Annotated in this window: 71 protein-coding genes and 2 tRNA genes; 28 read left to right on the top strand and 45 right to left on the bottom strand. The window is 50.5% G+C overall.

What is annotated here, in order from left to right; genetic code table 11:
- Window positions 1–778: 778 nt before the first annotated feature.
- The 11 genes from JWJ90_RS11275 to trbL form a co-directional block, all read right to left on the bottom strand.
- Entirely contained in the window at window positions 779–2,041 is a 1,263-nt protein-coding gene (locus JWJ90_RS11275; RefSeq protein ID WP_205227328.1) for an STAS-like domain-containing protein, read from the bottom strand.
- A 539-nt stretch (window positions 2,042–2,580) separates the two neighbouring features.
- Window positions 2,581–3,192: a lytic transglycosylase domain-containing protein gene (locus tag JWJ90_RS11280; protein WP_205227329.1), complete on the bottom strand. Its 612-nt coding sequence runs from the start codon at window positions 3,190–3,192 to the stop codon at window positions 2,581–2,583.
- Window positions 3,193–3,275: 83 nt separating this feature from the next.
- The gene (locus tag JWJ90_RS11285) at window positions 3,276–5,645 is read right to left on the bottom strand and encodes a zincin-like metallopeptidase domain-containing protein (RefSeq protein WP_205227330.1); all 2,370 of its coding nucleotides are present in this window, start codon (window positions 5,643–5,645) and stop codon (window positions 3,276–3,278) included.
- Complete coding sequence (locus JWJ90_RS11290; RefSeq protein WP_205227331.1) at window positions 5,632–5,796, bottom strand: hypothetical protein; 165 nt, start codon at window positions 5,794–5,796, stop codon at window positions 5,632–5,634. The genes JWJ90_RS11285 and JWJ90_RS11290 overlap by 14 nt, the downstream gene beginning before the upstream one ends.
- 11 nt (window positions 5,797–5,807) lie before the next feature.
- Window positions 5,808–6,317 (bottom strand): conjugative transfer signal peptidase TraF, encoded by a 510-nt coding sequence (gene traF / locus JWJ90_RS11295; RefSeq protein WP_205227332.1) that lies wholly within the window; start codon window positions 6,315–6,317, stop codon window positions 5,808–5,810.
- Window positions 6,295–8,235: a type IV secretory system conjugative DNA transfer family protein gene (locus tag JWJ90_RS11300; protein WP_205227333.1), complete on the bottom strand. Its 1,941-nt coding sequence runs from the start codon at window positions 8,233–8,235 to the stop codon at window positions 6,295–6,297. Before JWJ90_RS11300 ends, traF begins: the two co-directional genes overlap by 23 nt.
- Window positions 8,228–9,457 carry a TrbI/VirB10 family protein gene (locus tag JWJ90_RS11305; protein WP_205227334.1) on the bottom strand — a complete coding sequence of 410 codons (1,230 nt, stop codon included), beginning with the start codon at window positions 9,455–9,457 and terminating at the stop codon, window positions 8,228–8,230. Before JWJ90_RS11305 ends, JWJ90_RS11300 begins: the two co-directional genes overlap by 8 nt.
- A complete protein-coding gene (locus JWJ90_RS11310) occupies window positions 9,450–9,902 on the bottom strand; it encodes a hypothetical protein (protein WP_205227335.1) in 453 nt (150 codons plus the stop codon). Before JWJ90_RS11310 ends, JWJ90_RS11305 begins: the two co-directional genes overlap by 8 nt.
- Complete coding sequence (gene trbG, locus JWJ90_RS11315; protein ID WP_205227336.1) at window positions 9,899–10,759, bottom strand: P-type conjugative transfer protein TrbG; 861 nt, start codon at window positions 10,757–10,759, stop codon at window positions 9,899–9,901. The genes JWJ90_RS11310 and trbG overlap by 4 nt, the downstream gene beginning before the upstream one ends.
- Window positions 10,760–10,762: 3 nt before the next feature.
- Window positions 10,763–11,467 (bottom strand): VirB8/TrbF family protein, encoded by a 705-nt coding sequence (locus JWJ90_RS11320; RefSeq protein ID WP_205227337.1) that lies wholly within the window; start codon window positions 11,465–11,467, stop codon window positions 10,763–10,765.
- Window positions 11,468–11,530: 63 nt separating this feature from the next.
- The gene (gene trbL / locus JWJ90_RS11325; protein ID WP_205227338.1) at window positions 11,531–12,757 is read right to left on the bottom strand and encodes a P-type conjugative transfer protein TrbL; all 1,227 of its coding nucleotides are present in this window, start codon (window positions 12,755–12,757) and stop codon (window positions 11,531–11,533) included.
- Here trbL and JWJ90_RS11330 point away from each other — a divergent pair.
- Entirely contained in the window at window positions 12,732–12,965 is a 234-nt protein-coding gene (locus JWJ90_RS11330) for a hypothetical protein (RefSeq protein ID WP_205227339.1), read from the top strand. The genes trbL and JWJ90_RS11330 overlap by 26 nt on opposite strands.
- Before the next feature lies 1 nt (window position 12,966).
- Here JWJ90_RS11330 and trbJ read toward each other — a convergent pair whose 3' ends face one another.
- Genes trbJ through JWJ90_RS11365 form a run of 7 tightly spaced genes read right to left on the bottom strand, consistent with a single transcriptional unit; the run spans window position 12,967 to window position 18,861 of the window.
- Window positions 12,967–13,743, bottom strand: coding sequence for a P-type conjugative transfer protein TrbJ (gene trbJ, locus JWJ90_RS11335; protein WP_205227340.1), 777 nt, complete (start codon window positions 13,741–13,743; stop codon window positions 12,967–12,969).
- Entirely contained in the window at window positions 13,740–16,133 is a 2,394-nt protein-coding gene (locus JWJ90_RS11340; RefSeq protein ID WP_205227341.1) for a VirB4 family type IV secretion/conjugal transfer ATPase, read from the bottom strand. Before JWJ90_RS11340 ends, trbJ begins: the two co-directional genes overlap by 4 nt.
- A complete protein-coding gene (gene trbD, locus JWJ90_RS11345) occupies window positions 16,127–16,420 on the bottom strand; it encodes a conjugal transfer protein TrbD (RefSeq protein WP_205227342.1) in 294 nt (97 codons plus the stop codon). The genes JWJ90_RS11340 and trbD overlap by 7 nt, the downstream gene beginning before the upstream one ends.
- A complete protein-coding gene (locus tag JWJ90_RS11350; RefSeq protein ID WP_205227343.1) occupies window positions 16,420–16,731 on the bottom strand; it encodes a TrbC/VirB2 family type IV secretion system protein in 312 nt (103 codons plus the stop codon). Before JWJ90_RS11350 ends, trbD begins: the two co-directional genes overlap by 1 nt.
- The gene (trbB, locus tag JWJ90_RS11355; protein ID WP_205227344.1) at window positions 16,724–17,671 is read right to left on the bottom strand and encodes a P-type conjugative transfer ATPase TrbB; all 948 of its coding nucleotides are present in this window, start codon (window positions 17,669–17,671) and stop codon (window positions 16,724–16,726) included. The genes JWJ90_RS11350 and trbB overlap by 8 nt, the downstream gene beginning before the upstream one ends.
- Before the next feature lie 11 nt (window positions 17,672–17,682).
- Window positions 17,683–18,114: a hypothetical protein gene (locus JWJ90_RS11360; protein ID WP_205227345.1), complete on the bottom strand. Its 432-nt coding sequence runs from the start codon at window positions 18,112–18,114 to the stop codon at window positions 17,683–17,685.
- A gap of 12 nt (window positions 18,115–18,126) precedes the next feature.
- Window positions 18,127–18,861, bottom strand: coding sequence for a nucleotide-binding protein (locus tag JWJ90_RS11365; protein WP_205227346.1), 735 nt, complete (start codon window positions 18,859–18,861; stop codon window positions 18,127–18,129).
- A gap of 174 nt (window positions 18,862–19,035) precedes the next feature.
- On the opposite strand from JWJ90_RS11365, the gene JWJ90_RS11370 reads away from it, so the two are divergent.
- Entirely contained in the window at window positions 19,036–19,203 is a 168-nt protein-coding gene (locus tag JWJ90_RS11370) for a hypothetical protein (RefSeq protein WP_205227347.1), read from the top strand.
- Window positions 19,204–19,222: 19 nt separating this feature from the next.
- Here JWJ90_RS11370 and JWJ90_RS11375 read toward each other — a convergent pair whose 3' ends face one another.
- Window positions 19,223–20,059, bottom strand: coding sequence for a hypothetical protein (locus JWJ90_RS11375; RefSeq protein WP_205227348.1), 837 nt, complete (start codon window positions 20,057–20,059; stop codon window positions 19,223–19,225).
- Window positions 20,060–20,638: 579 nt separating this feature from the next.
- On the opposite strand from JWJ90_RS11375, the gene JWJ90_RS11380 reads away from it, so the two are divergent.
- The 7 genes from JWJ90_RS11380 (at window position 20,639) to umuC (ending at window position 25,651) form a co-directional block, all read left to right on the top strand.
- Complete coding sequence (locus tag JWJ90_RS11380) at window positions 20,639–21,106, top strand: hypothetical protein (protein WP_205227349.1); 468 nt, start codon at window positions 20,639–20,641, stop codon at window positions 21,104–21,106.
- A 515-nt stretch (window positions 21,107–21,621) separates the two neighbouring features.
- A complete protein-coding gene (locus JWJ90_RS11385; RefSeq protein ID WP_205227350.1) occupies window positions 21,622–21,843 on the top strand; it encodes a hypothetical protein in 222 nt (73 codons plus the stop codon).
- Window positions 21,844–22,067: 224 nt separating this feature from the next.
- Window positions 22,068–22,205, top strand: a complete 138-nt coding sequence (locus tag JWJ90_RS23950; RefSeq protein WP_420828907.1) for a hypothetical protein — start codon at window positions 22,068–22,070, stop codon at window positions 22,203–22,205.
- A 45-nt stretch (window positions 22,206–22,250) separates the two neighbouring features.
- The gene (locus JWJ90_RS11390; RefSeq protein ID WP_205227351.1) at window positions 22,251–22,973 is read left to right on the top strand and encodes a hypothetical protein; all 723 of its coding nucleotides are present in this window, start codon (window positions 22,251–22,253) and stop codon (window positions 22,971–22,973) included.
- Window positions 22,974–23,036: 63 nt separating this feature from the next.
- Window positions 23,037–23,630 carry a transglutaminase-like domain-containing protein gene (locus JWJ90_RS11395; RefSeq protein WP_205227352.1) on the top strand — a complete coding sequence of 198 codons (594 nt, stop codon included), beginning with the start codon at window positions 23,037–23,039 and terminating at the stop codon, window positions 23,628–23,630.
- A 339-nt stretch (window positions 23,631–23,969) separates the two neighbouring features.
- Complete coding sequence (locus JWJ90_RS11400) at window positions 23,970–24,398, top strand: LexA family protein (protein ID WP_205227353.1); 429 nt, start codon at window positions 23,970–23,972, stop codon at window positions 24,396–24,398.
- Between the two features lie 2 nt (window positions 24,399–24,400).
- A complete protein-coding gene (gene umuC / locus JWJ90_RS11405; protein ID WP_205227354.1) occupies window positions 24,401–25,651 on the top strand; it encodes a translesion error-prone DNA polymerase V subunit UmuC in 1,251 nt (416 codons plus the stop codon).
- A 66-nt stretch (window positions 25,652–25,717) separates the two neighbouring features.
- Here the strand turns inward: umuC and fic are convergent, their stop codons facing one another.
- The 17 genes from fic to JWJ90_RS11490 form a co-directional block, all read right to left on the bottom strand.
- Window positions 25,718–26,329: a protein adenylyltransferase Fic gene (gene fic, locus JWJ90_RS11410; protein ID WP_205227355.1), complete on the bottom strand. Its 612-nt coding sequence runs from the start codon at window positions 26,327–26,329 to the stop codon at window positions 25,718–25,720.
- 193 nt (window positions 26,330–26,522) lie between these two features.
- A complete protein-coding gene (locus tag JWJ90_RS11415; RefSeq protein WP_205227356.1) occupies window positions 26,523–27,380 on the bottom strand; it encodes an HNH endonuclease family protein in 858 nt (285 codons plus the stop codon).
- Window positions 27,377–29,128: an AAA family ATPase gene (locus tag JWJ90_RS11420; RefSeq protein ID WP_205227357.1), complete on the bottom strand. Its 1,752-nt coding sequence runs from the start codon at window positions 29,126–29,128 to the stop codon at window positions 27,377–27,379. The genes JWJ90_RS11415 and JWJ90_RS11420 overlap by 4 nt, the downstream gene beginning before the upstream one ends.
- A 1-nt stretch (window position 29,129) precedes the next feature.
- Window positions 29,130–31,085: a restriction endonuclease subunit S gene (locus tag JWJ90_RS11425; protein WP_205227358.1), complete on the bottom strand. Its 1,956-nt coding sequence runs from the start codon at window positions 31,083–31,085 to the stop codon at window positions 29,130–29,132.
- Window positions 31,085–32,875 (bottom strand): class I SAM-dependent DNA methyltransferase, encoded by a 1,791-nt coding sequence (locus tag JWJ90_RS11430; protein WP_205227359.1) that lies wholly within the window; start codon window positions 32,873–32,875, stop codon window positions 31,085–31,087. Before JWJ90_RS11430 ends, JWJ90_RS11425 begins: the two co-directional genes overlap by 1 nt.
- A 38-nt stretch (window positions 32,876–32,913) precedes the next feature.
- Complete coding sequence (gene hsdR, locus JWJ90_RS11435; RefSeq protein ID WP_205227360.1) at window positions 32,914–35,379, bottom strand: EcoAI/FtnUII family type I restriction enzme subunit R; 2,466 nt, start codon at window positions 35,377–35,379, stop codon at window positions 32,914–32,916.
- Between the two features lie 346 nt (window positions 35,380–35,725).
- Window positions 35,726–36,673: a tyrosine-type recombinase/integrase gene (locus JWJ90_RS11440; protein WP_205227361.1), complete on the bottom strand. Its 948-nt coding sequence runs from the start codon at window positions 36,671–36,673 to the stop codon at window positions 35,726–35,728.
- Between the two features lie 321 nt (window positions 36,674–36,994).
- Window positions 36,995–37,071 (bottom strand) — tRNA-Pro (locus JWJ90_RS11445).
- 51 nt (window positions 37,072–37,122) lie between these two features.
- On the bottom strand, window positions 37,123–37,518 hold the full coding sequence (locus tag JWJ90_RS11450; protein ID WP_205227362.1) for a MerR family transcriptional regulator: 396 nt from the start codon (window positions 37,516–37,518) through the stop codon (window positions 37,123–37,125).
- A 70-nt stretch (window positions 37,519–37,588) separates the two neighbouring features.
- Window positions 37,589–37,885, bottom strand: a complete 297-nt coding sequence (locus JWJ90_RS11455; RefSeq protein ID WP_205227363.1) for an integration host factor subunit alpha — start codon at window positions 37,883–37,885, stop codon at window positions 37,589–37,591.
- Window positions 37,882–40,329, bottom strand: a complete 2,448-nt coding sequence (gene pheT, locus JWJ90_RS11460; protein ID WP_205227364.1) for a phenylalanine--tRNA ligase subunit beta — start codon at window positions 40,327–40,329, stop codon at window positions 37,882–37,884. The genes JWJ90_RS11455 and pheT overlap by 4 nt, the downstream gene beginning before the upstream one ends.
- Before the next feature lie 185 nt (window positions 40,330–40,514).
- Window positions 40,515–41,528, bottom strand: a complete 1,014-nt coding sequence (pheS, locus tag JWJ90_RS11465) for a phenylalanine--tRNA ligase subunit alpha (protein ID WP_205227365.1) — start codon at window positions 41,526–41,528, stop codon at window positions 40,515–40,517.
- Window positions 41,529–41,547: 19 nt separating this feature from the next.
- Window positions 41,548–41,901 carry a 50S ribosomal protein L20 gene (rplT, locus tag JWJ90_RS11470; RefSeq protein ID WP_205227366.1) on the bottom strand — a complete coding sequence of 118 codons (354 nt, stop codon included), beginning with the start codon at window positions 41,899–41,901 and terminating at the stop codon, window positions 41,548–41,550.
- Window positions 41,902–42,003: 102 nt separating this feature from the next.
- A complete protein-coding gene (gene rpmI / locus JWJ90_RS11475; RefSeq protein WP_205227367.1) occupies window positions 42,004–42,201 on the bottom strand; it encodes a 50S ribosomal protein L35 in 198 nt (65 codons plus the stop codon).
- 72 nt (window positions 42,202–42,273) lie between these two features.
- Window positions 42,274–42,855, bottom strand: coding sequence for a translation initiation factor IF-3 (gene infC, locus JWJ90_RS11480; RefSeq protein WP_338032323.1), 582 nt, complete (start codon window positions 42,853–42,855; stop codon window positions 42,274–42,276).
- Window positions 42,852–44,777 (bottom strand): threonine--tRNA ligase, encoded by a 1,926-nt coding sequence (gene thrS / locus JWJ90_RS11485; protein WP_205227368.1) that lies wholly within the window; start codon window positions 44,775–44,777, stop codon window positions 42,852–42,854. The genes infC and thrS overlap by 4 nt, the downstream gene beginning before the upstream one ends.
- A 63-nt stretch (window positions 44,778–44,840) precedes the next feature.
- A tRNA-Val gene (locus tag JWJ90_RS11490) sits at window positions 44,841–44,915 on the bottom strand.
- 387 nt (window positions 44,916–45,302) lie between these two features.
- On the opposite strand from JWJ90_RS11490, the gene JWJ90_RS11495 reads away from it, so the two are divergent.
- From JWJ90_RS11495 to JWJ90_RS11510, 4 genes are all read left to right on the top strand, one after another.
- Window positions 45,303–46,865: a sensor domain-containing diguanylate cyclase gene (locus JWJ90_RS11495; RefSeq protein ID WP_205227369.1), complete on the top strand. Its 1,563-nt coding sequence runs from the start codon at window positions 45,303–45,305 to the stop codon at window positions 46,863–46,865.
- A 330-nt stretch (window positions 46,866–47,195) separates the two neighbouring features.
- A complete protein-coding gene (locus JWJ90_RS11500; RefSeq protein WP_205227370.1) occupies window positions 47,196–48,242 on the top strand; it encodes a cytochrome-c peroxidase in 1,047 nt (348 codons plus the stop codon).
- Window positions 48,243–48,393: 151 nt separating this feature from the next.
- On the top strand, window positions 48,394–51,036 hold the full coding sequence (locus JWJ90_RS11505) for a DUF2339 domain-containing protein (RefSeq protein ID WP_205227371.1): 2,643 nt from the start codon (window positions 48,394–48,396) through the stop codon (window positions 51,034–51,036).
- Window positions 51,026–52,411 (top strand): DUF3999 domain-containing protein, encoded by a 1,386-nt coding sequence (locus JWJ90_RS11510; protein WP_205227372.1) that lies wholly within the window; start codon window positions 51,026–51,028, stop codon window positions 52,409–52,411. Before JWJ90_RS11505 ends, JWJ90_RS11510 begins: the two co-directional genes overlap by 11 nt.
- Before the next feature lie 63 nt (window positions 52,412–52,474).
- Here JWJ90_RS11510 and JWJ90_RS11515 read toward each other — a convergent pair whose 3' ends face one another.
- From JWJ90_RS11515 to JWJ90_RS11540, 6 genes are all read right to left on the bottom strand, one after another.
- Entirely contained in the window at window positions 52,475–55,279 is a 2,805-nt protein-coding gene (locus tag JWJ90_RS11515) for a PAS domain S-box protein (protein ID WP_205227373.1), read from the bottom strand.
- 98 nt (window positions 55,280–55,377) lie between these two features.
- A complete protein-coding gene (locus JWJ90_RS11520) occupies window positions 55,378–57,378 on the bottom strand; it encodes a methyl-accepting chemotaxis protein (RefSeq protein ID WP_205227374.1) in 2,001 nt (666 codons plus the stop codon).
- 168 nt (window positions 57,379–57,546) lie between these two features.
- The gene (locus JWJ90_RS11525) at window positions 57,547–60,423 is read right to left on the bottom strand and encodes a bifunctional diguanylate cyclase/phosphodiesterase (RefSeq protein WP_205227375.1); all 2,877 of its coding nucleotides are present in this window, start codon (window positions 60,421–60,423) and stop codon (window positions 57,547–57,549) included.
- Window positions 60,424–60,451: 28 nt separating this feature from the next.
- The gene (locus tag JWJ90_RS11530; RefSeq protein ID WP_205227376.1) at window positions 60,452–60,673 is read right to left on the bottom strand and encodes an Os1348 family NHLP clan protein; all 222 of its coding nucleotides are present in this window, start codon (window positions 60,671–60,673) and stop codon (window positions 60,452–60,454) included.
- A gap of 287 nt (window positions 60,674–60,960) precedes the next feature.
- Window positions 60,961–62,313, bottom strand: a complete 1,353-nt coding sequence (locus tag JWJ90_RS11535; RefSeq protein WP_205227377.1) for a sigma-54-dependent transcriptional regulator — start codon at window positions 62,311–62,313, stop codon at window positions 60,961–60,963.
- Between the two features lie 308 nt (window positions 62,314–62,621).
- A complete protein-coding gene (locus JWJ90_RS11540; protein ID WP_205227378.1) occupies window positions 62,622–65,573 on the bottom strand; it encodes a PAS domain-containing hybrid sensor histidine kinase/response regulator in 2,952 nt (983 codons plus the stop codon).
- A gap of 294 nt (window positions 65,574–65,867) precedes the next feature.
- On the opposite strand from JWJ90_RS11540, the gene JWJ90_RS11545 reads away from it, so the two are divergent.
- The 15 genes from JWJ90_RS11545 (at window position 65,868) to JWJ90_RS11615 (ending at window position 83,253) form a co-directional block, all read left to right on the top strand.
- Window positions 65,868–68,072 carry a putative bifunctional diguanylate cyclase/phosphodiesterase gene (locus tag JWJ90_RS11545; protein WP_205227379.1) on the top strand — a complete coding sequence of 735 codons (2,205 nt, stop codon included), beginning with the start codon at window positions 65,868–65,870 and terminating at the stop codon, window positions 68,070–68,072.
- Window positions 68,073–68,202: 130 nt separating this feature from the next.
- A complete protein-coding gene (locus JWJ90_RS11550) occupies window positions 68,203–69,621 on the top strand; it encodes a methyl-accepting chemotaxis protein (protein ID WP_205227380.1) in 1,419 nt (472 codons plus the stop codon).
- A 208-nt stretch (window positions 69,622–69,829) separates the two neighbouring features.
- A complete protein-coding gene (locus JWJ90_RS11555) occupies window positions 69,830–70,237 on the top strand; it encodes a desulfoferrodoxin family protein (protein ID WP_205227381.1) in 408 nt (135 codons plus the stop codon).
- A 625-nt stretch (window positions 70,238–70,862) separates the two neighbouring features.
- On the top strand, window positions 70,863–72,683 hold the full coding sequence (locus tag JWJ90_RS11560; protein WP_205227382.1) for a methyl-accepting chemotaxis protein: 1,821 nt from the start codon (window positions 70,863–70,865) through the stop codon (window positions 72,681–72,683).
- Window positions 72,684–72,814: 131 nt separating this feature from the next.
- Window positions 72,815–73,180, top strand: coding sequence for a response regulator (locus JWJ90_RS11565; protein WP_205227383.1), 366 nt, complete (start codon window positions 72,815–72,817; stop codon window positions 73,178–73,180).
- Window positions 73,181–73,244: 64 nt separating this feature from the next.
- Entirely contained in the window at window positions 73,245–73,589 is a 345-nt protein-coding gene (locus tag JWJ90_RS11570; protein WP_205227384.1) for an STAS domain-containing protein, read from the top strand.
- Between the two features lie 48 nt (window positions 73,590–73,637).
- Window positions 73,638–75,746, top strand: a complete 2,109-nt coding sequence (locus tag JWJ90_RS11575; RefSeq protein WP_205227385.1) for a chemotaxis protein CheA — start codon at window positions 73,638–73,640, stop codon at window positions 75,744–75,746.
- A gap of 52 nt (window positions 75,747–75,798) precedes the next feature.
- Window positions 75,799–76,302, top strand: a complete 504-nt coding sequence (locus JWJ90_RS11580; RefSeq protein WP_205227386.1) for a chemotaxis protein CheW — start codon at window positions 75,799–75,801, stop codon at window positions 76,300–76,302.
- A gap of 57 nt (window positions 76,303–76,359) precedes the next feature.
- Complete coding sequence (locus JWJ90_RS11585; RefSeq protein WP_205227387.1) at window positions 76,360–78,408, top strand: methyl-accepting chemotaxis protein; 2,049 nt, start codon at window positions 76,360–76,362, stop codon at window positions 78,406–78,408.
- A 74-nt stretch (window positions 78,409–78,482) separates the two neighbouring features.
- Window positions 78,483–79,319, top strand: coding sequence for a CheR family methyltransferase (locus tag JWJ90_RS11590; RefSeq protein WP_205227388.1), 837 nt, complete (start codon window positions 78,483–78,485; stop codon window positions 79,317–79,319).
- A 69-nt stretch (window positions 79,320–79,388) separates the two neighbouring features.
- Window positions 79,389–80,192, top strand: coding sequence for a response regulator (locus JWJ90_RS23735; RefSeq protein ID WP_205227389.1), 804 nt, complete (start codon window positions 79,389–79,391; stop codon window positions 80,190–80,192).
- Between the two features lie 130 nt (window positions 80,193–80,322).
- Window positions 80,323–80,718: a response regulator gene (locus JWJ90_RS11600; RefSeq protein ID WP_205227390.1), complete on the top strand. Its 396-nt coding sequence runs from the start codon at window positions 80,323–80,325 to the stop codon at window positions 80,716–80,718.
- A 36-nt stretch (window positions 80,719–80,754) separates the two neighbouring features.
- Window positions 80,755–81,306 carry a chemotaxis protein CheD gene (locus tag JWJ90_RS11605; RefSeq protein WP_205227391.1) on the top strand — a complete coding sequence of 184 codons (552 nt, stop codon included), beginning with the start codon at window positions 80,755–80,757 and terminating at the stop codon, window positions 81,304–81,306.
- Window positions 81,307–81,333: 27 nt separating this feature from the next.
- Complete coding sequence (locus JWJ90_RS11610) at window positions 81,334–82,407, top strand: protein-glutamate methylesterase/protein-glutamine glutaminase (RefSeq protein WP_205227392.1); 1,074 nt, start codon at window positions 81,334–81,336, stop codon at window positions 82,405–82,407.
- Window positions 82,408–82,461: 54 nt separating this feature from the next.
- Window positions 82,462–83,253 (top strand): DnaJ domain-containing protein, encoded by a 792-nt coding sequence (locus tag JWJ90_RS11615; RefSeq protein ID WP_205227393.1) that lies wholly within the window; start codon window positions 82,462–82,464, stop codon window positions 83,251–83,253.
- 27 nt (window positions 83,254–83,280) lie between these two features.
- On the opposite strand, the gene JWJ90_RS11620 is transcribed toward JWJ90_RS11615, so the two are convergent.
- The 3 genes from JWJ90_RS11620 to JWJ90_RS11630 all read right to left on the bottom strand — a co-directional run bounded on the left by JWJ90_RS11620 (window position 83,281) and on the right by JWJ90_RS11630 (window position 86,228).
- Entirely contained in the window at window positions 83,281–83,640 is a 360-nt protein-coding gene (locus JWJ90_RS11620; protein ID WP_205227394.1) for an ACT domain-containing protein, read from the bottom strand.
- Window positions 83,641–83,643: 3 nt separating this feature from the next.
- Window positions 83,644–84,747 (bottom strand): lactate/malate family dehydrogenase, encoded by a 1,104-nt coding sequence (locus JWJ90_RS11625; RefSeq protein WP_205227395.1) that lies wholly within the window; start codon window positions 84,745–84,747, stop codon window positions 83,644–83,646.
- A 191-nt stretch (window positions 84,748–84,938) separates the two neighbouring features.
- The gene (locus tag JWJ90_RS11630) at window positions 84,939–86,228 is read right to left on the bottom strand and encodes a methyl-accepting chemotaxis protein (RefSeq protein WP_205227396.1); all 1,290 of its coding nucleotides are present in this window, start codon (window positions 86,226–86,228) and stop codon (window positions 84,939–84,941) included.
- Window positions 86,229–86,363 lie beyond the last annotated feature (135 nt).

Raw genomic sequence — 86,363 nt, forward strand, 5'->3', positions numbered from 1 at the left:
TATGGTAATCTTTTCCATCCGTGCGATATCTCTCTTGCGTGTTTTTACGATGGTTGTAATTTGATTCGCCATGACGCCTCCTTGTAAGTTACTGTTTTTCTTACAAAAAGGCGAAAATCGCTAACTCATTAATATGTCACGATAAATTTAGATTTACCCGATAATTTTTATAAAAGTTTACGAAAGCTGAATACATTTTGTCTGCTATTACTGGGTTTGCGGCTGCACCGGGAATTGCTGTTGTGATAATAAATAAAAACATACAAGGTAATTTCATACAACCTCCATTGAATTAATATCATTAAAGTGCATACAACGAATGTTTGAAAATAAAAATCACCCAGGACAACACTCAGCATTAAACATGCATAATTATGTATGACATCTTGCAATTATTAGAATAAGTGCATGGAAATATTTTATATGTTATTTTTTTAAATAAACTATAAACTGGTAAAAATGTAAATTTATTTGAATACGGATTAATGGTTAAAAAAAAGGTAGGGAGTGGATAGATTATATATTATCAACTGCCAATTTATTGGCATAGCCAATACTACGAGTAACTCGTTGAAGAAAAAACAATAGTCAATATTCTTCAAATAGTTAGCTCCTGACAGGAGACATGTGAACTCAGGCTAAAATGTGATGCGCCTCCTATTGTTCTATGATAAAGTGCCCTGGTATTAAATGCTCGGAGAAAACAACTTATTTAATCATTTTTGACTTGTATAATGTTAATTTTATGTCATATGTACCTTGTCGGTCTATGCGATGGTTAAGCACTGGTATTATCGTCTAATATATAGTCAATTGTTTCACGGATCTCAGGCTCAGAATTTACAACCTTAATCCTCTTGTAGGATTGCATTCCCAAACGTTTTATAGGGGTGGCCAGTAATGCGCTTAAAAAGCTATGCGGGGCAGAAGCAACCCCCTGAAAGTCTATCAGGATGGACTTTCCTTCTTCTATAGACGGCAACAACCTACTATCTCTAAATGAAATTGCTTCCTGTTTATTTTCAGCATATGGTCCAAAAAAATTCAGCACACTAATAATGAATGTCTCTTTCTCGTCAGCCTGATCAGCTTCTTTGAGTTCCTTCGAGGCCGAAGATCTAATTTCAGACATTAAGCTGTGAAGGTTTAATCCTTCTCCTAGATCAAGATTTAAACTCACAAGCACTAGAGTTCCTGGCCAAATTTCTTGTAGAGGGGTGATGGTTGTATCTGTAGGTGAAATATGAACAAGGCCATCGCCTGAAACAACATGCATATCTGCATTCAAACGACGTATAATGTTGCTGGATATGTATAAACCAACACCAGCATTGTCTTTGCTTTTATATGGGTCAACTCTGCCAAAAGTCCCAGAAACTTGATATTTTAAGGATTCTAGAATGGCCTCGCCGTGACTTTCAAAAGGTGGATAAGCTTGTTCAAGGTGAGATTTGATGCCCATGCCAAGATCAGCAACGATAAACTGCAATTGCCTTTTATTTTTATACCAAGTAAATTGTATGATTGATGGTATTTTTGTATGCCTCCTATCCTGGCAGACGATTCTTGGCCCATGCTCAAGAGTATTATAGAGGAGTTCACTGATTACATATCTAAGAGTCTTTTCATATTCAACATTAAAATCTTGAGTGTACGACTCTGTTTTTGAAAGTGCTATTGCAAAATCTTTCTGGTGTCTGACAGCAATGAGAGGTTTATATTCGTTTCCATTGAAGTTGGTATTGTTATTTTTTAATACATGATGCCATCCTTTCGCCCCCATAAGCTGCCACATCTTGGTTGCCCCTTCCATATTGTAACTATACTGAAACTCGATAAAACAATTATTGAGCCTCAAATGCCAAATGTATAGAGTTAGGAGAGAAAGTGCCTGATAATTTGCTCTAAAACATGAACTAAAATCAATAAGTACAGTTTGTTTTTCTAATGTCCAATTAAAAATATTTAATACTCTGTCAAAATTGTACGTCCCGTGATCATTAAATGAAAATTTATTTGGTATTTTTATTATTGTATTCATTTCTTTACATTTATTAGCTTGTTACACATACAGAAGAGTGTTTAAAATAGCTATTGATATAATTTTTTTCTCAATGTCAACCAGATTACGAAACGAAATAGCCTTCTAAAATCAATAAAATATAGTTTTTTGTTTAAAGTTAGCTAGATCTTTTCAAGTTTTGAGTATCCCTAACCAAATGAGAATGTAAACTTGGGTCAAACCACGATAGTTTAGATCAATCTCACCGTCCTCAGATAACCGCGCTCATCGGTCAACATTCTTCCAATAATCCATGACTTCCAGAACACCCTTACTGAATGTCCAGCACAACGCAATCTATTATGATCTTATGCAACTTTTTCTCTCTAACACCCAAAAGCTATCTGTACAACATCTTGAAAGCACAGTTTTTTTAAAAAATTCTGACAAACCCACAACGTAGTACCTTTCCCCCTTCCAAACCCATTTAAAAAAAGCGGGGAAGAATTTACTTTTTCCCCTGCCATTTACGACTTTAACCTAGCCAGTAATATAGTAGTTGCAACTTTTTCTATCTCCTAAAAAATTTTCTTAGGGATCCGCTTTACGAACGGATCAGCTCGGCCTCCTTGCCATGAACTACTTTGTAATTTTGAATTACTCCTGGACACAATCAATGGTGCTTGGCCCCTTTCCTTTTCATCAACGACCGATTTGCTTATCCCTTTCGGTTTCCGATCAGTGAATGAGGACAGGGTACCAGGTTCTGTTGCTTTTGGCGCCCGTCCCTTGGCCAGAGCGCCCTTGACCATTTCAGCATACCTTCGCCCCTTGTTCTCATTGGGAGAGTGATAGGCTCCTATCGCCTCCCAGGTCTGGCCGTGGTGGCCAATCTCCTGTTTTAGGATCCATGATCCCAAATATATATTTGCCAACGGGTCAAAGGCTGCTTCCAAAGGAATCCCGTACTTCTTGAGCCAGAAATTATTCACCTGCATTATTCCTGAATCAAAGGAACGGCCTTGAGCTTTAGCCTGCCTGGCCATAGCTAGAGCCATCTCTTTGGAGATAAACTTATGCCCCTTTCCTTCAATGTTGAGTGACCAGGGATGGGTACCGCTTTCGACGTCGGCAATGGCCTGCGTCCAGGCAACCGGAACACCCCAGAACTGCGCCGCCTCTTCAAACATGGTATCCATCGACAATACCTGCTCAGCATGAGCAGGTATTGATATCACTCCCCCCAAGAGCAACATTACCAGCACCTTAAATCTCATCGTTCAACCTCAACGACTTGAGCTTTTACCTGCTTCGCCACCGCTTTGATTCCCCGTGATTTGTGCAGGTCGTTAAAGTCTGTATATCTTCTCAGGATTTCCTCCTGGTTAAATTTTGGTACCGCCACAGTGGCACCTATTGCCTCTGCTGCTTCATTCGCCCTTTTCAGCCCCACGTTGCCAATGGGGGTGCCACCGATTTGCTTCACCAGGTGATGATCGTTATCCGCGCATACAGTGATTTCTGCATCTGGATGTTGTTCTCGCAAGATCTCAGCAACTGGCTGGAGATTATGGGCCGTAAAGGTCGCAACAACTGTCTGTCCTGTGGCCATATGAATGCTCGCTGCCGTCGCGTATCCTTCGGCAAGAAAGATCTCCCTATTATCTAAATGATCCGAAGATGGAATCACCAAGGCAGCACCTTGTTGAGGGCAGCCTGATTCAAACCTCTTCGCCCCGTTTGGCTCGATCCACTGGAGTGTTTGAATGCGACCAGTGCGAAGATCAAATCCGGGAATGAGCAAATTGCCCCGGTTATCCTGCCTGAGCCCGTACCCCTCGACTCCTTTGTCTTGGAGGTATATATGCTCGTTCGCTGGTATTGCATTCATCCATTTAGCGTATGCTTTTTTCTGGGCCTTCACGCGTTGCTCTTGGAGCTGCTTTTCTCTCTCAGCTTTTCGAACCTGGACTTCTGCTTGTAGCGCCTCCTTCTCTGTTTCAGTGAGCGTATGCCCCGTTGCCACCCATTTGACATGTTCACCGGTTTTGTAATTTTGGGCCCAACCATTGGGACGTCCATCTTCATACCCACAATAGGCGCCATCCTTCGCTCCAGGTTTTCCCGATTCCACTGGGACACGATGAATCCTACCATCAAGAATTGGCTCCTCCACTTTCAAACCTGCTTGTTTAAGTCGTTCGGAAAATTCCTGGACCGGTGGCATGCTCGGCATGGCACTGACTACCTCTCTCTCAGGCAACCAGGCAGACAACGGAACTAGATCCGTGCCCTCAGGTGCAAACCAACGTTTCACCTCGCTATCCCACCTTGCCCCTGCCTTTTTCGCTTTGTTCTTTTCTTTATAGGGAACATTCAAATAGGTCTTTGAAGCGGCCACCAGGCAGGTTTCTTGAGCGGCATCGTCTTGGGCAAGGAGTTTATCCGAGCGATCATAGCCAGCCATGAAGCTCTCTTTCATCTCTTTTGGGGGCGGATATTCCAGACCATCGAATTTGAGCGTAAATTTTGTATGATCCACGAAGTCATGATCCTGGCTGGCCAACACATAAATATTCTTATCGTCTTGATACTCGCAGTGTAATGGTCCCTGCCGATGGGTGGCGCACATAACCCGATAGGCAGATCCGGCCTCCTGCGCGGTCTCGTATTCCTGATATACTTTTGGAGTTGCCCCGCTGATGATAAAAACGCCTGCATCCTTTTCCGTTTTCTCAACTGTCTTTTCATGTTCCAGATTCATCACGTACTCCTTGATTTTCTCCGCGTCACGACAAGCTCGCATGATCTCCTGGGGATCCTTTTTGAGAACACTCACCCAACTCTCGACATAGGAAACATGTTGATTGGGCTGGTGAGGCAGGCCTAGCTCCTGACTGAGCATCCAGGAAGCAATCTCGGCCCGCAATTCCTCCTTTGCGTATCGCTCGGATCCATACGGCCCGAACTCTCGATCCATTCGCTCGGGATGCCCGGTCCAATGCCCCAGCTCATGCAACGCCGTGCTGTAGTAGTCACCTGCCTCGGGAAAATTCTCTTTTGATGGTAAATGAATGTCGTCGGTGGACATCCGGTAAAAGGCGCGGTCTGCCTGATCATGGATAATCGTGGCTCCTGACTCGTCTAATATTTCCTCTCCCTTCTGGAGTGGATCCCAGGTAAGCTCCGGCTCTTCATATGGTGGGATATCGTGCCCATCAAGCGTCTGCAGTTGGCTTGCATGAAACACCGAAAATACGTGCAGGCGTGGACGTTCCAGCTGAACGGTTTCCTTTTTCTCTTCACCGTTTTCATCCATTACGGGGCGACCAGATTCATCGAGCACAGCTTGCCGATCCGTCCATTGCCAGAACACCACCTTCTGTGACTTTGAGCCCTTCTTGACCCGCCATTCCTGTTCATTGGCCTGTTTAAAGGTCAGCCAACGGGGATCGGCAAAACCATGGCGAGCCAACATGATAGTATTCACCCCTCTATAGACCGTTCCGGAGATAGGATTGACAGGACGATGAAACTCTCCTGCTTTCCAGGGCTTCTGCCAGGGAGCTGTCCCCTTTTCCAGTTCCTCGATAATGCTTTCGGTGAAGGTTTCCGCGATACTTTTGCGCTCAGATTTCTTCATCAGCCCCTCCTTCAATCACATCAGCCAAATCCTCCTCGCTGAAAAACGCCCCCATGTAGTCAGCGACATCCGGATCAACCGGAATCCCCAGACCTGGGTTTTCCAAGGCCTGCTGTTCCACTTTCAGTGCTGCTGCTTTCAGATATTCCATGAGCTTTTTCCTCAAAAGGTGATGACCGGTTCAACCGGCCTCAAAGAAACGATCGGCACCAGACCGAAGTATCGGCTGTCAAAGCTGCCGTCGTGGTGTTGCGAAAGAAGGAGCGCTTTTCCAGGGGGAATAACTCCAGAGGCGAGATGAGATGGCGGCATGACACGTCCTTGCCTGTCTCTGCCGAGAATTTTTGTATGTGCGAGAACCTGCCCATTGACCATGACCGCGTTGCCGCAAAAGCTAACGCTGTCCCCAGGCATACCGTTGACCACTTTCAGAAGTGGTCTGAGCCCGGAAGGACAGGATCCTGAAGCCAAATATCTTCGATCATGCGCTAGTTGAACGAATTCGGGATCCTCGAGACAAAAAGCTACGGCCTGCCCCCGATACAGTGACTCGTGCGTGAGTCGGTACACACCAACGGGAAGCGAGGGCGTCAGGTTGAGTCGAAAACCAAGCTGCCAAGAGACAAATCCAAAAATCAAAGCGCAGAAGCTAATCGCACAGAAACTTTTCATAGTCGGCTTCCGTAATGCCAGGCCTGGTCGATTGCTGTGGTTGCTCCAGTGCATTCCCCTGATAGAGACTGTCGGACCTTGCTGGGGGAAGGATTCGAGAACGGCTAGAAAATACCGGATCAAGAAAGTACAGAATCTGCTGGCCGTAGATGGGCGATTGCCCTGCGGTGAAGATCAACATATCTCCTGGCGCGGTAACCTTGCCTGAAGCATCTTTTTCTGCTCCTGGCAGGCGAAGGCATTCATCCGGAGTGAGCAGCGGCCTGGAGGTTTCGTTGATACTGATTGAGCGTGACCGACCGCCTTTGCCCCGGCTAATTGAGACCTTCTTGCTGACCACCGTGGTCGTTCCGGTCAACTTGGAGAGGTATTCAGCCGTTTCAGGCAGGTTGGGCGCGTAGGCGATGCGCACATGACAGTTGGCCATCAGGGCGTTGTCGGCACCGTAGGTGTTATTGAGCTGCTTGGTATCCTGGACAATGAAGTACCCCTTGATGCCGTAGCCAGCCATGAAGGCAATGGCACGCTCAAAGATCGGCAGCTTGCCCAGTGCTGTGAATTCGTCGAGCATCAACAACAAGCGGTGGTGGTAGGCAAGTTGGCTGGCACCATCGGCAAAGGTCATCTTCTCGGTCAATCGCCCGAGTAACTGGGTCATGAAAATACGCATCAAGGGACGGAGCCGGTCGATATCCGCCGGAGCCACCACCAGGTACAAATTGACTGCGGCCTGATGATTCATCAGATCAGGAATACGAAAATCACAGCGGGAGATATTGCGAGCAACGACAGGATCCCGATAGAGCGCCAGATTGGCGGTGGCGGTCGAGACGACACCGGCCATTTCCTTATCCGCCTTGGCGAGCATGCCGCTGGCAGCAGAGGCACAAAAGGTATGTGCCGCCCTCCCCTGCTCTGCATCCAACTCGGGGAACATTTCCGCCAGCATCGCGCCATGGTCCGTGGCGATAATTTCTTCGAACAACTCTTTGGGGCCACCTTCCCGATCCGGATCCTCAAGCATCAGGGAAACATCGTACAGACTGGCCTGCCGGTTCCCCTGCAACCTGGTGGTGATAAGGCAGTGCAACAAGACGCCACCGAAAAAGCCGCAGGCAGCCTTGTCCCAGTAATCGGGTACCCCCTTGCCATCAGGATCAAGCACCATATTGGCCACCTGCTGCACATCCGCGATTGCCCGATCTCCCTCAAGCCGGATCTCCTCAAGGGGATTGAAGCAGGCCGTTGCTCCCGTCGAGTCTGCTGGTTCGAAACGGAGCACCTTGTTCCCCCGAGTCTTGAGGTAACCAGCGGTCAGAGCATAATTCTCGCCCTTGATGTCAAACACTACGCTGGACTGCTCCCAGGCGAGCAGCGTCGGCAGGATCAGGCCTACGCCCTTACCCGAACGCGTAGGGGCAAAACAGAGCAGATGCTCCGGTCCATTATGACGAAGGTAGAGCTGTGTTTTGGTCGCACTATTAAACCATCCACCGATATAGACGCCCTTGCTGGAGAGATAACCCATGGCGCGAATCTCCTTGCCGGTGGCCCAGCGCGCTGTACCGTGCAGATCCTTTTTCCCCTTCGGTGCCTGATTGATTGCCAGGTACAACATGGCGCTCAGTAAAGGCGGCCCCATAAAAAGCAACATGGACCGGTCAGCTAAAGTTTGCACCTCTGTGGCGTTAAAAATCGTTTTCGGCCAGGTGAGCGCTGTCCAGGGGAAGTACCAAAGGCGGCTGAAGGCAACAAAGGGTGTTCCGAGTATGGGATGATGCCCGAACAAATTGCCGATTTGTTGCAAGCTCCACATCAGCACCATCAGCCCCCAGAGGAGAAGGAGCAACAGAACCAGCCATCTCCAGAGACGGCTTTGTGTCTTGCGGCTGAGATGCCCGTACTGTTGCTCAGCCATTATTCAATGGTCTATATGGTTCCTGAAAGACAACATCCTTGGTGACAATGACGTTGAACTGATATCCGGGTCTGATCTCCAATGTCGGTTTGATGTTCAGGTTTTTCTGCAGCAGGCTCATAGTCGCCTGTCCCATTTGCGCGGCTAAGGCGGCTGCCATGGCATCTTGTACCGAGGTTCCATCACTGTTATCACTAGAGTTAGAGACGTTATCCATGGCGTAGCTCGTTCCGCCGGTAACTAAACTCATAAGAAAAGCCGAACCGAATATGCGCAGGTAATGGTTATTGACCAGGTCTTCATACCCTGCGTAACCGGAGGCATCGGCGCCTGGCATCGCCCCCAAGGTGACAGCAGAGCCATCGGGAAAAATCACCCGATTCCAGGCAACAAGCACCCGACTCTGACCGTACACAACCCGCGAGTCATAAACGCCGTAGAGCTTGGCTCCCTGCGGGACAAGAAGGTGATGACCGGTGGCAGTGTCATAAACATTCTGGGAGACCTGGGCGATCAGGCTGCCAGGCAGGTCTGAGTTGATCCCACTGATCATGATGCCGGGAATAACGGTTCCGGTCTTGACCTCAAAGGGTTTTCCAGGCTCCCTGGTGTAGGGAGAGCGCCAATCATCTTGACCGATCCGACTGAAAAACTGTTCTTTGTCGCGATCTGCCGCGTTAAAGTCCTGAGCCTGGTTCTCATCCGACAATAAACCCGCCTGTTGAATCATTGCCGATTGACTGCTTCCGCTTACTGGTGCGCTTGTAACCTTTTGCGCCTCCCCTGCCCTATCCATGCGTTTGGCGATCAAGGGTGATTTCAAGGCTTCACGAAAGGCTTGCTCCCTGGCTCGCATTCTCTCTTGCTCCAATTTGAATAACTCATCGTTTTCTTGAGAGGACTCCGTTCGAACTACAACCAGCGGTTCTTTTGATTGAGCTGCTTCAGGCTCGGCTGGCGTAATTACCGCTGGCATATCGGTAGCTGGTGGCAGCGATAATCCATGCCCATCCAGGTTGACGAGCGGTCTTTCCGAAGCCACGGCCACCAGTTTGATCTCCGATTGTTTTCGCGCTCCCGAACCGTAGTTGACGCTGTAGAAGAGCACACCAAAGAGCCCAAGCACGACGAATGCAACGGCATAGAGCGGGAGCGGCCATTTTTTCATCCTTGTGGTGGTCACCTTTGGCGGTTTCAGACTGTTCGGCGAACCATCACTCATTGCTCTCCCCTCCAGTTTTCAGACAGGAAAAGCCCGCAATGGGTTTGCCAGCGGCGCTATAGGTGCGAGCCAAAGTGGTCGAACGAGCGCTCTCTGTGATTTTGAGCTGCAGGTACCAGGCTGGTGGGGTGACATCCTGCAGGGCATCGAGCACATAACTGACAACGACATCGCCACGCGGAGAGAGTGTGAATCCCTGCTTACGTAAAGAATTTTCAAAGGACTGGCTAAACGCATCAACTTGCTCGGGGACGAGCAGATGGAGCGAGGTGCGTCCTGGGGGATAGAGCTCCACCAGCTGCCTGGTGGCATCCTGCACAATCAAGGCAGTACCTTCCGAAGGGAGTTGGCCAACAAAAGAGATGCCCAAACCAGCACGTCCGGCACAGCCAGAGAATAGCAACGAGCCAAGCAGAACCATCAACAAGACAATTTTGATTTTCATTTCCCCCTCCTGATCTCTACGCATTCCTGGTCTCCCCCCACTCCGGCAACCAGAACGATGGTGTTGAAGAGGCCATCAACGATCATGGTCTCATCTTGAACACGATAGTTCACCAGCACATCGGTTCCTCCCTTGCGAACCAGGAGTGCCGGCATTTCGCCAGATCTGGTTGACTTGGGTAATTTGATATAAGTTTTCAGGCCGTCGTCGTACACCCGTTCTGGTTTCCATAGGGCCCTGCCTACCAGCTCATAGTTAAAGTTCAGTTGAGCGAGATCGATTTCCTTGCCATCATTGCCAACTGTTGAGCTCCATTCCTTTTGCCGGGAAGCCGCGCTCTGCTTCTGTTGCTGATCTCGACGTAGAGCATCGAAGTAGGTAAAGCCAACGTAAGGCGTGTAGCCTTTCAACCTGGAGATCAGGCGTAAATGGTACACTCGCCGGTCTGTGGTAATCACGGCACTGGTCTGCAGACCGGCATCTGCAGGTTTGATAAAAAGATGCGTGGTGTTGCCAGCGGTTCCGGCCTCGGCAAGCCAACGGGCCGAATCACCCAACACGATCTCGTTCACCGATTCGCCTCGCTCCAGCTCGACATCACAGACCTGAAAAGGCGAGGCGATGATCGTTGGTACCGAGGCACCATGCACGTACATGAGCTTGCCGCCAGTCGTCATATAGGGCTGAATATCGTTTTTGTTCGACCAACTGGACGAAATACGTAGCGCCTTTCGTTCCTTGGCGCTCAACGGCACCATGACCTGATTGAGGTAATCGTATTGCCCAGCCAGCGCCTTGCCCCCTACCGCTGCACCCATCAAAGCAAGGATGCACACACCAGGTATAAGTTTCTTCATGGATCACCTTCCCTCGTTGCTAATGATTCGTGAGGCCGCAAGCGCGGTGATATAGACACCACCGGGATTCGCCAACACCTCTGTTTCCGTTTGCGGTGGCCGTAGTTGAATGGTCGCTGTAGCCTCGTAGCTATGCTGCTCAAGCAGTGCCCCGGTATGATTACGTATGGTTTCGAGCCACTCGACCCGATACGAGCTGTCACTCACCGGCAGCGGCAGCCCCTTGATCTCGACATGCACCAACTTTCCGGTTTTAGCGATCTCATAGGGACTGTTTTCCTCAAACCACTGTTTCAAGACTCCGGTGGCGCTGCCTGAGATGAGTCGCGATAAACGTTTGATCATCTGTTTCTGCAACTCGGTATCAGCGGTCACAGTACGCCAGTTGACGATCGCATCCGCAATCTCCGACTGGATCATGTTTCTCGGTGTAGAAAAGGCCTGTTGCAGCCGGGCCACGTTGCTCACCTTGCCCAGCTTGTCCATCTCCACCACATAGGGGATGACCTTGACCTGCCTGGCCTGCATCACATTGCCGCCAAGAGAGACGGCCAACAGACTCAGGCTGATGAATGCCACCCAGCGCCACTGTGCTGCCCGGCTGATGTAAGAGCCATAGCGTTCCAGCCATTCCTCGCGGGCGTTAATATACGGATTTGTCTGGACAGACCGGTCCTGTGATGGATCTGTTTTTTGCCAAAACGCCATCGGTTTCTCCCTTATGTTTGGGGCAACCCGCCGATTATTCGGCAGGTTCTATCTCTGTAGGTATTAGTTTCCGGAAGGTTCTTCGGTCGGTTCCGCGTCTGGCGGAGGTGGTGGTTTTGCTGTGCTTGCGATACTTGAGGACAACTCTTCCTGCATCTTGCTTGCGTCTCGCCCATCCTTGAGATGTGAATTCATCCGCTGTCCAATTGAGCCCCAGGCGTTACGTTCACGCCTTGCTGCGCTGTTGGCATTCAAAACATTCTTGGCAGCGGCACCAGCTTTGCTCCAGCCGGTCTTTCCTTCATACCCCGCCATATCAAGCGCTGCCTTGGTTGAACTTGCCCCTCTACCCGATGCCACAAGGCTGCTCCCAACCGCTGCTCCGACTGCTGCGCTGGCCCCCGCCACCATGGCACCGGTGGAGTGAAGCGCTCCGCCATTACCGGTATGGGTTCCATTGATGATTCCGGCGCAGACATCCGGGATGGTTTTGACCAGGGCAAGCAGGACAACAGAGGCACCGATGAGAATAAGCAAATCATAGAGTTGCGCATCTGTTGTCTCGAATTCAGTGATGAAGGAAAGACCTATCCCCAAAACGAGTTGCAACACGAACAGCTTAAAGGCGACGGAAAGGGCATAGCGCATGGTGTTGATGGCATATTCCTTCAAGAAACTCGACCCACCAAAACCGAGCAAGAGAATGGAAGCGTTCATAGCTACATAAGCCTCGCATTTGATAAGAACGATTTGTGCCGCCATCAGCGCAAAACAGGCCATTATGATGCAGCCCAAAATAAGGTATCCCAACGAGTCGATCGGAGACCAGGCCGATGTCTTATCAACAATCTGCTTGATAATATTCACCCCAATCTTGAATGCATCCAAGGTAATATCCGGCCCTCCCAAACTATTTGCCGGAGTACGCAATCCATTGATCAGGTTCATTGACCATACGCTGTAATTCTTAATTACGGAAAAAACGAAACCAGCAAACAGGAGCATAAAGACAAACTGCTTCAATGTTGAAGCAATTTCGTCTCTTTTCAACGACACTCTTATACCAAAAAAGACAACATCTAAAACAAGACACCAATAAAACAATCTTTCAGCACAAACCTGCAAAGCACTTCCATAGGACGAGGCTTTTGTAGAAAATTTATTCAAAATATTGTAGACAACATTATCAGTATCTGCATAACAGTATTGACTACTCGAAATCATCACCAACAACACTGTCCCAATAAAAAACAGAGGTATCGATATGCGTAAAAAATCTTTTTTTATCATTTTGCTTATTTCTTTCGGAATCTTGTTCTCAGGGTGCGATAAAAATAATGAAAACTCACAAAAAACAACTAACAACAGTTCGATACAACAAACGCAAATCACCCAACAACCAGAGCCCCAAACCGATGACAAAAGGATGAAAGCCTGGAAAGAAGCTACCGATACCTCTGGCCACGATTTCAGCAATTACAGCAAACCCTTGCCCTGAGTCAGGGGATTGCTTCGCTGTATTTAGAAAAATCATGCCCCTCGGTGTTGGTCGCATTTCGCCAGCGCGCAGCTTGCATCTGCGATTCTTTTTCCGACTTCATCTGACCAGCCAGGGTTGATTGCGTGTTTGTCGCAATCAACTCCCGCAATTTCCTGACCTCTTGTACCTGAATCGTGGCCAACTGATTCCCTGCCTGCAGGGCCTTCATTTGCCCATCCGGGGTGTTCAGCAAATTACTGATGTAGCTGTCCAACTCTCCCGCTTCCTGGAGTTCCTGAAGTTGCTTCCCGGAGAGTTGGAATGTTGCCTGGGATGCCTTGTCCACCTCTGTGGACCAAGCCTTGTAATGGTCTCGATAGGCCTTATTGGCCGTAGCTATATCCGCAATAGAGGCCCCAGCTAAATCGGCAAATACAGATTGATCCGGAAACAGAGTATTGAACACCTCGGCCAGGGCTGTGAGTTCGCCTCGCTGCGTTTTCAGCGTACTGGTCAACGAGGCCAGCTCAGTGAGTTGACCAACCACTTCGTTTTTCAGTGTTCCTGGTAAAGAAGCGGTATTCTGAATCATGTTCTGCACCATCTGAATCTGCTTCGCAGTCTGCTGAATGGCCTCAGTGTACTGATTGGCCAACGTACTGAGCTGTGAGAGGTTAGTGACCCGATCTAAGGCCTGGGTGAACAAATTAGAACAATTAGTGCAAAACACCACTTCAGCAGCAACCGGCTGTGCTACAGTCACACACAAGGCAATCGCCAATAACTGTTTTTTCATATCCCTCTCTCCTCCAGCCATGCATCCGGCCAACTTTCCAGACCATACTCATTCACCAGTTGCCTGATCCTGGCGACACTCTCTTTATCGGAGGCACCAATGAAGGCGAGCGTTCGAGGACCAAGTGCCAGCTGCACCAACCTTCTTCCCTCAGGAGCGATGATGTAGTAGTCCCGTTTGGGAACAGCGTTGGCAACGATCTCTATCTGACGGCTATTCAAGCCGATATCCACATACAGGTTGTATTGATTTTCCTGACGCGCCGAATGGTTAGGCAGTAAAATTTTGGTTGGGCAGGATTCAACCAAGACATCCATGATCCCTGAATTTTGAGCATCAGAAAGACTCTGCGTGGCGAGCACCACTGCGCAATTGGCTTTACGGAGCACCTTGAGCCATTCCCGAATTTTTGCCCGAAACACCGGATGACCAAGCATCACCCAGGCCTCATCCAAAACCAGCAACGAGGGTTGCCCTATCAGGGATTTTTCGAAGCGACGAAAGAGGTACAGAAGCACGGGGATCATGTTGGCTTCGCCCATTTCCATCAGATCCTCGATTTCAAACACCATAAAACGAGAAAGGGCCAGGCCGTCTTCCTTGGCATCAAGCAGATGACCCATAGCTCCTTGACCTGTGTAATGGGTCAAAGCCACTTTCAGCTCTTCATCCTGACAGACATGCCAAAAATCAGTCAGCGAACGCATATGCGCCGGATTATGTCGCAGAGTTTTCAGAGCGGTGTGAATGGCATTACGATGGCCCGGCAGAATGGTCAGCTTCTGCAGCTCAGCCAAAGAGGCGATCCAGTTGGCTGCCCAGGCAAATTCTGTTTCTGATTCGTCAATGTGCTGCAAGGGCGCAAAGGAGAGTTCCTCATGGCCAATGTTGCAGTGATCACCGCCAGCCCCTATACAAAGCGGGTACAAACTCATCCCTTTATCAAAGGCCGCGATCTGCGCGTTGCGGTACCCACGAAACTGCCCCGCAATCAGCCCCAACAAAGTACTCTTGCCGGAGCCAGTTGGGCCAACAACCAGGCTATGCCCTAAATCACCGGCATGAAGGTTAAACCAAAACGGGGTAGAGCCATCCGTGGTCAACACAGAAAGCGGTCGTGATCTTGGCGGATAAAAGGGGCAAGGAGAAAACCGGCTTCCTGTCCAGGTTGTGGCCAGCGGCAAAAGGTCCGCAAGATTCAAGGTGTTCACCAAAGGCCGCCGAATGTTTGCATAGCCATTGCCTGGATGCGTACCCAGCCAGGCCTCCAGCACATTCACCGATTCGATTCGGCAACCAAAACCCAGCGTCTGCACTATCTTTCGCAACTCACGGGCCATATCATGCAGCGCATCAAGCCGCTCATTGCGCAATTCGATGCAGGAGCTAAGATAACCGACACCAACCATGCCTGATTGCACCTCCAGCAAGGCTTCCTCTGCATCATCCCGCATCATCTGCGCGTCACGGTTCACCCGTGCATTGGGGTTATTGAGAAAGAGATCCAGGAATCTAAACATCTGCTGCTGCCAGCCCTTGCGATACATGTTGATCTCTTTTGTACCGTCCAGCTGGTCCAGGCAAATAAACCGGGTTGAATATCGATAAGGCAAAGATAGTCCGTCGAGCGCGGAAAGCATCGAAGGCCAGGAGTCATGGGGCAAACCGTCGATAGACAGCATCGCCAGATATTGATCACCGATACGTGGTTGCAGCCCTCCAATCAAATCAACGCCACCAAGCACGGCATCCAGATACATGGGCACGCTTGGCACTCGAACCGGAAAGTGTTCACCGACCAGACAGCGCTGGAGATGCGACAGCAGGGAAGAAAAAGTAGCTCCATTTTCCTCGTATTCTGTCAACCGCTCCATCTGTAACACCGAGGATAACGAATCTTCCAGCTCGGTGAGCGTGGCAACGAAATCATTGACGCTGCGGTCCATACCACTTCCGGTCTCCCCGGTTTGGATCGATTGCTGCATCCTGGTTACTTTTAAATCCGGCTTGTAGGTAACACTGAGGATGGTTTCCGTTTTGAAGCAGATGCCACTGCCAAAAAATGCACGACGCTCTTCATCGATCAACCGCGTCACCGGGTCCGGAAAAAATCCACTCTCAATCGGCGGGTAGGCCTGGTGCGGGCAACGGATCGCATCCACATGCAGCATCCATCCCGTCCCCAGTCGCTTAATGGCATTGTTTACCTGACGCGAAACCCAGGCCAGCTCCTCCGGGGTGGAACTGGCTGTATCCTGCCCAGCAAATGACCAGGCTGCGAGAAAAGAGCCGTCCTTATTCAGCACCACACCGGGGGCAACCAAGGCTGCGTAGGGGAGCAGGTCAGGCAGCCCCTTGGCGGTTAAACGGTAATCCGCAAGCTTCAGCACCTGAAACCTCCCACAAGTTTCCAACGTGAAGTCCTGGCTGCATAGAACTCCTGCTGCCCAATGTGTCGTGCCCATATCTTCGACATCAGAGGATCATATTTAGCCATGAGCCGTAGAACTGCTATCGAACACAACCAGAATCCCAGTGCAGCAAGTCCGGCGATAATGGTCATACCGCCAACACCGACCAAAAACGCGATTAAGGCACTGAACATCACCAGTTCACGCTCCGCACCAAACACGAGATTATGACGGTGCAGGCTCTGTCTGATGGGCACTGTACGCATCAGATCACTGCTCCAGAAAAGGAAAAGACGCTGTTGACGATCGAGGTAGCAAAGGCGATAAAGCTGATACCAAAGACCACCTGCAACAGGAGCTTGAACCCGCCGGAGAGATCATCCTTATTGAGGATAAAAATCACACCGCACAAGGCCATGGCCACGATGGAGATCCACTTACCAGCCGGACCGGTGACGGTATTGACCACCTTCTCCAAGGGACTGGAAAATTCGGTGATGCCACCGGAGGCGGATGCCAATTCCGGAACAACAAGGATGGACAGCAGCAACAGAGACAGGGCAAGTTTGTTACGCATGATAAACGACCTCAGTTTGATAGGTTTGGGTTCCGGCATCGTAGCCATGAACACGAAGGACTTCTGAAACTCTACGGCCAGCGGGAACGCGTTCGATAAAAATGACCAGGCCAACACTTTTGCCAATAAGCTTTTGCTTTGGCGCAGATGTGGCCTCTGCGATTAACTCTTCAAGACGATCCAGCCCCTCGGCTGCACTGTTGGAATGCACAGTCGCGATGCCACCGGGGTGACCTGTATTCCAAGCTTTAAGCAGATCTAGGGCAGCACCATCTCGCACCTCACCGATAATGATCCTGGTTGGTCGATAGCGCATGGTCACCTTGACCAACCGTCGCATATCCACATGATCCGAGGTTCTGAAAAACACTGTATTTTCGCTTTTGGACTGCAGTTCCATGGTGTCTTCCAGGATCAACAATCGATCCGATGGACAGATATTGGCGAGCGCAAGAATAAGAGCATTCACGAAGGTGGTTTTGCCCGAGCCGGTACCACCGACAACAAGGATGTTCATTCTGTCCTTCAACGCATGATCGAGAACCGGCACCAGATCAGGATCAAGGATTCCAGCTTCGACATACTCCCTGAGAGCGAAGACGCGGCTGGCCTTTTTGCGGATGGTGAAACTTGGCGAGGAGACAACCGGTGGCATCAACCCCTCGAAGCGGGATCCATCCAAAGGAAGTTCGCCTTCAATAATCGGTTGATCAACAGTAACGCTGCTGCCAAGCCCCGAGGCAACCAAAGAGAGCACCAGGCGCGCCTGCTCCGGCTCCATATCCGATTCAGGCTCCATTTCGTGCCCTAACTTCTCCACCCAGATCTTGCCATCAGGATTGAGCATCACCTCCACCACGTCCGGATCCCGCAGAGCGGACATGATCACCGGTCCAAGATTATGCTCGAGCGAAACAAGCAATCGATTGTCTGCAATCATCTCTTTGCTCCTTAGCGTAAAACGAAAACTGCCACGTTAACCAAGGCCGAGACAGTGACAATGGCTGCCAACCAGACCTGGCTTTGCTTAAATTTTTCTATTTTCCTGGTATTCTCGGAAAACAAGCGCGTCATTTCAGCTGCCGATGCGCTCGAAAGGCTTTCACCCAAATGGGTCGCGGTCTGCTCCACCGCCTTGACGTATCCGTCGGTTCGTTCGGTAAGGATAGCGGTCAGTGCCTTGCGGTGCCGATCCAGCAGTTTTTCTTCTTCCGAGAGAAAGGCGTTAAGAACGGTGACCATCATCAAGATCGGATCATCGGGAGACACCGACGCTGAATTTTTCATAGCGAGCAGCATACGGACATCTTCCAAACTGAGGCCGATTCCATCAGGGAGTTCAGGTATCGCCTGCTCGTCTTGCACCCTATCTTGCGTTTCCATCTCCCTCCCCTCTCACAGAGCCTCGATCAGCTGTGCTTTGTCGACTTCCCGCAAGACCTCCGTCCAGAAAGTTTTTAAGCGCTGTCGCACCATGACCGGCTGATTGGAATGAATAGCAGCATCAAAGGTTTCTCTGCGGGAAAGCAGGGCTTCCAAATCCTTGCCAAAGGTCGACTGCTTACGAGCAGGAACTTCAATGATGGACCGAAATTGACTGTAATGTTCCTGATAGACTTTGAATTCCTCAAAGATCTTGCCGTTCATGGCGATGTCGCCAAAAAATCGGTTCAACCAGATGACAATGAATGCCTTTGGAAATGAGGTGGCCAGGGTTTTGAGACCGGATGCGGTATCGACAACGGCCTGACCACCGGTCATGACCGTATGCAACAACACCGCATGGCCTTCCTGATCCAGGAGCTCAAGCGCGGCATTATCTTTGAGATAGGAACAAAGAGGCAGAAAGGTGGACGCACCGTTATCGATGACGATGTGGCTCTCTTCCGCTTGCTGCAGAATGGTTTCCATCAGGGAATCGAAGCGGCGTGGATCAATGTCGTCTCCGTCCATGATATCCAGCGTCTGCACAGACAACGCTTTATAGCCCGAGAAGGTCGCGTTGACGGGATCGGTATCAACCCCGGTGACAGCAATCCCCTGTTGATGCAAATACTGGTAGAGCATTGAGGCAATCAGCGATTTCCCCACTCCCCCTTTTCCCTGCAAAACAAAATGAACGGTGCTCATAGTGTTCCAACTCCTTTGGTGTTTTTCTTCCTGGAGTGCCTTTCTTTTTTTTAAGAATATTTTAAATACTTTTACCGCGAGGAATCACCAGCGACATCAAGCTGATATTTCGCCGTTTTCAAACATTCTCAACCCACTTTCCCCTACCTGCTATGCCACGCTTTGCTACCCGCTATGCCACGGTTTACCTACCTGCTATGCCACGGTTTACCTACCTGCTACGCCACACCACCTACCCACTATGCCACGGGCACCTACCCGCTGCGCCACGCCTTCCTACCCGCTATGCCACGGGTAGCTACCCTCTACGCCACGCCTTCCTACCTGCTATGCCATGGGTAATAATGCGCCGTTCTACCTGCTACGCCACGCTGTTTTGGGTGCGCGGAAAGACATGCACCTTGTCTTCGGCATCAATATTCCAAGAACCGATAGCCTCTATTTCGACTAATTCATTGAGGGCTTTCTTGAGCTGTTGGCGAAATTTGTAAAGCTCCTTGCAAGTTGTCCGACTCATCTGACAGATCGTTGCGGTCTTCAGGGGGTATAATTCGGTGCTGCCATAGAGACCGTGTAGCCATTTTGCGAGATTGTTCCTGAGCCCAAGCCGCTTACGCCACTCAAGAGAAGTCCATCCAAGATCCAGCAATGAGCCCAGATCAGCATTCACCCGCAGGAAAAATTTCTTTTTCACCGAGTCATGGTAAAAATCGTAAATGAGCGGCCCACCATAAATGCTCATTTGTCTCAGCACTGGCTGGCGTACCTTATCTCCGTACTGCACCTCAACTAGACAGGCGCAGAGACGTCGAATGGAGTTGAACAGCCAATCCTGGCCTGATTTCCCAGGTTTCTTGTTGAGCGCCTTTAAAAAGCCCCGAACCGAGAACTCCACCAAACCATTTGTTTTGCCCGAAGCGGCCTGTTGCGCGGCAAGATGCATGGCGTGAAGTATCACATCCAAATCCCCTTGATCGAGCGAACCACCGGTGAAATAAATGGAGACGTTTCTGAAAGAAACAATCTTATGTCTTTCCAGATATTTTCGGTGTCCACGCCGAACCATTCCAAACATGGCAGATTGAAGAAAGGTATTGGGAGCAACGTGATTTTTCTGTGCCACATCCGGCAACTGTGGAGTTGCATATGGCTCAAGCATGCCTGGTAATTCAGGAATTGGTTTGCTCAAGATTTCCATTTACATTCCCATATCCTCGTGTCTCGGCGGCATGCCTATACTTGATAGGTTTTCCATCAAGTAAATTTCTTCAAGCCAATCGCTTTTTCCGTTTTCCCGGATACGTTTTTTTTAATTCACCCAAGACTTCCGGCTACTAATTGGTATTACTCACCGTTTTTTTACTCTCTGCTTTGCTCGCTTTACATGTCTGGATAAACGAAGGCCAAATTTTAAAGGTAACAATTTGATTATTTGGCCGACTATTTAATTTGCGTAAAATAGCAAACTACTGCTATTATACGGCTATTAAAATTCGTACAATTGGACGAGCTACCCATTAATAAGGCCGATTCCCCGAGATATTAACTGCGGCAATGCTCCTTTTTCCCTAAGCAGCGCCTTATCAATCTTGTAGTACGCTAATTACGACACCTATATTTTTAAAAATATGATGCTTGTTTTTCTCCCGATTATAACCAGCTCTGCTTTCCCCCTATTTGCAGGCTGTTTTGTTTTATTTCTCATAAATCTGTTTTATTCTGCTTTATTTTTTAAATCATTTTTTAAAGCAGATCAAGCAAAAACCTGGTGAGCCGAATGGAATCTCTCAGCTTTGAAGATTTGTTCAAAAAAATTAAGAAGATATCGAAAGGAAAAAATCAGAAAGGAGTGGCGCAAGCTCTTGGGATTTCTCCGCAAGCAATCACGGACGCCAAAAGAAAAAATAAAATCCCAGAAACCTGGTTTGGCATTATTGAGGAAAAATTCGGTCTCTCAAAAGACGAGTTAATCTGCTACGAGGAGAATACGGGTAAAGGGGAATACGCCTGCGGTGGGCCAGGGCAGCCCGCTGAAAAGGATAGTTACGATCAAATAATGGACGAGTTCTTTGAACTCGTAAAGGAATGGCAGGTTGAAGAAAACGGACGAAGCACCAGAACCGCCATAGACTTCATCCAGGAATTTCCGAAACGCTTCGAAGAAATGGCGCTGTGGCAAAAAAGAAGAAAAGAAGAAAATACGACGTCGCCGTTGCAAGAAATGAAATCGGCTGGAGCGAACTAACTGTTTTTTTGGGGACAGATTACGGGAAAAATCTTCCTCATTCAGCTGCCGGAAAGAGTCATACATAAGAAGGCATTCAACAAACACTTCGTTTCCCTGAGCAATGAACGCGCCCGAGACCGTCTGGCTTCGCTAGCCCTCTGCAAGGCGGGGAAGCAACTCTTCCTATACAGCTGGCCATAGAGTCTGATCCCTGCCACAGACGCAACTCTTTCAATGGTCATGACCAAATAATCAATACCAACTCGAGCCACGTAGCCAAATGACGAGGAGCCGCTTATATTAAAGCGGTCATGAATAAACGTGCATTCTTGCCGCCGCAGTACCCCCCAACTGCCCGGCATCCATGCTGTTAATCGCAGACTGTTCTCCGAACATGGTTTCAGTCTTCGAGGATTAAATATTGGAGGCCAGTCATTCGTATCGCTCAAGTTATCCTAACGGAAATCATCAGGTTCATAGAAGACAACCCAAATCTTGCCACTGGTGTGACGATCGGCGCCGCCATAGGAGCATTGATAGGTCTGGTCCCATTTTTAGGTGTGATACTGGCACCACTTTTATCTGCCATCGCTGCATTGCTTGGGGGATTGGCAGGTGCGAGGCTTGACCGTGCCCAGGTACCAGGACAAGGATGGATAGGAGCTGTTCAAGAGGTGATCATTGTTTCCCGAAAATTATTTGAGTTACTTGCTTCTATTTTTATAGCCTTGAAAGACAAGAAAAAAGATCAATAATTGTTTAGACATCGCCCCTGCAGAGTAATCAATGCCCAAATCCTCAACCGCTAGTATCGGCTCACCTGCCCCGCCGCCTTCCAAATCGGTCGATCCGTTGATCGTCGAACGCTCAATATTCAGCGCCGACCGAACTCACCGTTTTACGCTCTTTCGATATAGGGAAAACCCAATGACTATGCCTGTGGCATCAGGAAGAGGTTGGTGATCCGACTATGGACGAAATGGTCCGTCGATCCCGGGAGCATTGGGGTGTCGGCGCTTACTATCAACTGAACGTCATGTCCATTCGTGGAACTTGCTCCTCAGATTTGGTAAAAACAAGAATGGGTCTCCAGTCCCCCCCCTTTATCAAAAGCTAAACGCCCCGCTGGGGCCATATTTTTAATAGTCGCCATATGCACGAAATGTTGACCAATATTTTGGGTAGGTGCAGCACAGCAAATACCAATATCTGCCCGACGATTCTGTACAACGAAGGCTGGATGACGCGGCTCCTTGTCGAGATATCGGTCGAGTCGAAACTCAAACTCCCCGATGTCAACTTCGCCAACATTCGCCACTGGTATTCAGAAGGCTTGTTATCTTCTCCTTTTCTGGCTAGGACACGTAAGGATGTATTGGCAGAAGGGTTCACGCATGCAGATATGGCTCTTGGCGATTTCTACGTTGATTCTGCCAATCGTGGTGATATTTCTGTCAATGGCACCGATGGTATTTTTGGCGTCATTGAAGCCAAAATGGGAAGTCGACTGAGTCCGGGGACGAAAAATGTGCCGAATTACAACCAGGCGAGTCGCAACTTGGGATGCATAGCGTTCAATACGCTGAACACGAACCACAATATTTTCTTTGGTGTTGTGGCACCGGAAAAAAAAATAGAAGAACACGGTATCCGAGCAGTGGTCGAGTCCGAAGCAATGTTGATACAGATAACTCAACGCTTCGATATGTACGACAAAGACAGTGATATTTTCGCTCTCAAAGAGAGAGTCCTGGAACGAGCTCGCAACTGCAGGTGTTTTGTTCTTTCGTATGAATCATGGATCGAGGCGCTCGCCGATCATCCATTGTATTCGGCTTTGGTCGAATTCAAAAAACAGTGTTACCGATTCAACAGAATTGACTGACAACCTCGATGACCCTGGAATGCATTTCTAAAATTTGAGTTCAAATTTCTCATTGGCGAATCCATGAACAGCTACCTCGAAAACAGCGAGTACGTCGACTGGAAACACCCTAAAGTACTGGCCAAGGCAAAAGATCTCGCCGATATGTCGTGTTCTGATAAGGCCGTAGCCCAACGCTGTTTTGAGTTTGTCCGTGACACCATTCTCCACAGCTGGGACTTTCAAAAAAATCCCGTCACCTGCAAGGCCTCTGAAGTGCTCCACCACGGCACCGGCTATTGTTATGCCAAGAGCCATCTTCTGGCCGCACTCCTCAGGGCAAACTCCATTCCGACTGGACTCTGTTACCAGAGACTCTCTTTAGATGGTGAAGGCCCACCATATTGCCTCCACGGCTTGAACGCTGTTTTCCTCAAGGACCACGGCTGGTATCGAATCGACGCTCGGGGTAACAAACCTGGTGTAGCGGCTGCTTTCACTCCTCCGGTCGAAAGGCTTGCTTTTAAGCTCTCATATCCAACTGAGAGAGATTTGCCCGAAATTTGGAACGAGCCACTCCCTTTAATTGTCAAAGCGCTGACCACTATGCACTCGATTGAGGAGGTATATGCCAACCTACCTGATATCGAAGTGATGCAAACTAATAGCTTTGCATAAGCCACTTCCTTCGATCCCTTTGGTTGATGCCGCCAATTACACAGCGGCATGACGGAAGGTGCATGCGAGCCTCCTCTGAATTATGGCACTCGCATCTACAACCAACTTATCACCTACTATATCGCAATCACTTAACAACTTGATCAAAGGGGATAAATCGACGGTTGAATGATTTACCCCTCCATGCAAAGCACTGCCCTGACCTTCTCGACTGAAGGCCTTGGTAGCCAATAACGTAGCGTGTTTTCCTGAACGCAAAGGTTCGACTTTACTTTTCCCAAACATTAGCTGTACATTAATAGGGCACCTTATGAATTAACGCTTTAAGGATTGTCCATTATGAAAACCGAAATTTTGGCAAGGCCCGCTGACTGCAGCCAAATCGAGATACCACTTGCACTTTATTCGATAGCTGCCGGGTTTCCGTCACCGGCTGAAGACTATGTTGATCAGGCGCTGGATCTCAACGAACTCCTTGTCACTAATCCCCCAGCCACCTTCTTTGTTCGCGTCAACGGTGACTCCATGATCGATGCAGGTATCCACCATGGTGACATCCTATCCGTTGATCGATCCGAGGAAGCGCACGATGGCTCCATTGTTATTGCACTCATCAACGGTGAATTGACCGTAAAAGAACTCTCGCTGTATCCGAGAGTGCGACTGATTCCTCATAACCCTGCATATTCGGTCATCGAGCTTGCTGAGAATGACGATTTCGAGATCTTTGGTCGCGTCAAAGGTTTGGTACGCGTTTTCGGAAAGTAACGATGTTTGCTCTGGTAGATTGCAACAACTTCTACTCAACCTGCGAATCGGTATTCCGTCCAGATCTTCGAGGCAAACCGATTGTTGTACTCTCGAATAATGATGGGTGTGTCGTGGCCCGGTCTGCTGAGGTCAAAGCGCTCGGTACGATCAAAATGGGCGTGCCGGTGTTTCAGGTCAAAAACGAAATTGCCAAACACCAGATTGCCGTTTTTTCATCGAACTACACTTTGTATGCGGATATGTCGCACCGGGTTATGCGCATCCTCCGGTCTTTGAGCCCTGGCCTCGAGATCTATTCAATTGATGAAGCGTTTGTAGATGTCCGAGGTATTCAGGATTTGATTGAATTTGGCACCATGGTGCGGAGTACCATCAAACAATGGACAGGCATTACCGTCGCGGTCGGCATGGCTCCAACAAAAACGCTTGCAAAGCTGGCCAACTACGGAGCCAAAAAATTCCCTGGCACTGGTGGCGTTGTTGATCTACGTGATTTGGATCGGCAGCAAAAGCTGATGTCGATAACACCGGTTGGCGAGATATGGGGAGTGGGTCGGCGAACGACAAAAGCCTTGAATGCGCTTGGCATCGAGACAGCATTACAGCTCAGAGATGCAGACATGCAAGATATCCGGCGACGGTTCAGTGTCGTTTTGGCTCGCACGGTATCAGAACTCAGAGGGATGCCCTGCATTGTACTTGAGGACCAGCCATCCCCCAAGCAGCAGATAGTCACATCAAGATCCTTTGGGCAGCGGATCACGTCGCGAGATGCGATGCGTCAGGCGATCTGTGAATTTACGGAGAGAGCTTGCGCTAAGCTGCGAAGCGGCGGGCAATATGCACGAGCTCTAACGGTTTTTATCCAAACGAACCGCTTCTTAGAGGATGTATCCCGCCGGTACTCAAACCAGGCCACCGGTAACCTGGCACATCACTGCAGTGACAATTACCAGTTCATCAAGCTGGCTCAACAGTTGTTAGAAAGGATTTGGCGTGAGGGGTGCGAATACAACAAAGGCGGCGTCATTCTCGGTGATTTTTTGAAAACCAAGCAGATGCAGTTTGGATTGTTTGAAAAACCGAAGCGGGATAATTCCAGTGTGATGGAGGCCATTGACACCATCAACTCTCGGATAGGATCGGTCCGCTTCGCTTCCTCAAGTGGATATCAACACTGGGCGATGCGTCGAGATAGCCTGTCACCTGCCTATACAACCCGTTGGAGTGATTTACCACTCGTGAAGTGAATGCATCGAGAACCTGTGGTGATCACATCTACCTTATCCGGAACAGAGTTTACAGCACTCAGTGTCTTACTCCCCAAGATCTTCTACTTTGTACACGGCGTACCCTTCATAATAGTAGCTCGCATCAATTCCCTTCATATAGACGTCGCTGTCATTGATTTTGTCGGTCAGAGCCCGCTGCAATAGGAACTTGATTTCAATATCCTTGACAGGGCTGCGCTCCATGGCGAGAAGATAATCATTCTTGTCGACGTGGCTCCAGTCGACTACCTTTTGCAGTTCCTTTTTCAGAATCAAATCGAGCCAGATCCGTGTACTCCGCCCGTTGCCCTCTCTAAAGGGGTGGGCGATATTCATCTCCACATATTTTTCGATGATTTCATCGAATGTCGACTGAGGCATGGTTTCAATATTCTTCAAAGCAGCCTCCAGGTACATAACGGGAGCAAACCTGAAACTGCCCTTGGCAATATTGACGGTGCGGATTTTCCCGGCAAAGTCGTAGATCTCGTCAAACAGGAATTTGTGTATCTCCGCCAGGGCCTGAAAGGTTCCTGCCTCCAGGGTGTCCAACCTGCCGCTGGCAAAGAGGTGGTGCGCCTTTGCCTTGCTGATACGCTCTTCTACACGGGCAAGTTCAACCGCATCTGTGATACCGAGTTTGTTTTCCAGGGTCATGGGAGGCTCCTTTGCCACACAAACATCTTTTTAAGTCAGGCTTTTAGGGGGCTTTGTATGGGTGCGGAAAAGCTATAGGGAGTGGCCGGTGAAATAATCCTAATTTATATGCAGTCACCCCTGATTTCGACATTTATTCGGTTTTCCAGGCTGAGCATCAAAAGAAAATAAACTTTTTTTATTCATAGAGTTCTCAATAGATTAATCTCGAAAGGCTGGAGTCATTTCGAAAAAGAATGCACCATTTGGCGACAGCAGAGAGTTCAGCTCTACTTTGAGTTTTTTCTCGAATTTGCTCGCACACGCTCCGTAATTTTTGTTGTGCAGCAGGATTGTTTCCTGTTCCGCATCGAGCCTTCGTTCTTAAATAATCTTCTACAAGTCCATCGACTTGTTGCCAAATCTTGCGGCGAGCCTCTGCCAAGGGAACATGCTCATTGAACTTGAGACGTTTCACCGTTTCAAGCACCCGCTGTTTTTCCCATTCCGTAGCTCCCGGCACCGGGACCGCTTTCCCCTCCTCGTCAAAGGCAAGCAGGCTCACATCATAATCATCAATAGGGTCCAACAGATACTTGCTTTCTGACTCCTCACACTGACACGCATAGGTTGAGCAATGCGACCCCACCTGCAATGGAAACCAGCCGCCTTTCTTACGATTACCCACATTGCCACAGATGCGAAAATTCATGTAATCGAAGGCGAGCCACCAGTAGCCGTCGCGCTCGGTCGCATCCAGAGCCTTTGCCACTTTCTTGGGACGAAAATGTTCGACGTCGTAATGGGAATACAGTTCGCGCACTTCGGAAAACCAGCATTTGCCACTGGATAATGCCAACAGCCATTCTTTGAGTTGCCCCCAATGCCTGCTATTGGCATTGATCAGTGCGTTACGTTCCTCTTTTTGTCTTGGCACATCAAATGCTGCAAGCTGGTCCACCAACTGTTGCGATTTGTCCATCCACGCCTGCCACTTTTCCCGCGTCCATGGAGTCCACTCAGGAATATCACTATCTGTCGGCAGTTTGTGCTCAAGATCAATCCAGATCACGGCTCGCCCTCTTCCCGTAAGATTTCATCGATAATTTGGTCGGCAATCCGGTCCTGCTCATCCCGCTCTTCCGGAGAAAGCGTGGGTTTACGGAAGCGCCGATGCTGAGCCATCTTGCGAACAAAAAGCGCATAGTCCGGGTCGCGAAAATCTGCGGTAGAAAAGTCAAGATCAGCCAATTCCGCACTCAGCCGACTCAGCTCGTTATTTTCTTCCGGCGTCCGCGCCTCCTTGACAAACAGCTCGTTGCGGCGGAAGAGGCGGCGTTCGGTTTCGATATCGAGAGTGGACGAGAGGCCGAATAAATCACTCTTGAGCAATCCGGTCACCCCCATGCCCTGGGGATGTTCATCCGGCATGTCGACGCGGATGCGATTGCCGTCGCGGCGAAGAATACGCACCTGTTCGCGTTTGAGGCTGCCGACCATCATCGGGTCGTGGGTGGTTATGAGGATTTGCGACTCACCTTGCGGGGATGCATCTTCTCGCGGTGCCAGCACTTGTTCGATATCGTCGAAATAGCGCAGCTTCCAGATTGGATTGAGATGGGTATCCGGCTCATCGAGCAGGAACAGACAGTGGTCTTCGCTGGTAATGCGCATCAGGCCGAGTACAGTGAGCATCTGCAACTCCCCCTCGGAGAGTTGGATAAAACTGACCTTGCCGCCGTACTCATCACGCTTTTTGACCGTGATCCGAACCTCTTCGATCAGATCACCGATAAAGGCACCTTCGGCGTAACGGAAAAAGCTGGATGCACCGCCGACCAACTCGCCCAGCTCCCTAAGCTTCTCCTGGCTAGGCACGAAAAGATAGAGCTGTCTCTGTTTCTCAGTGCGTCCGCGAAAATCAATCTGTTTCGGGATTTCCTGCTCGATTGGCGCCCAGGCTACCTGCCAGAGTTTATCGAGGAACTCGCTTACCACATTGCCACGCGCATACCAGAAACGCGGGTCGCCCTCATTGAGCTCGTTCTCGTCAAACTTCTGGTTTTTCCGTTTCTCCCGTAGCCGGTGCGGCTCCTTCAACACAAAGAGCGCCGACTCCAGGGCCTCGATGTGCAGATTCTTTAACACCTTCTGAAAAACCGGATCATCGGACAACAAACAGGCCAGCAGTACCAATTGGCTGTGTTCGCCCCGGCAGTAGAACAGGCGGCGCAACCGGTCGTCACCAAACTGGCGCAGGGTCTTGTTTTCCTCGCGCTTGCGCACTTCTTCCATTGCGCGGATATCCGCATCGCTGGCGGAAAAATTTTGCAGCAGGTGCGCAGGCAATACCTCTTCGGCGGTGATTTCCTGGCGGCGGTTAAAGCGGCGCTGATGTTCTTGAAACAACGCCTCCATACGCTCATTGCGCCCGGAATAGTAGGCGAAGATGTGCGAGGGCAGTAGTTCACGGTTGCGCAGCAGATAGCCTTGGGATTCGGCCTTACCATCCACCCAGACAAAGGGGCGCTTTTGTCGGCTCACCTCCGCTTTGAGGCACACTGCGTGGCCGCGGATGGAGTAGTCCAATTCGTAGTCAAAGGGAGCTTCGCGGTCGAGATCGACATCGCGAAAGATGTTGATCAACGCCTCGATCAGGTTCGATTTACCAGTGCCGTTCTGGCCGATGAGGGCATGGCTATGGATTGGCTTCGGTGGACTATCAGAGTCTCCATCAGCAGCGGGCAGATAGCTATCAAAAACAATTTCGATCTCGCGCAGATTGCGGAAAGCGCTAATTCGAATACGCTGGAGCTGCATTTCAGGCGCTTGCCTTGTCGGTGAGTTTTTCTCGCATCTCGGCCACTTCCGGCACCAGAATCCAACCGTGGCTGACCTCGGTCTTCAGTTGCGCGTAAAAAGCATCGATCTCGCCGCCGAAACGCTGGTACAGATCCTTGGCGCTGATGGCGCCGTTGTAACGGGCAAGGATGGTGGCCAGTGGCGCTTGGGCCTTGATGCTGGGGGAATGGCCGAGCCGCAGCGGGGCAATCAGTTCGGTTAGGGGTACTTTCACGGGTTCATCCTCGTTTTGTTCGGAGGCAATTCCAGTAATGCTGGCAACAGCTGCAGTTGCCAACTGGGTCGCAATTTTCTTGCGGGTAAAGGTTTGTAACTCTAATTCGTCACATAAGTGCGTTAACCGAGCCACTGTGTCCAGTATCCGCTGCTGTACTTGTAATGGGGGAAGTGGGATTGGCAGTTCATGTATGACCCGACGTGAAACATTCCGCATGGAATCACTTGTCCCTGTAGCTTTTGCCTTGTAGTACTCACGAGCTAGCTCGGAATTATTGACTAAATTGCCCCAAGGTTTGAGTGCATTATCCAAAAATATGAGCCGAACAATTTTATCGCTCATCAACAGTTGTTCTGGACAGACATCGGGCACAATCACGCTACGCGCAACAAGTTCAGCTGTATTAGCGCGAGAAAGCATAAAGTCTCCAGGTTTCACTTCACATTCAAGACGGGGATCAAGTGAGAGAGGGAGACGTTTATTCTCTTCCGGATTGAATGTGCCCCATGTCACTGCGCTTACCTTCAGCACACCCCACTCACCCGGCCGCCTTGCCTCAGAATCACATTTAGGACTCCATCCTGATTCGGAGCCAGCCAACAACTCCTCCAGCAGCACCCAACGCCATCCGTCAGGCAGTGGTATCTCCTCTTCAACTTTGACAGCTTTGGCAAATCGTTTTCCTGATTTTTTTCGGGCAAGCTCAGACAAATAGACATCTAAGGTCCCGATATCCGAGAGTTCGCTCGCAGCATCAAGCGCGCCACGAATCGCAAGCTCAGAGATGAGTTTCCTGAGATCTGCCACATCCTCCGGTGCATGAAAGAGCTGGCTGAAGTTGTCAGTGAGGCGAGTCCAGGAGGTGTGTAGTTCGTGCGGTTTGGTGGCGGCGGCAACGGCTTGCAGGGTGGATTGACGCAGGTTGTTTTGCAAGCGGCGGCACTGCTGTTGCTGTGCTTCCAGTTTGTCGCATAAGGCCATCAACTCATCGACTTTGGCAACGATACGGGATTGCTCTTCAAGTGGTGGGAGGGGGAAAATTGCATAGATCAAATCTTCTCTTGAAAATCCAGGAATCATACTTTTTGATTTTTCAATAAGCTGACTCACGAATCCATCAAGCCATATTTTCAAAAAACCAGAATTAAGTTTATTTGAAAAATTTCTTATTGCCATAATTTGACGTGCAATATGAACTTCTCCTATCGTGTTAAAAACAGTTTTTCCAATTGTTCCCTTGCAAGTAATCAACAAATCATTTAAAATTGAAATCACTATCGGCTTATCAGTCCAACGATTAATATTGATAACATTTTTTTCAATATTACTCGCACCTGTTATATAGGGAATTCCTTTTTTTGACTCGTTATATTGGCTCTTCGCCAGATCTCGTCCGGACAACAATTGCCAAACATCCCCGAACCTCGCCCATTCCCAATGAGACGGCCTTTCATTCGGGTACTCTGAATCTTTAATTATTGGAAAAGGCTTTTCTCTTGGAATTATTTTTTGGGCAACCAGTTGAGATTTAATTTTTTTAATTGCATCAAACAAACTATCTGATTTTTCTGATGCCACGCTTGAAGGTACAAGTTTCCCCTGAATGGAGAGCTGCAAAATGAGAGCTCGTAATTTTTGCACCCCTCCAGGTGAATTTGCAATATGCCCAAACTCGCCCAAAAATTGCTGCGCATCCATTAGTCGCCCTCACCCGCAAAGTGATGTGCAAGCGCGGCTGCCAGTTCGCTCTTGAGCTGGTTTTCCGTTTCCTCAATTTCACCCAGCAGCTTTTTATACTTCTCCAACAGCACGTCGGGATCAAAGATTTCTTCTTCCGGTGCGTTGGGGTTTTTGATATCCAGGTTAAAAATCGGCCAGTAAATGCGGTCACCCGCTGCTTGGGCGTCACGTGCCTGCAAGCGCAGGGCGTCTACCTGCGGACGCAATTCCTCAATTTCATCTTCCACCGGTTTGCGCACTTCCTGATCATTGACTCCTTTGATGGAATCGCGCAGGTCGCGCACCCGGTTTTCCAGCTCCATGGCCGTGTTGTTCAAGGACTCCGCCTCGCCCCAGTGCGGCTGGGCCAGACTTTCCGCCTGCTCACGTTTTGCCTTGAAATCAATCTTCCAGGCACACTCGTTTTCCACCCGGTCGGCGAAATCGTTGTCCTCGGAACCCCACCACTCCTTCTCGGGAGCAAATTCTTCCAGTCGGATCGGCTTCGTCTTGGAGTAACTCTTGTAGCCTGCCGGGTAGAGGTGTTCGTAGAACCAGATGGTTTCGGTGTGAAAATGCTCGCTGCCGTCGTCCGTCACTGCACCTTTGGTGAAAAAAAGCAGGTTGGTCTTGATGGTGGTGTAGGGAGCGAACACTCCCTTGGGCAGGCGAACGATGGTGTGCAGCTTACATTCGCGCAGCAGCAACTTTTTCAAGGTGCCTTTGATGCCGTCTCCAAAGAGAAAGCCGTCAGGCAGGACCACGGCGGCGCGGCCGTTTTCCTTAAGCAGCTTCTTAATAATCAGCGCCATGAACATGTCGGCGGTTTCTCGGGTTCTGAGATCGGGAGGGAAGGTTCCGCCTACAGTATCTTCTTCATAACCGCCAAAAGGAGGATTGGTGATCAGACAGTCCACCCTATTCCCTCGTGTCCATTCGTTCCAACCGGTTGCCAAGGTATTACGGTGCTCGATCTGGCTGGGCACATCGATGCCGTGCAGCAGCATGTTGGTGGTACAGAGAAGGTGCGGCAACTGTTTCTTTTCAATGCCGTGAATCAACTCCTCGATTGCGCGTTGGTCCTCGGGGCCGGACTTGGTGGTGCGCTGCTTGCGAAAATGATCGATGGCGGCGGTAAGGAAGCCGCCGGTGCCGCAGGCCGGGTCGAGCACGGACTCACGTTTTTTCAGGTTGGGATTGACTCTATCGACCATAAAGGCGGTGATGGCGCGGGGGGTATAAAATTCACCGGCATTGCCGGCACCGCGCAGATCGTTGAGCATCTGCTCGTAGACGTCGCCCAGGCTGGCACGGGTCTTAAAATCGTGGAAGTTGATCACCTCTTCCAGTTTTTCGATCACCGCCATCATCTGCGGGCCAGATTTCATGAAGTTGTTGGCATCCTCAAAGATCTGTTTAATGACTTTATGAGACGGGCTTTGGCTGGGGTCGATCTGCTCTTTCAGGGCCGGAAAAAGCTCATTGTTGACGAAGCCAATCAACTCACTGCCGGCAATCTGCGGTTTCTTTTTCCCTTCGGCGTCAGGCAGATATTTGGCCCAGTTACGCCAACGGAAGCGCTCGGGCAGCGGGGATTTATACGGCTGGCCTTGATCTTTGGCATCGTCTTCCCATTCTTCTTCACGCTGGTCAAAGACTTTAAGAAACAGCATCCAGGTGAGCTGGCCCAGGCGTTGGGCATCGCCATCGACACCATCGTCTTTGCGCATGATGTCCTGGATTGATTTAATAGTACTGCTGAGATTCATTACGTTCTTCTCTTGCTGTATCCGCCTTGCCCACAGGCTTAGGCGGCGTTTTGTCGGTGGGTATCGTAGAGTGCGCGTTCCAGCTCGTTGACGGCCTGGGTGTAGTGTTCCACACCACCAAATATGCCGCGACGGATTTGGGTCTTGCTGCCGAAACGATCAAAGGGAGGAAGTTCAAGCACCTTGGCGTCTTCCATATCCTGCACGCCATGGTCGGCAAATTTTTCCAAAAGGGCGTCGAGCACTGCCCGAGCTTGCCCGCCATACTTACTAAAGATGTCTCTTTTTTTCACCTGTTTGGCGCGCTCACGTCTGGTCAACGGTTTTTGATCAAAGGCGACATGCGACACCAGATCGAACAGATCAAGCTCTTGACCATTGTTCACTGCCTGCTGGAGGACTTCCAGGGGCAATCCCTGTTCCGTTAGCTCGTCGATGATGGCCTGCTTGCGCTCCGCCGTCTGCCAACGTTGCAGGAAACCGCTCAGGCTACCAAACTGTGCCCGCAGGGTTGCCCGAATATTATCCTTGAGCAAGACTCGGTAATCTTCGGTGATAAGCTTACCGTCCGCATCGAGATATTGGGAGCGTTCAACGGCAATACGGACAGCAACATCGTCGATCACATACTTTACCTGGCCTTGACCGCCCTCGGTGGTTTCACCGGTGGTTTCATCCTGGTGTGGGAATTCTGGTGTATACCCTGGCGGTAAGGGCTCGCTGGTTTCCATAGGAGTCGGAGATTCTGGGGGAACAACCGGGTCTTCGGGATGTGGTTCATAGACGGTCACTGGCTCGCCATCGAAGTCGGGATCGGCAAAAAGACGAGTGGCGCCCTTAAAGTCCATGATGGTGAAGTATAGCTTGCGGTAATCCTCACGAATCCGAGTGCCACGACCTATGATCTGCTTGAACTCGGTCATCGAGTTAATGGTTTGATCAAGAACAATGAGTTTGCAGGTTTTTGCATCCACACCGGTGCTGAGGAGTTTGGAGGTGGTGGCGATAACCGGATAGGGCTCATCGTTGTCGATGAAATAGGAGAGTTGGGCCTTGCCATCGGAATCGTCGCTGGTAATACGCATGACGTACCGGCGATTGCTGGCTGCAGCAGGAATGAGCTTGACCAACTCCTGGCGCATACGCTCAGCATGATCTTGATCATCGCAGAAAACGATAGTCTTGGCCATTGGGTCAGTATTTTTAAGGTATTCCCACACCCGTGCGGCCACAAGCTGGGTACGCTTTTCGAGAACGAGGTTTCGGTCGAAATCCTTGGTGTTGTAAAGACGCTGTTCCACCACCTGACCATGCTTATCAATTTTACCCTGCTCCGGGGTGTAGCCGATGGCATCGGCGTCAGTGGCGATACGGATTACTTTGTACGGGGCGAGAAAACCGTCGTCGATACCCTGTTTGAGCGAATAGGTGTAGATTGGCTCGCCGAAATATTTGTAGTTGTATTCCGGATCCTCAATCACCCGGATCTGTTGTTCCCGATCGAGTCGCGTTTTCTCCTTGGGCGTGGCGGTCAGGCCGATATGGGTTGCCTGATGAAAATAATCGAGTACATCCCGCCACGCCGAATCATCGGTGGCGCTGCCCCGATGACACTCATCGATCACGACTAGATCAAAAAAATCAGCCGGAAATTGTCGGTAAATTTGTTTCCATTCCTCTTTGCCGGTCACCGCCTGGTATAAGGCCAGATAGATCTCATAATTCTTTTTGACCTCACGGTTGGTGATCTTGTGCATGACCTCACCGAAGGGGGCAAAGTCCTGTTGCATCGTCTGATCGACCAGGATGTTGCGATCGGCGAGAAAGAGGATGCGTTGTTTGACCTTGGCCTTCCACAGGCGCCAGATTATTTGAAAGGCGGTGTAGGTCTTGCCGGTACCGGTAGCCATGACCAGAAGCATCCTATTGCGCCCCAGGCTGATGGCCTCAATGGCACGATTGATGGCTACCCGCTGGTAATAGCGCGGTTCTCGGCCACTTCCGTCGGTGTGATAGGGTTGATCAAGTAAACGGACAGATTGAGGATCGTTGAGCCCCTTCCATTGCTGGTAGAGAATCCAAAGTTCCTCTAAGTTTGGGAAGGCATCGAGAGAAAATGTGCGTTCGACGGCCTGACTTAGGCCGGTGCGATCGTGGAGGAGAAATTCTTTTCCGTTGCTACTGACAGCAAAAGGGACGTCAAGCATTTCGGCATATAGCAGTGCTTGTTGCATGCCGTGCCCGACAGAATACTTTGCTTGTTTAGCCTCAATAACTACAAGGGGAAGATTGGGCTTAGCATAGAGTACATAATCAGCCCGTTTGGGGCCGCCCTTGGCTTGCGGATCACGAATGCGGGCTGCAAGAGTGCCGCGAACCATGACCCGGCCAGCGGTCAGTTTCACTTCTTCGCGAAACTGATGCTGCTGCCAACCTGCATTTTGGATGGCCGGGGTGATGTATTTGGTGCAGACATCGCGTTCGGAGAGTTGTTCTATATTCATGAACCATCCTCATTGCTTAGCACGCAACAAATTCAAACAGCAGGCAGTATCTTGGTAACTATTTGTTTTTCATACAAGACAATGATAATTTAATCAACAAATCCCCATTTTTCTTTGCTTCGATGTATCTTTTTATCTCCGTTCAACTTGGCAATTACCAAGAGTTAGAGATGAGATAGAAAACTACGCTTTGAATTCGTTTCAATTTTGAATCTCACCGTGTTAATTACCTTCGGATTCCAGCATGTTACCAGAGGGATGATTCTCAATGAGCGAAGTTATCGAGTTTGTTTTTATGACTCAATTTATCAGGTATTTACGGCTATCGAAGATGTGTGGCAGCGCATTACCTCCCAAGACTATCAATTGCCCCGATCGCGTTCAACTTATGATCATCGAGGAAGTGGGTATACTTCATGGTCTGGCTGATATTTTTGTGCCCCATGATTTCGGCGACAGTGCGAATATCGACCCCATGCATAATCAGATAGCTGGCCGCCGAATGGCGTAAACCGTACAGGGTAAAATTCGAAATCCCAGCGTACCTGCAGGCGTTATCAAATGAACGCCGGAAGTACCGGTGTGGCTGGTCACGCCCCTCCTGACTTGACGGCAGGAAGACACAGCCATTTTCACCCTCCCCTGCTGCTTTCATCCCTACTTTCATCCCCTCAAACATCTTGCGTATCGTTTTCGTCATAGGAACGCGCCGAGGGTCCGTTTTGGTCTCGGTGAGGTCAATCATCCCCTGTTCAAGTAGAACTTGATCCCATAGCAGGCCAGCGCCTTCTGAGGGGCGCATGGCTGTGTGCAAAAGTAGGAGCACGTAACAGTAGAGTTTTTCGGATTTAGAAACGCAGCAGAAGTCGAGCAGGGTGTCGATCTGTTTAGGGGTGAGGAGGGAGAGTCTGTTTTTGGGGGCGGAGGGGCGGCGAACTTCAGTTCCTGGATCATTCACCTCCAGTCCCCACTCGACCCTGGCCATGCGGTACATGCAGGTGAGGAAGGACATATCCTGAATGACAGAGCTGGGGCCTACCTGCTGAAGGCGGTAGTCACGGTAGGAGGCAATATCTTTTGAGGAAATGGTTTGTAAGGACTTGCCTTCGAAGTAGCGAATGAGCCGACCACCGATTTCCTGATCGAGCCGCTGGGTGTTTCGTTTTTTTCTTGGCGCGACCGCCATGGTGTATTTTTCCACAGCCTCATTGAACCGCATGTCATTGGCTGGCAGTTCCCCCGGGAGCGGTTCGCCTGAGCGCAGGAGCGCTTCAGTCTCCTCTGCCCAGGTCATGGCTTTTGCTTTACTGTCAAACGTCGCAGTTTCTCTTCGTCCTTTGACGCAAATAGATGCTCGAAAGACAGGTCCGAATTTTCGGTTTATTCTCGTAATGGATGCCATCGTTTTTTTGTGTGTAAATTTGAGTGTAAATTTCCGTGCACAGGGAACGATGAATAACGATATACAACGATTAAAAACGAGTGCAACTCAAAATTATTTCACATAAAAACGTATAGTTAAACAACCAATTTGGCTGTAGACACTGAAAACACAGGAAAACACACAAAAAAAGGGGTTAGACGCTTTAAAAAGCATCTAACCCCTTGTAATTACTGGTCGGAACGAGAGGATTTGAACCTCCGGCCCCCTGAACCCCATTCAGGTGCGCTACCAGGCTGCGCTACGTTCCGAGAAATGTGGAGCTGTATTTAGCATTGTTGAGCGGTCTCTGTCAACCACTTTTAGTTCTTTGGTTTATTTCCTTGTTCAAGCTGGGTAAGAAGTGCACGAAGCTCGGATTTAACTTGCTGAATTATATCGGCTTTCGCTTCTGAATCAGCTCCTTGTTTTGGCTGAGAAGTCTGCTCTAATGTACCGGTTTTCAGGGCCTGTTTCAGGTATTTCCTGGCACCTGAAATGGTATAGCCTTGCTGGTGGAGAAGGTCTTTGATCACCAGCAAGGTTTGGACATCTTTACGACGATACAACCGCTGTTTTGATTTACCGCGAAAGGGTTTTATCAGCGCAAACTCCGATTCCCAATATCTGAGCACGTGGGTTTCAACACCAACCAGCTCACTCACCTCACCGATCCGAAAATAGACCTTGTCAGGTATGTGGGAGAAATTCGAAGCCATCAATCGCGCCTCATGGTTTGCCCCTCACTGCTGTACCATCAAATGCTTGGTCGTAGGTTTTGTTATCGGCTTATTCGCAGGCGTTCAAACGCTCACGCAGTCGCTTACTGGGACGAAAGGAAACCATCTGACGCTTGGTAATGGTCATGGACTCACCAGTACGTGGGTTACGTCCACGGCGGGGCGACTTGTCGCGCACAGTCAGCGTACCAAACTGAACCAGTTTGATGGATTCGCCAGCAACCATGGTATTCTTCATGGTCGCGAATACTGTATCCACTATCTCAGCAGCATTACGCTGGGAGACACCCAATTTTTCGTTAACGGAAATGGCTAATTCTTTGCGGGTTACATTTTTTTTCTTCATACTTCTGATCCTTCACGATAACGGGCATTAAAATCTGCCATTAATTTTTTCACTATTTTTTGATGTGCTTTATCAACGGTTTTATCGTCGAGTGTGGCGGTGGCCGAACGATAGGTCAGGCCAAGTGCGACGCTCTTATGACCTGCCTCTATGGATTTGCCACGATATACATCAAAAATCTCAGCGGACTCAAGGTATTTTTGCGACTGCTTGCGAATTGCCTGTAGCAGATCACCAGCGGGCACTCCATCCGGAACGACCAGGCTGATATCCCGTTTCACAGTGGGATACTTGGGCAGGGGATGAAACTGCTTTGGTGCCCGTTTAATTTTCAGGAGTTGATCAAGATCAATTTCCAAAAAGTAAACCGGCTGCTTGATGTCAAATCCTTTCAAGGTCTTGGGATGAACAGCCCCCAGAGTACCGATGACAGTCTTCTGCGGACTGAGAACCAGGGCCTGCTGTGGGTCGCAGTAAGGCTGCAGGGTTTCCGGTGCATAGGTGAACATTGATCCGGGAGCGCCCTCGTCAATGCGCAGGGTTTGCAGTAGATTTACAGCGAGCCCCTTAATATCAAAAAAATCACCCTTTTGCTCGGAAAAATGAAGTGATTCAGCCTGGGGATAGCGTAATCCACTGAGTACAGCACAGAGGTACATTCGCTCCTCTGGTAACTCGCCTTCCTGCTTTTGGGTAAAAACCTTGCCGATTTCAAAAAGGCGAATATCCGGCTGCTGAAAATTGATATTCCGGCATACATTTTCAAGCAGTCCAGGCAAGAGCATGGAGCGCATGACCGCCTGCTCTTCAGTCAGTGGATTCAACAAACGTGTGAGCTGCCTGCGTTCGTCACCTTCGGAGATCTGGCAGAGGTCAAGATGCGCCTCGCTGACAAAACTATAATTGATCGCCTCAAAGAATCCTTGGGCGGTCATCAAGGCGGCCGTCTCCTGACGTAGGGTCCGCATTGCATCACGCTTGGGATAATCCATGCGAATGAAGGGTTGCGAGGTCGGGATTTCGTTATATCCGACCAGACGGGCAACCTCTTCAACCAGGTCAATTTCGCGCTCGATATCGATACGGAAACTGGGAACCTGCACTTCTAAAGTTTGGGCATCAAGTTCTTTAGTCGCGAATTCGATGGACTCGAGATAGGCTGCCACCTGGTTCAGACTCAGATCAATTCCGAGCAGACGATTAACACGTTCCAGGCGCAGTTGCAGGGTAATGAGTTCTTTTTGACCGGGATAGATATCAAGCCCACCAGATTCAGGTTCGGCAGCTGCGTATTCAACCATGAGGTTGACCGCACGCTCAAGCGCCTTATCCGCAAGGTTAGGATCGACACCACGTTCAAAGCGATAGGAGGCCTCTGAGGGGATACCCAGCTTACGCGCTGTGCGACGTATGGAAACCGGGTTAAAACAGGCGGATTCTAAAAGGATGGTCGTACTTTGTTCGGTGATCTCCGTATCCAACCCACCCATGACACCGGCAAGGGCAACCGGACGTTCGGCATCACAGATCAACAGCATATCCTCATCAAGGGTACGCTTGTTGGCATCCAAAGTCACCAGTTCAGTTTCACCGGTCTTAGGACCACGGACAACAATCTTTTTGCCGCGCAGGGTTTCAAAATCAAAGGCGTGCAGGGGTTGGCCAGACTCCAGCATAACATAGTTGGTGATATCAACGATGTTATTGATGGGGCGCATCCCTACGGCACTTAAGCGTTGCTGCATCCATTCGGGTGCAGGGCCGATTTTGACGTTTTTCAGTTTGCGGGCTGTGTAACGTGGGCAAAGTTCAGCATCGTCGATCACCACCTCATAATCTACATTCTGACCGGTCAAAGGGGTGATATCGGCAACAAGCGGCTGCAAGGGCCCCCCGACAAAACTTGCTACCTCGCGGGCAATACCACGCACAGAGGCACAGTCAGGACGGTTGGGGGTCAGGTCGACTTCAATCACCGTATCGCGCATGGAGAGAGCATCGATAAGCGGAATACCGGCTGTCAAGGCCGCGTCCAGCTCCATAATGCCTGAATGATCACCGTCTATGCCCAGTTCACGAGAGGAACAGAGCATGCCGTGGGAGGCGACCCCGCGCATTTTGGATTTTTTGATCTTGGTGCCATCGGGCAGTTTGACACCCGGTTTGGCAAGAGCGGTGACCATGCCCGCGTGCACATTGGGCGCACCGCAGACAATCTGCACAGTCTCCTCACCGTTGTCAACGGTGCAGACGCTCAGTTTGTCGGCATCCGGATGCTTACTGACTTCCGTAACGCGAGCAGTGGTAATAAAGGCGAGATCGGCAAACAATTCCTCAACGCTGTCAACTTCCAGACCAAGCATGGTCAGGCGGTCAGAAATCTGGGTTGACGTAACCCCTTGCGTGGAGACGAACTGATTGAGCCAGCTGAGTGTGAATTTCATGTGAGTGTATCCTGCAAACAGCGTTATCGTTTTGAAAGACGGGACTTAATCCCATACGAACGACGAAAAAGACAGAGGCCGAACACGAAAAAACCACACCGGAGACATGCTTTTCCGGTGTGGTTTACCTCGTTTGACCATCATCTCACCTGAACACTCGCAATGAGGCTCAAGGAGAGGAACTATTAGAACTGGGAAAGGAACCGGAGGTCGTTTTCGTAGTATAAACGGATATCGTCGATACCGTACTTGAGCATGGCAATGCGCTCAACGCCGAGCCCAAAAGCAAACCCGGAGTAGACATCCGGATCATAACCGACCATTTTCAGGACCTCAGGATCAATGAGTCCTGATCCGAGAATTTCCAGCCACCCTGTGCGTTTACAAACCCGGCAACCGGAGCCGCCACAGATAACACAGGCGATATCGACCTCGGCACTGGGTTCGGTAAAAGGAAAAAAGCTGGGACGAAAGCGAAGAGCCAGATCACGCTCAAACATCTTATGGGTGAAGGCGGTTAGCACTCCCTTGAGATCCGCAAAGGAGACATCCTTATCCACGAGAAAGCCCTCGACCTGATGGAACATGGGCGTGTGCGTGATATCGGAGTCGCAACGGTAGACCTTACCCGGAGCAATGTAGCGCAGAGGAGGCTCCTGATTTTCCATGATCCTGGCCTGCATAGGCGAGGTGTGCGTACGCAGCAGAATCGAATCCGTGACGTAAAAGGTGTCATGCATGTCACGGGCCGGGTGATGCGGCGGAATGTTCAGCGCTTCAAAGTTGTAGTAGTCGCTTTCGACATCCGGTCCTTCAGCAACAGCAAAACCAAGCCCCTCGAAGATAGAGCAGATTTCCTCCATGACCTGGGTCACAGGGTGCAGTTTACCGAAGGGAAGATAGCGTCCAGGCAGGCTGTAGTCGGTGGCTCCGGCAGCAGCACTCTGCATGCCGCCACCAAGCTGCGTTTTCATTTCTTCAAAACGCAGTTCCACCCCCTGCTTGATTTCATTGGCCAGTTGACCAAGCCGTGGGCGATCCTCCGGTGCGACAGATTTTAACTGGCGCATGACTCCGGTCAGAAGTCCCCCTTTGCGACCAAGGTACTGGATACGAAAGGCTTCAAGACCTGCGGAGTCCTTGACCGTATCCAGGGCCTCGCCTGCTTCTTGCTTGAGCCTAAGCAGCTCGCTTTCCATAGGGCAGTCCGTGATGGGATCAGGAAGCCAGTCCGGAAGCTTTCACCACTTCAGTGAAGGCGTTAGGATCGACAATGGCCAGGTTGGAGAGCACTTTCCGATCAAGCTCAATGGAATTTTTGCTCATGCCGTTAATCAAGCGGCTGTAATTAACGTTGTTCTGTTTGGCAGCTGCGCTGATACGAGAAATCCACAGTGCGCGGAACTCCCGTTTTTTAACACGACGGTCACGGTAGGCGTAACACAGTGCACGATCAACGGCTTCGGTAGCGGTTCTAAACAAACGACGCTTGCCGCCACGAAAACCTTTAGCCAGGGACAATACTTTATTTCTTCTGCGGCGTGCTTTAAAACCGCGAGTTACACGAGGCATTCTCTTCTCCGTTCAAACTAAACTCGTCACACCGCAGACGCTTAAAAAGCAGCTGCGGCAAACAATCAAGGTAGATTTATAAAACCGTATCCTCTTCTGCCCTTAGGCGTACGGCAGCATTCTGCGTACTGCTTTTACATCAACCTCGGCAATCAGGGATGCCTTGCGCAGATTCCGTTTACGCTTGGTTGATTTTTTGGTGAGGATATGCGAGGTAAAGGCCTTGGCACGACGAATTCGGCCGGAACCGGTGGTTTTGAACCGTTTGGCAGCGCCTCGGTTGGTTTTCATTTTTGGCATGGTATACGCTCCTTACATCTAGCCGGCCGTATATCCAGCCGGAACTCATGGGGTTATAATCAATGTCTAATTTTAGGCCTTTGGTCCAACGAACATCACGAGTTGCCGTCCTTCCATTTTGGGTTCCTGGATGATTACACAGTCTTCCCGCAGCGTGTCGGCAATTTTGTTCAAAGCTTCCAAACCGATGGTCTGGGCATAAATAATTTCCCGACCACGGAAGCGCATGGTCACCTTGACCTTATTTTTCTCCGCAAGAAACTGTTTGATCTTCCGTATCTTGAAGTTGAGATCATGTTCCTCGGTCTTGGGGCGGAACTTAATCTCACGGGTCTCTATTACGGTTTGTTTCTTTTTGGCTTCCTGCTGCTTCTTTTTCAACTCGTAGCGGAATTTGTCGTAGTTCATGATACGACAAACAGGTGGGTCAGCCTTATCGGAGACCTCAACCAGATCGAGCCCCTGCTCGTGAGCAGTTTCAAGCGCAGCTTTAACGCTTATAATTCCACGCTGTGTCCCATCAGCGTCAATAAGGCGAATCTCTTTGTATTTGATGTCCTCATTGACTTTAATCTTCAGTTCCTGCTGGGGGGGAAGTTTTCTGCCGCCTCGCTTCTTAATGTTCGTTCCTCCAGTTGGTGTTGTGGTGATCAGGCATCACGCCGGCGACACTCATCAATAACAAGATCAACAAACGCCTCCGGAGTCATAGCCGGCAAATTTTTTCCATCTTTTTGCCGCACAGTGACGGTGCCCTCTTCTTTTTCACGCTCACCAATAATAAGCATGTACGGGACTTTCATCATCTGTGCTTCACGGATTTTGTAGTTGAGCTTTTCATTGCGCAAATCTTTTTCGATTCGCACGCCCTGAGCTCTCAGCTTGGCATACACCTGCTCGCAGTATTCGGCCTGATCATCGGTGATGTTCATGATCCGTGCCTGCTCGGGTGCAAGCCACAGGGGAAATGCTCCGGCGTAGTGCTCAATGAGCACGCCGATAAACCGCTCCAGCGACCCCATAAGTGCCCGGTGAATCATGATAGGCTGATGTTCAGCTCCGTCATCACCAGTATACCCCATCTGGAACCGCTCGGGCAGGTTAAAGTCGACCTGGATGGTGGAACACTGCCAGGAACGACCGATCTGATCTTTAATTTTGATATCGATCTTGGGCCCGTAGAAGACACCTTCGCCAGGATCGATCTCATAGTTGAGCTCTTTTTTATCCAAGGCCTGCTTCAAGGCCGCGGTAGCGAGCTCCCAGTGCTCGTCAGAGCCGACGTATTTCTCAGGACGGGTGGAGAGATAGACGTCGTACTGATCAAAGCCAAAGGTTTTCAGAATGTGCAGGTTCAGATCGATAATGTTGAAGATTTCCTCTTCAAGCTGATCCGGACGACAGAAGATATGGGCATCATCCTGAGTAAAACCACGCACTCGCATCAAGCCGTGCAAGGCACCGGTGCGCTCGTAGCGATACACCGTCCCTAACTCGCACCAGCGAATAGGAAACTCGCGATAGCTGTGTTTATCAGCCTTGTACACACCGATGTGAAATGGGCAGTTCATCGGCTTGAGCTGATACTCAACCTCATCAATCTCCATGGCTGAATACATATTCTCGCCATAGAAATCAAGGTGACCTGAGGTCTTCCACAGATCCTGCCGTGCGATATGCGGTGTGTAGAGAAGCTGGTATCCGTTTTTATAATGCTCGTCTTTCCAGTAATCCTCGAGCAATCGACGCAACAAGGCCCCACGAGGTTGCCATAAAATCAACCCGGGGCCAATTTGATCCTGAATGGTAAACAGCCCCAGCTGCTTACCGAGTTTTCGATGATCTCGTTTACGCGCCTCTTCCAGACGCTGAAGGTAGGCCTTCAGCTCTTTCTTATCTGCAAAAGCAGTTCCGTAAATACGGGTCAACATGGGGCGGGTTTCGTCGCCACGCCAGTAGGACCCGGCCACACGCAACAGCTTAAAAACCTTTATCCAGGAGGCATCGGGCACGTGAGGCCCACGACAGAGGTCGACAAATTTTCCATGGGTGTAGAGGCTGACCGTGTCAACATCCATATCCCGGAGCAACTCAAGCTTGTATTCCTCGCCCAGCTCTTCGAAAAACTTAATTGCCTCTTCACGGCTCACTTCACGTCGCTCGAAAGGAATCCGTGCGTTGACCAATTCGGTCATCTTGGCTTCGATTGCCTCGAAATCTTCGGTTGAGAAGGCTTTCTCGCGATCAAAGTCGTAATAATACCCATCTTCGATGGCTGGACCAATGGCAACCTTGACCGCATCACCATAGAGCTCCTTCACTGCCAACGCCATCAAATGGGCCGTGGAATGACGCAGAATCTCAAGCCCTTCTTCAGAACGAATGGATACAGGTTCGATAACTGTATCCCCATCCAAAGTGGTCGATAGGTCCAGCAGTTGACCATTGCTGCGTACAGCCACGGATTGTTTACGTTGCTTGCCTGAGACCAGCTCTTTAAGCGCTTCGGCAACAGTCACACCTTGCGGAAACGCCTTACTTTCACCATCTTGGACGGATACCTGAATTTCTGCCATTGTGCCTGTAAAAAGGAAAGGCTAACGAGCAGATAAATCTGCATCCTAGCCTTTATAAAAAATTGGTAGGCGCGGACGGGGTCGAACCGACGACATCTACCACGTCAAGGTAGCGCTCTCCCACTGAGCTACGCGCCTACAGCATTTATTTGTCGATTTGGAAAGATCTTTATACAGCAAGCTGCCAAAGACCGCAAGTGAAATACCAGCAAACATAGAGACTGTCAATAAAAATTACCTGGACGGATTCCCTCTTTTCCTATTTTTTCGGTATTTTTTCGGCATCGTGTCGAATAAAGTGCCCTTTTTTCATCCTTTTCTCTCCTGGATCTTTATCTCTGGAGTAATATATCACTTTTCCCCCCTCCTCCTCGTTCTTGTTCCTCCTGAAGGCTCAACCTTGTTTATCTTGCAGAAACAGGAAAATGTCTCAAAAGAAGACAGCATTTGGTTGGTTGCTATGGTATATATAACTTTTTATACTATTCTCTTCTGGCAGGTTATTCTAACTCGTTTAAACAGAACATGTCCCGAGTACTCAATCGTACATTGCAAAACATTCTGAGTTCTGCCGACCTCCCCACTCTCCCCGTCGTTGCCTCTAAAGTTCTTGAGCTCACCACACAGGAGGAGGTCGAGGTGGCCGAGGTTATCCACCTCATCTCTCAGGACATCGCCCTCTCAACCAAGATTCTTAAAGTGGCGAACTCTGCCTTTTATAATTTTCCACAGCAGATTGGATCAGTGCAACAAGCAGTCTCTCTCCTTGGAATCAACGCTGTGCGTAGCCTCGTCTTAAGCTTCACCTTTCTTTCCATGGGAGAGGAGAACACTTTTAAGTACTTTGATCTGAACGGTTTCTGGAGACTGTCTCTTGTTCGTGCCGCAGCAGCACGACTTATCAGCCAGTACGTTGGCGAGGTTGATCCGGAAGAGCTGTTCACCCAGGGGCTTTTACAAAACATTGGCCAACTCATCTTTGCCCTGACGCTTCCAGAGCGCTACGACACCCTCCTTGAGGAGCTGGAAATCGATAACACCAGGCCCGATGAAAGCCTTGAAGAAGAATATCTGGGACTCGCCCATACGGTCTCCGGTGCGGAGGTGGCCCGATGTTGGTGCTTACCTCAAAGTATTGTAGATGCTATTCGTTATCACCACGCCCCGGCGCAATATGAGGGAGCAGACTGCCGAAACTCTTCCGCTGTTAAGATCGTCTACCTCTCTGAGATGCTTGCCCGTATATTTCAATCCAATATGCCCATAGAGGCGCAAGAGGAATTTGAGGAAGATGCACGTAAAATGCTTGGACTTCCCAGTGAAGAAATTGGCCATATTTTAAAAATCATAAATAAGAAAGTGACAAAATCAGCCCAATTTTTTGGGGTCGAGATGGAGCCGGTTCGGTCAGTCACTGAAATTATTCAGGAGGCTAACATTCGCCTCAGCCTTCTTCATCTCAGCTATGAGGAAATGAACCGGGAACTGCAACAGGCCAAAAATTCCCTGGAAGAGCTCACGGCTGAGCTCACGGAGAAAAACCATCAACTTGAACAACTTGCCAATATTGACGGGTTGACAGAAATTCATAATCACCGCTATTTTCAAACGTTTCTCCGTACCGAACTGCGCCGAGCCAAAGAAAACAATCTTCCCCTCACCCTTTTGCTTGCCGACATTGATCATTTCAAGCAATTCAATGATCGATATGGGCACCAAACAGGTGATTTCATACTCAAAGAACTCTGCAGGGCTGTGCTCCCCATGCTCCGCGATTATGACCTCATGGCGCGATACGGAGGGGAGGAATTTACCTTTGTTCTCCCCGATACCAGCGCTGATGGTTCTCTTGCTGTCGCCCAAAAAATTTGTCGCCTGGTTGCCGAACATCCTTTTTCCAATGATTCAGCCTGTTACCAGGTGACACTGAGCATTGGGGCAACCACGATTTTCCCTGCAGAAACTGCCATTTCGGCCAATGAATGCATAGACCAGGCCGACCGCGCACTCTATGAAGCAAAGAATCGGGGACGAAATCAGGCTATTTCTTTTCATAATCTCAGCCGAACCAATTGGCTTCGCATGTAGCTCCCATCCTCCTCTCTTTCCTCTTTTTTTCCCTCTCAGATGAATCACACCGTATATCCGTGAGCTATTCATCGGTGAGTCAGCTTCAGGTTTTTCTTTCTGACCAGGAAAATTCTCACATAATTCATTTATCCCCAAGATAGTTCCGAGTGGTTACCCCTAAATTCACTCTATCTGAAGTACCACAAAGTCAGCTCATTCCCTGAATATTACAGACAAAAATAAAATTTCTCCTTGTAAACAGGAATCATTCCCTGTTAACTTCTACACTCAATACAGCGTATTGCTCGCAGCACGTATTAACGTCAACCAACTTACAGGAGACCTCCCATGAAAAGGACCTACCTTGCTGCCGTTCTGGCCCTCTCTCTCGCCGCCCCTCTGACGGCTCTTGCCAATGAGCCTTCCCCTCTTCTTAAGGATGCCCAACTCGAATTCCAGCCTATTCCCGATCAGGCTCCATCTATTAAAGAAAATCCTGCAACGCCTGAAAAAGTTGAATTGGGCAAGATGCTCTACTTTGACCCCCGTCTATCCCGCAGTGGTCTGATCAGCTGCAACACCTGTCATAATGTGGGCATGGGTGGTGACGATTTTCAGGAAACATCCACTGGCCACGGTTGGCAAAAAGGTCCACGGAATGCTCCCACCGTGTTGAATTCAGTCTTTAATCTGGCTCAGTTCTGGGATGGACGTGCCAAAGATCTCGCAGAACAGGCCAAGGGGCCGATTCAGGCTGGTGTTGAGATGAACAACACCCCGGAAAATGTTGTCAAAACCTTATCCAGCATGCCTGAGTATGTGGCTCTTTTTAAACGCTCGTTTCCCGGAGAAGCCGATCCCGTAACCTTTGACAACATGGCCAAAGCGATAGAGGTTTTTGAGGCGACCCTGATCACACCGAACTCCCAATTTGATCGTTTTCTCAAAGGGGATGTACAGGCTCTCAATGCCGAGGAAAAAGAGGGCTTGCAACTGTTCATGGACCATGGCTGTATTTCCTGTCATTCCGGCATCAACATGGGTGGAGATGGTTACCATGAATTTGGCGTGGTGACCAAACCAAGCGAAAAAATAATTGCAGGAGACAAGGGGCGCTACGAAGTGACCAAGGCGGAGGGAGATACCTTCTCCTTCAAGTCACCGTCGCTGCGAAATATAATCCTGACCCCTCCATATTTTCACTCCGGTGTGGTGTGGGATCTGAAGGAAGCTGTTTCCATCATGAACGACTCCCAATTGGGATCTGAGATGCAGGATGCTGATCTTGATAAAATTGTAATTTTTCTTCACACTACTACGGGGAAACAGCCGCAGGTTATGTATCCGATTCTTCCGGCATCAACGGACACAACGATAAAACCTGCACTCGACTGACGCAGAGCCTTGCTCCCCCCGTGACAGAGCTGGTTGTCCTCGGATGCAGAGCGTTCCCCAGAAGTTGGTTTGACCACTTAACAGCGTAGGATTATAATGGCTTGGCGGAGTGAGATAAGCTCACTCCGCCTTTTTCTTGTCGAGGTCAAACATGCATCTGTTCTTTGTGCTTCTTGCTGTCGCCCTTGCAGCCTTGGCCGGTATCTCGGTCTATCCCCACTCGCTGCTCAACGCTCTCTTCACAGGCCTCGCGGCCTTTCTGCTACTCAATGTGCTGGGGCTTCGCCGTCGTGTCGATCTGCTGGAACGGCAAGTCACACGCCTCATGCAGTCCCACGACAGCACCACTCGAACTGAGCCGACAGCACAGCACGAAAAAAGTAAAGAACAACCGCAACAGCCTCGCCCTGTACTTGTCCCCTCTCCAACGCCGCCCCCTCATCCCAAGGCAAGCGCAACGCAGCCCGCCTCCCCTTTCGGCACAGTTCTGGCTCCTGTGCTGCAATGGATCACAGGGGGCAACCCGATGCTAAAGATTGGCCTGGTGGTTCTTTTTTTCGGGGTAGGCTTTCTGCTTAAATATGCGGCCCAACAGGAACTTCTTCCCATCGAGCTACGTCTTGCCGGTGTGGCCTTGGGAGGCCTCACCCTCCTCACACTGGGCTGGCGACTCCAACACAATCACCCACTCTACGGACATGGTCTTGAAGGCGGTGGTATAGGTGTTTTGTATCTGGTGATCTTTGCCGCTGCACGCTATTATACGCTTGTCCCTTTTGGCCTGGCTCTCGCGCTCATGATCGGCCTGGTTGTCTTTTCCGGGATGCTCGCCCTGCTGCAGGATTCGAAAGGTATGGCTGTCTTTGCCTCCTTGGGTGGCTTTCTCGCCCCCATCCTCATGGCAAGCGATAGTGGCAGCCATATCCAGCTTTTTAGCTACTATGTCCTTCTGAACTGCGGAATTCTCGCTCTCTCCTGGTTCAAAGCCTGGAGGGAGCTCAACCTCGTTGGCCTCTTTTTTACCTTTGGGCTCTTTTCCCTCTGGACCGCCACTCACTACACACCTGAGCTCTTTGCCACCACCGAGCCATTTCTTCTTTTATTTTTCCTTATGTACGCCATCATCGCCGTTTTATTTGCACTGCGGCAACCACTCAAACTTCGTGGTTTTATTGATGGCCCCTTGGTCTTTGGCCTGCCTATTGTTTTCAGTTCGCTTCAGGCTTATCTGACCCAGGACTACCGCTTTGGCCTGGCATTGAGCGCTTTAGGACTGGGGGGATGGTATGTCGTCCTTGCCCGCCTGCTCTGGAATCGCCTTGGGGACGGTATGCGTATGCTCACCGAATCCTTCCTTGCCCTGGGGATTGTCTTTGTCAGTCTCGCTATTCCTTTGGGCCTTGATCCGCAATGGACCACTGCCAGCTGGGCTCTTGAAGGTGCAGCCATGATCTGGGTTGGGGTGCGACAAAAACGGGTGGCAGCCCGACTTTTTGGTCTTCTCCTCCAACTGGGAGCGGCACTCGCCTTTTTTGATCAGCCCCCCCTGGGGGGAGAGAGCATCGCCCTTGCCAATCGATTATATATGGGAGCGGCATTGATAGCCTTGGCAGCGCTCCTTTCCGCTTACTGGTTTTCAAAACTTGAGCAGCAGGCACGAAGATGGGAGCGGCATCTTCCGTTGCTGCTTCTTATCTGGGGGCTCATCTGGTGGTACACCGGAGGATTGGTTGATCTTAAACAGCACGCACACCAGGTTCAGGTCCAACCGGTCTTTCTTTTATACTCTTCGCTGACAACAGCTGTTCTCGCCCTGCTGTGCCGCCGTATTCAGTGGTCACTGTTGACCTCAGCCCTGCTGCTCCACCTTCCAATGATGCTTCTGGTCTTCGCGGCGCAGCTCTCAAGCCAAATTTCGCCCCTTACAGGTTGGTCCGCAGGAGCATGGCTCTTAGCCATCTGCCTGCAATACCGTATGCTCAAAGAATTTGACTTGTACTTTCCCCCAATTCCCCATCTGCTCTCCCACTGCGGCAGCTTCTGGCTGATCCTTCTCCTTGTAGCCACCGAGTGCTCTCAACGCGCCCACCTGGTTGTTGACCTTGCCCCATCATGGTCAGCGGCAGCCTGGGCTGCCGGGCCGGTGCTCATCCTCTATCTTTTGGAGTTTCAAGGAAAACTGCTCAACTGGCCGGTAAAGCGTTATTCAGAGCTCTACCAGGGGCTGGCAACCGACATTCCCCTCATGGCCCTCTACCTCTGGATTGTCGGATCGTTTGCTCTGGACGGAAACCCGGCCCCGCTCCCGTATATTCCCCTGATCAATCCCTTGGATCTCTTGTCCCTTGCCATCTTACTGCTGGCACTCGTTCGCCGGTTGCGGGGGAGCAGCCACTTGACCGCCAAAGGACAACTGGTTTTCCCTGCACTCACCTGTTTCGTCTGGTTAACTGTGGTTACCGGCCGTACTGTACATTGTTTTACCCCCACAGGGTACTCTGCTGCCAAGTTGTTTGATTCGTCAATCTTTCAGGCAGCAATAGCCGCACTCTGGAGTTTACTGGCCCTGACCCTGACCATCTTTGCAGCACGCAAGCAAAATCGCAAAATATGGTTGACCGGTGCAGCCCTTTTAGCCCTGGTTGTGGGGAAACTTTTTATGATCGATCTTTCGGGCACGGGTTCCATTGGTCGTATAATATCATTCTTGGTCGTGGGAGCACTCATGCTTGTTATTGGTTATTTTGCCCCCCTGCCTCCCAAAGCTCATCAGGAACAGTCGCATGAAGCCTAAGAATACCCTTCTTCTTTCTCTCCTTGCTCTCGCACTCTTGCCTCTCTGTGTTGCGCGGGCTGTCACGCCAGTTCCCTCTGATTTTGCTTATGGAATGCACCTGCCTATCACTGATCCCAACGGCCTCTACACCCTCAAGCTGCCCCTTGGAATCTACGAAAAGCTGTACTATGCCGATCAGAGTGACCTGCAGGTTTTTAATGGAGCAGGAGAAGTCGTTCCCCAGGCGTTACAACGTGCTCCCCTGGAAAACAACCCCACCCGGACAAACGTTCCCTTTTTTCCTCTTCCCCAGGATATCCCCACAAGTACCCAGAATCTCGCCCTGATGGTTCAGCGCAATACTGCCGGCACCATTCTCTCCATTCAAGGTTCGGGGAGCTTGCCTGTTGGCAAGAGCTCCACCTATCTCCTTGACCTGAGCGAGAGCAAAGCCACTGCTTTGAAGCTTGTACTCAACTGGCAGCAAACGGCCTCCAATCAGATCTACACGCTGGCAATTGCGCAAAGCAGCGACTTAAGCCACTGGCAGCTTATCAATCCTCAAGCAGTTGTTGCCAGGCTCAGTTATCAGGGAGCAGAGGTCCTGCGGCAGGATGTCTCCCTTTCCGGTATCACAGGCCGCTACCTGCGACTGACCTGCAGAGACTGTAAAGAACCATTTCTCCTCACACAGGTGACAGCGTTCAGTGGAACCAACCAAAGTGGGGACCAGTATCAATGGTTTCCGTTAATGGATGGAAGTATTCAGGAAGAGCAGGGATGGTACCGCGTTTCTTATGAGAATCCCGCCCGATTTGGAGTCCAGGCGGTGGACCTTGAGTTTCCCCTGGCAAACTCACTTGCCCGGGTCATTATTGAATCACGCCCCACCCCGCAGGACACATGGCAACGAGTTGCAGGGGGGGACTTCTTTCGGTTGGATATGGGGAAGAGTCAACTGATCAGTAATTTCCGAACCTGCAGTCTCAATACCGACAGGTATTGGCGGCTGAGCTTGGCCCAAAGCAGCGCCCTCTCCAAACACTACCTGCCAAAGCTGACGCTGGGCTGGAGGCCTGAATCCCTCATCTTTTTGGGCCGCGGCCCCGGGCCGTACACGTTGGCCTTTGGTAGCAGTGGTAGAGCGCAGATCGATATTACCCAGGCTGCTCTGGTGGTGAATGCCCTGGCTCAAAACGGCGAGCAGGCACCACTGACCCCGGTCACTCCCGGGCCCCGCTTTACCCTGGGCGGGGAGCAGGCACTCACGCCTCAGCCAGCGACCATTGACTGGCAACGCATATTGCTCTGGGGAGTCCTCATTGCCGGAGTTCTCATCCTTGGGTTCATGGCCTGGACTGTTTCCAGAGAGATGAACAGACGAAAAGGTTAATACCCACCTGGCCCCCTGATACCTTATGGATCCAGAGGAAAATCGCTGCAGACAATGAGGTGGCTATTGAAGCACCGCACGTATATGCTGGGCCAGTTCTGCCACAGAGAAGGGTTTGCTCAGTACCGTGGCACCGAAGTCCATGTTCGTTGCATGGTGACGAGCATCCGCACCGTTAGCAGACAGAAAAACAACGCGACCTTGAGGGCAGAGTTCGCCAATCTTGCGCGCAAGCTCACGTTCATTTGTCTTGGGCTGGTCAAGAAGAACCAGATCAATCGACTCCCTGTGTTTTTGAGCCAGCTTCAATGCCTGATCAGGATTTTTCGCCGTCAATACCTTGTAATTGAGCTGCTCTAATATGGTCTGATGTAAACTGAGCATGGCAGGCTCCTCCTCCACCACCAGCACCAGCTCTCCCTGTCCGATGGCAAGCGCTACACGTTCTTCTCCCATCTCTTCCTCGCCCTCTCCCGTATAACGAGGCAGATACACACGAAAGGTGGAGCCCCCGTCAACTTCGCTTTGCACACGAACAACCCCATGATTTTGCTGAACAATGCCATACACCGTGGCCAGTCCAAGCCCGGTTCCCTGTCCCTGGGCCTTGGTGGTAAAAAACGGCTCAAAAATTCTATCCGCTATCACGCTATCAATGCCACTGCCCGTATCACTGACGGCCAGAACCACATAATCACCAGGGGGTAATCCGCCCTCGGGTGCTGGGTTTGTCTCGTCAAACGAGGCCCGTGTTATTTCCAGGGTCACTATTCCCACCCCATTGATGGCATCCCGTGCGTTGACAACCAGGTTGACCAGAATCTGATCAAGCTGTGAGAGATCCATTTTTATAGGCCAGACATTCTTCTCCGGTTGCCAGCATAACTCAATTTTTTCACCGATTAATTGGCGCAGCATGGAAAGCCTTTCATCCAAGGTGGTATTGAGTTCCAATACTTTGGGGGCGATGGTCTGCTGTCGGGCAAAGGTGAGCAGCTGCCGGGTGACATCGGCTGAACGCTTGGCAGCGGTGGTTATCTCCTGCAGGTACATATCAAGGGGTTCCGGCAGATCCATTCTGCGTTGAGCCAATTCGGCAAAACCGATAATCACGCCGAGCATATTATTGAAATCATGGGCCACGCCGCCAGCAAGTTGGCCAACCGATTCAAGTTTCTTCGCCAGGTTGAGGTGGTCTCTGAGTTTTTCGCGCTCTGCCTGCACTTGTTTCCGTTGCCTGATATCACGCACAACCGCAGACATGCCCTCGGGTTGCCCCTCGTTATTGACCAGGAGGTAGGTCCGCAATTCAACGGGAAAGGTGTGACCATCCTGATGGCGATACTCTTTTTCATAGAGTTCAGAACAGCCGCCATGCATCAGTTGTTTGCGCACATGCTCGTACTCATACTGTTGCCACTTCTCCGGTGTAAAATCCCGGGCGATACGCCCTTTGACTGCCTCGGGACTCAAGCCAACCATATCTGCATAGGCCTGGTTGCACTCACGAATACGGCCTTTCAAATCCGTCACCACAAAAGCGTCCATCATGCTGCTGTACAGACTACGATACCGCCGTTCACTGGCCAGCAGATCTTCTTCCATATGTTTCTGTTCGACAAGACGCCAGATGTACTCGCCCAGCTCCACCACGGTGTCGATATCAGCTCGAGAGTACGGACGTCCTTTGTCTGCAAGAGCAATCACCGCCACCAGGCGGCCAGCACGGACCAGGGGCAAAAGAAGCTCACGCTGCTCTCCCAAATACAGAGGCAGCTTTTGCGCTTTCTCTGCAGATTGCTCCACAGCCTCTTCCTGGGAAGGATCAATGACCTGCACATCTGTGGAAAAACCTCCTGCCATGGATTGGATATGACGACAGATAGGCTCTGCACCGGCATCGTACCAGCTCCATCCCCTGTTCCGGTTTTCGCTTTCACGCTGTTCCACTGCCACAGAATAAATGGGCGGTTCCAGGCTACAACATACCCCCCGGGAGCTGCCGACCAGTCGGGCCAGTTCCTCAATGGCTCGATGCAAAAACTCTGTGATACCATGGGTATAACAGTATTCTCGCAGCAATAGCCTGGATTCCACCCGCTGCTGCCCTCGCAGGACATCACTTTGATCTCGAAACCGTATAATCCAGCCCCCGGTTGTCGGCAAATGCTCCCCGTAGGGGGCCACTTCCAAGGCTATATGCAGCTCTTCTCCCGCTCTGGTCAGCAGCATGGGCAGCTGTTCAGAGTCCGCCGGGGTGCACTGCATGGGAGAATACAGATTTCCCCGTTGATCGATCAGCGTCATGACTTCGGCGACCGGTTTCCCCTGAGCCTCCTCCTGGCTCCATCCTGTCAGAAAGCTTGCCTTGGCATTGAGCTCGATAATCTGGGCGTCGTTGTTCACCAGAATCAGGCCGGTCCAGGGACTCTGCATGAGGCTTCTTTTCTGCTCTCTGAGCAAGAGAAACGTCTCCTCCTGTTTTGCCAGTTTTTTTCTTTGACGTAAAAGGAGAATCCTGCCCTGAAACATGGCCAGGCTGGCAATCAGCATGGCCAGAAAAAGCAGCGCAGTGCTGCGAAACTCTTTAACGACAGCCCCAATCTGATAGAGTTGACCGGTTCGGGAGTGTTGGTGAACAGACTCACTGACGTTGGTGCCGACCGGCAGGGAAGCTACTTCTTTGGAGAGTTCTCCAGCCTCACTTTTTTCCAATAATGAGGCTTGCAGCTCCGCCTTTTTTTTCATGGTCCGCGCTTCCGCCTGGAGACTGACAGCAAGAGCAAGAGAACAGAGAAGGAACCAGACCAGGGCTGGCATAATGCCACCCCGAAGAGATCGAAAGGGAGTATTTGTAGTGATTTTCATGACAGGTTCGGAACACACAGAGTTGACGAAAAAAATGATCGCTCTTGCAGAAAAATTCCTGCAAGAGCGGATCTGGCTACGAAAATAAAATCAGGCTATCAATCGATCTTGAAATTATCGACTATAGATTTCAACGTAGCTGCCAACTGCTGGAGGTCATCCGCACTGGATTTCACCTGATGACTTGAGGAAGAGATCTCGCTTGAGGCCGAATTGACCGTAGCAATATCCTGGGTGATGGAACTTGCCACCACCGAGCTCTGGTTGACGTTCTCATTGACCTCCGACATCCCTTGGGAGGCCTGGGCGATATTGTCTGCGATCTCCTGGGTGGCGGCACTCTGCTCACTCACCGCCGTGGATATGACCGAGACAATTTCATTGATGCTGTTAATCACCTGAGAGATCTGGTTAATCTCGCCCACGGTTGTATCGGTTGTCTGCTGCATCTCCTCAATCTGCTTTTTAATGTCCTGGGTCGCTGTAGCTGTCTGCTTGGCCAGCTCTTTTATCTCATTGGCTACAACGGCAAATCCCTTGCCAGCCTCACCGGCACGGGCCGCTTCTATGGTGGCGTTCAAAGCCAGCAGGTTGGTCTGCTCGGAGATCTCGGTAATGGTTTCCGTCACCTTGCCAATGGCCAGAGCCGCTTTCCCAAGTTCTGCCATACGCTCAGAGGTGGAGCCTGCCTGCTCGACAGCAGCCAGGGATATGGAGTTGGCTTCCTGGACGTTATGGGCAATTTCACCAATGGTAGCGGTCATCTCTTCGGCAGCGCTTGCCACCATGGATGTGTTGGTGGTGGACTCTTCCATGGCCGCTGCCACATTATTCAGATTAGTGGTCATCTCTTCGGCGGCCGCAGCAACAGAGTCTGCCCTCTGGGAGGTATCTTCGGAAGAGCTGGAGAGATCTGTTGCGATTCTAGAAAGATCAGTAGAAGAGGCATCAATGGAACGGGTATTCCCCGCGATGTCACCGATGATCCCCTGGAGCTTTTCAATAAACGTATTAAACCACTGGGCCAGCTCACCTATCTCGTCTTTAGAGTTGACCTGCAGGCGCATGGTCAAATCTCCTTCTCCATGGGCAATATCCTGCAGTCCGGCAACAGCACGTTTCAGGGGGAGAACAATGGAGCGGGAAAACATCAGCACGACTGCACAAACCACAAACACAGCCACAAAGGTGGTCACCAAAATTGAATTGCGGATGGAGTGAGAGGCGGCGAGAAATTCATCCCTATCCTGGGTAACGGCAACAGACCAACCTTTGAGGGGAACCGGGGCAAATCCCGCAATTTTGGGTACGCCGCGAAACACATAGGATCGCGCGCCACTCTCTCCATTCATCATTGACTTGGTTATGGACGCCATATCCTTAAGCGAGGTCAGATCAAGCTTCATTTCCAACTCTTTTTTGGGGTGGACGATGATCAATCCCTTGCTGTTGCACATAAAGGCATAGCCGGTTTTCCCCACCTTGATATCAGATATATGACGGGTTAATGGCGCAGCCCGCAAAGAAAGGCCAAAAATTCCCAAAAAATCTCCGGAAAGAGAGGTGATGGGTGCACAGAGTACATAGATAACATCGCCGGTTACCTTTGAATGGACGATCTCCCCGGCGACGGGTTTACCGCTTGTTTTGGCCTTTTGAAAATAGCTCATATCGGCAAGATTCACCCCCTTGTACTCCTTGCCGCTGGCTAACTCACCGGTATACATGAACCCTTTTTCATCGGTGACAAAGATACCCAGGTAGCTGGAATCAAGTTGTTTAAACTGGTCCTTCATCTGCTTGCGCAGCTCAGCAATATCATCCTTGGCAGCTGCCAGCCCCTCTCGTTTAATCTTTTCTCCAATCAGGCGAATGTTCGTATCGACCGCATGGGCAGCCGCGGTCTTGAGCTGCGCATCGAGGGTGGATTCAACCAGCGCTGCCATATTACTGGCCTGGGATGCGGCATTGTTGCGCGCTGTTTCGCTCAGCGAGTGGGAAGATTTAGATACAGCAAGAAAGCCCACTACCAACAAAGGAAGGGCCACTGCCACACATCCTCCTGCAATAAGACGAAAGCTAATAGATCGAAAATTCATTGGTGTTCTCCTTGTTTCAACTGGATTAGAAGCGCTCCCGGCTTCCTGGTATCAGTTTCTTTCTTCCATGGTTTGGCGGTCGTCAACGCGCCACAATCTGGTACAGAAATACAACATGATGCTGAACTACAAGGGTACAGAGGCCAATCTGACCGAATTGTCTCTCACTTAACTGAAATCGGAAAGATAAGCTAAAAAATCTTCTGAATTTAAAGGCTTGCTGTAATAAAATCCCTGGATTTGCTCACAACCACAGCGTTTGAGCCAGGCAAGCTGGTCCGCTGTCTCCACACCTTCGGCAACCACGGGAATACCAAGATTGTGGGCCATAAGAATGATGGTCTCCACCAGTTGCGCATCCGAGGGGTCTTCGGTGATGTCGCGAATAAACGAACGATCAATTTTCAGGGTTTTAATGGGAAAACGTTTGAGGTAGGAAAGCGAGGAATATCCCGTGCCGAAATCATCAATGGCAATGGCAAACCCATGGCCGACCAACTCGTTGAGGGTGTCGATGGTTTTGGCCAGGTTTTTCATCATCGCAGTTTCCGTAATCTCCAGCTCAAGCTGGCTGCTGGGCAGGTTGAATGTCTGGAGAATATCGAGGATTCGTTCCACCAGGTTCTCCTGGACAAACTGCTGGGACGAAAGATTCACAGAGAGTATCAGAGCAGGTCCCTTCGCTGCGTTGAGCGCGCTTAAAAAGCGACAGGTCTGCTCCAGAACCAGTTCTCCAAGTGGGATAATCAGACCGGTTTCCTCGGCTAGGGGAATAAAATCAGCCGGGCTAACCAGCGATCCATCAGCCTGCTGCCAGCGCACCAGTGCCTCTGCGCCGACTATACGTTCGGAAAAGGGGTCGACTTTGGGCTGAAAAAAAACGGTAAATTCCCTATTTTGCACGGCCTGGCGTAGATTATTTTCAAGCTCCCGCAGGTAGGAAATCCGTTCACTTAAATCCGGGGTAAACAGGCAGGCGCTGTTTTTCCCCTGAGATTTCGCCTGATACATGGCGATGTCGGCGTGTTTGATCAGGGTTTCGGCGTTACTGCCGTCGTTTGGATAAAAGGCCGCGCCGATACTGGCGCTGACAAAAACCTCCTGGCCATCCACTTGAAAAGGGGCGGCCATACTTTTAAGCAATCGTTCAATAAGAGGGGGCACCACATCCTCGGAGGTAATGGCTGCCATCAACAGTAAAAATTCATCCCCTCCAAGCCGAGCCACGGTATCTTCTTCCCGGACCTGAGCCACCAGCCGGTTGGTGACCTGCAGCAGCAGGGTATCTCCACTGGCATGCCCGAGGCTGTCGTTGATTTTTTTAAAGTTATCCAGGTCCAGGATAAGCACGACGAGTCGGGTCCCCCCTCGTCGAACATGGGCAATGGAGACCTCAATGCGATCCATAGCCAGGCGCCGATTGGGCAATCCGGTCAGGCTGTCATGGTAGGCCTGGTGAACGATATGCTCTTTTTGCCGCTTTAACTCGGTAATGTCATGAAACAACCCCACATAATGGGTGACTCGGTTTCCCTGATCGCGGATAGCGCTTATACTTAAAATCTGAGGAAAGTCCTCTCCTGTTTTTCGAGAGTTCCAGCTCTCACCGCTCCAGCGCCCGGTCTGTTTCAGCTCTTTTAACAGTTGGAGATAAAAGCTGATTTCATGCCGCTTGTTTTTGAACATACGCACATTTTTGCCGAGCGTATCTTCAGGGGTATAGCGGGTGATATCGCTAAAGGCCTGATTAATTGTCAGGATATTTCCCTGAGCATCGGTAATAACGATACCTTCCAGAGCCTGTTCCACCGCATTCCGATAAAGAAGCAGCTGTTCTTCAGCCCCTTTGCGTTCCCTGATTTCCTCAAGTAAATCCTGATTGACTTGAGAGAGTCGCAAAATATACCGGTTAAAATGGTGGCCTAACTCACCTATTTCCCCAAGACCGTCTTCTTCGGCCAGCACATCCAGATCTCCGCCAACAGCCTGCGCCATCTGACCGGCTAATCGTGCCAGAGGATTGGCAATCAGGTTCCCCAGAGTAAGTCCCAGAGGAAGCACTAAAACAAGAGCGATGAGGATAATAAAGCCAATGATCCAGCTCAGACGCGCCAGCGGTTGTAAAAACTCCTCCTCATAAACCGTTGAGGCCACAATCCAATCAAGTTCTTGAATGTAGTTAAAAAAAACAATTTTTCGTTGCGGCTTTTCTTGGGAGGAATCCTTCCAGGTGTACACAAGCTGGCCATTTTTTTGCGCCAACATACGCTCGAATAACCGCTTGGCGGCAGGATTCCCCATGGTGTTGACATTTCCCACCATCCAGGGATGTTGGATCACATCGCCTGAACCACTAAAAATAAAGGCATAGCCGGTGCGTCCAAAGTGGTGGGCATTGAGCCCTTTGCGCAAATCCCTGGCAAGGAAGTTGAATTCGTGCTGGTAGCAGGTCACCGAAACAATCCAGTCCCAAGGTTGGAAGTAGGCCATAGCAAGGGTCTTGGGTGAGGTGGAGCTTTCTCCAGGATTCTTCCAGGTATAATCAAGCAAACCGGATTTTCGTGCAATCTGTTGGCGTATAAACGACCTGTGAGAGATGTCTTTACCAATTAATGAAGCAGCGGGATGCACCTTCACGCGCCCTTGCGAGTTGATCACATAGACATACCCCTGATCACCGATATGTTGTTGCAAAAACAAGCGCTCCGCCTGATCTTGTGCTTCAGCACGGCTTAATGCGCCTACCTGCACCTGCCCTTCTAAAAAGCGCAGCGTATCAATGTTGACCTGGGCAATTGTCTGCAGATGGTTGCGGATAGCAAGGTTGGCCGCATTTTCCACCACCTCTTTCACCGACAAGGTCGAGGTGGCCAGCTTTTCCATCATATTGTTCCGCATGGTACTGTGGACAAAATGATAAATACCAACCCCGGTAATAATGATCACAAGGGCGGTTGAGAGGAAAAAAAGGTTCAGAATATGAAAACGGATCGAACGTCGTCTGGAAAACAACGGCCTGAGTATGGGGGGGAGTTGATTAAACATGGTAGCTCCGAGCATTAGACCCCAAAATTTACCCTTCAAGAGTCCCGGTGCGGATTAATCCCCGATCAAGGTGAGAGGAGATTTTCAGAAGTAATTCTTCATCAAGCTGCGCCAGCAGTTCAAGCTCCAGTCCTGTGAGTTCAATGCCGAGTTGGTAACAGGCCTCGGGAAGCGAGCGGCTGGCCAAACGCCGAAACTGCTCGTCAGTCAGAAGTCGGCCAAGACAATATTCCACACCTTGCTGCGACATATTCCTCCTTCCCACTTAAAAAAATCCTGCATCCGTGACGGCGGGTGGTCACTCTACAACTTGCCCTATTCATGCGATACAGATTTTACAAAAAAACACTTGTAGTCGTTCAGCTTCACCTGCCTTCACGTATTCAGAGAAAATCTCACCATGCCTCATTCCTAACAAGGATAGCAGAATACATGCCACGTATTTTTGTCTTTAATTTCAATTTATTACAAAAACGAAAAAAACGAAAAATGTCCCCAGGAGAACAAGTTGTCCCTCTGGGGACAATTTATTCAAGTCTAATAAAAAAATTTTCGCGTGGTTTTCAGAAGACGAGCAGCGGCTGATTTATTGTTGCCGCTCTGTTTGAGTGACCACTCTTTGAGCCGATCATGAACCGCCTCTAAAGAAAACTCTTCAGGACTAAAGTCAAAATGCAGGGAGAGCCTGGACTGCTCAGGTAGAAATGATGTATTTTCAGCCTGTTGAAGACGAAGATGCTGAGGTTGAATCAACTCACCATTGGTAATAATAGTCGCGTATTCCAGACGATTGCGCAGTTCACGCACATTTCCAGGCCAGTCATGGGCCAAAAGGAAATCCAGGGCTGACCGGGAGAGTCCAGGGAGCGGTTTTCCCTGATGCTGGCGGAAAGAGGCGAGAAAATGTTCCGCCAAGGCCGGAATATCCTCTTTTCGCTCGCGAAGTGGTGGAATATAAAGTGGAAATACATTGAGTCTAAAAAACAGGTCAGAACGGAACTGTCCCGTATGGGACAACTCTTTAAGGTCTCGATGGGTTGCGACTATCACACGAAAATCAGCCTTATGGGCCTGATCTGAGCCTAATTGCTCATACACCTTTTCCTCGAGCAACCGTAGCAGCTTAGCCTGGAGGAGAGAGGGCATGTCGCCGATTTCATCGAGAAAAAGGGTACCACCGCCCGCACGGGCACATTTGCCTTCACGCGCGGCTTCCGCGCCGGTAAAGGCGCCCTTCACATGGCCAAAGAGTTCACTTTCCAACAAATTTTCGGGTATGGCTGCACAATTGACCGGAACAAAGGTCGCAGGAGAACAGCCGGACGCCGCATGAATAGCTCGCGCAAGCACCTCTTTCCCTGAGCCGGATTCTCCCAAAATACTCACTGTGGTCTCTGCAAAGGTGGCTACCTGTCTGGCCGCCTGCAATACCGCCCCCATGGCCGGTGAGACGGTCTTGATACTTTCAAAACTGAACTGCTGCTTATAGTATCCCTCGATCTGATCGCAGCGCTGACGTAATCGTGCCCCTTCAAGGCTTCGGGCAACAGTGAGCAGAAGTTCCTCGCTGATTATGGGTTTGAGTAAATAATCGTCCGCCCCCTGCTTCATCGCCTGGACAGCAGACTCAACGCTTCCGTGGGCGGTGACAACCACAAAGGGTAACTCCGGAAATCGATTCTGCACCTCGGCCAGAAGGGAAAAGCCATCCAGCTCAGGCATAACCAGGTCAGAGAGGATCAGGTCGACTCTCTGTTGCTGCATGATTTTAAGAGCAACACTGCCGTTTTCAGCGCAGGCGGTCTTGTAGCCAGCATCCTGCAGGTAATTGTTGAGGAGAAAGCGAAAACTTGTCTTGTCATCGACAATCAGTATTCTGGCTGGGCTCATAAATGCCTATCCTTTAGGGTGTCTTGAATAATTAGATTTTTCAATCAAGGTCAAGGATTGCTGACAATTTTACCGCAGGCATATAGTTGATATTCCGAGGATAAAATTTTCAGCATGACGCAGAGATTGGAAGAAAAAGCAATTATTCAAGATTCCCTTTACTTGCTGCACACAGCTTTCCGCTGCCATGGTTAATGGCCCCTCCCAAGAGAGCGGGACAAAAAATCAGTTCATCACAATAGGTAAGGGTGTCTTGAGTCATGAGGATATCTTGAATACGTATATTCAAGATTTTCCAACACAAGGATTCAAGTCTCTCTCTTTTCGGTTACAAACGCCGGAGGCTTTAAATGACTGTAGAGCTTTTGCACCAATGAATTGAGTGCGCATAATGGCAGCTCGTCGGCCCCCTGATGAAGACGCAGGGCAAGCTCTCCTGCCTGCCCATCGGCCAGATAACCACACAAACCTTTCAGACTGTGTGCTGCTTCGAGAATCTGCTCACGATTGGAGAGCAAAAACGCCTGATCAAGCTTATTTTTCTCAGCTTCAATATCCTCCCAAAGCAGGTGGGCATAGGTAACAATACGCGCCTGATCAGATCCCATATCCACCATTACCTTTGCGTCTAATCCAAAGGATTGCAGCTCCTGGTCCGATTTGTTTTTCTGCTCGATTGCTCCGCTTTCACCGGTCTTGGCACGTGCACCTGTGCAATAAGTACGCAAAACAACACAGAGTTTCTGCAGATCGAGAGGTTTGCACAGCACCTCCTGCATACCAGCCTGCAAGGCTCGTTCTCTGGTTCTCTCATCGGTATCAGCCGTATAGGCGATAATCGGTGTTTGTCCCTGCTTGAGCGCTCTTTCCCGGGAACGGAGCCGCCCGGCCAACTCCAAACCGTTGAGATTGGGCATCCATAAATCAAGAATAATACAGTCAAAAAGACGTTCTTCCACCCGTTTGAGCGCTTCCTCGCCGTTTTCTACAGTGATAACCCGGTGCCCCCACTCCCGCAAAGTTTTCTCCAGGAGCAAACGGTTAAAGCCGTTATCCTCTACGACCAAGACCAAAAGAGAGCTGGAAAGACCGCCGCACTCCTGTTCCAGCACAACCGGTGCACAGATTCGAACAGGCACCCTGACAGTAAAACAGCTTCCCTGACCAAGTTGACTCTGCACTTCAATGGATCCGCCCATAAGCGTCACCAACCGCTGAACAATGGCCAGCCCCAAACCGGTTCCACCGTATCTTCGACTGATCCCCGGATCGATCTGTTGAAAAGGCTCAAAAAGAAGATCCTGCTTGCTTAAATCGATGCCAATACCAGTGTCCTCTACCTCAAGACGCAACCAGAAATAGTCGTCTTTCGCTGTGCTCCTTTCCCCTTGGACTCGAAGGACAACGGAACCATCGTCAGTAAATTTCAAGGCGTTGGCAAGGAGATTCGACAGAACCTGACGTAATCTGGTTGCATCCCCCACAACCCAGGCGGGAAGCTCAGGCCCCAGCTCCAGATTCATGGTGACCCCGGCACTCTTATCGACAAGGGGCGTAAACTGCCAGCGCAGGAGCTCCAGCACCTCGACCAGGTTAAATGGAGCATCCTTAATGCGTAACTGTCCAGCCTCCACTCTGGACATATCGAGCACATCGTTGACCAAGTCCATGAGGAGATGCGCTGATTGATCCAGGATATCAATATATTGACGCAATTGATCATCATCCGAGGTCCGACGGGCAAGACCACTGAATCCAACCAGGGCATTGAGCGGGGTCCTGATTTCATGGCTGACCAGGGCAAGGAAATCAGACTTGACCTGACTGGCCTTTTCAGCGGCTTCACGCGCCTCGTTCAGCCGATCTTCATGCAGCTTCTTTTCCGTTAAATCAAAAGAATATCCAAAATAGGACTCCACTTCTCCCTGATCATTAAATCGGGGAATAAGGTCCGTGAGATGCCAGTGGAGATCTCCATTCCGGTCATAGATACGATACTCCACCCCACGTTGCTCCTCTCCACTACAAAGCAGCTTTTCCTTGTAGTGCTCACAGTGGGCAAGATCCTCGGGATGGACAAATTCCTTGAAATATTTGCCAACAACATCAGCCTCTTCAAAGCCAAGCTGCCTCCTGAAGCTGGGGGAGACATACGTTATCCTCCCCTTTGGGGTGATGGTGTAAATAATAGCATGACTGTTTTCAACCAGTGAACGATACTGTTCCCGGGCATCTCGCAAAGCTGATTCAGATTTTTTCCAGTCAGAAATATCCTGAATTATAAGGACATTGGCGGATTTCCCCTCAGCTCCTTCAGCCAGGGGGGTTGAGCGAATGCGAACATCCGCGCCGAGAACGGGCAAATACGTCTCCACCGTTTGCGGCGTTTGCGTCTGACAGATTGTTCTCTGGGGACAGTGATCAACCAGCTCCCCCAAACCACAGAGCAAGCGGCAACAGTGTTGCCCGACGATGGCTTCTTTGGAAAGCAGTAAACGCTCTACCAAGGCACTGTTCACCCGGGTTATGCGCCGTTTTCCATCAACGACGATCAACATATTGGGTGAGGTATCAATGATACGTTCCCAGAAGATTTCCGAAGCTGCAATCTCACGTCTGCGACTCTCCGACTCATGGTAGAGTTCTTTAAGTTCACTGTGAGCATAAAAGGAAGATCTACGGTAGCGGTACCAGGTCGTGGAGACCAGGGTGCATATGACATTCACGGCAAGGTAACCGCTGAGCGGAGATATCGGGTTGATATAGCTCTGTTTCGATTTAACCAGAACCAAAAGCAGAAAACTCCCCAGGCTCAAGGTGATCGGTGGCAACACCCGCCACAACCATTTGCCGGGCTGCAGGGTATATAGCGCCAGGATAACGCAGAAATCAAGAGGAATATAGCCGGTGTAATCAGGAGGCCTGGAGAGATTACCCAAAAGCACAAACACCACTGTGCAGATTGCCAAGACCAGGATGAAACGGTCAAAATACACAGGATCGCGCAGGCGATTGATCCCAACCAGGATACCAAAGGAAAAACAGATATAAACACAGCGCAGGGCAACCACCCAAGGCAACAGAGGCTGGTTGTGCAGGAGCAGATAATCTGTACGGAGGAGCAAAAAATTGATCAGCAGGCCAAAGGCAATCAGGAGGGAACATGTACGTACATCCTGAGGGAAAAAGGCGCTTCTGTACGTCTCATCGCCCGGGAGGCTCCGGGCCTGTATAACCTCGGCAAGCTTGTTGCTGACCATATCCCCCATCCCCTAGGTAGAACACTTTCTAACCTCTCTATTTTGCAATGAATTTATAGCTATTACCTCACTGCAGCCATAAAATCACATCGTTTTTGTTAAATTTGCATTTTTTTGCGAACAACTTTGCCAATTCCCTTCAACCCCTTGGGGCGACGGACTTTTCATCTCTAAACAACAATCGGCATATCTAGTGAGAAATGTTGAAAGAAAAAACTTTAAACGACCTTGGTGTGTGTTTTGCTTACCCCCCAAGCGAACCCTCTTCCTTTCAACCTCCACACTCTCTCCGAAATGATGCGTACACACGAGAACAGCGATGATACGGACCATTCTTTTTTAGATCAATGCGATGAGCTTCTTCCCCCGCTCTTCCCCCAGGTCGATTATCGCGGTGCGAAACACGCTCCCCCAGAGCAGGAATACGAAGAGGTGAAACGGTATCGTTCTTTGTTCAACAACTCCCTGGAGGGTATTTTTTTCACCACGCCGGATGGCCGCTATCTGGATGTCAACCCGACACTGGCACGCATTTACGGCTTTTCCACACCAGAACAACTTATTCGTCATTTCAAGGACATTAAGCACCAGTTGTATGTGCGGCCGGAACGTCGGGATGAATTTATCTCCATCCTCGAAAGGGATAAACGTATCATCGGTTTTGAATCACAGGTTCGAAAACGAAACGGAGAGATTATCTGGATCAGTGAGAATGCGCGGCCGGTGTACAATCCTTCCGGTGGGATCAGCTACTATGAAGGCACGGTCATGGATATTACCGCCCGCAAGGAGGCGGAAGAGGAACTGGAGTTGCAACGCGCCTTTTTTTCCCAACTCTTTGACAACTCCCCCCAGGCGATTGTCATCATCGACACCAAACGAAATGTGGTGAACTGCAATCAGGGGTTTGAGCGGCTCTTTGGCTACAGGGCCGTCGATATCATTGGCTTCGGCATGCGGGCGCTTATTGTTCCTGAGGGATTGATGGTTGAGTGTGAAAATGTCCGCAATACGATTTTATCCGGTGAAACCGTGCAGTGTGAAACCCAGCGCCGCCATCGAAACGGAAGCATGATCCCCGTTGACATGATCGGCTTTCCCATCCAGGTCGGTTCTTCGACAAGTGGAATCATTTATATCTACGAAGACATCTCCGAACGTAAATCTTTTGAAGAGCAAATCACCCATCAGGCCTTTCACGATTCTCTCACCGGATTACCCAACCGTACTCTTTTTGGGGAACGTTTGGAGCGGGCGCTGGAGCGCTCGCATCGACGCCCTGAACTGTACTACTCGGTGTTGATGATAGACCTCAACAAATTCAAAGCGGTCAACGACTCCCTGGGGCATCCGGCCGGAGATCAGCTTCTCATCGAAGTGGGCCAGCGCTTGTCGGTCTGTGTGCGTTCAGTGGATACCGTGGCCCGCCTTGGTGGTGACGAGTTCGCCCTCATTCTGGAAGAGTTCCCCGCTCGCAAAGAACTGCTCAAAATAGCGCGTCGTATGCATTCCATTCTCTGCGAACCGTTTTCTCTGTATGGAAACGAAATCACCCCTGGTGCCTCCATCGGCATCGTTGCTCAGCTCAATGAGTACACCAGCGCCGAAGAGGTCCTGCGGGATGCGGATATTGCCATGTATCGCGCTAAACAGCAAGGCAAGGGTATTGTCCTGTTTGACAAGCGTATGCACCTTGAACTGGTGGAATCGATCAATCTGGAGGCTGAGCTGAGAGAGACCATAAATAATGGTGCTTTGACCCTGCATTACCAGCCCATCGTTGCCGTGGATACGGAGCAACTGCTTGGCTTTGAGGCTCTGGTCCGCTGGGATCATCCCATGCGAGGCATGGTCCCTCCAGACCGTTTCATTCCCCTGGCCGAAGAAACTGGACTGATCATCGATTTGGGCAAGTGGGTCATTTCCGAGGCCTGCCACACACTCAAAGTCTGGCAAGATGACCAGGACCATGCACGCAGGCTGACCATGAGTGTCAATGTATCCTGCAGGCAACTTGCTGACGCCGGGCTGGTGGAGCATGTGACAGCCGTGCTCAGAAAAGAAAACCTCGCCCCGGCCAACCTCAAAATCGAGGTGACCGAATCAGTGATTATGCATGATGTCGACAGCGCCATCTCCGAACTCAATCGGCTGCGCGAACTCGGGGTCCAGATAGCCATTGATGATTTCGGCACAGGTTACTCCTCCCTTGCCTACCTCCGCCGTATCCCCATTGATCACCTCAAGATAGACCGCTCTTTTATTCGGGACTTTTCAGAGGGCAACAAGGAAAACGATCAGATTGTGCGTTCCATTATCTCCCTTGCCAGAAGCCTGGGCCTGGGTGTTATTGCCGAGGGGGTGGAAAACAGGGATCAACTGGACCGTCTGCGCAGCCTTAACTGCGACCGGGCGCAAGGATTTATGTTTTCCCGCCCAGTTGACCGGACCAAGGCGGCCACAATGATTCGCCAATACGCCGCCTCACAGGTGAGCTGACGGCAAAAAAAACGTATTCTGAGAATACGCGGAAGCGAAAAACAAAATGGGATATGTATTTTGCCCATGCCTCGCCCTCCCGTCGTCCCCGCCCAGTCAATTCTCCCTTAAAAAAAGGTCACACACTGATATGCTTGGACTGTTTACATCAAAAATCGTTGTTACTCGCCGTCACGAGGCTGCAGCCATTAAAGAGACACTCGCCGGTCGTTTTGATCTCAGCCAACGGTTCTCACTGCCGGGCACAGGGGCAGGCGACGATCTGGTTGAGGCCATAAACCAAATTTTTAAACGGTTACAAACATTTGTCTACGATCTCACCAAGCACAATGTGGAGACGGCAACCGTTGCGCCACAGGTCCAGACGATAGCCGCGCAGGTGCATCAGGGGGCAGAGTCATTAAGCCTGGAGGTCGAGCATATTCAACACACCTGCAACCGACTGGCGACAAGCATCAGTACATCCACGCACAGTGCCGGTCAGGCCCTTGAGCAATCGGCACGCATTGTAGCGGAAATCGATGCAACCCAGACCATCACCAATCAGGCTCTACAGAAAATGCAGTCCATGGAGCAAGGGGTTGAGCGGCTCAGTGGCTCTATCAACGAACTTGACCAACGTTCAAAAAACATCGGTTCCATCATTGAATCGATATCGGAAATCGCCGATCACACGGGCATGCTCTCTCTCAACGCCTCCATTGAGGCTGCGCGGGCAGGTGAGCATGGCGCTGGCTTTGGCGTTATCGCCCAAGAGATACGTCAACTCTCGCAGCAGACGGCCCAGGCAGCGCAGGAGGTGAAAGATTCATTGCTTGGTATCAGTGAACTTATCGGTCAGACCGTCAGCGCAGTTTCCCAGGTGCAGGAGGAAGTCGTCTCCGGGCTCGAGGGCAACCGGGAGGCAACAACGTCGCTTTCCCAGGTAGGCACTGAGCACCGTCATTTTCATACGCATCTGCAGTCAGTGATTGGTGCCGTTGAGGATCAAAAGACTGCGGTCTCGCAATTCGGAGAGGATCTTGGACACATTTCAACCATCGGCAGACAGGGACGCGAGGAAAGCAAACAACTGACGCAGCTTGCAGATCAACTCAAACACCTCACCGACCGCCAACTGCTCTCCACCGGCATCTTTATCTTACCCCAGTATAGAAAAGCGGAAAAAGCGGTACTGGCCCTGGCTTGCGAACAGGCCATAACTGCGCCGGGAACACAGACGGATCAAGTCCTGCTCAGACAATTAAGCGCCCTCTCCTATCTCGAATTGCTCTATCTGACAGACACTCAGGGGATACAGGTTTCCAGTAATGTTTTGCGCAACCAGGACAGTTGCCAATACGACACCCTGGCCAAAGGAAAAAACTGGAGTGGCAAAGAGTGGTTTCGCAATGTACGTGAAACAGGCAAGCCATTTATTTCCGAGATCTACAAATCAGAAGCAACGGACACGTTCTGCCTCACCATTGCCGTACCGGTGTGTAGCGGTACCACTTTCTCTGGAGTTCTGGGAGCGGATATTAATTTTGAAAACCTGTTAAAAATCTAGTCCTCCCCATAAAAAAAGACCTTGCGCCCAAGGGAAAGATGTCTAAGAATAATGATCAGTTGCATCTGAGTTTGTCTCAGTGGCTCAACCGGTTCGAATTCAGGGGCGACTGTAATGGCTGTGCCATCCAGCCCATGGGGCGATTGCAGCAGCGTGCTGAAATAGCCTCAAGTCTATCGCAAGAATGTCGATCCAAGGAGGAAATTTAATGCAAGATCGTCGTGAGTTTCTCAAAACAACTGCTCTCACCGCTTCTGTACTGGCCGTCGGTTCTGTCTCGCAAGCGCTGGCAACAGAAGCGCCAGCGTATCTCAACGTTGTATACAGCAAAGACAATCCTGGAAAATGGGCCGCCAAGGTAGGCAGCCATGCTCCAGAAATAACGGTGGAAGGCTCCAAGGTGACAGTGGTTACCAAACATCCCATGTCTGCGGCGCACTTTATTGTTCGCCACACCCTGGTGCTGGCCGATGGCACGCCTCTTGGAGCGACCACTTTCACCCCCACGGACACACCTGAATCAAGCTATGAGCTACCTGCAGGGTATAGCGGAAAAATCATGGCCACCAGCTTCTGTAATCGCCATGATTTTTGGGTAAGCGAGGCAATGGTGTGAAGCGGTTGAGGCGATCATAAACGCCAGGCCAGTACACGAATTGATTGACAAGGGTCCCCGTTATCACGGTGGGCCCTTTTTTTATCTTTCGAGGGGGGCATCTCAGTCTCAGTAACAGGAGACCTTGTTCCGTGACCACACGCCGTCACGGATTCAGGAATTTTTTTGTGCACGCAACATCCTCGCCACGGCTTTGACTGTTAACTTTTGTGTACAAATCCCCCAAACACACTGTCTACTTTTCTTGACAACTTTATCCCCTCCCCATAACAGGAATAACGAACAATACTCAAACTATTAACTCACCAATAATTGGGACATAATTTCACTCCTTTCAAACAACATCGTTCGACATTTGCTCAAGAGCAGCCCACCCCTCTTTCAACCGACATCTTAGCAAGGCTGCTTTCCCAGGAAAAACTGTCTAATTTCATAGACAAATCCCCCCTTGCCGCCACCTCACATTCTCCCGGAAAATTTTCAATAACAAACGGAAAACAAATGAAAAACAAATATTTTTACTCAACCATCCTTGCATGGCAAGATAAATGCAGCGTTAAAGAAGCCATTATATTTCCCCACGGCTCGTGAGCCACTAACAGAGAACTAAACGCGAAAAACGCCTATGCCCACATCTGCAGAAGCTCATCCTGGACATGCCTGGAAAAGAAATTGGCCCCCTCTGCTCTCCTCCTCCCTGGATATTCTGCGCAACCTGGCTGGATCAACCGAACAGGATTTTCTCAAGATTGGTCAACAGATGCAGGAAGCCTACATGCACACCGACGAACTTTCGCAGACAGCCAGGCAACTGGTTGATATAGCGGGAGGAGACCGAGTGGGCGAACTCATGGAGCAGCTTCGCCAAGTGCTGACGGAGATGGCAAGCTACCTGGATCAGGCACAACAGCGCAGCATGCATAATTCAAATCAGATTGGTCAGGTGGGGACGGTTCTTCGTCAGGTCGGCCAGCCGGTGGAAGATTTTCGCAGCATGGCCAAACAGCTCTATATCTTTGAAGTCCTTATTCGTATTGAATCCACTTATCTCCAGGATATGGGCGGAGAATTTTTAAACCTGGCAACAGACATTCGTAAACTCTCCTCGCAAATTAAGGGAAAGACCTCTGCCATCAAAGGAAATATTGACGAATTACTGAAAACCGTTGGGGAAAACAGCCGCTTCTTTGAAAAAGAACTCTCCCATGGCGAAGAACGGAAATCAACGGCCATTGAAAATACGGAACAAAGCCTGAGTTCACTTGAAAACATTCATCAGAACTATCTCAACTCAGGTACGCTCATCGAGTCAATCTCGACGCAAAACTCTAACGATATCAGTGAAATTGTTCAGTCACTCCAGATGGAGGACACCTATCGTCAACAGGTCGAACATGTGGTGGAAGCTATTGAAGGTGTTCTGCCTTTGTTTGCGCAGGTAGAAGAGGCCGATGCAACGAACAGTTCGGAGAAGGAACAAAGCGCGATTGTGAAAATTGGTGATGTCTGTGAGATTCAGCATGCACAGCTCAAGTTTGCCAGCAACGTTCTCTATGAATCTGTGGAAACCATTATTGCAAAGATAGCCAACCTGCAGATATCACAGGAGGAGATTACAGCAGATATCGCCTCAGGTTCTTCAACCACCCGCCAGGGCGACTCTTTTTTAGGTGAAATTACAACGAACATGACCGCTGTGACCGACCTGCTGCGGGAGTATGGTTCAACGACAGCGACCATGGATGACATGATGCACAATGTGCTGCGCACCATGGAAGAAGTGACGACCTTTGTCCATGATGTCGAACAGTTCGGCAGCGAGATAATCCAAATTGCCCTCAACGCCCGTATCAAGGCGGTCTCTACCGGAGAGGACGGAGCCTCCATGAGCACCCTCTCCGATGAGGTCGGTCAGCTCTCCAAGGATGCCATTCGCAGGACCGATATCATCTCCAAGGCCCTGGGAGAAATTCAAAGTATCACCGAGGCTATTTCCAGTGAATCAGAGAGTAAACAACACGCCTTAAGCGATCAGCTCATGGAAATGCAGCAGAGAATGCACCAACTCCTGGGCGACCTAGAAAACGTCGGTGGCGAGTTGCATATCCTGGTCGGCCAATTACAGCGCCAGGGACAAGCCCTGGCCACGGAATTTGACCAACTGACCCGCTCCATTCACGTGCACAATCGTACTCGCCAAATCGCCAGCGGCGTGCAGGAAAAGCTGGAACAGGTCTTTAGCGCCTCCCGCCAACTCTATCCTGCAAGCGATGCGTTCAAAGAAGAGCTGCATAATCTGGCCGATCGATACACCATGGAGAGTGAGCGGCGCATTCATGCTGAAATAGCGCAGCAACATGGCATTACCCTTAAAAAGTCAAAGCCTGTTCCAGCTGAGGCTGAAACCGATTCCGGTGAATTTGGGGATAATGTGGATCTCTTCTAACCTCAATTTTCAGCAAGAAGTGAACGTTCTTGAGGACAACCTGAATCCCTGACCATTCAAGATTCAGGTACAAGAACTCTTTTGATAAACTTAACCGCCTAAGCCGGTCTTTTTTTTAGGGAGTTACAATTATGGGAAAAACAATTATGACCGCCGACGATTCAGCCTCCATTCGCCAGATGGTCTCCTTTACTTTGAAACAAAATGGCTATGAGGTTGTTGAAGCGGTGGATGGCCAGGATGCCCTGACCAAGCTGAACGCGAAAAAGGTGGATCTGCTGCTGACCGATCTCAACATGCCCAAACTCGATGGCATTGGCCTGATTAAAGGTGTACGCACATCAAAGCTCAATAAATTTATCCCGATTGTCATGTTGACCACCGAGTCACAGGACTCCAAAAAGGCGGAGGGGAAAAAAGCTGGTGCAACCGGCTGGATTGTAAAACCGTTCAAACCAGAGCAGCTGGTGGCGGTGGTGAAAAAGGTGCTTGGCTAGGCTTTCGATCCTTGGGGCCCCGCGTGTATCACTGGGGCTCCTGCTCTGAGAGGGAGGATACAAAATGCTCAACATTGCCCAAGAACCGGCAGGAGAGAAAACGCTCATCATGCATATTGAGGGCGAACTCACCATTGAAACAGTCGCAGAATTACGCGAGAGCTTGCTGGAAGCGTTTGCAGCCCCCTGGAAAAATATTCAAATTGAGGCAGACAACTTAAGCGGCATCGATTTTTTCGGTCTCCAGCTACTCTGCGCAGCTCACCGCACCGCAGCCAGTAAAGATAAAGTTTTTTCCTGGCAGAGCGAACGCCCAGGCTTTCTTGACGAAGCCATGCTGACAGCCGGATTCACAAGACATTGCGGATGCAGCCTTTGTCCCCCCGGCCAAAAATGTATGTGGATTTAAGCCCATCCACACCGGCGCCCCATCTCCTTTTCACCAAGGATACGGATCATGTCTGATCAACATATAGAAGTATTCAGGGAAGAGGCTGCAGAACTGCTGGCCTCGCTGGAAACAGCTTTGTTGGAGCTTGAGGAATCTCCCCAAGACCAGGAACTGGTGGCTCAGGTTTTTCGAGCCATGCACACGATCAAAGGCTCCGGTGCCATGTTCGGCTTTGATGAGGTGGCCGAGTTCACCCATGAGGTGGAAACGGTTTTTGATCTGGTACGAAAGGGGGAACTCCCGGTAACCGGCAACCTGGTCAGTCAGAGCCTGTCTGCCCGTGATTATATTCGTTCGCTTCTCGAAGAGGATACAGAGGGCGAGGTAGACCGGGCACAAGGACAAAGGTTAATGGAAATCTTTCGCTCCATGGCCCAGGAGAGCAGCCCAAAGGCTGCCGAGCAACATGATGAAACTCCCGATCCACTGGAGCCTTCGGCCGATGCCGAACAAGATCTTGCAGGTGAGGCCACCTACCGGATTCGCCTGCGCCTGGCAGAAGATATCAGCCTCAGCGGCACCCGCCCCGAGGGCCTGCTCCGGGAACTCTCTGAACTGGGGCCTTGCAAGGTTGTGGCCCAACCAGAGCTTATCCCTCTCTTGGATACGCTTGTTCCTGAGCTATGCTACGTCCACTGGGACATCATTCTCAACACTTCGCGCGGTATCAACGCAATTAAAGATGTCTTTATCTTTGTCGAAGATGATGCGGAAATCAACATTGACGTCATTGATGATAACGACAGCGTTGACTCCGATCCTTCCTACAAACGCATTGGAGAGATTTTAGTCGAACGCGGAGATATCTCCCAGGAAGAACTCGACAGCATCCTTGCACCAGCCAAGCCCATTGGCCAGAAGCTTGTCGACATGCACAAGGTTACAACCGGTTCTGTTCAGGCCGCCCTGCATGAACAGGAAATGGTACGGGAGGTACGCAGTCAACGGAAGACCAAAGAAAGCACCTCAAGTGTCCGCGTCCCCGCTGACAGGCTGGATGAGTTGGTCAACCGCGTGGGCGAACTGGTCACAGTACAGGCTCGGCTTTCCCAGGCAGCCAACATGCGTAATGACAACGAACTGCTGGCCATTGCCGAAGAGGTTGAACGCTTAACCGCTGAGCTGCGCGACACCTCGCTCAATATGCGCATGCTGCCCATAGGAACAACGTTTAGTAAATTCAAACGGTTAGTCCGCGATCTCTCCAATGAGCTCAACAAAAAGGTCGATCTGAAGACAACGGGAGCCGAAACCGAGATCGATAAAACCGTTATCGAAAAACTCAATGATCCCCTGGTGCATCTGATCCGTAACAGCCTGGATCATGGCATAGAGTCACCGGAGACGCGTCAGGCCGCAAACAAACCTGCAACCGGGACGGTTCTTCTGGCGGCGGCCCATTCAGGCGACAGCGTGGAGCTTATAATCAAAGATGACGGCAAGGGGCTTGATCGCGATGCCATCTTTACCAAAGGTGTGGAACGGGGGCTGATTACCCCGGATGCCCAACTCAGTGACACTGAGGTGTTCAACCTTATCTTTGCCCCGGGATTTTCCACTGCCCAGCAGGTGACCGGTATCTCCGGTCGGGGCGTGGGCATGGATGTGGTCAAGCGCGCCATTGACAATCTACGCGGGAATATTTGCATCGACAGCCAGCCAGGGGAAGGGTCCACCATTACCATTCGTATACCGCTGACCCTGGCCATTGTAGAAAGCCTGCTGGTCAGTGTGGATGAGGACAACTACGCCCTGCCCCTGTCTATTGTCGAGGAATGTGTGGAGCTGAGCCAGGAGGATATCGCGCGGGCCCACGGACGTAATTTAATCAACGTCCGCGAGCAGATCGTGCCCTACATTCCCCTGCGTGAAGAGTTTGACGTACCCTCTGAGCCACCGCCGCTGCAGCAGGTTGTGATCACCAGTGTCAACGGTACCCAGGTCGGTCTGGTGGTGGATCAGGTCATTGGGCAGCATCAGTCGGTGATTAAGAGCCTGGGCCGTGTCTATCGAGACGTTCAGGGTATTTCCGGCGCGACCATATTGGGCGATGGCAGCGTGGCCCTGATTCTTGATATCAACCACCTTGCGTATCGAGCCGAACAGGCAGGTTAAACAATAAACAACCATTTCCTTCCAGCTAACAACCTACAAGGGAGAGGCGTTTATGGCTGAAGTAAACAACATTGAGATGAACCAATACCTCACCTTCATGCTGAAGGACGAAGTGTTCGGGCTCGCCATTGGCCAAGTGAGGGAGGTTCTCGACTTCACCAACATTACCAAGGTGCCCCGCACCCCGGAATATATGCGGGGGGTGATCAACCTGCGTGGCTCCGTGGTCCCGGTGGTAGATTTGCACCTCAAATTTGGTCTGGAACAGACGGAAAAGACCGTCAATACGTGCATTATCATCGTGGAAATAAATATGGATGGCGAGATCACCGTGCTTGGTGCTCTGGCCGATTCGGTGCAAGAGGTTGTCGAGCTAGAACCGGAACAAATTGAGCCTGCCCCCAAAATCGGCACCAAGCTGAACACCGAATTCATCAAGGGCATGGGCAAACGCGACGAGGAGTTTATCATCCTCCTTGATATAGACAAAGTCTTCAGTAATGAAGAACTCATGCAGGTCCACAGGGCGGAGGCGCCTCATCAGGAAATATCCTGAGAATCTTGAAAGCACTCTGAAGCGTTGAACCGATAACTGAACAGGAGAGGAACAACCATGAAATTAGGATTCAAAATCGGCCTCGGCTTTGCGGCACTGCTGACGATTGCCGCTGCTCTCGGCATTCTTGCCATTATCAATATGAGTACCGTTAAAACCAAATCGGTCATGCTGCAACAGGAGTATGTCCCGGAGGTGGGGATAGCCAACCAGATAGAGCGCAGCGCCTTTCGCATCATGTTTTCCATGCGCGGCTATGGATTTACCTCAGAAAAAGCCTTTTTAGATCAGACTCGGGAAAACTTTGCCGCCATCAAACAGCGCCTTGGGAAAGCCAAAGAACTTGCGGACCGCTCTCCCCATCTTAAAGCGCTTAAACCGGCTGCGGAAAAGGTGGAAAAGGCGATTACCGAATATGAGCGGTTGGTGGATGTCACTGTGGGCGTGAACAAGCAGATGGATGAGCAGCTTGCTCAACTCGATTCTTCGGCCGCCCAGTACACGAAAAACTGCAACATCCTCCTTGCTGGCCAGCAACAGAAAATGGCCTCTGAAATCGCTGCGGCTAAAGAGGCTGCGGCCTTGAATGAGCGAATGGCCAAAATTTCCCTGATCAACGAGATCATCACCCTCGGCAACCAGACACGCATTGCCGCCTGGCGGGCCCAGGCTGACAGAAACCCCAAAATCTTCGAAGAGGCCAATGCCAACTTCGAGCTAATACAGGGCAAGTTTAGTGAGCTAAATAAAATTATCCGCTCTGCAGCAGATGTGAAGAACTTGAGAAATGTCGAAGATGCTGCCGGAAATTACAAGACGGCCATGAACGATTTTCTCGGCCTGTGGCTGAAAAATGTTGAACTGGGCAAAAGCCGCACAGCCATTGGTAATACGGTGACCAGTGAATCACGCGAGGTCTCGGTCAAGGGAATGGAGGGCACCAACACCATTGCCAACGATGCGGTGGATTCCCTGACCACGGCCTCAACAGTCATGATTGTCGGCTTGCTTTCCGCCATTATTCTTGGTTGTCTCATTGCCTTTTTCATTACCCGTGCCATTACCAAGCCTATCTTCATGGGGGTACAATTTGCGGAAACGGTTTCCGATGGAGACCTGACCAAATCACTGGATATCAAACAAAAAGATGAGATCGGCCAGTTGGCGGGCGCGCTCAACACCATGGTGGACAAGCTCAAAGAGGTGGTTGCCAGCGTTCAGGGGGCATCGGATAACGTGGCCTCGGGCAGCCAGGAACTCTCCGCCTCTTCCGAAGAGATGAGCCAGGGGGCCACCGAGCAGGCGGCGGCGGCTGAAGAAGCTTCCAGCTCAATGGAAGAGATGGCGGCCAACATTCGCCAGAATGCCGATAACGCCATGCAGACGGAAAAAATAGCGATCAAAAGCGCCGATGATGCCAAGGCAGGAGGCGAGGCCGTGGCCAAGACCCTTGCGGCCATGCGCGATATCGCCGGTAAGATTTCCATCATCGAGGAGATCGCCCGCCAGACGAACCTCCTGGCCCTGAACGCGGCCATTGAGGCGGCGCGCGCCGGTGAGCACGGCAAGGGTTTTGCTGTGGTAGCCGCCGAGGTCCGCAAGCTGGCGGAACGCAGCCAACACGCCGCTGCCGAGATATCTGAACTCTCGGAATCCAGTGTCGAGGTAGCCGAGCAGGCCGGTGACATGCTCGCGAAGATGGTCCCGGATATTCAGCGTACCGCTGAACTGGTCCAGGAGATCTCCGCTGCCAGCAAAGAGCAGGATACTGGAGCCGAGCAGGTAAACAGGGCGATCATGCAGCTTGACCAGGTCATTCAGCAGAACGCCTCCGCCTCGGAAGAGATGGCCTCCACCTCGGAAGAACTCTCCAGTCAGGCGGAGCAGCTGCAGGATATCATGGCCTTCTTTAAAGTGGACAACCGTGGTAGCTCCGTCATGCGCCGTGCCCCCAGGGCCACCTCTCCGGCTCCGAGAAAGCAGGCGGCCCTGCCTCCGGTAAAGCCAGAGTCCAAGGTGAAAAAAGTTTCCCCTTCCGGTGGTGGACTTGATCTTGATATGGGCAGTGATGGTGATAAGCTGGATGAACAGTTCGAACGTTTTTAGGTTTAACAGGAAGAAGCGCTCCCATCTGACAAGATATCCCTTTCAGGAGGGAGAGGCTTCCCCCGGAGTTGGCTATGAACTCTGTTCTTAATCCCCGTGATTTCCAACAACTCAGGTCTCTGATCTATTCAGAGTTGGGGATCAAGATGCCTGAGTCAAAAAATACCATGCTCACCGGCAGGCTGGGAAAACGGCTACGGGCTCTGGGGTTTGCCAGCTTCTCGCAATACTGTAACTTTCTCTTTAGTCCCAAGGGACTGGAAGAAGAGATGGTTCACCTAATTAACGCGGTCACCACCAATAAAACCGATTTCTTTCGAGAGCCAACGCATTTCGATTACCTGACATCCACCGCCCTGGGTGAGTTGCAGCAGAGCAAACGGTTTAGCTCCCATAATCCATTACGCGTCTGGAGCGCGGGTTGCTCAACCGGCGAAGAGCCTTATACCCTGGCCATGGTGCTCTCAGAGGTCCAGGAAAGAAACCCAGGCTTTCGTTTTCAGATTCTTGCCACAGATATCTCTACACGGGTCTTGCAGGTAGCCAAACGGGCGGTCTACCCCATGGAACGCATTGAGCCGGTTTCCAACCTACACCGAAAGAAATACCTGTTAAGGAACAAGGATACACGCAATCCTGAAATTCGAATAGCCCCAGAACTCAGGCGTTTGATCCGCTTTGGCCGTCTCAACTTCATGGATGAGAACTTTGGGCTTCCGAACACGGTTGATATTATTTTTTGCCGTAATGTCATTATTTACTTTGACAATGAAACCCAGGAAAAACTGATGCGCAAATTCAGTCTGCACCTGCACTCCGGTGGCTTTCTCTTTCTTGGGCATTCAGAATCACTCCACGGCTACGATACGCCTTTTGTCCAGGTTGCCCCAACTATTTACCGAAAACCTTAGATTAGGTATCCCCCGTTGATCGCGTACGTTCAGCTTTCCTTTACGACTGCTTTGGAGGCATGAGTTGCGGTGACACAGCAAAAGGCAAAAATACTTATTGCCGAAGACAACATAACCAATCGGGAGGTCACCCTGGCGGTTTTGGAAAACTTGGGCATGCTGGCCGATGCAGTCGCAAACGGTGAGGAGGCGATCCAGGCACTGAAGTTGCGTCAGTACGATTTGGTGCTGATGGATTGCCAGATGCCGGGTCTAGATGGATTTGCAGCGACACGCCTTATTCGTGATCAGAACTCCCAGGTTCAAAACCACAACATTCCGGTCATTGCCATGACTGCCCATACCGACGCATCCGGGCAGGCGGAATGTCTAGCCTGTGGCATGAACGATTATCTCTCCAAACCGATCCTTCCGGAACAGCTTGAAGAGAAATTGAAAAAATGGCTCCCCCCCCTGTTGAGAGCCACAAAGGGCTATGAACGCAGTCCCCTGCCCTCCGATGAGAGCAATGTCGAACAAAAGGTGGTTCCCATCTGGGATAAAGAGGGGATGCATACCCGCCTTATGGGAGACAAGCACGTCGAATTCATCGTCAGCCAGGGGTTTTTACAGGATATGCCCCAGCAGATACATAAACTGGAGTCCTGTTACCGCTCTGGGGATCTGTCAGGGCTGCGCCAGCAGGCACATGCCATAAAAGGGGCAGCAGCGGTGGTCGGAGGAAAACGCCTCTGGAACGTTGCCCACCAGATTGAAGAGCTGAGTGCTGCGCACATAACGGATTTGGAGCCTGCGGTAGAGCGGGTTGCCCATGAATTTGCCTGCCTGAAAGAGGAGATGACCAAAGGGGTGAATTCCTTGAAGGAGTGTTGAGGGAAACGCCCCCTGACGGCTAGGCGCAGCAGTCCGACATTTGCTTGGTGCCAGCCCTAAAAAAAAACTCACCGATCACGGGATAATCTCCGAAGATAAAAGGATTGAAGATAAGTCCAGGGAGCAATATATGAAAACACTGATTGTTGAAGATGATTTCACCTCTCGCCTTTTGCTGCAGGAGTTACTCAAAGGTTTTGGACCGACCCATGTCGCAGCCAACGGCCTGGAAGCGGTGAAGGCTTTTCAAATGGCCCTTGCAGATAAGGCTCCGTATGACCTGGTCTGCCTTGACATCATGATGCCGGAAATGAATGGTCAGGAGGCCCTGAAAAAGATACGTGCGCTGGAAGAAGAACAAAATATTTTCTCCAGCCAAGGCACAAAAATTATTATGACCACTTCGCTTAATGATCCCCAAAATGTGATCGAAGCCTTTTCCGGGCTCTGCGATGCCTATCTGGTCAAGCCCGTTGATAAGGCCAAACTTCTTGAACGACTTGATGACTTGGGGATGCAATACTGATGCGCTGTCTCCCCGCTTCCTAGGATGAGTTAACCAATGATGCCTCTTCATGAACGCAAGGCGGTTGCCATCTATCTGAACCCCTCAGAGATAGTTATAGCAGAAGGCCCTGCCAAGGTGACCACGGTGCTTGGTTCCTGCGTTTCCGTCACGTTTTTTTCGCCGAAAACGCGTTTAGCCGCTATATGCCATGCCGTTCTGCCAAACGGTATGGAGAAAGAACCTGGAAAATTTGTCAACCAGTCTATTGGCTACATGATCGATTTTTTTCAGGAAAAAAAGGTTCGCCACGATGAACTCGTGGCCAAGGTGTTTGGCGGAGCGGACATGTTCCCCCTGATGCGCGGCAGTCATGCTCTCGGCACTATAGGTGCCCAGAATATTCAGGCCGCACTGACGACCCTGGAACTGAGTGAAATCCCCCCTGCTGTGGTGGAGGTTGGTGGTCAGCAGGGCCGCAAACTCGTCTTTTATACTGAAACCGGCGATGTTTTCATCAAACGGGTGCCCAAAGAGCAGTTACCCGCTGCGGAGCGGGCACTCTTAACCAAAGAAAGACAAAAAATCCGATCCCCACGCCGCTCATAAAACCAGGGCAGAGGTCAGGGAGGGTCCATGAATAAACCAATCCGTGTACTTATTGTCGATGATTCGGCGGTCGTCCGCCAGACCATGAGTGAAATTCTCAGCAGTGATCCCGAAATCGAGGTCATGGCCACGGCCAATGATCCCTTTGCTGCTGCGGCAAGGCTCAAAGAGGAAATTCCGGACGTCATCACCCTGGATGTCGAGATGCCCCGCATGGACGGGCTGACCTTTCTTCAAAAAATAATGAGCCAGCACCCTCTTCCGGTGGTGATGTGTTCCAGCCTCACGGGCGATGGCTCTGCAAGCGCGATGAAGGCTTTGGAATGTGGGGCGGTCGATATTATCACCAAACCGCGGGTGGGGACCAAGCAGTTTCTGGAAGAGTCGAAAATGCGCATCTGCGATTCGGTCAAGGCTGCAGCCCAGGCACGGTTGCGCAGGCTTAACCAACCCTCGATCAAGCGCAGCCCCAAGCTCACCGCGGATGTAGTGCTTCCCAACAGGGCCGTGAACTCCAAGGCCATGCTCCAGACCACGGAGAAAGTGGTGGTGGTCGGCGCCTCAACCGGCGGCACCGAGGCCTTGCGCGTCTTCCTTGAGATGTTTCCCGAGGATTCTCCAGGTATTGTCATTGTGCAGCACATGCCCGAACATTTTACCTCGGCCTTTTCCGCCCGGCTTGATTCCATCTGCAGGATTACGGTTAAAGAGGCCGAAAATAACGATACCGTGGTGCGGGGACGTGCTCTGATCGCACCGGGCAATCATCACCTGCTTTTAAAGCGCAGCGGTGCCCGCTACTATGTCGAGATAAAAGACGGACCGCTGGTTTCCCGGCACCGTCCTTCGGTGGATGTACTCTTTCGCTCTGCCGCCCGCTATGCAGGCAAAAATGCGGTGGGCGTCATCATGACCGGTATGGGAGATGATGGTGCGCGCAGCATGAAAGAGATGTATGATGCAGGGGCAATAACAATCGCCCAGGATGAGGCCACCTGTGTGGTCTTTGGTATGCCGGCGGAGGCAATCAAACACGGGGGGGTGCACAAAACCATGCCCCTGGAACGCATTGCCCAGGAGGTTTTGCGCCAATGCGATTAAAAGGGGTGCAGGAATCTCCCAATTTTTATCTTAATACTGAGGTTCTACCGACCTGTGACTGAAGACACCCTGTTGCAAGCCTGTCGCCTGCTCTTTGGTGAGGAAGTCGTTGTTGGCGAGGGCTTTCTTGACTACCTGCAGCCAGGTGGCTTGAAGAACGCCTACCGACAACGTGCCCGCCAAACCCACCCCGACGCGCGCCCAAAAGGCGATGCCACTGACTTTGAGAGTTTCCATGCGGTCCAACAGGCGTTTTCCCTGCTGAGTGAGTTTATCGAAAACAGGAAAAGGCGGCCAGCACCAATGGTTGAGCCGGTTGCCCCTCGCATGCGTCCGGCTGGGGCGCATCCGGCTAGTCAGGCCCAGGAACCACTGGGAAGTATTGCCCCCATTATCCTTGAGAGCCACAGCAGGCCGGGCACTGGCCAGGCGACTATTGACCGATTGTATCAGGGGCCGCTTCCTGAACGGAGCCTGCTCTTTGGCCATTTCCTCTACTATTCGGGGCTGACCACCTGGAGGACCATCACCACCATTTTGGTTCAGCAACAACGCGGGCGCCCTAAATTTGGAGAGATGGGCACCCGGCTTGGCCTGCTCATTCCCGAAGATATCAACCGCATCCTCAAGTTCAGAACCCCACGCCGCCCCTTTGGCGAAGTCGCGGTCTCTCTTGGCCTGCTCAACAGCAGCCAAAAAGAGATGGTGCTGCTGCAGCAACGTCGTCAGCAGAAAAAATTCGGGACCATTCTCGTTGAAAAGGATCTGATCACCCTCGGGGAACTGTGCACCCTGCTCACCCACTTTCGTTGCCATAATCGCGAGTACGAAAACCAGGCAGCCTGAAAACCTTCCGCACTGACAGCCGAAAAATTAGATTTTCGCCAGCAACTCTTTGATGCTTCCCGCCTGAGAGACCAGCTCTGTTCCTGTTGCCTCCGGATCAAAACAACGAACCGAACGGACCGCCTCAAGGCTTTCCAACACCCGGCAGAGATTCTGGCACCGATCGGGGAAGGCATAAAAGGTTATCATGATTCGTCCCTGGTTTCTGTTTTCTGCTGCTGCAATGGAACCAAAGCCGATAAAGGAATCGATCTGAATGCCACGTCCTGAAAACACCGAGGCAATGGCAGCCGTATCACCTGGATGGTCACGGGTGGTCAGCACCAGCAGCCAGAGGCTCCTCTCATCATCTACGGGATCGGTTTGGGTGGGGAGAGTCGTATCCATGTTCTATGCGTTCCCTGAGTTACGTTCTGGATGCCACCATTGATCAATTTTCGTGGCAATATTCCGGCCGGACTGCGCAGTCAGTGCGCGTTCTGTTGTCGTCATCGATGCCCGATCCGGCATCACCTGCAAGACGGATCCGGCGAGGAGAATACGTCCTCCACAGGGACCATGCAAACCGTTTTCCCCCTGATGCATGTACTGCGCGGAGACTTCAACGCGTTGCCCTTCAAGCACCGCCTTGACCAGCTCCACCGTGGCGGCGGCTGTCGCGGTCTGGGTCTTGGCGTCTGTGTAGTGTATGGCAAAGGGTTTCAGCGGAACCCGGAGATCCGGTGGCAGGTCACGCACATAGCGGAGTGCCTGCACCGCCCCGTTAACATGGTCGCTGCTGATTAATTGCACCATGTGGCGTTGGTGCGTGACCAGCGCATCGGCGTACTCTTCGATGTGGAGACCACGACGGATTTGCGGCTCCAGTAGCCGCCACTCCCGATCGGTCATCCCCTGCACGCGGACCGAACTCCAGATCGGCACCATGCCGTTGCCATGCTCGCCAAGCATATACCCACGAACCCGTTGCCGACGGATCCCCAGATCTGAGGCAATCTCCCAACGAAATCGTGCCGAGTCGGAATACGCGCCCATACCAATGACATGATTGCGAGGAAGGTAATGGGAGAAAATAGCCACGCCGAGCTCAACAGGGTTGGTGACGATAATCACAACCGGAGGTGAGGCAGGGCGATTTTGGGAAAGTGCGCGGGCAAATCGCTCAAAAACAGGCACATTGGCCCGGGCAAGTGTATCACGCGATGCAGATCCAATCTCTGCCGGCGTGGTGGAGAAGGTCTGCCCGCCGGTAATGACGACCACATCACCAATGATAGCATCAGGATTATCAGTGACGTTTAATTCGGGAATAATCTCTGCATAGGCATCCTGGAGATCTGCACGAAATCCATGCAGCAGGTGAGGACGGCGGGAATTGGGATTACTGCCCACCAACTGAAGGATTTCCCGGCTTTCAAGAAGCCGCTGCTGCACGATCTGGGTTACAATCTCACGACCGCAACCGCCGCTGGCTCCGACAATACTCACATCCATGCACTTCTCCTTCGTTCAAGGTGGCGTGGGCGAGAAGTGGTCCCTCTTCTTCGGCCACCACTTTATTCAAGCCTGCTTGCCTGATGCAGTGAGGGCAGTAAATAACCTGCCGTTTATCCGGTCAACCCCTTCTTAATTTCCGCAACTCTGACAAAGCCCCTTATATTGCAATGGATCCACAAGATTTTTAGTTAAATATCACTGACCATAGCAGATAACTTCTTAGCTAAGGACGCTAATTCTTCTGCCTTGGATGTTAATTTGGAGCTATTTTGGGCAATCTGGCTCGCAGACTTATGCACAACAGTAATATCTTCAGCAATTTCTGTTGATACCGAAGAACTCTGATTTATGTTATCGTTTATCTCGGCGACCCGGGAAGAGGCATTCGCGACATTTCTGGACATATCCAGACTTGTAACAGCCTGCTCTTCAACAGCAGAGGCAATAGAAGAAACAATATCATTAATCTCATTTATCCCATCTGATATTTTCTCAATTTCAGAGACGGTACCGTCTGTTGAAGTCTGAATACTTTCAACTGTTCGTTTAATTTCTTCAGTAGCATCAGATGTTTGCTTTGCGAGTTCTTTTATCTCGGCGGCAACGATAGAAAACCCTTTACCGGATTCTCCTGCTCTGGCAGCTTCGATAGTGGCATTTAATGCCAACAAATTTGTTTGTTCTGAAATGTCCGAGATGACTTCGGTAACACTGGCTATCTTATCTGCTGATTCTCCAAGTTTGCTTACTTGAACAGACGCATTCTTCCCCTGCTCCACAGCAAGGTTTGTCATACATCGTGCGTTTTCAGAATTTTTTGCAATTTCACCAATAGTTGCATTCATTTCTTCAACTGCTGAGGCGACATGGCTCATATTCATCGTTGTTTCTTCCATGGCAACGGACATGGATTGCATATTTGTACTCATCTCTTCAGTTGCTGCCGCGACAGAATCAGACCTCTGTGACATATCAAAAGAATTTTCTTCAAATTGCTTTGATACTTCAAGTAAAGACTCAGATGATGGTGTTAATATCTTAGCAGTTTCTGATAATTGTTTGATTGAATCAACATTGGTGACCAATTCCACATGACCAATATTTTTTCCAGTGTCATCCTTTATATAGTGTGTATCGACCTGCATATATGTGCTGGGTGCATCAGGATACTCTTGAGTATAATGAGTCGTCTCCTGACCCTTCCGAAGGCAACTGACCCCACAGTTTTCTGTCCCACATATATCGGCTTGCCAATTTGAACAATGCTTGCCAATTACACTTTTTTTATCCAAATTATTTTGGGCTAATAACGATTCCGTAACCTTGTTAATAAATACCCATTTCATATTTATATCTGTCGTGGTCACAGGGAAAGCCATTGCATCCAATGATCCTTCTAGGTAGAAAATAAATCGCTGCTTGCTGTAGTTCAGCTTTATAAGGATGAGATTCATCGCACTTAATATAATGGCAGCCATTCCCGGAGCCCCACTCTAATGGCACAAGAAGCGGCTTTGTAGTGTGTAAATCGCCTCAAATTCATGACGGGCATGCGGCAACAGAAGCAATCGGATAATTTCAGGGATTATTGACGAAAAAGCGTATTTTTTAGG

The sequence above is a fragment of the Desulfobulbus rhabdoformis genome (genome assembly GCF_016919065.1).
In the GTDB taxonomy this organism is placed as follows: domain Bacteria; phylum Desulfobacterota; class Desulfobulbia; order Desulfobulbales; family Desulfobulbaceae; genus Desulfobulbus; species Desulfobulbus rhabdoformis.

What these genes read in the sequence shown, in the direction of transcription:
- JWJ90_RS11275 (WP_205227328.1), bottom strand. Translation starts at nt 2,041, where the DNA reads ATGAATACAATAATAAAAATACCAAATAAATTTTCATTTAATGATCAC.
- JWJ90_RS11280 (WP_205227329.1), bottom strand. Translation starts at nt 3,192, where the DNA reads ATGTTTGAAGAGGCGGCGCAGTTCTGGGGTGTTCCGGTTGCCTGGACG.
- JWJ90_RS11285 (WP_205227330.1), bottom strand. Translation starts at nt 5,645, where the DNA reads ATGAAGAAATCTGAGCGCAAAAGTATCGCGGAAACCTTCACCGAAAGC.
- JWJ90_RS11290 (WP_205227331.1), bottom strand. Translation starts at nt 5,796, where the DNA reads ATGGAATATCTGAAAGCAGCAGCACTGAAAGTGGAACAGCAGGCCTTG.
- traF (WP_205227332.1), bottom strand. Translation starts at nt 6,317, where the DNA reads ATGAAAAGTTTCTGTGCGATTAGCTTCTGCGCTTTGATTTTTGGATTT.
- JWJ90_RS11300 (WP_205227333.1), bottom strand. Translation starts at nt 8,235, where the DNA reads ATGGCTGAGCAACAGTACGGGCATCTCAGCCGCAAGACACAAAGCCGT.
- JWJ90_RS11305 (WP_205227334.1), bottom strand. Translation starts at nt 9,457, where the DNA reads ATGAGTGATGGTTCGCCGAACAGTCTGAAACCGCCAAAGGTGACCACC.
- JWJ90_RS11310 (WP_205227335.1), bottom strand. Translation starts at nt 9,902, where the DNA reads ATGAAAATCAAAATTGTCTTGTTGATGGTTCTGCTTGGCTCGTTGCTA.
- trbG (WP_205227336.1), bottom strand. Translation starts at nt 10,759, where the DNA reads ATGAAGAAACTTATACCTGGTGTGTGCATCCTTGCTTTGATGGGTGCA.
- JWJ90_RS11320 (WP_205227337.1), bottom strand. Translation starts at nt 11,467, where the DNA reads ATGGCGTTTTGGCAAAAAACAGATCCATCACAGGACCGGTCTGTCCAG.
- JWJ90_RS11330 (WP_205227339.1), top strand. Translation starts at nt 12,732, where the DNA reads ATGCGTAAAAAATCTTTTTTTATCATTTTGCTTATTTCTTTCGGAATC.
- trbL (WP_205227338.1), bottom strand. Translation starts at nt 12,757, where the DNA reads ATGATAAAAAAAGATTTTTTACGCATATCGATACCTCTGTTTTTTATT.
- trbJ (WP_205227340.1), bottom strand. Translation starts at nt 13,743, where the DNA reads ATGAAAAAACAGTTATTGGCGATTGCCTTGTGTGTGACTGTAGCACAG.
- trbD (WP_205227342.1), bottom strand. Translation starts at nt 16,420, where the DNA reads ATGCGTACAGTGCCCATCAGACAGAGCCTGCACCGTCATAATCTCGTG.
- JWJ90_RS11350 (WP_205227343.1), bottom strand. Translation starts at nt 16,731, where the DNA reads ATGCGTAACAAACTTGCCCTGTCTCTGTTGCTGCTGTCCATCCTTGTT.
- trbB (WP_205227344.1), bottom strand. Translation starts at nt 17,671, where the DNA reads ATGATTGCAGACAATCGATTGCTTGTTTCGCTCGAGCATAATCTTGGA.
- JWJ90_RS11360 (WP_205227345.1), bottom strand. Translation starts at nt 18,114, where the DNA reads ATGGAAACGCAAGATAGGGTGCAAGACGAGCAGGCGATACCTGAACTC.
- JWJ90_RS11365 (WP_205227346.1), bottom strand. Translation starts at nt 18,861, where the DNA reads ATGAGCACCGTTCATTTTGTTTTGCAGGGAAAAGGGGGAGTGGGGAAA.
- JWJ90_RS11370 (WP_205227347.1), top strand. Translation starts at nt 19,036, where the DNA reads ATGCCACGGTTTACCTACCTGCTATGCCACGGTTTACCTACCTGCTAC.
- JWJ90_RS11375 (WP_205227348.1), bottom strand. Translation starts at nt 20,059, where the DNA reads ATGGAAATCTTGAGCAAACCAATTCCTGAATTACCAGGCATGCTTGAG.
- JWJ90_RS11380 (WP_205227349.1), top strand. Translation starts at nt 20,639, where the DNA reads ATGGAATCTCTCAGCTTTGAAGATTTGTTCAAAAAAATTAAGAAGATA.
- JWJ90_RS23950 (WP_420828907.1), top strand. Translation starts at nt 22,068, where the DNA reads ATGGTCCGTCGATCCCGGGAGCATTGGGGTGTCGGCGCTTACTATCAA.
- JWJ90_RS11390 (WP_205227351.1), top strand. Translation starts at nt 22,251, where the DNA reads ATGTTGACCAATATTTTGGGTAGGTGCAGCACAGCAAATACCAATATC.
- JWJ90_RS11395 (WP_205227352.1), top strand. Translation starts at nt 23,037, where the DNA reads ATGAACAGCTACCTCGAAAACAGCGAGTACGTCGACTGGAAACACCCT.
- JWJ90_RS11400 (WP_205227353.1), top strand. Translation starts at nt 23,970, where the DNA reads ATGAAAACCGAAATTTTGGCAAGGCCCGCTGACTGCAGCCAAATCGAG.
- umuC (WP_205227354.1), top strand. Translation starts at nt 24,401, where the DNA reads ATGTTTGCTCTGGTAGATTGCAACAACTTCTACTCAACCTGCGAATCG.
- fic (WP_205227355.1), bottom strand. Translation starts at nt 26,329, where the DNA reads ATGACCCTGGAAAACAAACTCGGTATCACAGATGCGGTTGAACTTGCC.
- JWJ90_RS11420 (WP_205227357.1), bottom strand. Translation starts at nt 29,128, where the DNA reads ATGCAGCTCCAGCGTATTCGAATTAGCGCTTTCCGCAATCTGCGCGAG.
- JWJ90_RS11425 (WP_205227358.1), bottom strand. Translation starts at nt 31,085, where the DNA reads ATGGATGCGCAGCAATTTTTGGGCGAGTTTGGGCATATTGCAAATTCA.
- JWJ90_RS11430 (WP_205227359.1), bottom strand. Translation starts at nt 32,875, where the DNA reads ATGAATCTCAGCAGTACTATTAAATCAATCCAGGACATCATGCGCAAA.
- hsdR (WP_205227360.1), bottom strand. Translation starts at nt 35,379, where the DNA reads ATGAATATAGAACAACTCTCCGAACGCGATGTCTGCACCAAATACATC.
- JWJ90_RS11440 (WP_205227361.1), bottom strand. Translation starts at nt 36,673, where the DNA reads ATGACCTGGGCAGAGGAGACTGAAGCGCTCCTGCGCTCAGGCGAACCG.
- JWJ90_RS11450 (WP_205227362.1), bottom strand. Translation starts at nt 37,518, where the DNA reads ATGGCTTCGAATTTCTCCCACATACCTGACAAGGTCTATTTTCGGATC.
- JWJ90_RS11455 (WP_205227363.1), bottom strand. Translation starts at nt 37,885, where the DNA reads ATGAAGAAAAAAAATGTAACCCGCAAAGAATTAGCCATTTCCGTTAAC.
- pheT (WP_205227364.1), bottom strand. Translation starts at nt 40,329, where the DNA reads ATGAAATTCACACTCAGCTGGCTCAATCAGTTCGTCTCCACGCAAGGG.
- pheS (WP_205227365.1), bottom strand. Translation starts at nt 41,528, where the DNA reads ATGGAAAGCGAGCTGCTTAGGCTCAAGCAAGAAGCAGGCGAGGCCCTG.
- rplT (WP_205227366.1), bottom strand. Translation starts at nt 41,901, where the DNA reads ATGCCTCGTGTAACTCGCGGTTTTAAAGCACGCCGCAGAAGAAATAAA.
- rpmI (WP_205227367.1), bottom strand. Translation starts at nt 42,201, where the DNA reads ATGCCAAAAATGAAAACCAACCGAGGCGCTGCCAAACGGTTCAAAACC.
- thrS (WP_205227368.1), bottom strand. Translation starts at nt 44,777, where the DNA reads ATGGCAGAAATTCAGGTATCCGTCCAAGATGGTGAAAGTAAGGCGTTT.
- JWJ90_RS11495 (WP_205227369.1), top strand. Translation starts at nt 45,303, where the DNA reads ATGTCCCGAGTACTCAATCGTACATTGCAAAACATTCTGAGTTCTGCC.
- JWJ90_RS11500 (WP_205227370.1), top strand. Translation starts at nt 47,196, where the DNA reads ATGAAAAGGACCTACCTTGCTGCCGTTCTGGCCCTCTCTCTCGCCGCC.
- JWJ90_RS11505 (WP_205227371.1), top strand. Translation starts at nt 48,394, where the DNA reads ATGCATCTGTTCTTTGTGCTTCTTGCTGTCGCCCTTGCAGCCTTGGCC.
- JWJ90_RS11510 (WP_205227372.1), top strand. Translation starts at nt 51,026, where the DNA reads ATGAAGCCTAAGAATACCCTTCTTCTTTCTCTCCTTGCTCTCGCACTC.
- JWJ90_RS11515 (WP_205227373.1), bottom strand. Translation starts at nt 55,279, where the DNA reads ATGAAAATCACTACAAATACTCCCTTTCGATCTCTTCGGGGTGGCATT.
- JWJ90_RS11520 (WP_205227374.1), bottom strand. Translation starts at nt 57,378, where the DNA reads ATGAATTTTCGATCTATTAGCTTTCGTCTTATTGCAGGAGGATGTGTG.
- JWJ90_RS11525 (WP_205227375.1), bottom strand. Translation starts at nt 60,423, where the DNA reads ATGTTTAATCAACTCCCCCCCATACTCAGGCCGTTGTTTTCCAGACGA.
- JWJ90_RS11530 (WP_205227376.1), bottom strand. Translation starts at nt 60,673, where the DNA reads ATGTCGCAGCAAGGTGTGGAATATTGTCTTGGCCGACTTCTGACTGAC.
- JWJ90_RS11535 (WP_205227377.1), bottom strand. Translation starts at nt 62,313, where the DNA reads ATGAGCCCAGCCAGAATACTGATTGTCGATGACAAGACAAGTTTTCGC.
- JWJ90_RS11540 (WP_205227378.1), bottom strand. Translation starts at nt 65,573, where the DNA reads ATGGTCAGCAACAAGCTTGCCGAGGTTATACAGGCCCGGAGCCTCCCG.
- JWJ90_RS11545 (WP_205227379.1), top strand. Translation starts at nt 65,868, where the DNA reads ATGATGCGTACACACGAGAACAGCGATGATACGGACCATTCTTTTTTA.
- JWJ90_RS11550 (WP_205227380.1), top strand. Translation starts at nt 68,203, where the DNA reads ATGCTTGGACTGTTTACATCAAAAATCGTTGTTACTCGCCGTCACGAG.
- JWJ90_RS11555 (WP_205227381.1), top strand. Translation starts at nt 69,830, where the DNA reads ATGCAAGATCGTCGTGAGTTTCTCAAAACAACTGCTCTCACCGCTTCT.
- JWJ90_RS11560 (WP_205227382.1), top strand. Translation starts at nt 70,863, where the DNA reads ATGCCCACATCTGCAGAAGCTCATCCTGGACATGCCTGGAAAAGAAAT.
- JWJ90_RS11565 (WP_205227383.1), top strand. Translation starts at nt 72,815, where the DNA reads ATGGGAAAAACAATTATGACCGCCGACGATTCAGCCTCCATTCGCCAG.
- JWJ90_RS11570 (WP_205227384.1), top strand. Translation starts at nt 73,245, where the DNA reads ATGCTCAACATTGCCCAAGAACCGGCAGGAGAGAAAACGCTCATCATG.
- JWJ90_RS11575 (WP_205227385.1), top strand. Translation starts at nt 73,638, where the DNA reads ATGTCTGATCAACATATAGAAGTATTCAGGGAAGAGGCTGCAGAACTG.
- JWJ90_RS11580 (WP_205227386.1), top strand. Translation starts at nt 75,799, where the DNA reads ATGGCTGAAGTAAACAACATTGAGATGAACCAATACCTCACCTTCATG.
- JWJ90_RS11585 (WP_205227387.1), top strand. Translation starts at nt 76,360, where the DNA reads ATGAAATTAGGATTCAAAATCGGCCTCGGCTTTGCGGCACTGCTGACG.
- JWJ90_RS11590 (WP_205227388.1), top strand. Translation starts at nt 78,483, where the DNA reads ATGAACTCTGTTCTTAATCCCCGTGATTTCCAACAACTCAGGTCTCTG.
- JWJ90_RS11600 (WP_205227390.1), top strand. Translation starts at nt 80,323, where the DNA reads ATGAAAACACTGATTGTTGAAGATGATTTCACCTCTCGCCTTTTGCTG.
- JWJ90_RS11605 (WP_205227391.1), top strand. Translation starts at nt 80,755, where the DNA reads ATGATGCCTCTTCATGAACGCAAGGCGGTTGCCATCTATCTGAACCCC.
- JWJ90_RS11610 (WP_205227392.1), top strand. Translation starts at nt 81,334, where the DNA reads ATGAATAAACCAATCCGTGTACTTATTGTCGATGATTCGGCGGTCGTC.
- JWJ90_RS11620 (WP_205227394.1), bottom strand. Translation starts at nt 83,640, where the DNA reads ATGGATACGACTCTCCCCACCCAAACCGATCCCGTAGATGATGAGAGG.
- JWJ90_RS11625 (WP_205227395.1), bottom strand. Translation starts at nt 84,747, where the DNA reads ATGGATGTGAGTATTGTCGGAGCCAGCGGCGGTTGCGGTCGTGAGATT.
- JWJ90_RS11630 (WP_205227396.1), bottom strand. Translation starts at nt 86,228, where the DNA reads ATGGCTGCCATTATATTAAGTGCGATGAATCTCATCCTTATAAAGCTG.